This is a genomic window from Rhizobium sp. 9140, from assembly GCF_900067135.1.
Lineage (GTDB): Bacteria > Pseudomonadota > Alphaproteobacteria > Rhizobiales > Rhizobiaceae > Ferranicluibacter.
This window is the reverse complement of sequence record NZ_FJUR01000001.1, coordinates 1,370,341-1,483,330: the sequence shown is the minus strand read 5'-3', so window position 1 is coordinate 1,483,330 and position 112,990 is coordinate 1,370,341. Positions and strand designations below refer to the sequence as shown.

Annotated in this window: 103 protein-coding genes, 2 tRNA genes and 1 pseudogene (2 of these 106 running past the window's edge); 50 read left to right on the top strand and 56 right to left on the bottom strand. The window is 63.1% G+C overall.

Features of this window, described 5'->3' with window-relative positions; translation table 11 throughout:
* The 4 genes from GA0004734_RS06885 to hisS all read right to left on the bottom strand — a co-directional run.
* A protein-coding gene (locus tag GA0004734_RS06885; RefSeq protein ID WP_092932355.1) for a glutathione binding-like protein crosses the window boundary here: on the bottom strand, positions 1-175 show its 5' portion. It extends 533 nt beyond the left edge of the window; only the first 175 of its 708 coding nucleotides appear in the window; its start codon is at positions 173-175; its stop codon lies beyond the left edge, outside the window.
* Positions 176-282: 107 nt separating this feature from the next.
* Positions 283-984, bottom strand: a complete 702-nt coding sequence (hisG, locus tag GA0004734_RS06880; protein ID WP_092932353.1) for an ATP phosphoribosyltransferase — start codon at positions 982-984, stop codon at positions 283-285.
* Positions 981-2,147 (bottom strand): ATP phosphoribosyltransferase regulatory subunit, encoded by a 1,167-nt coding sequence (locus GA0004734_RS06875; RefSeq protein WP_092932351.1) that lies wholly within the window; start codon positions 2,145-2,147, stop codon positions 981-983. Before GA0004734_RS06875 ends, hisG begins: the two co-directional genes overlap by 4 nt.
* Before the next feature lie 214 nt (positions 2,148-2,361).
* The gene (gene hisS / locus GA0004734_RS06870; protein ID WP_092932349.1) at positions 2,362-3,846 is read right to left on the bottom strand and encodes a histidine--tRNA ligase; all 1,485 of its coding nucleotides are present in this window, start codon (positions 3,844-3,846) and stop codon (positions 2,362-2,364) included.
* Positions 3,847-4,008: 162 nt separating this feature from the next.
* Between hisS and GA0004734_RS06865 the strand changes: the two genes are divergently transcribed.
* From GA0004734_RS06865 to GA0004734_RS06855, 3 genes are all read left to right on the top strand, one after another.
* Entirely contained in the window at positions 4,009-4,407 is a 399-nt protein-coding gene (locus GA0004734_RS06865; protein WP_092932347.1) for a hypothetical protein, read from the top strand.
* Positions 4,408-4,439: 32 nt separating this feature from the next.
* Complete coding sequence (locus GA0004734_RS06860; protein ID WP_175386240.1) at positions 4,440-4,862, top strand: CopM family metallochaperone; 423 nt, start codon at positions 4,440-4,442, stop codon at positions 4,860-4,862.
* A 145-nt stretch (positions 4,863-5,007) separates the two neighbouring features.
* Entirely contained in the window at positions 5,008-5,196 is a 189-nt protein-coding gene (locus GA0004734_RS06855) for a hypothetical protein (protein ID WP_092932345.1), read from the top strand.
* A 9-nt stretch (positions 5,197-5,205) separates the two neighbouring features.
* Here the strand turns inward: GA0004734_RS06855 and GA0004734_RS06850 are convergent, their stop codons facing one another.
* The gene (locus GA0004734_RS06850; protein WP_092932343.1) at positions 5,206-5,847 is read right to left on the bottom strand and encodes a DNA-3-methyladenine glycosylase I; all 642 of its coding nucleotides are present in this window, start codon (positions 5,845-5,847) and stop codon (positions 5,206-5,208) included.
* A gap of 218 nt (positions 5,848-6,065) precedes the next feature.
* Here GA0004734_RS06850 and GA0004734_RS06845 point away from each other — a divergent pair, with 218 nt between their 5' ends.
* From GA0004734_RS06845 to GA0004734_RS06810, 8 genes are all read left to right on the top strand, one after another.
* On the top strand, positions 6,066-6,887 hold the full coding sequence (locus GA0004734_RS06845) for a L,D-transpeptidase (RefSeq protein WP_092936004.1): 822 nt from the start codon (positions 6,066-6,068) through the stop codon (positions 6,885-6,887).
* Between the two features lie 215 nt (positions 6,888-7,102).
* Positions 7,103-7,801 (top strand): L,D-transpeptidase, encoded by a 699-nt coding sequence (locus tag GA0004734_RS06840; protein WP_092932341.1) that lies wholly within the window; start codon positions 7,103-7,105, stop codon positions 7,799-7,801.
* Between the two features lie 111 nt (positions 7,802-7,912).
* Complete coding sequence (locus tag GA0004734_RS06835) at positions 7,913-8,716, top strand: FadR/GntR family transcriptional regulator (RefSeq protein WP_092932339.1); 804 nt, start codon at positions 7,913-7,915, stop codon at positions 8,714-8,716.
* 333 nt (positions 8,717-9,049) lie between these two features.
* Positions 9,050-9,523 carry an NUDIX hydrolase gene (locus tag GA0004734_RS06830; RefSeq protein WP_092936002.1) on the top strand — a complete coding sequence of 158 codons (474 nt, stop codon included), beginning with the start codon at positions 9,050-9,052 and terminating at the stop codon, positions 9,521-9,523.
* A gap of 280 nt (positions 9,524-9,803) precedes the next feature.
* Complete coding sequence (locus GA0004734_RS06825; RefSeq protein ID WP_092932337.1) at positions 9,804-11,309, top strand: inorganic phosphate transporter; 1,506 nt, start codon at positions 9,804-9,806, stop codon at positions 11,307-11,309.
* A 9-nt stretch (positions 11,310-11,318) separates the two neighbouring features.
* Positions 11,319-12,056 carry a 16S rRNA (uracil(1498)-N(3))-methyltransferase gene (locus GA0004734_RS06820; protein ID WP_092932335.1) on the top strand — a complete coding sequence of 246 codons (738 nt, stop codon included), beginning with the start codon at positions 11,319-11,321 and terminating at the stop codon, positions 12,054-12,056.
* A 144-nt stretch (positions 12,057-12,200) separates the two neighbouring features.
* Positions 12,201-13,574 (top strand): glutamate--cysteine ligase, encoded by a 1,374-nt coding sequence (locus GA0004734_RS06815; protein ID WP_092932333.1) that lies wholly within the window; start codon positions 12,201-12,203, stop codon positions 13,572-13,574.
* A gap of 99 nt (positions 13,575-13,673) precedes the next feature.
* A complete protein-coding gene (locus GA0004734_RS06810) occupies positions 13,674-14,507 on the top strand; it encodes a DUF937 domain-containing protein (RefSeq protein WP_092932331.1) in 834 nt (277 codons plus the stop codon).
* A 220-nt stretch (positions 14,508-14,727) separates the two neighbouring features.
* On the opposite strand, the gene GA0004734_RS06805 is transcribed toward GA0004734_RS06810, so the two are convergent.
* Complete coding sequence (locus GA0004734_RS06805) at positions 14,728-15,018, bottom strand: DUF1127 domain-containing protein (RefSeq protein WP_092932329.1); 291 nt, start codon at positions 15,016-15,018, stop codon at positions 14,728-14,730.
* A gap of 197 nt (positions 15,019-15,215) precedes the next feature.
* On the opposite strand from GA0004734_RS06805, the gene GA0004734_RS06800 reads away from it, so the two are divergent.
* Entirely contained in the window at positions 15,216-16,166 is a 951-nt protein-coding gene (locus GA0004734_RS06800; protein ID WP_092932327.1) for a LysR substrate-binding domain-containing protein, read from the top strand.
* A 482-nt stretch (positions 16,167-16,648) separates the two neighbouring features.
* A pseudogene (locus GA0004734_RS06795) lies at positions 16,649-18,046 on the top strand (nucleobase:cation symporter-2 family protein).
* Between the two features lie 86 nt (positions 18,047-18,132).
* On the opposite strand, the gene katA reads toward GA0004734_RS06795, so the two are convergent.
* Positions 18,133-19,629, bottom strand: a complete 1,497-nt coding sequence (katA, locus tag GA0004734_RS06790) for a catalase KatA (protein WP_092932325.1) — start codon at positions 19,627-19,629, stop codon at positions 18,133-18,135.
* 298 nt (positions 19,630-19,927) lie between these two features.
* Between katA and GA0004734_RS06785 the strand changes: the two genes are divergently transcribed.
* Complete coding sequence (locus GA0004734_RS06785) at positions 19,928-20,827, top strand: hydrogen peroxide-inducible genes activator (RefSeq protein WP_092932323.1); 900 nt, start codon at positions 19,928-19,930, stop codon at positions 20,825-20,827.
* A gap of 8 nt (positions 20,828-20,835) precedes the next feature.
* Here GA0004734_RS06785 and GA0004734_RS06780 read toward each other — a convergent pair whose 3' ends face one another.
* The 3 genes from GA0004734_RS06780 to guaB form a co-directional block, all read right to left on the bottom strand.
* Complete coding sequence (locus GA0004734_RS06780) at positions 20,836-21,618, bottom strand: 3-hydroxybutyrate dehydrogenase (protein WP_092932321.1); 783 nt, start codon at positions 21,616-21,618, stop codon at positions 20,836-20,838.
* Positions 21,619-21,717: 99 nt separating this feature from the next.
* On the bottom strand, positions 21,718-22,128 hold the full coding sequence (locus tag GA0004734_RS06775) for an MAPEG family protein (protein ID WP_092932319.1): 411 nt from the start codon (positions 22,126-22,128) through the stop codon (positions 21,718-21,720).
* 127 nt (positions 22,129-22,255) lie between these two features.
* On the bottom strand, positions 22,256-23,752 hold the full coding sequence (gene guaB, locus GA0004734_RS06770; RefSeq protein ID WP_092932317.1) for an IMP dehydrogenase: 1,497 nt from the start codon (positions 23,750-23,752) through the stop codon (positions 22,256-22,258).
* Positions 23,753-24,072: 320 nt separating this feature from the next.
* On the opposite strand from guaB, the gene GA0004734_RS06765 reads away from it, so the two are divergent.
* A complete protein-coding gene (locus tag GA0004734_RS06765; RefSeq protein ID WP_092932315.1) occupies positions 24,073-24,381 on the top strand; it encodes an ATPase inhibitor subunit zeta in 309 nt (102 codons plus the stop codon).
* 37 nt (positions 24,382-24,418) lie between these two features.
* Here GA0004734_RS06765 and GA0004734_RS06760 read toward each other — a convergent pair whose 3' ends face one another.
* Positions 24,419-25,420 carry an MBL fold metallo-hydrolase gene (locus GA0004734_RS06760; RefSeq protein WP_092932313.1) on the bottom strand — a complete coding sequence of 334 codons (1,002 nt, stop codon included), beginning with the start codon at positions 25,418-25,420 and terminating at the stop codon, positions 24,419-24,421.
* A 356-nt stretch (positions 25,421-25,776) separates the two neighbouring features.
* Between GA0004734_RS06760 and GA0004734_RS06755 the strand changes: the two genes are divergently transcribed.
* Entirely contained in the window at positions 25,777-27,201 is a 1,425-nt protein-coding gene (locus GA0004734_RS06755; RefSeq protein ID WP_092932311.1) for an MFS transporter, read from the top strand.
* Positions 27,202-27,280: 79 nt separating this feature from the next.
* Here the strand turns inward: GA0004734_RS06755 and GA0004734_RS06750 are convergent, their stop codons facing one another.
* The gene (locus tag GA0004734_RS06750; protein WP_092932309.1) at positions 27,281-28,063 is read right to left on the bottom strand and encodes an RlmE family RNA methyltransferase; all 783 of its coding nucleotides are present in this window, start codon (positions 28,061-28,063) and stop codon (positions 27,281-27,283) included.
* Positions 28,060-29,550, bottom strand: a complete 1,491-nt coding sequence (locus GA0004734_RS06745) for a Ppx/GppA phosphatase family protein (protein ID WP_092936000.1) — start codon at positions 29,548-29,550, stop codon at positions 28,060-28,062. The genes GA0004734_RS06750 and GA0004734_RS06745 overlap by 4 nt, the downstream gene beginning before the upstream one ends.
* A gap of 999 nt (positions 29,551-30,549) precedes the next feature.
* Between GA0004734_RS06745 and GA0004734_RS06740 the strand changes: the two genes are divergently transcribed.
* The 6 genes from GA0004734_RS06740 to GA0004734_RS06715 all read left to right on the top strand — a co-directional run bounded on the left by GA0004734_RS06740 (position 30,550) and on the right by GA0004734_RS06715 (position 34,007).
* Positions 30,550-30,623 (top strand) — tRNA-Gln (locus tag GA0004734_RS06740).
* A gap of 214 nt (positions 30,624-30,837) precedes the next feature.
* Entirely contained in the window at positions 30,838-31,095 is a 258-nt protein-coding gene (locus GA0004734_RS06735; protein WP_092932307.1) for a hypothetical protein, read from the top strand.
* 184 nt (positions 31,096-31,279) lie between these two features.
* Complete coding sequence (locus GA0004734_RS06730) at positions 31,280-31,792, top strand: hypothetical protein (protein WP_092932305.1); 513 nt, start codon at positions 31,280-31,282, stop codon at positions 31,790-31,792.
* A gap of 327 nt (positions 31,793-32,119) precedes the next feature.
* On the top strand, positions 32,120-32,605 hold the full coding sequence (locus GA0004734_RS06725; protein WP_092932303.1) for a BON domain-containing protein: 486 nt from the start codon (positions 32,120-32,122) through the stop codon (positions 32,603-32,605).
* A 147-nt stretch (positions 32,606-32,752) separates the two neighbouring features.
* Positions 32,753-33,592 (top strand): TIGR02587 family membrane protein, encoded by an 840-nt coding sequence (locus GA0004734_RS06720; protein ID WP_092932301.1) that lies wholly within the window; start codon positions 32,753-32,755, stop codon positions 33,590-33,592.
* A 7-nt stretch (positions 33,593-33,599) separates the two neighbouring features.
* Positions 33,600-34,007, top strand: a complete 408-nt coding sequence (locus GA0004734_RS06715) for a TIGR02588 family protein (RefSeq protein WP_092932299.1) — start codon at positions 33,600-33,602, stop codon at positions 34,005-34,007.
* 24 nt (positions 34,008-34,031) lie between these two features.
* Here the strand turns inward: GA0004734_RS06715 and GA0004734_RS06710 are convergent, their stop codons facing one another.
* The 3 genes from GA0004734_RS06710 to GA0004734_RS06700 form a co-directional block, all read right to left on the bottom strand.
* On the bottom strand, positions 34,032-34,232 hold the full coding sequence (locus GA0004734_RS06710) for a hypothetical protein (protein ID WP_092932297.1): 201 nt from the start codon (positions 34,230-34,232) through the stop codon (positions 34,032-34,034).
* A 198-nt stretch (positions 34,233-34,430) separates the two neighbouring features.
* Positions 34,431-35,687: an NAD(P)/FAD-dependent oxidoreductase gene (locus GA0004734_RS06705; protein ID WP_092935999.1), complete on the bottom strand. Its 1,257-nt coding sequence runs from the start codon at positions 35,685-35,687 to the stop codon at positions 34,431-34,433.
* Positions 35,688-35,866: 179 nt separating this feature from the next.
* Positions 35,867-36,034 carry a DUF1328 domain-containing protein gene (locus GA0004734_RS06700; RefSeq protein WP_092935997.1) on the bottom strand — a complete coding sequence of 56 codons (168 nt, stop codon included), beginning with the start codon at positions 36,032-36,034 and terminating at the stop codon, positions 35,867-35,869.
* Between the two features lie 342 nt (positions 36,035-36,376).
* Between GA0004734_RS06700 and GA0004734_RS06695 the strand changes: the two genes are divergently transcribed.
* On the top strand, positions 36,377-36,577 hold the full coding sequence (locus GA0004734_RS06695; RefSeq protein ID WP_092932295.1) for a hypothetical protein: 201 nt from the start codon (positions 36,377-36,379) through the stop codon (positions 36,575-36,577).
* A gap of 127 nt (positions 36,578-36,704) precedes the next feature.
* Here the strand turns inward: GA0004734_RS06695 and GA0004734_RS06690 are convergent, their stop codons facing one another.
* The gene (locus GA0004734_RS06690) at positions 36,705-37,697 is read right to left on the bottom strand and encodes a PRC-barrel domain-containing protein (RefSeq protein WP_175386237.1); all 993 of its coding nucleotides are present in this window, start codon (positions 37,695-37,697) and stop codon (positions 36,705-36,707) included.
* A 474-nt stretch (positions 37,698-38,171) separates the two neighbouring features.
* On the opposite strand from GA0004734_RS06690, the gene GA0004734_RS06685 reads away from it, so the two are divergent.
* Positions 38,172-38,327 carry a DUF3309 family protein gene (locus GA0004734_RS06685; protein WP_082477169.1) on the top strand — a complete coding sequence of 52 codons (156 nt, stop codon included), beginning with the start codon at positions 38,172-38,174 and terminating at the stop codon, positions 38,325-38,327.
* A gap of 55 nt (positions 38,328-38,382) precedes the next feature.
* Positions 38,383-38,631 carry a glycine zipper domain-containing protein gene (locus GA0004734_RS06680; RefSeq protein ID WP_092932291.1) on the top strand — a complete coding sequence of 83 codons (249 nt, stop codon included), beginning with the start codon at positions 38,383-38,385 and terminating at the stop codon, positions 38,629-38,631.
* An 83-nt stretch (positions 38,632-38,714) separates the two neighbouring features.
* Here the strand turns inward: GA0004734_RS06680 and GA0004734_RS06675 are convergent, their stop codons facing one another.
* Positions 38,715-38,903 (bottom strand): NepR family anti-sigma factor, encoded by a 189-nt coding sequence (locus GA0004734_RS06675; protein ID WP_092932289.1) that lies wholly within the window; start codon positions 38,901-38,903, stop codon positions 38,715-38,717.
* Between the two features lie 213 nt (positions 38,904-39,116).
* Between GA0004734_RS06675 and GA0004734_RS06670 the strand changes: the two genes are divergently transcribed.
* Positions 39,117-39,920, top strand: a complete 804-nt coding sequence (locus GA0004734_RS06670) for a response regulator (RefSeq protein ID WP_092932286.1) — start codon at positions 39,117-39,119, stop codon at positions 39,918-39,920.
* A 7-nt stretch (positions 39,921-39,927) separates the two neighbouring features.
* Here GA0004734_RS06670 and GA0004734_RS06665 read toward each other — a convergent pair whose 3' ends face one another.
* Together GA0004734_RS06665 and GA0004734_RS25880 are read right to left on the bottom strand one after the other, a co-directional pair.
* Positions 39,928-41,055: an AI-2E family transporter gene (locus tag GA0004734_RS06665; RefSeq protein WP_092932284.1), complete on the bottom strand. Its 1,128-nt coding sequence runs from the start codon at positions 41,053-41,055 to the stop codon at positions 39,928-39,930.
* 218 nt (positions 41,056-41,273) lie between these two features.
* The gene (locus GA0004734_RS25880) at positions 41,274-41,444 is read right to left on the bottom strand and encodes a hypothetical protein (protein ID WP_092932282.1); all 171 of its coding nucleotides are present in this window, start codon (positions 41,442-41,444) and stop codon (positions 41,274-41,276) included.
* Between the two features lie 148 nt (positions 41,445-41,592).
* Here GA0004734_RS25880 and GA0004734_RS06660 point away from each other — a divergent pair, with 148 nt between their 5' ends.
* A complete protein-coding gene (locus GA0004734_RS06660; RefSeq protein WP_092932280.1) occupies positions 41,593-41,976 on the top strand; it encodes a hypothetical protein in 384 nt (127 codons plus the stop codon).
* A 60-nt stretch (positions 41,977-42,036) separates the two neighbouring features.
* Here GA0004734_RS06660 and GA0004734_RS06655 read toward each other — a convergent pair whose 3' ends face one another.
* From GA0004734_RS06655 to GA0004734_RS06615, 9 genes are all read right to left on the bottom strand, one after another.
* The gene (locus GA0004734_RS06655; RefSeq protein WP_092932278.1) at positions 42,037-42,381 is read right to left on the bottom strand and encodes a RidA family protein; all 345 of its coding nucleotides are present in this window, start codon (positions 42,379-42,381) and stop codon (positions 42,037-42,039) included.
* 103 nt (positions 42,382-42,484) lie between these two features.
* Positions 42,485-43,843 carry a sensor histidine kinase gene (locus tag GA0004734_RS06650; protein ID WP_348626080.1) on the bottom strand — a complete coding sequence of 453 codons (1,359 nt, stop codon included), beginning with the start codon at positions 43,841-43,843 and terminating at the stop codon, positions 42,485-42,487.
* 20 nt (positions 43,844-43,863) lie between these two features.
* Complete coding sequence (locus GA0004734_RS06645; RefSeq protein ID WP_092932274.1) at positions 43,864-44,538, bottom strand: response regulator transcription factor; 675 nt, start codon at positions 44,536-44,538, stop codon at positions 43,864-43,866.
* A gap of 84 nt (positions 44,539-44,622) precedes the next feature.
* The gene (locus tag GA0004734_RS06640; protein ID WP_092932272.1) at positions 44,623-44,925 is read right to left on the bottom strand and encodes a PepSY domain-containing protein; all 303 of its coding nucleotides are present in this window, start codon (positions 44,923-44,925) and stop codon (positions 44,623-44,625) included.
* A gap of 87 nt (positions 44,926-45,012) precedes the next feature.
* On the bottom strand, positions 45,013-46,026 hold the full coding sequence (locus GA0004734_RS06635) for a peptide ABC transporter ATP-binding protein (RefSeq protein WP_092932270.1): 1,014 nt from the start codon (positions 46,024-46,026) through the stop codon (positions 45,013-45,015).
* Positions 46,023-47,039, bottom strand: coding sequence for an ABC transporter ATP-binding protein (locus tag GA0004734_RS06630; protein ID WP_092932268.1), 1,017 nt, complete (start codon positions 47,037-47,039; stop codon positions 46,023-46,025). Before GA0004734_RS06630 ends, GA0004734_RS06635 begins: the two co-directional genes overlap by 4 nt.
* Positions 47,039-47,965 carry an ABC transporter permease subunit gene (locus tag GA0004734_RS06625; RefSeq protein ID WP_092932266.1) on the bottom strand — a complete coding sequence of 309 codons (927 nt, stop codon included), beginning with the start codon at positions 47,963-47,965 and terminating at the stop codon, positions 47,039-47,041. Before GA0004734_RS06625 ends, GA0004734_RS06630 begins: the two co-directional genes overlap by 1 nt.
* Positions 47,966-47,977: 12 nt before the next feature.
* Entirely contained in the window at positions 47,978-48,982 is a 1,005-nt protein-coding gene (locus tag GA0004734_RS06620) for an ABC transporter permease subunit (RefSeq protein ID WP_092932264.1), read from the bottom strand.
* 83 nt (positions 48,983-49,065) lie between these two features.
* Positions 49,066-50,661 (bottom strand): ABC transporter substrate-binding protein, encoded by a 1,596-nt coding sequence (locus tag GA0004734_RS06615; RefSeq protein WP_092932262.1) that lies wholly within the window; start codon positions 50,659-50,661, stop codon positions 49,066-49,068.
* Positions 50,662-51,191: 530 nt separating this feature from the next.
* Between GA0004734_RS06615 and GA0004734_RS06610 the strand changes: the two genes are divergently transcribed.
* Complete coding sequence (locus GA0004734_RS06610; RefSeq protein ID WP_139056241.1) at positions 51,192-51,818, top strand: helix-turn-helix transcriptional regulator; 627 nt, start codon at positions 51,192-51,194, stop codon at positions 51,816-51,818.
* A 77-nt stretch (positions 51,819-51,895) separates the two neighbouring features.
* The gene (locus GA0004734_RS06605) at positions 51,896-52,291 is read left to right on the top strand and encodes a response regulator (RefSeq protein WP_092932258.1); all 396 of its coding nucleotides are present in this window, start codon (positions 51,896-51,898) and stop codon (positions 52,289-52,291) included.
* 176 nt (positions 52,292-52,467) lie between these two features.
* Here the strand turns inward: GA0004734_RS06605 and rirA are convergent, their stop codons facing one another.
* Positions 52,468-52,947: an iron-responsive transcriptional regulator RirA gene (rirA, locus tag GA0004734_RS06600; protein ID WP_092932256.1), complete on the bottom strand. Its 480-nt coding sequence runs from the start codon at positions 52,945-52,947 to the stop codon at positions 52,468-52,470.
* Positions 52,948-53,122: 175 nt separating this feature from the next.
* Positions 53,123-54,619, bottom strand: a complete 1,497-nt coding sequence (locus tag GA0004734_RS06595) for a CoA-acylating methylmalonate-semialdehyde dehydrogenase (protein ID WP_092932254.1) — start codon at positions 54,617-54,619, stop codon at positions 53,123-53,125.
* A gap of 119 nt (positions 54,620-54,738) precedes the next feature.
* Here GA0004734_RS06595 and GA0004734_RS06590 point away from each other — a divergent pair, with 119 nt between their 5' ends.
* Positions 54,739-55,620 carry a LysR family transcriptional regulator gene (locus GA0004734_RS06590; RefSeq protein WP_092932252.1) on the top strand — a complete coding sequence of 294 codons (882 nt, stop codon included), beginning with the start codon at positions 54,739-54,741 and terminating at the stop codon, positions 55,618-55,620.
* 290 nt (positions 55,621-55,910) lie between these two features.
* Here the strand turns inward: GA0004734_RS06590 and GA0004734_RS06585 are convergent, their stop codons facing one another.
* On the bottom strand, positions 55,911-57,275 hold the full coding sequence (locus GA0004734_RS06585; RefSeq protein WP_092935995.1) for a formimidoylglutamate deiminase: 1,365 nt from the start codon (positions 57,273-57,275) through the stop codon (positions 55,911-55,913).
* Positions 57,276-57,416: 141 nt separating this feature from the next.
* Here GA0004734_RS06585 and hutI point away from each other — a divergent pair, with 141 nt between their 5' ends.
* From hutI to GA0004734_RS06560, 5 genes are all read left to right on the top strand, one after another.
* Complete coding sequence (hutI, locus tag GA0004734_RS06580) at positions 57,417-58,658, top strand: imidazolonepropionase (protein WP_092935993.1); 1,242 nt, start codon at positions 57,417-57,419, stop codon at positions 58,656-58,658.
* A gap of 40 nt (positions 58,659-58,698) precedes the next feature.
* Positions 58,699-60,234 (top strand): histidine ammonia-lyase, encoded by a 1,536-nt coding sequence (hutH, locus tag GA0004734_RS06575; RefSeq protein WP_092932250.1) that lies wholly within the window; start codon positions 58,699-58,701, stop codon positions 60,232-60,234.
* Position 60,235: 1 nt separating this feature from the next.
* The gene (gene hutG, locus GA0004734_RS06570) at positions 60,236-61,039 is read left to right on the top strand and encodes an N-formylglutamate deformylase (RefSeq protein ID WP_092932248.1); all 804 of its coding nucleotides are present in this window, start codon (positions 60,236-60,238) and stop codon (positions 61,037-61,039) included.
* Between the two features lie 12 nt (positions 61,040-61,051).
* Positions 61,052-62,725 (top strand): urocanate hydratase, encoded by a 1,674-nt coding sequence (hutU, locus tag GA0004734_RS06565; protein WP_092932246.1) that lies wholly within the window; start codon positions 61,052-61,054, stop codon positions 62,723-62,725.
* A 62-nt stretch (positions 62,726-62,787) separates the two neighbouring features.
* Positions 62,788-63,342, top strand: coding sequence for a HutD/Ves family protein (locus GA0004734_RS06560; protein ID WP_092932244.1), 555 nt, complete (start codon positions 62,788-62,790; stop codon positions 63,340-63,342).
* A gap of 45 nt (positions 63,343-63,387) precedes the next feature.
* Here GA0004734_RS06560 and solA read toward each other — a convergent pair whose 3' ends face one another.
* Both solA and GA0004734_RS06550 read right to left on the bottom strand, forming a co-directional pair.
* Positions 63,388-64,572, bottom strand: a complete 1,185-nt coding sequence (solA, locus tag GA0004734_RS06555) for an N-methyl-L-tryptophan oxidase (RefSeq protein ID WP_092932242.1) — start codon at positions 64,570-64,572, stop codon at positions 63,388-63,390.
* Between the two features lie 99 nt (positions 64,573-64,671).
* Positions 64,672-65,904, bottom strand: a complete 1,233-nt coding sequence (locus GA0004734_RS06550; protein WP_092932240.1) for a hypothetical protein — start codon at positions 65,902-65,904, stop codon at positions 64,672-64,674.
* A gap of 448 nt (positions 65,905-66,352) precedes the next feature.
* On the opposite strand from GA0004734_RS06550, the gene GA0004734_RS06545 reads away from it, so the two are divergent.
* From GA0004734_RS06545 to istB, 3 genes are all read left to right on the top strand, one after another.
* Complete coding sequence (locus GA0004734_RS06545) at positions 66,353-66,655, top strand: hypothetical protein (RefSeq protein WP_092932238.1); 303 nt, start codon at positions 66,353-66,355, stop codon at positions 66,653-66,655.
* A gap of 119 nt (positions 66,656-66,774) precedes the next feature.
* A complete protein-coding gene (gene istA / locus GA0004734_RS06540; RefSeq protein WP_139056207.1) occupies positions 66,775-68,271 on the top strand; it encodes an IS21 family transposase in 1,497 nt (498 codons plus the stop codon).
* The gene (istB, locus tag GA0004734_RS06535; protein WP_092930036.1) at positions 68,268-69,026 is read left to right on the top strand and encodes an IS21-like element helper ATPase IstB; all 759 of its coding nucleotides are present in this window, start codon (positions 68,268-68,270) and stop codon (positions 69,024-69,026) included. The genes istA and istB overlap by 4 nt, the downstream gene beginning before the upstream one ends.
* A 115-nt stretch (positions 69,027-69,141) precedes the next feature.
* Here istB and GA0004734_RS06530 read toward each other — a convergent pair whose 3' ends face one another.
* The 4 genes from GA0004734_RS06530 to GA0004734_RS06515 form a co-directional block, all read right to left on the bottom strand.
* Positions 69,142-70,104: a hypothetical protein gene (locus tag GA0004734_RS06530; RefSeq protein WP_139056240.1), complete on the bottom strand. Its 963-nt coding sequence runs from the start codon at positions 70,102-70,104 to the stop codon at positions 69,142-69,144.
* The gene (locus GA0004734_RS06525) at positions 70,101-71,168 is read right to left on the bottom strand and encodes a DNA cytosine methyltransferase (RefSeq protein WP_210173746.1); all 1,068 of its coding nucleotides are present in this window, start codon (positions 71,166-71,168) and stop codon (positions 70,101-70,103) included. Before GA0004734_RS06525 ends, GA0004734_RS06530 begins: the two co-directional genes overlap by 4 nt.
* A gap of 165 nt (positions 71,169-71,333) precedes the next feature.
* Positions 71,334-71,410, bottom strand: a tRNA-His gene (locus GA0004734_RS06520).
* A gap of 136 nt (positions 71,411-71,546) precedes the next feature.
* On the bottom strand, positions 71,547-71,984 hold the full coding sequence (locus GA0004734_RS06515) for a phasin (protein WP_092932232.1): 438 nt from the start codon (positions 71,982-71,984) through the stop codon (positions 71,547-71,549).
* A gap of 257 nt (positions 71,985-72,241) precedes the next feature.
* Here GA0004734_RS06515 and GA0004734_RS06510 point away from each other — a divergent pair, with 257 nt between their 5' ends.
* On the top strand, positions 72,242-76,363 hold the full coding sequence (locus GA0004734_RS06510) for a sensor histidine kinase (RefSeq protein ID WP_092932230.1): 4,122 nt from the start codon (positions 72,242-72,244) through the stop codon (positions 76,361-76,363).
* 325 nt (positions 76,364-76,688) lie between these two features.
* Here the strand turns inward: GA0004734_RS06510 and GA0004734_RS06505 are convergent, their stop codons facing one another.
* On the bottom strand, positions 76,689-78,641 hold the full coding sequence (locus tag GA0004734_RS06505; RefSeq protein ID WP_092935991.1) for an acetoacetate--CoA ligase: 1,953 nt from the start codon (positions 78,639-78,641) through the stop codon (positions 76,689-76,691).
* A 188-nt stretch (positions 78,642-78,829) separates the two neighbouring features.
* Positions 78,830-79,069 carry an SMc00767 family acetate metabolism repressor gene (locus GA0004734_RS06500; protein WP_092932228.1) on the bottom strand — a complete coding sequence of 80 codons (240 nt, stop codon included), beginning with the start codon at positions 79,067-79,069 and terminating at the stop codon, positions 78,830-78,832.
* 535 nt (positions 79,070-79,604) lie between these two features.
* Between GA0004734_RS06500 and GA0004734_RS06495 the strand changes: the two genes are divergently transcribed.
* From GA0004734_RS06495 to GA0004734_RS06475, 5 genes are all read left to right on the top strand, one after another.
* The gene (locus GA0004734_RS06495; protein WP_092932226.1) at positions 79,605-81,014 is read left to right on the top strand and encodes a helix-turn-helix domain-containing protein; all 1,410 of its coding nucleotides are present in this window, start codon (positions 79,605-79,607) and stop codon (positions 81,012-81,014) included.
* A 144-nt stretch (positions 81,015-81,158) separates the two neighbouring features.
* Entirely contained in the window at positions 81,159-82,253 is a 1,095-nt protein-coding gene (locus tag GA0004734_RS06490; protein ID WP_092932224.1) for a polyamine ABC transporter substrate-binding protein, read from the top strand.
* A 103-nt stretch (positions 82,254-82,356) separates the two neighbouring features.
* Complete coding sequence (locus GA0004734_RS06485; protein ID WP_092932222.1) at positions 82,357-83,499, top strand: ABC transporter ATP-binding protein; 1,143 nt, start codon at positions 82,357-82,359, stop codon at positions 83,497-83,499.
* Positions 83,500-83,504: 5 nt separating this feature from the next.
* On the top strand, positions 83,505-84,416 hold the full coding sequence (locus tag GA0004734_RS06480; protein WP_092932220.1) for an ABC transporter permease subunit: 912 nt from the start codon (positions 83,505-83,507) through the stop codon (positions 84,414-84,416).
* A gap of 2 nt (positions 84,417-84,418) precedes the next feature.
* Positions 84,419-85,237 carry an ABC transporter permease gene (locus GA0004734_RS06475; RefSeq protein WP_092932218.1) on the top strand — a complete coding sequence of 273 codons (819 nt, stop codon included), beginning with the start codon at positions 84,419-84,421 and terminating at the stop codon, positions 85,235-85,237.
* A 180-nt stretch (positions 85,238-85,417) separates the two neighbouring features.
* Here the strand turns inward: GA0004734_RS06475 and GA0004734_RS06470 are convergent, their stop codons facing one another.
* From GA0004734_RS06470 to GA0004734_RS06465, 3 genes are all read right to left on the bottom strand, one after another.
* Positions 85,418-87,943 carry a methyl-accepting chemotaxis protein gene (locus GA0004734_RS06470; protein ID WP_092932216.1) on the bottom strand — a complete coding sequence of 842 codons (2,526 nt, stop codon included), beginning with the start codon at positions 87,941-87,943 and terminating at the stop codon, positions 85,418-85,420.
* Between the two features lie 585 nt (positions 87,944-88,528).
* Positions 88,529-88,672 carry a hypothetical protein gene (locus GA0004734_RS25875; RefSeq protein WP_175386234.1) on the bottom strand — a complete coding sequence of 48 codons (144 nt, stop codon included), beginning with the start codon at positions 88,670-88,672 and terminating at the stop codon, positions 88,529-88,531.
* Positions 88,673-88,869: 197 nt separating this feature from the next.
* A complete protein-coding gene (locus GA0004734_RS06465; protein ID WP_092932212.1) occupies positions 88,870-90,054 on the bottom strand; it encodes an NAD(P)/FAD-dependent oxidoreductase in 1,185 nt (394 codons plus the stop codon).
* A 137-nt stretch (positions 90,055-90,191) separates the two neighbouring features.
* On the opposite strand from GA0004734_RS06465, the gene GA0004734_RS06460 reads away from it, so the two are divergent.
* From GA0004734_RS06460 to edd, 5 genes are all read left to right on the top strand, one after another.
* Entirely contained in the window at positions 90,192-91,628 is a 1,437-nt protein-coding gene (locus tag GA0004734_RS06460; RefSeq protein ID WP_092932210.1) for a glutamine synthetase family protein, read from the top strand.
* Between the two features lie 8 nt (positions 91,629-91,636).
* Positions 91,637-92,935, top strand: a complete 1,299-nt coding sequence (locus tag GA0004734_RS06455; protein WP_092932208.1) for an NAD(P)/FAD-dependent oxidoreductase — start codon at positions 91,637-91,639, stop codon at positions 92,933-92,935.
* 91 nt (positions 92,936-93,026) lie between these two features.
* A complete protein-coding gene (gene zwf, locus GA0004734_RS06450; RefSeq protein ID WP_092932206.1) occupies positions 93,027-94,502 on the top strand; it encodes a glucose-6-phosphate dehydrogenase in 1,476 nt (491 codons plus the stop codon).
* A gap of 3 nt (positions 94,503-94,505) precedes the next feature.
* Positions 94,506-95,204 (top strand): 6-phosphogluconolactonase, encoded by a 699-nt coding sequence (gene pgl / locus GA0004734_RS06445; protein ID WP_092932204.1) that lies wholly within the window; start codon positions 94,506-94,508, stop codon positions 95,202-95,204.
* A 151-nt stretch (positions 95,205-95,355) separates the two neighbouring features.
* Positions 95,356-97,176: a phosphogluconate dehydratase gene (edd, locus tag GA0004734_RS06440; RefSeq protein WP_092932202.1), complete on the top strand. Its 1,821-nt coding sequence runs from the start codon at positions 95,356-95,358 to the stop codon at positions 97,174-97,176.
* Between the two features lie 733 nt (positions 97,177-97,909).
* On the opposite strand, the gene ugpC is transcribed toward edd, so the two are convergent.
* From ugpC to GA0004734_RS06410, 5 genes are all read right to left on the bottom strand, one after another.
* Positions 97,910-98,998 (bottom strand): ABC transporter ATP-binding protein, encoded by a 1,089-nt coding sequence (gene ugpC / locus GA0004734_RS06430; protein WP_092932198.1) that lies wholly within the window; start codon positions 98,996-98,998, stop codon positions 97,910-97,912.
* 32 nt (positions 98,999-99,030) lie between these two features.
* Entirely contained in the window at positions 99,031-100,683 is a 1,653-nt protein-coding gene (locus GA0004734_RS06425; RefSeq protein ID WP_175386464.1) for a beta-galactosidase BglA, read from the bottom strand.
* Positions 100,684-100,770: 87 nt separating this feature from the next.
* Positions 100,771-101,916: a carbohydrate ABC transporter permease gene (locus tag GA0004734_RS06420; RefSeq protein WP_092932193.1), complete on the bottom strand. Its 1,146-nt coding sequence runs from the start codon at positions 101,914-101,916 to the stop codon at positions 100,771-100,773.
* A gap of 1 nt (position 101,917) precedes the next feature.
* Entirely contained in the window at positions 101,918-102,928 is a 1,011-nt protein-coding gene (locus tag GA0004734_RS06415) for a carbohydrate ABC transporter permease (RefSeq protein ID WP_092932191.1), read from the bottom strand.
* A 213-nt stretch (positions 102,929-103,141) separates the two neighbouring features.
* On the bottom strand, positions 103,142-104,500 hold the full coding sequence (locus GA0004734_RS06410; protein ID WP_092932189.1) for an ABC transporter substrate-binding protein: 1,359 nt from the start codon (positions 104,498-104,500) through the stop codon (positions 103,142-103,144).
* Positions 104,501-104,773: 273 nt separating this feature from the next.
* Here GA0004734_RS06410 and GA0004734_RS06405 point away from each other — a divergent pair, with 273 nt between their 5' ends.
* Positions 104,774-105,805, top strand: a complete 1,032-nt coding sequence (locus tag GA0004734_RS06405) for a LacI family DNA-binding transcriptional regulator (RefSeq protein ID WP_092932187.1) — start codon at positions 104,774-104,776, stop codon at positions 105,803-105,805.
* A gap of 10 nt (positions 105,806-105,815) precedes the next feature.
* Here the strand turns inward: GA0004734_RS06405 and folD are convergent, their stop codons facing one another.
* The 8 genes from folD to flhA all read right to left on the bottom strand — a co-directional run.
* Positions 105,816-106,715 carry a bifunctional methylenetetrahydrofolate dehydrogenase/methenyltetrahydrofolate cyclohydrolase FolD gene (folD, locus tag GA0004734_RS06400; RefSeq protein WP_092935989.1) on the bottom strand — a complete coding sequence of 300 codons (900 nt, stop codon included), beginning with the start codon at positions 106,713-106,715 and terminating at the stop codon, positions 105,816-105,818.
* A gap of 176 nt (positions 106,716-106,891) precedes the next feature.
* Positions 106,892-107,701, bottom strand: a complete 810-nt coding sequence (locus GA0004734_RS06395) for a WecB/TagA/CpsF family glycosyltransferase (RefSeq protein ID WP_092932185.1) — start codon at positions 107,699-107,701, stop codon at positions 106,892-106,894.
* A gap of 375 nt (positions 107,702-108,076) precedes the next feature.
* Complete coding sequence (locus tag GA0004734_RS06390; protein ID WP_092932183.1) at positions 108,077-108,643, bottom strand: hypothetical protein; 567 nt, start codon at positions 108,641-108,643, stop codon at positions 108,077-108,079.
* Positions 108,640-109,014 carry a hypothetical protein gene (locus tag GA0004734_RS06385; protein ID WP_092932181.1) on the bottom strand — a complete coding sequence of 125 codons (375 nt, stop codon included), beginning with the start codon at positions 109,012-109,014 and terminating at the stop codon, positions 108,640-108,642. Before GA0004734_RS06385 ends, GA0004734_RS06390 begins: the two co-directional genes overlap by 4 nt.
* Before the next feature lie 333 nt (positions 109,015-109,347).
* Complete coding sequence (locus GA0004734_RS06380; protein ID WP_092935987.1) at positions 109,348-109,923, bottom strand: rod-binding protein; 576 nt, start codon at positions 109,921-109,923, stop codon at positions 109,348-109,350.
* Between the two features lie 118 nt (positions 109,924-110,041).
* Complete coding sequence (locus GA0004734_RS06375; RefSeq protein WP_092932179.1) at positions 110,042-110,458, bottom strand: hypothetical protein; 417 nt, start codon at positions 110,456-110,458, stop codon at positions 110,042-110,044.
* 2 nt (positions 110,459-110,460) lie between these two features.
* On the bottom strand, positions 110,461-111,213 hold the full coding sequence (gene fliR, locus GA0004734_RS06370; RefSeq protein WP_092932177.1) for a flagellar biosynthetic protein FliR: 753 nt from the start codon (positions 111,211-111,213) through the stop codon (positions 110,461-110,463).
* Positions 111,210-112,990 carry the 3' portion of a flagellar biosynthesis protein FlhA gene (flhA, locus tag GA0004734_RS06365; RefSeq protein WP_092932175.1) on the bottom strand. It continues 307 nt past the right edge of the window, so the window shows 1,781 of its 2,088 coding nt (coding positions 308-2,088); its start codon lies beyond the right edge, outside the window; it ends in the stop codon at positions 111,210-111,212. Before flhA ends, fliR begins: the two co-directional genes overlap by 4 nt.

Genomic DNA, 112,990 nt, shown 5'->3' with positions numbered 1-112,990 from the left:
ATTTCTGATCGTTGGTGCCGAAGGAGATGAGGTGCGGCTCATAGTCGAGGCCAAGCTCCTCAAGCGCGATCGAGATCTTCACCCCGTTCGGCGTCGGCAGGGAATAGAGCTGGATGGCATCCGGACGGGTGGCGGGCCAGCGGGTGGTGATGGGGAAGGAAGAGAGATCGGCCATGCGGGACGGGTTCCTTGGAAAGGGTTGCGGTTTCACATAGGTGCGATGGTGCGGGATGTCAGTGGGGCGTACGGCGATTTCGTCGCCGCCACAGATGCAAACCCATGCTAGCCGCGCAACGCCCCCTGCACCCGCTCCACGATCTGCCGCACCCTCACATCACCTTCATGTTCCACCTTGCGGGCGCGCACGAGGCAGGCCTGGCTGCGCAGGATGATGCCGTCGGAGAGGATTTTCAGGTGGTTGGCCTTGAGCGTCGAGCCGGTGGAGGTGATATCGACGATGATATCGGCAGAGCCGGAGGCCGGGGCGCCTTCGGTGGCGCCAAGGCTTTCGACGATGCGGTAGAGCTGGATGCCGTGGCTGCCGGAGAAGTGTTGCTGGGTCAGGCGTCCGTATTTGGTGGCAATGGCAAGCCGGCGGCCGTGGCGGGTGCGGAAATCGGCCGCGACATCGCCGAGATCGGCCATGGTATCGACGTCGAGCCAGATATCCGGCACGGCGACGACGACATCCGCATGGCCGAAGCCAAGGCGGGCGCAGAATTCCACGCGCTCGTCCGCATCGCTCAAGCCTTCGCGCACGAGGTCTTCGCCCGTGACGCCGAAATCGACGGAGCCTGCGCCGATCTCGCGGGAGATTTCGGATGCGGACAGGAAGGCGATCTCGACATCGTCGATGCCCTCGACGCGGCCGCGATAGGAGCGGTCGTTGCCAACGGTCGAGATTTTCAGGCCGGCGCGCTCGAAGATGGTCGAGGCCTCGTCCTTCATGCGGCCCTTGGAGGGAAGCGCGATGGTGATGGTCATGCCGGCTCTCCCGTCTTTTCCTTCGCGGCCTCGCGCAGCGCCTCGATGCGGTCGAGCCACAGCGAGAAGCCGACGGCCGGGATGTGGCTTTGCGCACCGAGCAGGGTCATTAGCCGGTCGAAGCGGCCGCCGCCGGCCAGCACCTCGCCGCCGGATGCGGCGATTTCAAAGACCATGCCGGTGTAATAGTCGAGCGGACGGCCGAAGGCGGCGCGGTAGGTCATGGCGGAGAGATCGGCGCCGGCATTGGCGAGGGCTGCAAGACGCGCATCGAAGGCGGCGATGGCGGGTCCGAGCTTCAGGTCGGCGGCATCGGCGAAACCAGCGAGGGCTGCGGAGGCCTCGGCCAGCGGCAGGCGTAGCGTCAGGAACTCGCGCAGCAACAGCAGCGCCGAGCCATCAAGGCGGGTTTCGGCGAGTTCGCGCTTTTCCCTGAGGCGGCGGGCGATTTCGGCCGGCGAGCGGCTGGCATTGGTGGAGTAGCCGGTCTCTTCCATGCGGCGCTCCAGACGGGCGATCAGCTCGTCCTGCCGGTCTGCCGACAGCAGGGCCTCGATCTCGGGGTCGAGACCGGTCACGGGCTGGGGTCGGGCCAGGCGGTCGAGCAGGGCTTCGAGGTGGGCCGGGTCGCCGAAGGCGTGGATCAACCGCTTCTGCCAGCCGACCGGCAGGCCGAGGGCGGCTACCACGGCCTCGAACACGGCTTGGTCACCCAGCGTCAGCGAGAGGGCGTGGGCCTTGGTCTTGGTTTCAGCCTGGCCGGGCAGCACGACGCGCAGCAGGTCCATCGCATCGACGATGGCGCGGGCATCGGCGCTCGCCACGTCCCGCTCTCCCAGATCCTCGATACCGGCCTGATAGAACTCCTCCGCGCCGCCGCGGCGCTGGCGAAAAACCTCGCCAAGATAGGCATAGCGCTTCGGCGTGCCGGTGGCGGTCTCGATATGGCGCAGGCAGACGGGAATGGTGAACTCCGGCCGCAGGCAGAGGCTCGTCCCCGTCTCGCTTGCGGTGAGGAAGATACGCCGGCGCAGGTCCTCGCCGGCCATGTCCAGAAAGGGATCGGCTGGCTGGATGACCGGCGTGTGCACCCGCTCGGCCCGCCGTGTGGCGAAGGCTGCGAGGAGGTCCGGGGCGAAATCGGGGAGGTCGTAGCGGGTCATGAATGTGCGGTTCCCGGGGGCGTGCGGGCGGGGGTGAGGAGGAGAGCCGATACGGTCGCGGGGAGGCCGCCCCTCATCCGCCTGCCGGCACCTTCTCCCCGCTTGCGGGGCGAAGGGCACTCGGAGTTACCGTGTGCCACGTCCCCTCGCCCCGCAAGCGGGGAGAGGGTTAGGGTGAGGGGCTGCGAGGTTGACGATGAGAAAGACACGCCGGTCAGCCTGCCGCCCGGTCGCGGTCCTGCCTTTGCGCATCCAGCATCTCGCGGACTTTTTCCACCAGTTCGACCTCCGGCACCGAGACCTGCGCGACACGGGCCTCGCGCCATGTGGCGTTGTCCTCGATCTCGCCGGAGAGGCGCTTGCCTTCGATCAGGTCCTTGATCTGGACGAGACCCTCGGCGCGCTCGTCGCCGCCCTGGATAATGGCCAGCGGCGCGCCGCGGCGGTCGGCGTATTTCAGCTGGTCGCCGAAGTTCTTCTTGTTGCCCTGATACATTTCGGCGCGGATGCCGGCGTGGCGCAGCGTCTGGGTGAAGCGCTGGTAGCGGCCGAGGCTTTCGATATCTCGGTCCATGACGCAGACGACGACCGGGGCGAGAACCTCGTCCTCCCCCAGCTTGCCGAGGTTCTTCAGCGCCGTCATGAGGCGGGAGACGCCGATGGAAAAGCCTGTGGCCGGCACGGGCTGGCCCATGAAGCGGGAGACGAGCCCATCGTAACGTCCGCCACCGCCGACGGAACCGAAGACGACGCTTTCGCCTTTTTCGTTTTTCACGGCGAAGGTCAGTTCGGCTTCGAAGACCGGACCTGTGTAATATTCGAGGCCTCGGATGACGGAGGGATCGATCTTGATCCGATCTTCGCCGTAGCCCGCTGCCCGGACGAGTGTCTCGATCTGGTCAAGTTCGTTCATGCCCTGCGTGTAGAGGTCACTTGACGGATAGTAGTCATCGTCAGAGAGATAGGCGAGCACACTGGCGATCTGATCGGGACCGAGGCCGGCGCCCTTCGTGAAGTCGCCGCTCTCGTCCTTGCGTCCCTCGCCGAGCAGCAATTTCACGCCCTCGAGGCCGAACTTGTCGAGCTTGTCAATGGCGCGGAGCACTGTCAGGCGGCGCCCGGCATTGTCGTCGCCGGCAAGGCCGATACCGTCGAGGACGCCGTCGAAGACCTTGCGGTTGTTCACCCGCACGACGAACTGATCCTTCAGGCCCAGCGCCTCCATCGTATCCGCCATCATCATGCACATTTCGGCATCCGCCTGCACGCCGGCGGCGCCCACCGTGTCGGCGTCGAACTGCATGAACTGGCGGAAGCGGCCGGGGCCGGGCTTTTCGTTGCGGAAGACCCAGCCGGCGCGGAAGGTGCGGTAAGGCAGCTGGATCTCGTTGAAATTCTCCGCGACATGGCGGGCGAGCGGCGCGGTCAGGTCGTAGCGCAGCGACATCCACTGATCGTCGTCGTCCTTCAGCGAGAAGACGCCCTCGTTCGGGCGGTCGCTGTCGGGCAGGAACTTGCCGAGCGCGTCGGTATATTCGAACAGCGGCGTTTCCACGGGGTCGAAGCCGTAGAGCTCGTAGACCTCGCGGATTTTCGCCACCATGCCATCCACCGCGCGGATATCGGCGGCGGAGCGATCGACGAAGCCGCGCGGCAGGCGGGCCTTGAGCTTCTGAGGCTTCTTCTTCTTGTCGTTCATGGCGTCTCGACCGTCTCGTTTTCGGCTGGAAGGGCTCGTTCAATGGCGCGTGAGTAGCTTGGCGCCTTCCCTATCCGATCATGGCCAGAGCGGCAAGGCTGGGCGACAAGGCTGGGCGGCAAGAGGGGGTACGGGCGACCGGTTGCGCGAAAGGTGGAGCGGATGGCTTTCTTTCGCCCGGTTCCTGCTTATGTTGAGGGAATGCGCGCCTTCATTCTCGCCCTCGCCATATTCTGCGGCATCCTTTCGGGATGGACGTCGGCCGTGGCGCAGGCTCAGGACCTTGCGCACGGGAAAACCGTTGTCGCCGCACATGGCGCTCATGGCGACGATATCGGCGGGTCTTCCGGATCATCCGATTGCGCGGGCGCCTGCCATGATCCGGTCAAGACGTCGCACCCGATGCTCTGCTCGGCCTGTTTCGCGCTGGAGGTCGAGGCCGGCGATCTCGGCAGGCTTCCGGGTCCGGTGCAGCGCCTGCGGCCGGCGGCGGAGCTTCCGTTGACGGCCTCCACCCCGAAACCCGCAGCGCCGCCGCCCAAGACGGCTCTTTCGACCTGATAGCGTTCATCATCATTTCGAAAGGACAGACCATGTTTCGACACCAGGCCATATGCGCCGCCACGATCGCTCTTCTCTCCCTCTCCAGCACCTTTGCCACCCCGCTTGCCATGGCGCAGGACGCGGCGAAACCCGTGGATCACAGCCAGATGAACCATGACGCCATGTCGGGCGACGCGACGAAGCCCAAGGGCGACCAGGGTCCATCGAGCCAGGCCTTTGTGAAGGCCAATGCCCGGATGCATGCGGGCATGGCCATTACGTACACCGGCAAGGCCGATGTGGACTTCGCCAAGGGCATGATCGCCCATCATCAGGGTGCGATCGACATGGCGAAGGTGGAGCTGGAATTCGGCACCGACCCCAACCTGCGCGCGCTGGCGCAGGAGGTGATCAAGGCGCAGGAAACCGAGATTGCCCGCATGAAGGACTGGCTCGCCAAAAACGGCGGCTAAGGCCTGAGACATACTGCATCATTCCTCAAGCCGGGAATCGGCTTGAGGGCAAAATGATGCAGCGGGTATAAAACGTTACAGCGGCGTGGGGCCGGCCATGGCTTGGCCCCACGCAGCACGGCGAGAAAATTTGGGAGAGAACGGAATGAAGCGCTTCAAGACGATTGCGGGTGTGCTCTGCCTGCTGGTGGGGCTGATCTGGACATTGCAGGGGGCCAATCTGATGGGCGGGAGCTTCATGACCGGGCAGACGCACTGGCTGGTCATCGGCATCATCGTCGCGGTCATCGGCATCGCGCTTCTGGCCAGCGGGCGGCGGGGCCGCACGCTGTAGGATGGGCGGTTACGGCCGCACGAAGGCGGCGCGAAGCGCCTCGACCGGCTGTCGGCAGATGCAGCCTTCGATATGGTCGTTGACGAGGCCCATGGCCTGCATGAAAGCATAGACCGTGGTGGGGCCGACGAAGGTCCAGCCGCGCTTCTTCAGGTCCTTGGAGATCCGCACGGAGACGGGCGTCGTCGGATTGGCGGCGATGGCCGCAAAGGTGACGCTGGCGGGCCGCTCGTGCAGGGCCGGCTCGAAGCTCCAGAAATACCGGGCGAGCGTGCCGAATTCGGCACGAAGGTCCTGCGCCCGCCTTGCATTGTTGATGGTCGAGACGATCTTGCCGCGATGGCGCACGATGCCGGCGTCCGCGACGCAGCGGGCGATGTCGTCCTCGCCGAACGCCGCAACGGCATCGATGTCGAAGCCGTCAAAGGCAGCGCGGAAGGATTCACGCTTTCTGAGGATCGTCAGCCAGGAAAGGCCGGACTGGAAGCCCTCCAGGCAGATCTTTTCAAATAGCCTGCTGTCGTCGGTCACGGGGCGGCCCCATTCCTCGTCGTGGTAGCGCAGGTAATCCGGCAGCTGGCCCGGCCAGAAGCAACGGGTCAGGCCGTCCGCGCCGGTGATCAGGCCTTTGGGTGCCTCGGTCTCGCTCATCCCATTCCCCCCTCATGAACCCGCGCGTTTCGACGCTTCATGCTTCGTTAACCATTTCTCGAAAGCACGCAATAACCCTACCGAAGACTTTCACGGTTCGTCCACCCGTTCCGCGACGCTCGTTTACGCTTCCTATTCCGCTGCGGTGTCAGGCTTCCACGATACGCCGGATGAACCGGTTGAGCCACCGCCGCCGCCAGATCGAGAACGAGCCCGTCATGAAGACATTGTTGATCCTCACCACCCTCCTGTCCGTTGCCCTCACCGATGTCGGGTCCGGATACGCGCAGGCCGCCGAGCGCTACGGCAACCGTCCGCCGGTCATCGTCAGCCCGGATCTGACCGCGCCCTGGCTGATGCAGCTCGGCGCCGGCAATGCGCGCGTCGAGCAGAGGGGCGTACGCCGGCAGCGGGCCGCAGGCGACCAGCCGCGCATCGTCTACCGCGAGCGTCCGGCAGCCTATGCTCCGCGCCAGCAGGTGATCTACCAGCGCCCTGCTCTTCAGCGGCCCGCTCCGCAACGCGCAGCACCCCTCGTCCGCTCCGCCGGCATGGTGGCGCCGCAGCGGCCCGTGCGGCCGATCGATCCGCAGTTCCTGCCGCAGATGGTGGCCTATGAGACCCGCGAGCGGCCCGGCACGATCGTCATCGATACCAACAGCCGTTTTCTCTATCTCGTCACCGGCAATGGCGAGGCCCGTCGCTACGGCGTCGGCGTCGGCAAGCCGGGCTTCGAGTGGGCCGGCGCCCACAAGGTGACGCGCAAGGCGGAATGGCCGACCTGGCGCCCGCCATCCGAAATGATCGCCCGCGAGGCCGCCAAGGGGCATTATCTTCCCGCCAGCATGGAGGGCGGTCCCGCCAACCCGCTCGGCGCCCGCGCCCTCTATCTCGGCTCCACGCTCTACCGCATACACGGCACCAATGCGCCCTGGACCATCGGCTATGCCGTCTCGTCGGGGTGCATCCGCATGCGCAACGAGGACGTCACCGACCTTTACGAACGCGTGAACGTGGGAACGCGCGTCATCGTGATGTGAAGAGAGAGGGCGTCGGCGCGTAAGCCGGTTTCGACGCAGTATCGTGCTTTTTCGGCAACAGCCGTTCCCGAGGTGACATCGGGGACGGTCACATTCGGTCGATGTTGCAACCGATGATCTTGCGGGATACGTGCGATCGAATAGCGTTTCCCCGATGCGTTGCGCAGGGCGCGACCGCACGGCGCGACGGGCGGGCTCGATTGGGAGAGACACAAATGACAATGACAGCGACAAGACTGGCAGGGGCCGCCCTGTCGGTTGCGATCTTGATCGGCGGCGCCGGCGTGGCATCGGCAACGATGATCGAGCGGCCTGCGGCGACCATCGGGCAGAGCGACGTGACGACCGTCGCCGCCTCGCAGCGCAAGCCGGCGCGTGAGTTCTGGCGGACCAAGGTGCGGCTGCGCACCGACGAGGCGCCGGGCACCATCATCGTCGATACCAACCATAAATATCTCTATTATGTCGAGGGCAACAACAAGGCGACCCGCTACGGCATCGGCGTCGGGCGCGAAGGCTTCGGCTGGTCGGGCGTGGTGAAGGTTCAGCGCAAGGCCGAATGGCCAGGCTGGACGCCGCCGCCCGAGATGATCGTGCGCGAGCGCAAGAATGGCCATATCCTGCCGGCCTACATGGAAGGCGGCGTCAACAACCCGCTCGGCGCGCGCGCCCTCTATCTCTACAAGGGCAAGAGCGACAGCGGCTTCCGCATCCACGGCACCAACCAGCCCTGGACCATCGGGCAGAACATGTCGTCCGGCTGCATCCGCATGATGAACCAGGACGTCGAGCACCTCTACGATCGCGCCTCCATCGGCGCCAAGGTCATCGTGGTCGGCCCCGGCAACAGGCAGGGCGAGGTCTCCTACGACGACCGCGGCATCGATCTGCTGCGCACCATCTTCGGCGGCTGATCGTTTCGTTGTACACCTTAAGGACCGGTCGGCCTGCTGCCGGCCGGTCCTTTTTTCGTCTCTTGTTTTGTCGCATGATCCGACGCCCAAGCGATCTCGCTTCGACTGGACATGCTGTGGGGGAAGCGCGTGGCGGACGAGCCTGTCGAACTATTCTCCGCCATCCATCACAGCCGGGCGGCCGACGAGATCGTCCAGCGGATCGAGAGGCTGATTCTTGACGGCGTGCTGCGCGACGGCGACCGGCTGCCGGGAGAGCGCGACCTTGCGGCCCGCTTCAACGTCTCCAGACCGATCCTGCGGGAGGCGCTGAAGGAACTGGAGGCGCGCGGACTGCTCGTCAGCCGGCACGGCGGCGGGACCTTTGTCGCGGATATTATCGGCGAGATCTTTTCGCAGCCCATGCGCGCCCTGATCGTTCGCCACAAAAAGGCGGCGCGGGACTATCTGGACTATCGCCGCGAGATCGAGGGGCTGACGGCCGAGCGCGCCGCGCGCCATGCGACGCCTGCCGATCGCGAAAGCCTGACACGGATCGTGGCGCGGATGCGGACCGCACGGGACGCGGACGACCGCGACAACGGTCTGAGGGCCGATATCGACTTCCACATGGCCGTGGGGGAAAGCGCCCACAACATCATTCTGCTGCACACGCTGCGGTCCTGCTACCGGCTGCTGGAGCAGGACATCTTCTTCAGCCGCACCACGGTGTTTGCGGTCCCGGGAGCGTCCGACAGGCTGCTGGAGCAGCACGAGGCCATCCATGCGGCCATCCTTGGCGCTGATGCGGGCGCTGCACGCAAGGCGGCCGAAAGTCATATCGATTTCGTCATCGGCGCCAGCCTCGATGCGCACCGGGCGGAGGACCGCGCACGGATTGCGCGCCTGCGCCTGCAGGAGCGGCAGCAGGATTGAATTGCGCCATGGACTGTCGCATCCGCGATAGGCGATGGCGGTGCGCGACCATATTTGTTGAAGATTGCAGGCATAGTGAGAATCACGGCCATATCCATATTTCGATGGACTGTGACAGCGTCTCCGTCCATTCGGATCATTCGAACGTGCGGTATGGCGCGAGTCGTATCTTTTTTACAGGATCATGGATCGACCTCCCGTTTTGGGAGTTAGACCGGGAATTTCTCCCAGCGCCGTTTCGGCGACCTCGATCATTCTCCCGGATATTGCGTCCGGTGAAAGGGCCGCACGTCATTGACCATTCTCGACAGCATCGTTTCCGAAGTCCGCCTGATGTTCCGCCGTCCCGAGCGTATGCAGTTCGCTGCCCTGTGCTACCGGTTCCGGAAAAAGAGTGCCGTGCCGGAAATGCTGCTGATCACCAGCCGTGATACCGGGCGCTGGGTTATCCCCAAGGGCTGGCCCATGGAAGGCAAGGCCTCGCACGAGGTTGCCGCACGCGAGGCCTGGGAAGAGGCCGGCGTGAAGGGCGAGCCCTCCTCCGATTCGATCGGCAGCTTCATCTATGAAAAGGGCATGAGCAAAGGCCTGAAGATCACCTGTCGGGTTCATGTCTATCCGGTGGTCGTGTTCGACATGGCCAAGCGCTTTCCCGAGAAGGGCTCGCGCACCTTGGAATGGGTCACCTTCACGGAGGCTGCCGGCCGCGTTGCCGAACCGGGCCTGCGCGCGCTCATCCTCGACTTCCAGACACAGCTTCTCGCGACCATGCAGCCGACCGAAGAGCCGCGCAGCGCCGCGAAATAGGACACCCCATTCTCGCGCCGATGCTGAGGAGCCATTCGTCGGCGGTCTGCTTTTGGCCGCTTTCGAGCGGCAGGCAGGGCGATCATGAGACTGTCAGGCTTGCGGCATCTCCTCAATCTGACAATATCTCGCCAGCGGGAACGTTGCGACGTTGACGCTCCTGGAAAGCGTCGCGCGAGACTTCCGGTATAAAAGGACGACCCGATACGGACGGCGCCTACCCTGCCGCGCGACTCACCTGTCGCGCAAGGGCTCTCACGCCGGTGCGACAAGGAATGACATGGGGAAGACGACACCCGCCCTGGAGAAATCGACACTCGACAAGGACCTCGACAAGCTGACGCTGAACGAGGAGGCGTCGCATTTCGTCCTGAAAGGCTCGGTCGGTCTTGGTCTCGGCTTCATCTTTCTCGTCTTCGTCATGATCATTGCGGCGAGTGCGGTCTCCGAAGCGCCCGGCGCGATCATCGTCGTCGCGGCGGCTGCGATCGCCGGCTACATGGCGATGAATATCGGCGCCAACGATGTGACGAACAATGTCGGTGCGGCCGTCGGCGCACGGGCGATGACGATGACCGGCGCTCTGGTGATCGCCGCGATCTTCGAGATCGCGGGTGCGCTGTTTGCCGGCGGGCGCGTGGTCTCGACCATCGAGGGCGGGCTGGTGGATGCCTCCGCCTTCACCGACAGCGCGACGCTGGTCTGGGTCATGATGTCCTCGCTGATCTCGGCTGCCGTCTGGATCAATGTCGCGACGTGGTGCAGCGCGCCGATCTCCACCACGCATGCCATCGTCGGCAGCATCCTCGGCGCGGGCATCGCGGCCGTCGGATTCTCGTCGGTGCAATGGCTGTCGCTCGGCGGCATCACGCTCAGCTGGATGCTGTCGCCCTTCATCGGCGGCGGGGTGGCGGCCGGCCTGCTGTTCTTCATCAAGACGTTCATCATATACCGGGAGGACAAGATCGCCGGAGCGGTGTTCTGGCTCCCGATCCTGCTCGCCTGCATGGGCGGCGTCTTCGCCGCTTATTTCGCGCTGATCGGGCTGGAACGTGTCTATCATATCCCGCCTGGGAAAGGGCTGGCGGTTGGGCTTTTCGTGGGTATCCTGATCTATCTCGCGTCGCGCCGCTCCGTGGCACGCCGGGCGGTCGGGCTCGAGAACCGCAACCAGTCGCTGCGGCCGCTGTTCCATCTGCCGCTCGTCGTCTCCGCGGCCCTCCTCTCGTTTGCGCATGGGTCCAACGATGTCTCGAATGCGGTCGGGCCGCTGTCGGCCATCGTTGCCAATGTCGGCACGATGGTGCCGGGCGAAACGGCCGACGTCGCGTTCTGGGTTCTCCTGATCGGGGCGCTCGGCATTTCCGCCGGGCTGCTGCTCTACGGTCCGAAGCTCATCCGCGTGGTCGGCGAGGAGATCACCAAGCTCAATCCGGTGCGCGCCTTCTGCGTCGCGCTCGCCACCGCCATCACTGTCATTCTCGCCTCGACCTTCGGTCTGCCGGTGAGCACGACACATATCGCCGTCGGCGCGGTGTTCGGCATCGGCTTCTTCCGCGAATGGTACACGCGCAATTCCAAGCTGCGGCTAGCCTATGTGCGGCGGAAAACGGGACAATCCGAGTTCCAGCTGCGCGCCGAGCACGGCGCAGACGAGACGCGGCGGCGGCAGCTGGTCCGGCGCTCGCATTTCCTGACGATCGTCGGCGCCTGGATCATCACCGTCCCCGCCTCCGCCTTGCTTTCAGGGCTCCTCTACATTCTCTTCTCCGCGATCTTTCTGTAGAACCGCATCATGAGAGCCAATTTTCGCATGCAGCGCCTGTTCGTCGCGCCGGATCTCGTCTCCGACATCGCGGTCGAGACGACGAAGGACCAGTTCAACTATCTCGCCAACGTGCTGCGCATGGAGGAAGGCCGCGATCTCCTGCTGTTCAACGGGCGCGACGGCGAGTGGCGGGCGGAGATTTCCATGCCGACCCGCAAGCGCATGGCGCTGATCCCGAAGGAGCAGACGCGGTCGCAGTCTCCCCTGCCCGATCTCCACTATCTGTTCGCCCCCCTGAAGGTGGGACGGCTTGACTATCTCGTGCAGAAGGCGGTGGAGATGGGCGCGGGCCTTTTACAGCCCGTGATGACGCAGCATGTGCAGGGTCGCATCACCAGCCTGGAGCGCTTGCAGGCCAACGTCATCGAGGCCGCCGAGCAATGCGGCGTGCTGGCGGTGCCGCAGGTGCGCGAGCCGGTGCGGCTGGAGACGCTGCTGGAGACGTGGCCGCGCGACCGCCGCATCCTCTTCTGCGACGAAGGCGATGCCGGCGACAACCCGCTGCCGGTGCTGCGCGGGCTGACGGACGAGCGGTTCGCGCTGCTTGTCGGTCCGGAAGGCGGGTTTTCCGAGGCGGAACGCAATACCTTGCGCGGGCTCGACTTCGTGACGGCGATCCCGCTCGGGCCGCGCATCCTGCGGGCCGACACGGCAGCCGTCGCCGCCATGGCGATCCTTCAGGCGACGCTGGGCGACTGGCGCTGAAACGCCACAGGGTCCGCTAAATTTTGGAACGAAGGTTGAAATATTTTTGCTTGCACCGCATCTGAAAGCGGTTCAATCAGCCCATCATAGCTGCTCTCATACCCTGCTATCCGGCCGGGTTTCTCCGTTACCGAGACGATGCCCATGGCCCGCGATACCACCGACCAGACCCCGGTGACCTCCGTTTCCGAGTTGACCGAATATCTGGCAGGCGGCAACAAGCCGAAAGAGGCCTTCCGCATCGGCACCGAGCACGAAAAATTCGTGTTCTACACCGGCGACAACAGCCCTGTACCCTATGCCGGCGATGCCGGGATCCTGACGCTTCTGGAAGGCATGCAGGAGAAGACCGGCTGGGAGCCGATCATCGATGCCGGGCATCTGATCGGTCTCGTGGAGCCTACAGGCCGCGGCGCGATCTCGCTGGAGCCGGGCGGGCAGTTCGAGCTGTCGGGCGCGCCGGTGGAGACGCTGCACGAGACGTGCAGGGAATCCAACACCCATCTGGCGGTGCTGCGCGATATCGCCGAACCGCTCGGCATCCGCTTTCTCGGCATCGGCGGCAGCCCGAAATGGACGCTGGCGGACACCCCGCGCATGCCGAAGTCGCGCTACGACATCATGACCCGCTACATGCCGAAGGTCGGCAGCCAGGGCCTCGACATGATGTACCGGACCTGCACGATCCAGGTGAACCTCGACTTCTCCTCGGAAGCCGATATGGCCACCAAGATGCAGGTTTCGCTGAAGCTGCAGCCGCTGGCGACCGCGCTGTTTGCCAGCTCGCCCTTCACCGAGGGCAAGCCGAACGGCCTGCAATCGTGGCGCGGCGAGATCTGGCGGGATACGGACAATCAGCGCGCCGGCGTGCTGCCCGCGGCGCTGACCGGTCATTTCCGCTTCGAGCAATATGTCGAATGGGCGCTGGATGCACCAATGTATTTCGTCGTGCGCGACGGCCGCTACCACGACTGTACCCATGTGACCTTCCGCCAGTTCATGGGCGGCGCGCTGAAGGGCGAGCTTGCCGACGGGGAGCCCAATATGGGCGACTGGACCAATCATCTCTCGACGCTGTTTCCCGACGTGCGTCTGAAGCGTTTCCTTGAAATGCGCGGAGCGGACGGCGGTCCGTGGCGGCGCATCTGTGCCCTGCCCGCCTTCTGGGTCGGCTTGCTTTACGACGATGCCGCTCTGGCGAGCGCCGCCGAGCTGGTGAAGGACTGGACCTATGAGGACGTCATCGCACTGCGCGATGCCGTGCCCGCGCAAGGGCTGGATGCGACGGTGCGGGGCCGCAAGCTCGGCGAGATCGCGCGCGACGTGCTCTCGGTGTCGCGTGCCGGCCTGAAGGCGCGCAACCGGCTGAACGGCGAAGGGGTAGACGAGACCCATTTCCTCGCGCCGCTCGATGAGGTCGTCGCCCGCGGTACCACGCTCGCGCAGGAAATGCTGTCGCTCTACAAGGGCCGCTGGAACGGCTCGGTCGAACCTGTGTTCAAGGATTACGCCTACTGAGCGGCGCGCTATCCGTCGGCCCGGTTAGAAAGCAATTTCCTAACGTCTTTTTCCCGTTATAGTGCAGCAGAGAGCGCTGCCTGCAACAAGGATGAGACGATGATCCCCCTATTCGACATGATGATGCAGGCGCAGAACGGGCGTGCCATGGATGTCATGGCGCAGCAGTTCGGGCTGGCGCAGGAGCAGATGGCCAAGGCGACGGCCGCGCTGATGCCGGCCTTTTCCGCCGGACTGAAGACCAATGCCGCCAACCCCTACGATTTCGGCACGTTTCTCGCGTCGATGAGCAGTGGCGGCTATGCCAAATACTTCGAGGACATGACCAAGGCCTTCACCCCGCAGGGGCTGGCCGACGGACAGGCGGCGCTTGGGCAGATCTTCGGCTCGAAGGACATGACGGGCGCCGTGGCGGCGCAAGCCGCGCAACTGACCGGGATCGGGCAGGACATCTACAGGCAGATGCTGCCGGTGGTGGCGAGCGCCATCATGGGCGGGCTGTTCAAGCAGGCGACCGGGCAGATGAGCGCGCCGCCTTCCTTTGGCGACAACCCGTTCGGCCCGGCAATGCAGACCTGGCTGGAGACGATCGGCCTTGCCCGCAAGAAGGAGCCGCCGGCCATGCCGAACCCCTTCGACAACCCGTTCACGCAGGCGATGCAGGCTTTCTTCACACCGCCGAAGGCACCGGAAAAGCCACAGGCCGCAGCGGACATGTTCGCCGGCAACCCGTTCATGAAGGCCTTTCAGGACATGATGAACATGGCCTCGCCGCAAGGTCAGGGCCAGGCGAAACCCGCCGATGCCCCACCCGCGCCGAAGGCCCCTGTCGTCGATATGTTCAACACCATGTTCGACAGCGGCATCGAGGCGCAGAAGGAATATCAGAAGGCAATCGACGGCCTTTTCAAGCCGTTCCAGCCCAAAAGCTGAGGAGCCGGTTCATAAGCATAAAAAAGCCCGGCGCCGAACGGATCGGAACGCCGGGCAAGCGGCAGGGTCGTTGGCTATAACCCTGCGGGGAACGCGGATGATGCGAGCGGCCGCACCATCCGGGCGCCGCATGCCCGGGGAGAGCACGCGGCGCCAAAGAGGCTTGCCTCGCCGTCACCGGCCTCCGATCGGGGCGGGCTCACAGCGGCGGCGTCGTGTATCAGCGGGTGCGGGCATCCCGGTAATAGCGGTTGGCGCGCTCGCGGGCGGCCCGCGTCAGATGCCGGGTCGGGTCCTCAAAGAAGGCCGACATTGTGGCGTCGCGCACGTCATGCCGGCTGAGGCCGATATCGGCGAGTTGCCGGTCGTCGAGATCATGCAGATGGCCTGCGGCGCGGCGGTTCTTCAGGAGGCGCCAAACCGTCACGAGACCCTGCGTCAGCGCGGACAGGCGCAGCACGGCCGGCTTGCCGGCGAGGGTGAGATCAAGGGCGGTATCTGGCGTGCGCATTGGCTTTGCTCCTGAAAAGGCACGGGTCGGACATCCCGCGTCCTTGAATGGGCGCAGGTTGGATGGAGGTTGACCGAAGCATTGGCGCTGCGGGGGTTAAGAAGACGTTGTTTGCAGCCCGACAGTCGCAAATCGATATTGATCAGTCCAACGAATGTTTCTAATGGTATTCATCAAACAAACTTATAGGCACCGCCATGGCCTCTCCCCTCGACCTCGATCAGCTCCAGACTTTCGTCGCCATCGCCGACACGGGAAGCTTTACCCGGGCGGCCGAGCGGGTGTTCAAGACGCAATCGGCCGTGTCGATGCAGATGCGTCGGCTGGAAGAGCGGATCGGCAAGGCGCTGTTTGCCAAGGACGGGCGCGGCAACCGGCTGACGACCGAGGGCGAAAAGCTTCTCAACTATGCCCGCCGCATGATCCGCCTTAACAACGAGGCCGTCGCCGCCTTCGACGACAACCGGCTGGAGGGCACACTGCGCATCGGCACGCCGGACGACTATGCCGACCGCTATATGCCGGAAATCATCGTCCGCTTTGCCAAGACCCATCCGAACGTCGAGCTTTTCATCGTCTGCGAACCCTCGGTGGACCTGGCCGAGAAAATAGCGCGCGGTGAGCTCGATATCGCGCTCGTCACCCACAATCCCCGTATTCGCGCGTCCGACGTGGTGCGTACGGAGCCGCTCTGCTGGGTGAGCTCTGCCAATCACCCCCTGCCGGAAAACGCCTCGGTGCCGCTCGCCGTTGGCAAGCGCGACTGCTGCTGGCGTCAGGCCGCCTGCTCGGCGCTCGATGCAACCGGCAAGGAATACAACATCCTGTTTACGAGCTGGTCCTCGACGGTGGTTGCGGCCGCCGTCCTTGCCGGCATGGCGGTTTCGGTGCTGCCGGAATCGGCGCTGCGCAGCGGCATGAAGGTGCTGAGCCAGGCCGACGGCTTTCCCGCGCTCGCCCCTGTGCAGATCGGCATCATGAAGCGGCCGGGCCTATCCCCTTCGTTGTCCACCGCCATCAGCAACCACATCACCGCCTGCCTCGACAACATCACGCCGCAGGTCGCGGCCGATGATCTGGACGGCGACCTCAAGGGCCTCACGCGCATTCCCCGGACCCGGCAGAACCAGCTTCTCGCCGGCTGGTAGGCGGCCGACCCGTATCTGCTCCCTATGTCTGCGCGGTGCGTCTTCCGGGCATAGAACGAGAAGATATCCATATCCTTCAATCAACCGCTGGACGCACTCTTCAGCCTGCGCCATACTGTCCTTCATCGGGTCCGGAGACGGTTCCCGGCATCATTCCAGGGGGCTGATGCGCGGCGCACGGGCATGCTCCCGAGGGCCGGACACCAAGCCTCCGGCAGACATGGAATCGGGAAGACGGGAGTGACGGCGTCTCCGGGTGCATACGCTTTTTGAGCAGATGCACGTCGGGACCATCGAAAACCGCATGGCCGAAGGCCGGCGCGGGCTTCGTGAGCCGGACAGTCGAACCCCGATCGCACATTCGAGCCTGCCCGCGGCGAGACGCGACCCTGTGAGGATCGTTCCCACCTGCGGACCTTGAAACCGGTGCATGACTCTCTCGCGGGCGTTTGCGAGCGAGCCATGCCGTAGCGGAGCGATCCATGACCGCCTCAGTCCATCCCGTCGACCAGAAGCTTGCCCCCACCCTGCTTGCGCCGCTGGCGCTGCAGCACGTGCTCGTGATGTATGCGGGCGCCGTCGCCGTGCCGCTGATCGTCGGGCGCGCGCTCAATCTCGCGCCGGAGGAGGTCGCCTTTCTCATCAGCGCCGATCTTTTCGCCTGCGGCATCGCCACGCTCATCCAGTGCTTCGGCTTTCCCGGTGTCGGCATCCGTCTGCCGGTGATGATGGGCGTCACCTTCGCTTCGCTCGGGCCGATGCTCTCGATGGCGAACGCGCCGGATGTGGGGTTGCTCGGCATCTTCGGCTCGGTCATCGTTGCCGGGCTCTTCGGCATTCTCGTCGCGCCGTTCATCTCGCGGCTGCTGCCGCTGTTTCCGCCCGTCGTCACCGGCACCATCATTCTCGTCATCGGGCTTTCCCTGATGCGGGTCGGCATCAACTGGGCCGGCGGCGGTCAGCCGACGATGATGAAGATAGTCGATGGCGTACCCGGCGCCTTTCCCAACCCGAATTACGCGCAGCTGCCGGGGCTCGCCGTCGCCCTCTTCGTGCTCGTCGTCATTCTGGCTCTGCTGCGCTTCACAACCGGTTTCGCCCGCAACATCGCGGTTCTTCTCGGCATCGTCGCCGGCTGCGTGCTGGCCGGGGCGCTCGGCATGATGCATTTCGACAAGGTCGGTCAGGCCGCCTGGGTCGGCATCATCCTGCCGTTCCATTTCGGCGTGCCGCAGTTTCACCTCGTCCCCTCGATCACGATGTGCATCGTCATGATCGTGGTGATGATCTAATCGCTGGGCATGTTCCTCGCTTTGGGCGACATCACCGGCCGGACGATCACCCGCGACGCGCTGACGCGCGGCCTGCGCGCCGATGGCCTGGGAACGCTGATCGGCGGCATTTTCAATACCTTTCCCTACACGTCCTTCTCGCAGAATGTCGGCCTCGTCGGCGTCACCGGCGTGCGCAGCCGCTGGGTGACAGTGGCGGGCGGCGGCATCCTCATCGTGCTCGGCCTGCTGCCGAAGATGGCAGCGCTGGTGGAAGCCGTGCCGCAGGTGGTGCTCGGCGGTGCCGGCCTCGTGATGTTCGGCATGGTGGCCGCCACCGGCGCCCGCATCCTCGCAACCGTCGATTTCCGGACCAATGCCAACAACCTCTTCGTCGTCGCGATCTCCGTCGGCTTCGGCATGATCCCGATCGTCGCGCCCACCTTCTTCAAGGCCCTGCCGCACGATCTGCACCCGCTGCTGGAATCCGGCATCCTGCTGGCGGCGATCGTTTCGGTCTCGCTGAATGCGTTTTTCAATGGCGTGAAGAGCGAGGCGGAAGCGACCGCGGAGGCGGCCGTTGCAGCGGCTGCGGTGGAGCATGCCTGAGGCGCGGGTGGCGGGCTTGGGATAGAAAACAAAAAACCGGGAGCGTTTCCGCCCCCGGTCTCTTCAAACCGAAACCCTAACGCCGATTATTCGGCGGCGGCGGGCTGGTCGGCGCTGATCGTGTCGGCCTGATAGCCGTGCGCCTTGTTGAGCGCAGCGCGGACGCCGGCTTCGTAGTCGGGGTGAACCAGCTTGAAGTGGGCGAGCTGGCGCTCGACGATCTCGCCGGGAACGCCACCCATCGCAGCGGCGATGTTGGAGAACAGGCGGGCCTTCTGGTCGGCGTCGAACAGGTTGAACAGCGCCGTCACCTGAACGTAATCATTGTTGCCGTCACGGTGGTTGAAGCGGGCCATGTCGCCATCGATCCGCAGCGGCGGCTCGACAGCTGCGGGCTGCTCGACCGGGCCGTTGAACGAGTTGGGCTCGTAATAGGCATCCGGGTTACCGGTGCGGATACCGCCGAACGTGTTCATCTGACCATCGCGATGGTAGTGATGAACCGGGTTCTTCGGCTGGTTGACCGGAATGTGTTCGTAATGCGTGCCGAGGCGATGACGGTGTGCATCGGCATAGGAGAACACGCGGGCCTGGAGCATCTTGTCCGGCGAAAACGCGATGCCGGGAACGATGTTCGACGGCGAGAAGGCGGCGTTCTCGACTTCGGCAAAGTAGTTTTCCGGGTTGCGGTTCAGCTCCATCGTGCCGATCTCGATCGGCGGATATTCGCTGTGCGGCCAGACCTTGGTGAGGTCGAACGGGTTGTACGAGGTCTTCTCGGCATCCAGTTCCGGCATGATCTGAACCTGAACGGTCCAGCGCGGGTAGTTGCCTTCCTCGATCGAGCCGAACAGCGCTTCCTGGTAGGATTCGCGCGTCTTGCCGATGACCTGCTCGGACTCTTCGTTCGTGTAGAACTTGTGGCCGTGCTGGGTCTTGAAGTGGAACTTTACCCAGTAACGCTCGCCGGCGTCGTTCCAGAACGAGAAGGTGTGCGAGCCGTAGCCGTTCATGTGCAACGGCGAGGTCGGACAGCCGCGGTCGGACATCAGGATGGTGACCTGGTGCAGGCTTTCCGGCGAGAGCGACCAGAAATCCCACATGGCGGTTGCCGAACGCAGGTTCGTCTTCGGGTGGCGCTTCTGGGTGTGGATGAAGTCGGGGAACTTGTAGGGGTCGCGCACGAAGAACACGGGCGTGTTGTTGCCGACGAGGTCCCAGTTGCCTTCCGATGTGTAGAACTTCAGCGCGAAGCCGCGCACGTCGCGCTCGGCGTCCGCAGCACCCTGCTCACCGGCAACGGTGGAGAAGCGGGCCAGCATCGGGGTTTCCGCACCCGGCTGCAACACGGCGGCCTTGGTGTATTTGGAAATATCGCCGGTGATCTTCAGCGTGCCATAGGCACCCCAGCCCTTGGCGTGCACGGCGCGCTCCGGAATCCGCTCGCGGTTCTGGTGGGCCAGCTTTTCGATCAGCTGGTAGTCCTGCAACATGATGCCGCCCTTCGGGCCGGCCGTCAGCGAATTCTGGTTATCCGGCACGGGCGCGCCGGCGGTCGTCGTCATTGTCGGGCGATCAGTCATTTCGTCCTCCTGTCTGGACATGTCAGGGCCGGTCGTCCCGGTCCCGCTCGTTCATCGCCGGAGCACATGGGCGCTCCGGCACGTTCGGCTCGCAAGTCTCTCATCGAGCTTGCTGACCCAATTCCGCTTGCAAGGCCTCTGGAGCCTCTCCGGCCCCTAGGCCTGAGGCTTATCTTGATCGTCCAACATGCCGAAAATGCGACATGCGTCAGATATCAGACGCCAGATCCCCTTCTCGCATTCGGCATCGATAATTTCCAATTGTATTTCTTGTAATGTTCGATAGGAAATTCCGATCATGCTCACCGTTCGACAGATGCGCTATTTCGATGCCCTCGCCACCACGCGCCACTTCGGCCGCGCGGCCGAGATGGTCAATGTCAGCCAGCCCGCCCTCTCGGCGCAGATCGCCGAGATGGAGAAGGACCTCGGCGTCGGGCTGTTCGAGCGCAACCGCGCGGGCGCGCTGCTGACCCGGCAGGGCGAGGCTTTGCTGCCGGAGGTGCAGGCGATCCTGCGGTCGGTCGATGCGCTCTACGACCGGGCGCGGCAGGTCACCGGCATTCTCGAAGGACGGTTGCGTCTCGGCATCATTCCCACGGTTGCGCCCTATCTGGTGCCGGTGCTCATTCCCATGCTGCGGGAGCGGTTTCCCAAGCTCGAGATCGAATTGCGCGAGTTGCTCACCTCGGGATGCGTCGACGATGTAAAGGCCGGGCGGCTCGACTGTGCCATCGTGGCGCTGCCGCAGAACGAGGAGACGCTGGAAACGCTGCTGCTGTTCCAGGACCGGTTCCTCATCGCCACAGCGGACGACGAGAGCACCGTGCTGCTGTCGCCGATGACGGAGGCGCAGATGGATGTCGACCGGCTGCTGCTGCTGGAAGAAGGGCACTGCCTGCGCGATCAGGCGCTCTCCGTCTGCGGCGCATCGGCCGGGCGGCGGGTGGCAAACTACGGCGCGACCTCCATGGCGACGCTTTTGCAGATGGTGAGCCACGGCATGGGCATCACGCTCATTCCGGAGATCGCGGTGAAGGAGGAGCGCGGCCGCAGCCGCATGCGCATCGTACCCTTTGCCGAACCGCAGCCATCGCGACAGATCGGGCTCGTCTGGCGCGGCCGCTCGCGGCGGACCGCCGATCACCGCGCGCTGGCGGAGGTGGTCATCGACGCCTCTGCAAAGCTGCTCGAATGAGCTGAAACCTACCGCATGCCCCAGCCATGGCTGACCATCAACGACTGGCCGGTCAGGGCATTGGTCTCGAAAGCCGCGAGGAACAGCGCGACATTCGCCACGTCCTCGATGGTCGTGAACTCGGTATCGACGGTGCCGCCCAGCATGACGCGCCTGACGACCTCCTCCTCCGAAATGCCAAGGGCGTTCGCCTGTTCCGGGATCTGCTTTTCCACCAGCGGCGTCTTCACGAAGCCGGGGCAGATGACGTTGGAGCGCACCCCATGCGGGCCACCCTCCTTGGCGACCACGCGGGCGAGACCGAGCAGGCCGTGCTTGGCGGTGACATAGGCCGACTTCAGCGGCGAGGCTTCGTGGGAGTGGACGGAGCCCATGTAGATCAGCGCACCGCCGCCCTGCCGCTTCATGTGCGGCATGCAGGCCTTGGTGGTGAGGAAGGCGCCGTCGAGGTGGATGGAGAGCATCTTTTTCCAGTCCTCGAACGGGAAATCCTCGATTTTGTGGACGATCTGGACGCCGGCATTGGAGACGAGCACATCGACACGGCCCCATTTCTCCACGACCGCGGCAACACCGGCATTGACCGCATCCTCCGACGTCACGTCCATCGCAAGGCCGACGGCCTCGCCGGGGCCGGAGGCGGTGAGGTCCGCGGCGGTGGCCTGCGACGCCTCAAGCTTCAGGTCGGCGATGGCGACGCGGGCGCCTTCGGCGACATAGCGCGCCGCGATGGCCCGGCCGATGCCGCTGGCGGAGCCGGTGACGATGCAGACCTTGTCTTTCAGTTTCATGATGCTCTCCCTCGATAGCAGGTCCTGTGGGCCTTGACCGAACGATAGCGGCTTCACGGATGGGGTAAAGCCGGCAGGTCCGGGAAATGTACCGAACGATCAAAGGATGTGAACGGCGAGCAGCAGCCAAAGAAGCGCATTCGTGAAGAAGCCGGCGACGAACAGGCGGTGACGCAGCATCAGCCGATTGGAGGTCATGTGCACGAAGGCATGGCCGTATCGGGAGAGGACGAAGAGCCATGCCGCGGACACCGTCAGGATGGACACGCCGTCGGTGACATAAAGAAGCGTGCAGACGAGGTAGAAAAGGACGGGAAGCTCGAACTGGTTGGTGAGGTTGCGCGCGACGGTGGCGCTCGTTTCCGGCTCGACGGAGGGGATCAGGAAATCGCGGGCGCGGGCCGTTCCCTGCCGCACGGCGCCGAAGCGGCGTTTTCCCATCACGCCATAGACGATGTAGACGAGCAGAACCTGGGCGATCACGGGCCAAATCATGGCGGTATTGGTCATGCGGCTTGTTCCCCTCGCCCGATCATCGATCCGATATATCCGGGAGAAGTAGGTGAGGCTCTTCTAAAGGAAAGGGAGCCGCGCGGCTTGCGTGCGGCTCCCTTTGTAATTCAGAAGATTCTAAAAATCACGCACCGGGATAGTTGGGGCTTTCGCGCGTGATCGTCACATCGTGGGCATGGCTTTCGCGAAGGCCGGCGCCGGAGATGCGCACGAAGGTGGCGCGCTCCTGAAAGTCCTTCAGCGTCTTACCGCCGACATAGCCCATGGAGGCCTTGAGACCGCCGGCCAGTTGGTGGAGGACGCCGGAGACCGGGCCTTTGTACGGCACCTGACCTTCGATGCCTTCCGGCACGAGCTTCAGCGTGTCGCGCACCTCCGCCTGGAAGTAACGATCCGCGGAGCCCCGCGCCATGGCGCCGACGGAGCCCATGCCGCGATAGGCCTTGAAGGAGCGGCCCTGGTGAAGGAAGACCTCGCCCGGGCTTTCATCCGTGCCGGCCAGCAGCGAGCCGATCATGACGGCGGAGGCACCGGCGGCAATCGCCTTGGCCAGGTCGCCCGAGAACTTGATACCGCCATCGGCGATGACGGGAATATCGGCGGACTGCGCGGCCTCGACGGCCGACATGATGGCGGCCAGCTGCGGCACGCCGACACCGGCGACGATACGTGTGGTGCAGATGGAGCCCGGGCCGATGCCGACCTTGACGGCGTCCGCGCCCGCGTCGATCAGCGCCCGGGTGCCGTCGGCGGTCGCGACGTTGCCGGCCATGATGCGAACCGAGTTCGACATCGTCTTGACGCGCGTGACGGCATCGAGAACGCGCTGGGAGTGGCCATGCGCCGTGTCGATGACGATGAGGTCGATGCCGGCGTCGATCAGGCGCTCGGCGCGCTCGATGCCATCGTCGCCGACAGAGATGGCGGCTGCGGCCCGCAGGCGGCCCTGCGCATCCTTCGACGCATTGGGGTTCAGCTGCGACTTCTCGATGTCCTTGACCGTGATCAGGCCGACGCAGCGGCCGTCGCCGTCCACCACCAGCAGCTTTTCAATGCGGTGGGTGTGCAGCAGGCGCTTGGCTTCCTGCTGATCGACGTTTTCCTTCACCGTGATGAGGTTTTCGCGCGTCATCAGCTCATAGATGCGCTGGCCGGGATCGGAGGCGAAACGGACGTCGCGATTGGTGACGATGCCGACGAGACGGCCGGGCTTATTGCCCTTGCCGGCATTCTCGACGACCGGAATGCCGGAAATGCCGTAGGTCTTCATCAGGCCGAGCGCGTCTGCAAGCGTTGCCTCCGGGCCGATCGTCACGGGGTTGACCACCATGCCGCTCTCGAACTTCTTGACCTGGCGGACCTGTTCGGCCTGCTCGACCGGGGAGAGATTGCGGTGGATGACGCCGATGCCGCCAGCCTGGGCCATGGCGATGGCAAGACGGCCTTCCGTCACCGTATCCATGGCGGACGAGAGGATCGGCAGGTTGAGCTCGATATCCTGGGCGATGCGGGTAGCGATGTTGGTCTGGCCCGGCATGACCTCGGAATGACCGGGCTGCAGGAGGACGTCATCGAAGGTCAGAGCCTCCAGACCGGTAGCCGTTTCGATAATGCGCGCCATGGGCCAATTCCTTTAAAAATGTGCAAGGCGCCCGGACGGACGGGTTCCGGCGGGAGCGTCGCCTGCCGGTCATCCTGGGAGGGGAATGACGGCAAGTGTTTCATGGAAGTTGGCGAGGGCACGTAACACGGATGTGACGGGATGGAAACAGAAAAAGCCCTGCGAGCCCGGAGCGGTCCCGCAAGACCGGTGGAGAAGCATTTTCAGTTTTTATTAGCCGTGCCTTTTGGATTGAAATTAAGCTGCGTCCGGTAGACCTCTCCTCACGGCGCCTCGGAAGAAGGGTGACCGGCGAAACAGAGATAACAGGGACCAACACAATGACCGCACTGCGCAAGCGAGCCCACGCTCAGGAAACACGTTTCGTACGTGAAGAAGAACTGACCTTTCGCGCCGAAGCGCGCCGTAACGCGCTGATCGGCCTGTGGGCCGCCGCCATGATCGACCGGCCGGATGCCGAAGCCTATGCGCGTGGCATCGTGGATGCCGGCGTGGAAAACCCGAACGGCGTGATCGACCGGTTGCACAGCGACTTCGAAGCCGCTGGCGTGATCTTCCTGGAAGACGATATTCGCGACCGCATGACAAGCATGCTGCGCTCGCTGCGCGACGAGATGTACGCCGCTTGACGGGCTGCCTGCGTCAAAGGACGCAGGTGATCAACCGTCAGAGATACAGTTGATACGACGCCGGCACGAAGCGGTAGCCGGCGTCCACCTTTTCGGCATAGCCGACGGCCGGGAACGGCATGTGGTAGCCGATGAAGGGCAACCGCTCGGAGGCCACCATGTCGAACACCTTGCGGCGCGATACGGCCGCCTTTTCCTTGTCCATGTCGAACTTAACCTGCCAGTCCGGCTGCTGCAGCGACAGGACATAGTGATTGGCCGTATCGGCCGTCAGCATGAGATCCTTGCCCTGCGACGAGACGCGGAAGACCATGTGGCCGGGCGAGTGGCCGAAGGCGGCCATGGCGGTGATTCCAGGCGCGACATCGGCGCCATCGCCGATCAGCGTCGCCTTTTCCACGAGCGGCACGACGTTCTTGAGCACGGCCTTGTGTCCGCCTTCGGCGGGCGATCCCATGCGAGCGGGGTCCTTCCAGAAAGCGAGTTCCGCCTCACCCATGGCATAGCGCGCATTGGGGAAGGCAGGCTTGCCGCCTTCCATCAGGCCGTTGATATGATCGCCATGCATGTGGGTGAGAACCACGAGCGTGATGCTTTCCGGCGGATAGCCCGCAGCGCGCAGGCCCTCCAGCAACAGGCCGGTGCCGGCGGCGCGTCCTGCTTCGCCATTGCCGGTGTCGAACAGCACGACCTCCGAACCGGTCTCCACGACCACGGGCGAAAAGCCGTTGGCAAAGCGGTCGGTCGGCAGGAAGTTTTTTTCCAGAAGTGCGGCCACGGCCTCCGGCGGCTGGTCGATGCCGAAGGTCTCGCTCGGCTTGTCAGCAAGCCGCAGGCCGTCGCTGACGACGGTGACGGTGAAATCGCCGAGCTTGAAGCTCGAGCTCTTGCCGCCCGGCGTGGCCTTCGGCGTTTCCTTCGCACCCTTCCCCGCCGCATCCTGCGCAAAGGCGGCGCGCTTCATGATGAGGGGCGCAGCCAGCGCGCCGATGGCGGTTGCAGCAAAGAGGGCGCGCCGGCCGAGGGAAAATCCGTGCATCGATCGTTTCCTTTGTCTTTGAGCCTTCAGGCCCGGTCGCGGGGTGTGATCGTCCGCATCCGACCATGGATCGCGGCTATGAGCCATCCTGCATCGTGCGTGATCGCGCTGGTAGAAGCGCCCAAGGTAGCGCAAGACGCACGCCTTGACAGAACGTGTGTTACGCCTTCACAGGAAATTGACTATCGCGTGAGAGGAGACACGGGACTTTCGTGTTTCCGTTTCTATCTCCCTCGCCATACAACCTCGCAAGACCGCATGCCCCCGCGCACCGGCATCTGCTCCCCTACCGTAGCGGCCATCCCCGGCATTCTCCGCCGGGCGCCCCAGAAGCCGTCGAAAAGGCTTGCCTTCGCATGAACCGCATCGTTCCGCTGATCCTCGCCGTCGCTCTCTTCATGGAGCAGATGGACTCCACCGTTATCGCGACCTCCCTGCCCGCCATCGCCCGCGACCTCGGCGTCGGCCCGATCACGCTCAAGCTGGCGCTGACCTCCTACATGGTGTCTCTCGCGATCTTCATTCCTCTGAGCGGCTGGATGGCCGACCGGTTCGGCGCCAAGCGCATTTTCCGCTCGGCCATCCTCGTCTTCATCGTCGGCTCCATTCTCTGCGCCATCTCCGGCGATCTCGTGTCCTTCGTCGGTGCGCGCTTCCTGCAGGGCATGGGCGGCGCGATGATGACACCCGTGGCGCGGCTGGTGCTGGTGCGCAGCACGCAGCGCAGCGAACTGGTGAGCGCGATGGCGCTGCTCAGCATTCCCGCGCTGACGGGGCCGCTCGCAGGCCCGCCGCTCGGCGGCTTCATCACCACCTATTTTTCCTGGCACTGGATCTTCATCATCAATGTTCCCGTCGGCATTCTCGGCTACATCCTGTCGGGCATCTACCTGCCCGAGGTGATCAGCGACCGGCCGCCGCCGATCGACGTCACCGGCTTTTTCCTCAGCGCCATTGCCGCCTCCGGCACCATGTTCGGCCTGTCCGTCATGAGCCTGCCGGCCCTGCCGCCGAGCGTCGGCGCGATGTCAGCCGGCATCGGCATTCTCTGCGGCTTTCTCTATGTGCGCCACGCCCGGCACCACCCAGCGCCGCTGCTCGACCTCGCCCTCTTCAAGGACAGCGCCTTTCGCGCCGCGGCCATCGGCGGCACGCTCTTCCGCATCTCCATCGGCGCCATTCCGTTCCTCATGCCGCTGATGCTACAGGTCGGTTTCGGCCTGTCGCCCTTCCAGTCGGGCATGATCACCTTCGTCGGCGCCATCGGCGCGCTGACTACGAAGTTCTTTGCCAAGCGGGTGCTGATTTTCGCCGGCTTTCGCACGACGCTGATCATCGCGGCGCTGATCGGCACCGTTCTGACCTTCGTCAACGGCCTCTTCACGCCGGCCACGCCCTATCTCGTCATGTGCCTCGTGCTGCTGATCGCCGGCTTTGCCCGCTCGTTCTTCTTCACCAGCATCAACGCCCTCTCCTTCGCCGACATCCCCGACGCGATGGCCAGCAAGGCGACTGCGATGAGCGCCGTGCTGCAACAGATGAGCCTTGCGCTCGGCGTCGCTGTTGCCGGCGCTATTCTGGAAGTGGAAAACCGCTGGACCGGCACCCAGCTGGAACTCGGCGATTTCCAGCTCGCCTTCATGCTGATCTCCGCGATCACCCTCACCTCCGTCATCCCCTTCATCGGCATGGCGAAAACCGCCGGCGCCGAAGTGTCCGGTCATGGCGCTGCAGCGCGGGAAAAGGGCGAGGCGCAACTGGAGTCGCTGGCGGGGAAGTAGCTTAAGGGCTTTACGGGAAGAGCGCGCACCTTCATGAGTGGGTTCACCGGCGTGTGGAAACGTCGCCCGGTCGCCCCGCTTAGTCCTCTTCGTGCTCGGTCACGTCCTCGCGCTCGTCGCGAAAGGTCTGGCCTTCCGCCCGGAGATCGTCGTGATCCGAGATGCCCTCGCGCCGGCCCTTGAAGTCCTTTGCCAGCAGGAACATCTCGACCGATTCGGCACGGGACGAGGCGGGCTTGATGTGCAGGACCTGGCGGAAATTCTGCTTCAGGAGGTTCAGAAGCTCGCGCTCCGTGCCGCCCTGGAAGGTCTTGGCGAGAAAGTGCCCGCCGGGGCCGAGCACATCGATGGCGAAGTGGGCCGCGACCTCGCAGAGGTGCATGGTGCGGATATGGTCGGTCTGGCGGTGGCCGGTGGTGGGGGCCGCCATGTCGGAGAGAACGAGATCCGGCGTGCCGCCCAGCGCATCCATAATGGCGTCGGGAGCGGAGGGATCGAGAAAATCGAGCTTCAGGATGATGACGCCGGGCAGCGGATCGACATCGAGAAAATCGATCGCCACAACGCGCGGGTCCGTATCCGTCGAGCTTGTGACCTTGGCGGCGATCTGCGACCAGCTGCCGGGGGCCGTGCCCAGATCGATGATGCGCTTCGCGCCGTTGAGGATCTTGTGCTTCTCGTCGATCTCCAAGAGCTTGAAGGCCGCGCGGGCGCGATAGCCTTCCAACTGAGCGCGCTGCACATAGGGATCGTTGATGTGGCGCTCGATCCAGCGCCGCGACGACGCCTTCAGCTTGCCCTTCTTCACCCTCTGCCCGAGTTTGCGTCCGGTCCGATTGCCGCCGATGGGGGGCTTGGTCATGAGCTTCGGCCCTCCTCGGAGCCAGTTTGCGGGCCGGGACGCGACAGGCGGCGGCCTCGACCGCGGCGCCAGACGCCGTCATCGGCCATCATATCCGTCAAAAGGCCTTCGCGCAGCCCACGATCAGCTACCCGCATGCGGGTCGACGGCCAGCGGCGGCGAATGGCTTCCAGAATGGCACAGCCGGCGAGAACGAGATCCGCCCGATCCGGCCCGATACAGGGATTGGCCGCACGCGCCGCGAAATCCCAGGAGAGCAGACGCGCCTGCATGGCGGAGACCTCGTCGTCCGACAGCCAGAGCCCGTCCACCCGGCGACGATCGTAGCGCGGCAGGTCGAGATGCACGCCGGCGAGCGTGGTGACCGTGCCGGACGTGCCGATGAGGTGGAAATCATCCGCCGCACGCACGGCCTCGATCTCCGGGCAGTCGAAACGATCGAGCATGCCGGAGACTTCGCGGATCATGCCCTCGAAGCTTTCCGGCGTGACGTCGCGCCCGCCATGGCGCTCCGACAGCGTGACGACGCCGACCGGCAGCGAGGTCCAGTGGGTGATGTGATTGGCAAGCCGGCTCGATCGGTTGTCGCCGATGTGCAGCACCGCGATTTCCGACGAGCCGCCGCCGATATCGAACAACACCACGGAGCGCGCCTCGCGCCCGACCAGCGATGCGCAGCCGGATACGGCCAGCCGCGCCTCGGTTTCCCGGTCGATGATCTCGAGCTCGAGACCGGTTTCCGCCGTGACCCGATCCATGAAGATCACGCCGTTTTCGGCAGCGCGGGCCGCTTCGGTCGCGATCAGCCGGCTACGGCGGATATTGCGATGCCCAAGCTTCGCCGCGCAGATCTTCAGCGCCTCGACCGAGCGGTTCATGGCGTCCTCGGACAGGCGGCCGCTGGCCGCAAGGCCCTCGCCGAGCCGCACGATTCGGGAGAAGCCATCCACAACGCGGAACTGCCCCGGTCGCGTCGGCTGCGCAATGAGGAGGCGGCAATTGTTGGTGCCGAGATCGAGCGCCGCATACAGCGGCGGCGGGCCGGAATCGTCGCCTTCGACCGTATCCGTGCGCCCGTTGGAGGCTGCGGCGCGGTTTCCGGGGTTGAAGCCGGGGCCTGGCCGCGCGGCGTACTCGCCCTCCGCCGCCGATCCATGATGCCCGCCCTGCCCTGCGCCATTGGCGCCGCGCCCGTGCCCCGCATGATCGGACGTCTTGGTGATCGCCCCATGCGCGTGCGGGCCACCACGGGCTCCGCCCTGATTCATGCCCTGTTCGAAACGCTGATGCCCGGAATGGCCGCTTTGCTGCGACACCGGGCGACCGGGCGCGCCAGCCTGCGAAGCGGAATCCGAATGCGCCGCCGTCCCGGCACCACCCTGAACGCCCGGATTGCGGCCCTGCCGCTGGCCCGCCGACGCGCGACCGTCACTACCGGGCGCGCCGACGCGGTCGCGCCCGGACCTGACGACATCCGTGCCCTGCAGCGGACGCGCCTGGGCATTGCGGCGATGACGATGCTTGTGATTGCGGTGGCCCTTGCCGGCCGGTTCCGCCCCCCGTCCCTGCCCGGGCTTCGAACCGTTGCCAGTGGACGCGCCCTGTGCCGCCGATCCTCCATCGGGATGGCTGCGCGAAGCACCGGCCGCGGCGCCCGCATCCTGTGCCGCAGCACCGGCACCCGCGTGATCATGACTGCCCGCTTCGTCGTGCCGCTCGATCGACCGGCGACCGGAAGCGTGACGCGAACCCTCGAACGCGCCGCCGCGATGCGCATCTCCATCGCGTGGATCCCGCGACTGGAGAATACGTGTCGGGCCGTCCTGGGTTCGGGCATCCTGCGTTTGAGCGCCTCGGACATGCGGGTCCGAGCCGGACGCCCTGATGTCGGCGCCGTGAACCGCACCATCGCCATGCCAAGCGCCACGACCCTGCGCAGAGCCTGGAGACGCGGTCTTCGTGCGCCGCCGCCGTTTGCGTTTGCGCACGGGTTCGCCGTCCAGAACAGTGTGTGCGGAATGGCCTGCTCCGGATACGGAGGGGCCTTGGTTATGGGGGGAGCTGGCATGTGCGGAGCCCTTGCGCGCCGCCTTACGACGCCTGCGCTTGGCTTTGCCGGACCCGGGGATGGTTTGCCCCGGGTTTCCGGCCGCTGCCGACGCCCCGCTCTCATACGGCGTATCGCCGTGCTCGGGGTCTTTCACTGATCTTACCACCGCGTCGCGCGAAGCCTAAACCGGTCGCTCAAGACGCTCTCTCGATTTTCGTTGTCCCGACTCTACCAGCGCGCCCGCCTTTCGCCAACTGCTTTTTCCCGAACGACAATCCACCCCGCCAAACCGCTCCGTTTCCCCCCTAAAACCTCCCGGCTCCCCAAACAAAAACCACCCCATTCGACCATCCCGCAAAGTTTTTCAAAAACCCCCTTTGCATCCCGCCTCCTTTTGTCTATAAGCCCGGCACACCGACGGGCACAGCCCGCGCGTTGGGGAATAGGTTAACGGTAGACCCACGGACTCTGACTCCGTTAGTCCTGGTTCGAATCCAGGTTCCCCAGCCAATTCTTGTCAAATCTCATTTTTTGCTCTTAGTTTCTGTCATGCTGGATTCCGTATCTGCGTTTTGACGACCTGATGCCATGCGGCCCTAAGCAGTGTGCGTCTCCCGAAGTCCCGTGCATTGCCGACGACCTGCTGATGGGACGAGGTCGCTATCCCTTCCCGGAACATTGGCTTCCGGCCGGCGTTTCGATCAGGAAACCAAGGAGAAGCGACATGGCCGACAAAGGCAGGGCTGGCGAACAGGGTCATACGGACCGCAATCTTGATATTCATGATGAGGACGTGACGCCGATCGGGAGCGAGGCGGAGTTGAGAGGCAAGGATGGGGATGATACGGAGCCGGATGATGTCATGTCGGCGGCTGCGCGTCGGGAGGCGGTTCGGTTAAAGGGGGACGTTTTTCTGGTACAGTCCGATCTGGAAGATGCCGATCAGCGCGAAGCGACGCCGGGTGTGCGTGAGCAGGACTGACCTTTTTCTCGAGGGTGATTTTGCACGGTGAGAAGCGAGCGGCGGGGGTAGAACTCTGCCGCTCGCTTTTGCGTTTGCCGTCCTTGTCAGACGAGCCCAAGGGGCGTGTCAGGAACATTAGCTTTAACAGTGCGTTTTCTCTGCATGTGCCGATAGTCGGCAAAACGACAAGGAGGAAGCTGTCATGAACCAGCGTTTTGATCCGAATGAAAAGCGCCCCGCAAATCCTACGTCCTGGCCTGCCGACGATGCGGCGAGAGCCGAGCAGGCTGCCCGTACGGACGCGGCGACGATGCGCCCAACTGCCGGGATCGATCCGGTGACGGCGGCACCGCTCGGCGATCCGTTGGTCCAGCGTCCGCTGGATCCGGCAGCACCGACGGCGCGGACCCGTCGCAGCAACTGGCCGGTCCTGATCATTCTGCTCGCCGGTCTCGTGCTGGCACTGCTGGTATGGTTGCCTGCGGAAATGTCGAACGACGCGTCCGACACGGCGATACAGCCTGCACCTGCCAGCCAGACGGCAACGCCACCGGCATCAGAGGTGCCTTCCGCCACCGATACGCAGACTCCCGCAACGGTACCGGCCGCAACCCCGCCTGCGGCAACTGCCCCGGCCGAGACAGCTCCGGTTACCCCGCCGGCCGCAACCGGCACGGCTCCAGCGACGGGTACTGCGCCAAGCACGGCTCCATAAGTTCGGTGTGAAGCATGGTAAGTGATTGTTGAAAAGGGAAAAAGCGAGGCTGGAAGGTCTCGCTTTTTTCGTGGCGCGTTTTTTCCACACGCCGAACATATTGCTCTGGCCGGTAAGAATGCAGACAGTCTCCTTCAGATAGCCGAGGTACTGGACCGCGCCTTTATGATGGGCACCGGCTTCTCTCCCATCTCATGCTGAGAAGCCGCTGTCATCTGGACGTGGCAATCGTGCGGATCATCGGCCGGACATAATCCGCCGTCGGTCGAACCAAAGCCTCGCTCAGCGGTTTACCCAGGCGAAACGACCAGATCGAGGATCCTGACGATGATCGAGAAGACCACACGCCGTGAAGAAGACTATCGTGATTATGAAGACCGCGACCTGAAGGAGGGTTGGCCATATGCCGACGACGTCTCCGGCTCCCCGGTCGATGTCGCCAACCGCTCATATGGCGAGACGCCGGAGAGTTTTGACGAGTCTGGCAATCCAGGCTTCGAGACATCGGACGAGACGGTTCGCATCGGCCATGGAGGTCCGGATATTCTGCGTGACGATCCGGAGGCCGACACCGATGACGACGGCTTGGAAGAGGCACTTTCCAACGCGCTTGAAGAGCATGAGATCGACACCTCCGCCGTCGAGATCAAAGTTTTGCGCGGCGTTGCCGAACTGTCCGGCGAGGTCGAGACGGCAGCCGATCGTCGCGCGGTCGAGGAACTCGCATACCGTATTCCCGGCATTTCCAAGGTGCGGAACGACCTGACGACGATCGCCGTCGATGCGGCATTCCCGAGCGGGTTGAACGATTGAGATCCTGCCGGCGTGTACGGTGCTTATCCGGCGTCGCTGCATAAGCATTTGCCTACGCTCAGTGTCTCGGACTATGGGCATTGGAAAGTCTGTCTGCGCGGTCCTTTTCGGCCGCGCTGTTTTGTGTCTGGCGCGTTGGGGGTGACGATGGACGATGTGGACGAGGCGCGCGGGGCGCCGTTTCAGACGACGGCGTTCGTCACCGGGCTCGGGCGCGGCATTGCGGGCGCGCTCCTCTTTGCACTGCCCATGCAGATGACGATGGAGATGTGGGATCTCGGCTTTGCCATGGATCGCTTCCGGCTTGCGCTGCTTCTCGTTATCACCGTGCCGCTGCTTGTGGGTATCGCGCATCGCATCGGTTTCGAGAAGACGTTTTCCTGGCGCGAAGATATTCGCGATGCCATGATCGCCTATGCGATCGGCATTCTCGCCAGCGCGATGATCCTCACTCTGTTCAAGCTGCTGACGCCGGAAACGGCCGAGCAGGATTTCCTCGGCAAGATTGCTCTGCAGGCCGTTCCCGCCGGCATCGGCGCGCTTCTCGGCCGCAGCCAGCTCGGCACGGATCCCGACGACGCGGAAGATGAGCCGGACAGCGGCTACGGCGCCGAACTCTTCATGATGGCCGTAGGTGCGCTGTTTCTCAGCCTCAACATGGCTCCGACGGAAGAGATGATCCTGATTTCCTACAAGATGACGCCGTGGCATGCGCTTGCGACCATCGCCCTGTCCATCCTCGTCATGCACGCCTTCGTCTATGCCGTTTCGTTCAAGGGCGGGCACGAGCTGAAGGATACGCCGGGATGGCACGCGCTGACCCGGTTCACCCTTCCCGGCTACGTCATCGCGCTGCTGGTCAGCCTTTATTGCCTGTGGAGTTTCGGCAGGCTGGACGGGTCAGGCTCCATGCCGGCCTTGATGTCCACCATCGTGCTCGGCTTTCCCGGCGCGATCGGCGCTGCTGCCGCACGGCTGATCCTATGAGGTTCTGATGGCAGGTTCCCGCCGCAAGATCGTTCGCCGGCACCCGCACTGGATCGAGTGGACCACCGGCCTGCTCTCCACCGCGCTCGTCGCCTCCATGACCGGCATGATTCTTTACCACGGCCTGACCGCCAGAGATGCGGCACCGGAGCTTAGCGTCACCATCACCGCACAAAGGCCGACGGTGCAGGGCTTCGAGATTTCCTTCATCGTCTCTAACGCCGGCAAGAAGACGGCTGCCGGCGTGCCTGTGACGGGACGGCTGCTGGATGGTGAGCAACGGGAGGTGGAGATGCGGGAGGTGACAATCGATTATGTGCCCGCTCAGTCTCAGGTGGAAGGTGCCCTTATGTTTTCTGCGGATCCCGGCACCTATCGGCTGGATATTCATGCGTCCGGTTACCGCGACCCCTGATCTCTTTTTCCGCTGATCTCGTCATCAGTGAACGTGGTCGGCCATGGCCTCGCGGGTCGCGGCGATGTGGGCGGTCACGGCCTGATGCGCCGTGGCGGGATCGGCATAGACCTCGCCATCGAGCGGCCAGACGTGGAACTTGACGGCCATGAAGCGTAAGCCGCGCGCGTGCGGCATCAAGGTACCGACGGCTTCGCCGGCAATCTCAACGATCTGTTTTTGCATGTCTATCTCCCGCCGCCTTGCCCCGGCAGCCCATCTCGTCACAGCCACGGCAGACTGTCGTGGCGCGGACACAACGGCCTTTCGTGTGCAGCGACGTTGAAACGGCAGGAGCGCCCTATCGTTCCGTGCCCGATATCAAACAAACTTGTCCGCACCACGAGGTCACTTGATGGCAGCCGGCTTCGCGAAGGCGCGGGCTCAGGCGACGAAGCGTTCCGGACGATAGGGGCCGAGATCGACGATGGTCGTGCGTTCGCCGGTCATCTTTTCGGCCAGCGCTCGACCGGTGACGGGGCCAAGGGTCATGCCGTGATGAGCATGGCCGAAGGCAAACCACAGGCCTTCGTGCCGCGGCGCCTTGCCGATGATGGGCATCATGTCCGGGGTGCAGGGCCGCGCGCCCATCCACGGCTCCTCGTCGCGGCGTTCGGCGAGCGGGAAGAAGTCGCGGGCGACGCGTTCGGCGCGGGCGAGCTGAACCGGCGTCTTCGGCGCATCGCGGGTCGCAAACTCTGCGCCGGTCGTGAGCCGGATTCCGCGCAGCATGGGTGCGAGGAAGTATCCCTTCTCGGCATCGAGCACCCAGTTGTTCAGCCGTTCGCCCTCCTGCGTGCCGTAATGCATATGGTAGCCACGCTTGACCGCAAGCGGGTAGCGGTAACCCAGCTTGCGGGTGACGGTATCCGCCCACGGACCGAGGGCCACGACGACCTCAGCCGCCTCGATCGGTCCATCCGGCGAAGCGATACGCCAGCCGGGACCTTCCAGAACGTGCTCGAGCGTTGCGGCATCGCCTGCGACCAGGCGCCCGCCGAGGGACTGGAAATAGGTGAGGTAGGCCTTGTTCAGGCTATGGGGATCGCGGATCGACCACGGGTCGGTCCAGCGCAGACCGCCGGCGAGGCCGATGCGGATCGAGGGTTCCAGTGCCTTGACGTCGCTCGGCGAGAGCTTCTGGTGATTGACGCCGAAGCCGGCCGACAGGCGCTCGGCCTCCTTATAGGCAGCATCGCGGGCGGCATCCGTGCGGAAAACCTTCATCCAGCCATCGCGCTGGATGAGGTTGTCGGCACCCGACGCCTTGATAAGGTCGGCATGTTCGGTGATCGAGTTCTCGATCAGCGGCGCATAAAGCCTTGCGATATGCTGGTGCTGGGTGAAGCCTGAATTCCACCAGTAGCGCACCAGAAACGGCACGAGACCCGGCAGGGCCTTCAGGTGGTAATGGGCGTCGATGGTATTATTAAGGGCATAGCGGAACAGAGCGCCGAAATCATGCGGGAAGCCGTAGGGCACGACGCCCTCCCGCTGGATAAGGCCGGCATTGCCGAAGGAGGTTTCCTCCCCCGCCCCGCGGCGGTCGACGAGCAGAACCGATTTTCCGCGCCGCGCAAGATGGATCGCCGTGGACAGGCCGACAATCCCTGCACCCAGAACCGCCACATCCGTCTTCATCGTGCTCAACTCCATGTTCCCAGCGTGTCGCGTCTTTGTGCCTATGTCAGCATTTTCCGGACGTTCCGCAACAGGGCTAATGAGGAATTCGCTGCTCGGCCGCTCTTGCCGCACAACGAAAAAGGGAGTGGCGAACCACTCCCTTTCCGACGATATCCGACCGTCGTTTCCGTCAAGGCTCAGGTGCGGCGGCGCATCAAGCTTGCGACGAGCGAAATGACGAGGAAGGCAAGAAACAGGAAGAATAGGATCTGCGCAATACCGGCAGATGCGCCGGCAATGCCGCCGAAACCGAGAACACCTGCAATGATGGCAACGACGAGAAAAACAAGTGCGTAGTACAGCATGGCTTCTTCCTCCGATGAATTCATGCTCACAAACGCATCACAATATCGTTTGTTCCCTCAGTGCCTGTAATGCGAAGGTTGCCGGCAGGATTGAGGTGATGACTGCGCGGTACGAGGCCATAGGTAAAAACTGGAAAAATCGGGATCTTTTATCTGCGCATTCACCCATCGTCGCAGCCACAAAGCGCCTCCCCGCCAACCCCTGCAGGACAAATACCTTTAAGTATTGATTTACCATAACGAGCGCGCTGGCTCATTTTGACACGACGTTGCCGCAGGATGGGCGGAACTTCACAGTGCACGGGGCGTTGAGTTCACGAATCATTGAGGCGAGACACCAACATGACCGTATCGAACGCACATATCTGGAAGTCCGTTGCGGCCTCGGCGCGGCCTGCATCGCGGTCAAGCGAGAAGAACCTTCACATTGGCCAGACGCTGAAGGATCTTTACTTCAACGGTCAGATGCCGGCGACGGATGGGCGGTTCGAGCAATTGCTGGATGCGCTGGATTCGTCGGAAGGCCGCAGCGAGCGGCACTGATTTCCATCCGGCAGACATGGTGAGGGCGGCCCGGTGGGTCGCCTTTTTTGTTGCCTGTAAATGGGTGATCACGACCGGCGAACATGAAAAAGGCGGCCGAGCGATCAGCCGCCTTGTCCTCACAAGATCAGGGCTTGGGGTTGGCCAGCACGATGCTGCCGGGGTCAGCCTTGTAGGCGGCGGCGTCGTAGGCGGGCTGGGTTTCCAGCTGCTCCTTGGTGAAGGGCGAGTAGATCGTCATCGCGCCCTTTGCATTCGCCATGACCTGAATATTGGCAGCACTCATCGCCACCGGCTTCTGCGCAATGCCGAGAAAGCCGCCGACATCGATGATATAAGCTTCGAGCTTGCCGTCTTTTGCCAGGATGACGTCACCGACTTCACCGATTTTCGTGTCGTCGGCCACTTTCACCGGTGTGCCGATCAGCTTGTCGGCTGACAGCATGGCGGCATCGACCGGCTTCAACTCGTCCGTGGGCTCGACCGTCGCGGTGGCCGCAGCGTCAGGCGCCAGATCCGGATCGGTCATCTCCGGGGTGGTGCCGGTCTGGGGAACGGTCGGTTCGGCACCGGCAGCGTCCAGAGGGACTTCCGTATTCTCCGGCGTTGCGAGCGGCTTGGCCGCGGTATCCGTGGAGGGCGCGGGCGCGGTTGCTGCGGTGTCTTTGGTGACGGCACCGTCCATGACGGCCTTGCGCTGGAAAGCGGGCGCCGCTTCGAGGTCCTGCTTGGTCATGGAGACCACGAGGATCTTGGAACCGTCACGCTCCGACCACGAGGCACGATCGAAATTGACCGCCACATCCTTTTCGCCGATGCCGAGGAAGCCGCCGACGCCGACGACCAGCGCTTCGGTGGCGCCGGCCGCGTTGATCACGACATCCTTGACCTCGCCGATCGCTTCGCCTTCCTCGTCAACGCCGGTATAGACCGTCTTGCCGATAACGTTGGACGCGAGCATGTCGTCGCCTGCTGCCGCAGCAGAGGGTGATGCCGCAGGGGCCGAGGCTGCCGGTGCTGCTGCCGGTGCTGCTGCGGGTGCTGCCGGCGTCTGCTGTGCCAGTGCAGTACCGGTAAGAGCGGCAGCAAGAACTGTGCTTGCCAGAAGGGTTTTCAGCATCGGATTGCTCCTTAAACGTGAGACGATGGGACAGAATGAAATGGCGGTTCGGGTTTGCGAGTCGCGTGCGACGCTGTTTCGGCATGCGCGCTTTCTGGATGCATTCTGGAACGGAAAGAACGTGTGGGGGGCGAAACGCCGCTTGACGCGCGTGCCGGCAGCCATCATGGCCGACTTCGTGTTGCAGAGGCGATCTGCATCACCTCTTTGGTGATGCTGGATACGTCGCTGATTTCGCGCCGGTCACCTGCCACACCGCACTATCCCTACATTCACACAGGACCCATAACGCAAGCGGGGCGGGATTTGTTCCCATGTGTAGGCCGCAGCTCGTAGCCGCATCTCGTAATGGAGGCAGTTCGATGAACGGCGCTCGGCTAAGAGCATCAAACTGGTATGATCAGTGCTTGGAACAAAAGAGAGAAGCGCGCGTTATAGCTCCGCATTCCGAATGAACCCAAAGAGGAACCGCCAATGCTTGGCACCATTCTCGTGATCGTCCTTGTACTCCTACTGATCGGCGCTCTGCCGACGTGGGGCCACAGCCGCAGCTGGGGCTATGGACCTTCCGGTGGCCTGGGCCTGGTGGTCGTTATCCTTCTTGTGTTGGTCCTTATGGGACGCATATAAAACCTCGGCTTTCCCAGAGGGCCATCCACACCAAGTTGAACCGGAGGATATCACCATGAAAAAAGCTCTTCTCGTCGTCGCCCTGATCATGCCGCTCGCAGCCTGCACGCAGACGGAACGCGGCGCTGGCATCGGTGCAGCATCGGGCGCCATCATCGGCGGCGCGGCAACCGGCAACGTGCGTGGCGCGGCAATCGGCGCCGGCGTTGGCGGCCTTGCTGGCGCGCTGATCGGTCAGGCGAACGAACCGGGCCGCTGCATCTACCGCGACCGCAACGGCCGCCGCTATACAGCATCCTGCTGATCGGTTCGATCCATTACCGACTGAAACGGAAAAACGGGCCTAAGGCCCGTTTTTTTGTGTCGCTGATCTGGGGCTCCGCTCTTTCATCGGCCCTTGCGCGCATTCTCGACACCGTCAAGTTGCTGCAGGAGATCGAGAAACGCATCGGGAAGAGGTTCCCGCTCCACGGCACTGTAAAGGGCTCTCAGTTTCGAGACAATCTGGCTGTTCGGGTCCATGGTCTCCGCATGTTGCAGGACCGGGCCTTGTTTGGGGTTTGTCATATCCGCCATGATGTCAGGTCCGTTTCGTCCGAAATCCAATCGCGCCCATCCCGGCGCAGCCCGTCAGCATCCTCAAATTGATCACGTCTCCCTCATGCTTTGTAATTCTTGCCGATCAAACTTTCCACACGACGGGAAACATGGTCAAACGTCCCTGTTTCGACTCGTCGAACGATCAAACTCTGTCCGGTTTCGGCGCCAATATATCGAAGGACGTCTATCATGTCACTTTCCATGCGGATCGCCGCACACCTTCCCTATGTCCGCCGCTTCTCCCGCGCCATCACGGGCTCGCAGACGTCGGGCGATGCCTACGTCGCGGCCGTCCTCGAAGCGTTGATTGCCAATATCGACCTGTTTCCCAAGGCGTCGAGCGACCGGGTCAGCGTCTTCAAACTCTATTGCTCGCTGTTCGATACGATCACCATCAAGATCGACGAAGAGGCGGTAAATTCGCCTTATGCGTGGGAAAAGCGGGCCGCCGCCAATCTGGCGCGGATCTCGCCCGATGCGCGCAAGGCGTTCCTGCTCGTCTCCGTCGAAGGCTTTAGCCCCGATGAGACCGCGGAAATCCTGAGCGTTACGCCGGATGCGGTGGCCGGATTGATTCAGCAGGCTTCGACGGACATTTCCCGTCAGGTCGTGACCGACATCCTCATCATCGAGGACGAGCCGCTGATCGCCATGGATATCGAGGATATGGTGCGCAGCCTCGGCCACGGCGTGGCCGGCATTGCCCGCACGCATAGCGAAGCGGTCGAGCTGTTCAAGCGGACATCGCCGAAAATGGTCCTGGCCGACATTCAGCTTGCGGATGGCAGCTCGGGTATCGATGCGGTAAACGAAATTCTCTCGACGGCGACCGTGCCGGTGATCTTCATCACGGCGTTTCCGGAGCGCCTTCTGACGGGCGAAAAGCCGGAACCGGCCTTCCTCGTCACGAAGCCGTTCAACCCTGACATGGTGAAGGCGCTGATCAGCCAAGCGCTGTTCTTCAACGAGAACGCCCCCGCCGGCGAAGCCTGAGAGCTCCTCAGCCGGGCAGCTGGCGTTCCGGCGGCCGAGTGCGGACCTCGTTGAAGATGGTGAGACCGATCAGCGCGAGCGGCATGGCCAGCATCGCGCCGACGGCACCCCACATCCATGTCCAGAAGATGATGGCGATGAAGATCAGGAACGGGTTGATCTCCAGGCGATGGCCGAGGATCGCTGGCGTTACCAGATTTTCCATGACCAGATGCAGCAGGAAGAAGCAGGCCGCTGGCAGCAGTGCCATGATCATGCTGTCATGCGTCATCAGACCGGCGCAGGTGAGCGCGATCGTCATGGCGGTAACGCCGAGATAGGGAATGAAGCTGGAAACAAAGGCGAAAAGCCCCCAAAGAACCGCGCCCGAGAGCCCGCCAGCGAAGGCGATGAGAGCCGTGATCGTGCCGAGCGAGATATAGATCAGGCTGGCAGTGGAGAAATAGAAGCCAACGGCGTTCTCCGTCGCATTCATGACGCGGATCGCCGTCAGGCGGCGCTCATGCGTGGCAAAGGCAAGGATAATGGTCTTGCGCAGATGCGCGCGGCCGATGAGGAACAGGCCGAGGGCTGCAAGGAAGATCAGCGTCTGAACGAAGGCGGGCGTAAGGCCCGTGGCGACCAGCCCCAGCATGGAGCCGGCATTGGCCAAGACCATGTCCGATATCGCCTTCTCGTTCGCGCCGTTGATAGCCCGCCTGACCCATTCGAAGCGCTCGAAGAAGGGCAGGAAGCGCTGAACCGCGTCTTCCATGATCATCGGGGCTTTTGCGGTCAGCGTGGAGATCGGCTCGATCAAGGCGTTGACGAGGAAAAAGACCAGCACCACGAAAACGACACCGAAAAACAGGCCGCCCAGCACGGGCGGAAGGCCAAAACGCGAGAGCCGGTCAGCCGCAACACCGAGCACCATACCCACGACGATCGCTAACGTCACAGGCATCAGGATGGATTCGAGCGTATAAATGACGCCGGACATCAGGATGACGAATGTCCCGACAATACTCCAGGCGACGACAAGATCGAGGCCGGTCTTGGGATCGGCCAGTGCCGTCGCTTCGGACGGCGGCGGGTTCTCGATTTGCGCCTTCTTCTTCGCCTTGAACAGGGCTCGCTCCGGTATGGCAGAATTCATCTTTGACCTCCACTCGCAGTGAGCGCGGGCCGAAAGCTGCCGCGGTATCTTGCCTGACGCCCCAATTTTGCGGTCTCGCAATGCTCTACGAGCATGACCTGACAGCTAGGACGTTCGTCAATCCGGAGACGGGAGAAAAGTTCCCGTAAAGCTCTGACGGGCCGATACTTTCCACCAAAAATGGTATTTTTCAGCGGTCACTTTTACAGCCAAGCAGATCAATACTTCTCTGGCGGAAAGATCCGCAGGGTCAACGAGAAGAGGCCGAGACCCAGGAGAACGACGAGCAGCGTGTTCGCCACGTCGTCGGATGTTGCGGAGACGACGCCGACGGCAAGTGCGGCGCAGACGAGCAGGATCAGGCCGAGCCTGGGCAGCCAGTAAAGCATGGGAACGTCCTTCGATGTATGGAAACGTTAATTCTGGCCTAACAACGGCCCGATTTGCGAAATTGTTCCCAAGCTTTCGCGAAGGCTGTGATCCGGGACATTTCCGACGGCGTACGTCTCAACGAACAAAGAACCGAGAGCGCGCGCCATGCACAGATTCCTTCTCTCCATCAGCCTCTTGTTAGCCTCCGGCAGCACCGCAGCCTTTGCGGCCGGCATGACCGAGGCCGATATCCGCGATAAGATCATCGGCCGCACGATCTATCTCGAAGCGCCGATGGGCGGAGAGTTTCCGCTGAACTACCGGACGTCGGGCGTGGTGGATGGGGATGGCAAGGCGCTTGGGATCGGCAAGCTGATCCAGCCGAGCGACACCGGCAAATGGTGGATCGCCGACGACAAGCTCTGCCAGCAGTTCAACACCTGGTACAAGGGCGCGAAAATGTGCTTCGACCTGACCGCTACCGGCGCCGACAAGGTGAAGTGGGTGCGCGACAATGGTGAGAGCGGTATGGCGCGGATCGGCAACTAGGATTGCTTTGAATGCCGCAGGCGTGACCGGGCGACCGTGTCGCCGCCCGGTGCTTCCGCCTTAAAGGGCGGCGATGACGATGACTTCAACCAGATATTCCGGGGTCGCGAGCTTGGCTTCGCCCGTGGCGCGCGCCGGCGTGTTGCCTTGCGGTGCCCACTTGTCCCAGACGGCGTTCATCTTCGGGAAGTCGGCCATATCGGCCAGCCAGATGGTGGCGTTGAGGATTCGGGTCTTGTCGGTGCCGGCCTGTTCCAGCAGGCGATCGACCGAAGCCAGCGCCTGGCTCGTCTGGGTTGCGACGTCGTCGCCCGCATTGCCGACCTGACCGGCGAGATAGACGGTGCCGTTGTGAACGACGGCCTGGCTCATGCGCGGGCCGGTCTCGAAGCGTGTGATATCCATCGTGAAATTCCTCTTGCTCGAATGCGTTGACGCCGAAGCGCAGACGCATCGGGGCTTACAGGAGAACGGGCTTGAGGAAAACCTTCGGGCTGAAAAGTTCGGTTTAGGTCAGACTTTCATGGAACGGCTGCTGCGGCACCGGAAACGCGAGCCGCACACGCGTTCCCTGCCCGTCCCCGGATTCCACCGTCAATGCAGCATCGTGCAGTTCGGCGATGCGCTCCACGATCTTCAGGCCGACGCCGAGCGCATCCGAACTCTTGATCCGCCCGCTTTCGAGGATATGGCTGGGCGACCGGCCGAAGCCGGGGCCATCATCGGCCACGTCGAGTACGCCCAGATCCGCCGTTCGCACCGAGATATGCGTGCCCTTCGGCGTGTGCTTGACGGCGTTCTCAACGAGGTTGCTGATCGTATTCTCGATCAGCGCCGGCACCGCCCGGATCTCGCCACCGCCCTCCTCCACGAACTCGAGTGTCCGACCGCTGTTGAAGACGAAGGGGGCGAGTTGGGCGACCACATCGCTCGCCAGACCCGGCAAGGAGACCGGCTTGAAAGAGGCGGCATCCACCACATCGAGTTTCGCGAGGGAGGTCAGCTGCTCCAGCATGTGGGTCAGCGCCTCCAGGTCCTTTTCGGCCTTGCGTGCGCGGGGGTCATCGATCCGCTCCAGCTCCATCCGCACCACGGCGACGGGTGTACGGATTTCGTGGGCGATCGAGGTGGAGAAGATCTTCTGCGCCTGAATGAGATCCGCCACCCGCACCAGAAGCCGGTTGACGGCATTGGCGAAGTTTGCGATCTCGCGCGGCATGCCCTCTGTCGAGAGCGGGCTGAAGGCAGCACGCGGATCGATGACGTCTGCCGCCTTGCCGGCTTCGACCACTGGTTTGAGCGCGCGCCGGACCGAGAGAATGGTGGCGCCGGCGACGAGGCCGAACATCAGCGGCATGGGGATGATCAGGTGATCCCGCAACTCGTGCAGCAACACGCTGGTCACGAACCCGTGGGGATCGCGCAGGACCGCAAGCTCGACGAACACCTCCTGCGTCCCGAACCGGAACGAGCGGCCGCCGGCGACGCTCAACGGCTTGCCGGGCGCGATCTCGCGTTGCCAGAAGGTCGGCGGGTTGATTTCGATCGGCAGGAAGTGGCGCTGGCAGAGCGCCTCGCAGTTGGAAAACAGAACTTCGCCGGCGGAGGTGCGGACCCGGACGAAGATGTCGCCGTCGGTCTCATCCTCGCGCATCGTGTAGCGTTCGGCGAGCGCCGGCGGCATCTGGAAGGAGATGCGGTCCTTGGCGACGACGATGCCTTCGGCCAGCGTTTCCGCCTCCTGCCCGATCAGAAATCCACCGAGATCGGCATCGTTCGACCAGTATTCCGCCAGCACGATGCCGAACTCGAGCATCATGGCGAGCACCGTGAAGGTGACGATGCGCAGCGAGACGATACCGATCAAGGAGCGATCCCGAACGGCACTCATGGCGCGGCCTGCAGCATGTAGCCGACGCCGCGCACGGTGACGAGATCGGCACCGGTATCGACCGGAAGCAGTTTCTTGCGCAGGCGTGAAACGGCAAGCTCCAGCGCGTTGGCGGTCATCTCCTCGCCGAATTCCGACAGCGCCAGCTCCAGCTTGCGCTTCTGCACCACCCGGCCGGCATCGCGCATCAGCAATTCCGCCAGCGCCCGCTCGCGCGGCGGCAGCGCGACGATGGTGCCGCCGCAGGACAGCTCCGCCATGGAAGGATCATATCGAAGGTGGCCGCATTCGAGCACCGGCTGAAGCGATGTCGGGCTGCGCCGCAGCATGGCGCGACAGCGGGCGAGGAATTCGCGGTGGTGAAACGGCTTGACGAGATAATCGTCCGCCCCCGCATCCAGCCCCTCGATCCGCTCCTCGATCGAGCCGCGCGCGGTGATGACGAGAACCGGCAGGTCCTTGTAGATCTTGCGGATCTGGCGCAGCAGCTCGATCCCGTTGCCGTCGGGCAGGCCGAGATCGAGCAGAACGAGGTCGTGCTCGCGCAGCGTCAGCGTCACCGTCGCATCGGCGATCGTCGTCACGACATCTAGCCGCCAGCCGGCCTCGCGGACGGTTTCGCCCAGAAGCTCGGCGAGCCGGGGACTGTCTTCAACCAGCAGCAGCCGCATGCATGTTTCTCACAGTCTGGAAAAGCGGATCGGGAAGCACGCGGAGCGTATCAGCTTTTGCGGCCCGCAACAGCGCCTCCCGCATCATCGTTGCGGGCCGTTGCTCATGGAGGCCGCAACGACGTCGCCTGTCATTGGGTCCATGACGACATCAGCCTGCAGGCGGCGCGCCGTCAGGGCCTCGATCTCGTAGCACGAGCCGATAACTTGGATATGCCGGACATCGGGGTAGCCGGCGGCAACGGCCTTGCGGGAAATCGCTTCCCGGCTCATCCAGTGCGCCTGCGGCTCCCGCGTGCAATCCGCATCGTGCTCGCCGGCCAGCACCGCACCGCCCGGCAGCGCGAGGTGCAGGAAGGGAAGGACGAGACGGAGCAGGCGGCGCATCAGCAATCTCCAGAGCCGGAACTCTGGAGATATGCCGATATCTTGCCGTCATCCGGCTGTCGGCTGTCGATCGAACTGCGCGTGCGCTCAGTCCACCGGGGCCGACGGCGGAGCATCGTCGAGGGGGTGATAGCAGGCGAAGCGATGATCCACAGGGCCATCGAGCACCGGCATCGTCTCGCGGCAGAGATCGGTCGCCCGCCAGCAGCGCGGGTTGAACGGGCAGCCGCTCGGCGGCTTCAGCGGCGACGGCAGTTCGCCTTGCAGCTGAATGCGCTGCCGCTTGCCTTCCGGATTGGCGACCGGCGTGGCCGACAGGAGAGCGGCGGTATAGGGATGCTGCGGGTTCGAAAACACGCTTTCCGCCGTGCCTGTTTCCACCGGCCGGCCGAGATACATGACCATGATGTCATCTGCGATATGGCGCACCACGGACAGGCCATGCGAGATGAAGAGGTAGGCGAGGCCCATCTCTTTCTGCAAATCCATCAACAGGTTCAGCACCTGCGCCTGGATCGACAGGTCGAGTGCGGATACCGGCTCGTCGAGCACCAGCACCTTGGGCCGCAGCATGAGCGCGCGCGCAATGGCGATGCGCTGGCGCTGGCCGCCGGAGAACATATGCGGGTAGCGGTCGTAATGCTCGGGGCGCAGACCGACCTTGCGCATCATCTCCTCCACCTTGGCGCGGCGCGTGGCCGCGTCATCGGTGGTGTTGATCTTCAGCGGTTCCTCTAGCAGGGACCCGACCTTCTGGCGCGGATTGAGCGAGCCATAAGGGTTCTGGAAGACGATCTGAACGAGGCTGCGCAGCGAGGCGTCGCCGACGCGGGCCGGCTTGCCGTCGATCAGCAGTTCGCCGCCGCTCGGGTCCTCGATCATCGTGACGAGGCGGGCGAGCGTGGACTTGCCGCAGCCGCTTTCGCCGACGACCGCCAGCGTGCGGCCGGAATGAAGCGAGAAGGATACGCCATTCAGCGCGCGCACGGTGGCGGCCGGTTTGAACATGCCGCGGGAGACGGAATAGAAGCGCTGGAGATCGTGGCCTTCGAGGACAGGTCTGGATGCGATTGCGGTTTCGCTGAGGTTGGTCTCGCTCATCGCGTGCCCTCTCCTGCAAGCTCGACGGTCATCGTCGGATGGTTCTCGGGAATGCCGTCGATCAAAGGGTAATTGCACAGCGCGCGGCCAAGTTCCGGCCCCTGCCGCACGACGGAGCGCGAACAGAGATCCGTGGCGAAGGCGCAGCGCGGCGAGAACAGACAGCCTTGCGGGCGATCATGCTGACCCGGCACGACGCCGAGAATGGACGGCAGGCGCTCGCCGATCCGCGCGCGTTCCGGCAGGGAGGCGAGAAGGGCCGCCGTATAGGGGTGATGCGGATCGCGGAAGAGCGCCTTGACCGGCTGCTCCTCGACCTTCTGACCGGCATACTGCACCTGCACGCGCTCGGCGGTTTCCGCGACCACGCCCATGTCGTGGGTGATCAGCACCAGCGCCATGCCGTTTTCCTTCTGCAGGCGAACGAGCAGGTCGAGGATCTGGGCCTGGATGGTGACGTCGAGCGCCGTCGTCGGCTCGTCGGCGATGAGGAGCTTCGGATTGCAGGAGAGCGCCATGGCGATCATGACGCGCTGGCTCATGCCGCCCGACATCTGGTGTGGGAAGTTCGACAGGCGGTCTTCCGGCGAGGGAATGCCGACGAGCTGGAGAAGCTCGATGGAGCGGGCGCGACGCGCGGCGCGGTCGAGGCCCATGTGGATGCGCAGGCTCTCGCCGAGTTGGAAGCCGACCGTGAAGCACGGATTGAGGCTCGACATCGGCTCCTGGAAGATCATCGCCATGTCCTTGCCGATGATCTTGCGCCGGTTTCGGGGCGACAGCTTCAGGAGGTCCTGCCCGTTGAACGCCATGCGGTCGGCGGTGATCTTCGCGGTCCAGGGCAGAAGGCCCATGACGGCGAGCATGGAGACGGACTTGCCGGAGCCGCTTTCGCCGACGATCGACAGGATTTCGCCGGTGTCGCAGGTGAGCGAGACGCCGTCCACCGCGCGGAAGGTGCCGGTGGAGGTCTGGAACTCGACGGTGAGGTTCTGGATATCGAGAAGCGGCATCAGGACCTCTTCAGTTTGGGATCGAGCGCATCGCGCAGGCCGTCGCCCATCAGGTTAATGGCGAGCACGGTGATGAGAATGGCAAGGCCGGGGAAGGTGACGACCCACCAGGCGCGCTGGATGAATTCGCGCGCTTCGGCGAGCATCGTACCCCATTCCGGCGTCGGCGGCTGGGCGCCCATGCCGAGGAAGCCCAGCGCCGCGGCATCGAGGATGGCTGCGGAAAAGGCCAGCGTCGCCTGAACGATCAGCGGCGCCAGACAGTTCGGCAGGATGGTGACGAACATGATGCGCAGCGTGCCGGCACCCGCGACCTGACTGCCGATGACGTAGTCCTTGTTGCGCTCGGTCATGACCGAGGCGCGGGTCAGGCGCACGAAATGCGGCAGGTTGACGAGGGCGATGGCAATCATGGCGTTGACAAGGCCCGGGCCGAGAACGGCAACGAGCACGAGCGCCAGCAGCAGCGACGGAAAGGCGAGGATGATATCCATCAGCCGCATGATGATGGTATCGACCTTACCCCGGAAGAAGCCGGCGAGAAGGCCGATGAAGACGCCCGTCACCACCGACAGGGTGACGACGATGAGGCCGACGAACAGCGAGAAGCGCGCGCCGTACATCAGGCGCGTCAGGATATCGCGGCCGACGGGATCGGTGCCGAGAAGATATTCGGCGCGGCCACCTTCGGCAAAAACCGGCGGCAGCAAGAGGACGTCGCGGTTCTGGATGATAGGATCATGGGAGGTGAGCAGCGGCGCAAAGATCGCCATCAGCAGGATGACGACGAAGATGCCGAGACCCAGCACGGCGCCGCGATTGCTGGAAAAGTAGAACCAGAACTCGGCAAAGCCGGATGGCGGCGCCGACGGCGTGGCAATGGCTGCCGCTGCGGGGGATACGGATTTTGTTTCGACAGATGACATATGTCGCGTCTCCTATCGCCGGATACGGGGGTTCGCCCAACCGTAGAGAAGGTCGACGATCAGATTGACGAACATGATCACGAGAGTGATCATCATGAGGCCGCCCTGCACGACGGCATAATCGCGCTTGAACACGCTATCGACCATCCACTTGCCGATGCCCGGCCAGGAGAAGATGCTCTCGGTCAGGATGGCGCCGCCGAGCAGAACCCCGATCTGCAAGCCGATGGTGGTGATGACGGGGATCATGGCATTGCGCAGCGCGTGAACGCCGATGATGCGGAAGGGCGACATGCCCTTGGAGCGGGCGGTTCGGACATAATCTTCCGAGAGCACTTCGAGCATGGCCGAGCGCGTCTGGCGCGCGATGACGGCGAGCGGAATGGTGGCCAGCACGATCGTCGGCAGGATCATGTGGCTGACGGCCGAGGCGAACGCGCCTTTCTGGCCGGAGAGCAGGCTGTCGATCAGCATGAAGCCGGTGACGGGCGGGAAGAAATAGAGGAACGAGATGCGGCCGGAAACGGGTGTCCAGCCGAGCGTTCCCGAGAAGAAGATGATGAGCAGCAGGCCCCACCAGAAGATCGGCATGGAATAGCCGACGAGGGCCGTGCCCATGATGGTCTGGTCGAGCCAGGTGCCGCGCTTGACCGCCGCCACCACGCCGGCCGGGATCCCGAGACAGACCGCGAGGATGATGGCGCAGATCGCCAGCTCCATGGTCGCCGGAAACAGCGTCATGAAGTCATCGATAACCGGCCGCTTGGAGATGATCGAGCGTCCGAAATCGCCTTGCAGCAAACCGGTGAGATAGTCGAAATACTGGACGTACATCGGCCGCTCGAGGCCGAGCTCGGCCATGATCTGCGCATGGCGCTCCGGCGCCATGACGCGTTCTCCGGAGAGCAGCATGACGGGATCGCCCGGAAGCAGGCGAATGAAGGAGAAGGCGATGATGGAGACCCCGACGAACGTCGGGATGAGGACGGCGAGCCGCCCGAAAATGAAGCGCAGCATGAGCGTTCCGTAAGATTGCAAAACCGGCGGCCCGATACGCATCGGACCGCCGGAGACACCGCGGATGCGGCGGAGGTGGCGATTTACTCGGCGATATCAACGCCGTCGAAGCGGTGGATGCCGAGCGGATCCTGAACGTAGCCCGAAACCTTCTTGCTCATCGGCATGAAGACGAGGGAATGGTCGATCGTGTTCCAAGGAGCCTCTTTCTTAAAGACGAGCTGGGCCTGCTGGTAGAGCTTGGTGCGCTCCGCCTGATCCGGTGTCAGCTTGGCCTTCTTGACGAGGTCGTCGAACTCCTTGTTGCACCACTGTGCACGATTGTTACCGCCAACCGCGGTGCAGCCGAGCAGCGTGTCGAGGAAGTTGTCCGGATCGCCATTGTCGCCGGTCCAGCCGAGGATGACCGCGCCGTCGCGGGCCTTGTCGGAGGAAAGCTTCAGGTATTCGGCCCACTCGTAGGAGACGATTTCGACCTCGACCCCGATCTTGGCAAGGTCGGCCTGCATGAGTTCGGCCGCGCGGCGGGCGTTCAGCATGTAGGGACGCGACACGGGCATGGCCCAGATCTTCATCTTGAGGTTGGAGACGCCAGCGGCCTCGAGTGCCTTCTTGGCGGCTTCGGGGTCGTATTTGTCGTCCTCGACGGCGTCGTTATAAGACCACATCGTCGGCGGGATCGGGTTCTTGGCAACGGTCGCCGCGCCCTGAAAGACGGCATCGACGATGGCCTGCTTGTTGACGGCCATGTTGAGCGCCTTGCGCACGTCCGGCTTGTCGAACGGTGCAACCAGCGTGTTGTAGGCGAGGTAGGAGACGTTCAGGCCTTCTTCCTTGAGGACCGTCAGGGTCTCATCCTTCTGCAGCTCGGAAACGTCGGCTGCATTCGGATACGGCATGATGTGGCATTCGCCGGCTTTCACTTTCTGCGCGCGCACGGCGGCATCCGTCGTGATGGCGAAGACGAGGTCGTCGATCTTCTGCTTGCCGCCCCAATAGTCGGGGTTCGCCTTGTAGCGGATGGCAGCGTCGGCCTGGTAGGCGACGAAGGTGTAGGGACCGGTGCCGAGCGGCTGCTGGTTCATCATCTCCATCTTGCCGTCGGCCTGCAGCTTGTCGGCATATTCCTTGGAATAGATGGAGGCGAAATCCATGCCGAGATTGGCGAGGAACGGCGCTTCGGACTTGTTGAGAACGAACTTGACGGTGAGGTCATCGACCTTCTCGATGGACTTGATCAGCTCGGGAAAGCCCATACCGCTAAAGTATTCGTAGGTTGCGCCGGCGACATACTTGTTCCACGGATTGTCGGCCTTGTACTGGCGCTCGAACGAGAAGATGACGTCGTCGGCATTCAGCTCGCGGGTCGGCGTGAAGAAGTCGGTGGTCTGGAACTTGACGCCCGGGCGCAGCTTGAACGTGTACTGAGTGCCGTCAGCCGACATTTCCCAGCTCTCGGCCAGACCCGGCTCGATTTCCGTGCTGCCTTTCTTGAACTCGACGAGACGGTTGTAGACCGTGCGCGAGGAGGCATCGAACGTGGTGCCGGCCGTGTAGAGAGCGGAGTCGAAACCTTCGGGCGAGCCCTCGGAGCAATAGACCAGCGTCTTCGACCAGGCACTGCCGGCCATCAGCGTCACGACAGCCGTCGCCGCGAGAAGAGTAGAGAGCTTTTTCATCACCGTTTTTCCCAGTTTTCTTGTGTTCTCTTGAAACATTCTTTTTTGCAAATGATCCGGATCGCAGCCGCAACCGGTCAGACCGAAATGGAACGACATTTGCCGCGGCAATGCAATAACCCGCTCTATTCTTTTGTCCAGTTGGAAAATTTATCCAAGATATAACGCATCTACGCTATGTCATTCCAGTTTTCCGACCACGGGATGCGCGCGCTCCGCTGTCTGCGCCGTCATGCCGCCGTGGCGCAGGAACGGTCACCTTGTTGGCCGTGGTAAGGGTTTGCGTGCCGAGCGGGCGACAGGCGACGCGTCCGTTTCATGTCCGGAAAGCGCACGGCCTTTCCCATTTCGAGCAGGTTCCACCTTTTTTAGGGGAGTTGCCAAGCGCGAATTGCCCGTTAAGCTAGCATTCCGGGAGCCAGGGGGGCATCATCGCCGTGGGCGCGTTGCTGGAAAGTTGCAGACGCTACGATTTTCAGAAGGATCTTGAGAAAGCGCTCAACCGCGTCGATTTCTTCAGGATTTTCCACATGCTGGCGCTCGGCGCCGGGTTCGATCACTTCGGCGTGTTGCAACTCGGCCAAGAGGCCGAACCTGCAGTTCTGACCACGCGGCTGGTGCTGCACGACCTGCCGCCCGGGCTGACAGAGGCGTATGACCGGCGCTACAAGCTTTCCGATTGCCTGCTTCTCAAGAGCCTCCATGCATCCACCGTGCCCTCCGTATGGTCGGCCTCCAGGGACGACGCGGCGGCTTTGAATGCCGGGACGGATTTCCTGGCGCAGATCGGCTTCGACCTCGTGGCCTGCGTACCTGTCCACAGCATCGTCGGCACGCGCTATGTCGTGGTGTATTTCGGGGATAACGACGACATCGATCGTACCTGCCATGTCGAGCTCTGTTACAACTCGATCACGGCGTTCGACTATTTCTATCGGTTCGTGCTGGCGACGCGGGCGGGAATGGGGCTGACGGCGCGGGAGACGGAAATTCTCCGGTGGATTTCACATGGAAAGACGGCGAGCGAAATTGCCCTCATCGTCTCGGTTTCCGAACATACGATCAACTCGCATACGGCGACGATCCTGAAAAAACTGGATGTCGTCAATCGGACGCAAATGGTTGCCAAGGCCATCAGGGAACAAATTATACAATGACGGTATTTTGGGGCTTTCGAACCCCGAAAGACATTAAACGACAATTATTTTAGATATTTAGAGATAACGGATCATTCATGTCGATGCCCATACCTGTTCAAATTCTTCTGATTGACGACGAACCCGCCGAGCATGTGATCCTGCGGCGACTGATGAGCAAGGTTCAGGCCTTCGCCATCCAGCTGCATTACTGCGAGACGATCGAAGCGGCCTTGCCCCTGCTTGAGCGGGGCACGCCCGTATCCATGGTGCTGGTCGACAACCGGCTTCCGCCACATGGCGACTTTCGCGATACGGTGCCGCAGATCCGCCAGAAGGGCTTCATCGGCCCCGTTGGCGTGATTTCCGGCTCGCTGGACGACGCGTATTTCCAGTCGTTCCAGGAATACGGTGTCGATTTCCGCCTCGACAAGGCAGAGCTCGACCCGACCGCCATCGAATTTCTGCTGCAGGAATATCTCGTGAAGTCCTGAGACGAAAACGACGCGTCTGCTGAAGACGCGTCGTTGCTTACTCGCAGTCTGCCGACATTCCGGACAGGCCGCCGTTAGAGCGCTTCAGCGTCTCTCCGAAGCGCGAAAGCCCTCTCTCTCATTGTTTCAACGCACTTCCGAACACAAAACCGCTGCGCACTTTTGCTGGAATTGCCCTAAGCCGCCGTCTGGGGCTGTGCCGCCGGGGCGACGTAGGGAAGCGGGTCGATGCCGAGCAGGAAGTTGATCTGCGGGCGTGACTTGACCAGATCGTCGATCGAATATTGTGAGAGCACATCGAAGAAGGCGTTCAACGCCTTACGCAAGGCCGTGTTCAGGCCGCAGCTATCGACCAGCGGGCAATCCACTTCGCCGGCATCGAAACATTCCGCCATCGAGAAGCTGTCTTCCGTTACCTTGACGACATCGAACAACGTGATCTGCGAAGCGGGCTTGGGCAGGCGCACGCCGCCATTCCGACCGCGAACCGTTTCCACGAGGCCGGCCTTGTTCAGCGGCTGGAGAATCTTGAACAGAAACAGTTCGGACACACCGTAGGCCTTGGCGATTTCCGGAATGCGGCTCAAATGCCCTTCGTTTGCAGCACAATACATCAGGATGCGAACGGCATAATTGGTCTGCTTGGTCAGGCGCATTCTTCACTCCGATGCTCGGACGCAGGCGAATCCCAGATCGCCACTCCCTGTCTTGGCTCTATATAGAACGCCTGCCAGTTTGGAACAATTCCAAAAAGAAGAAATGTCGAGAAAGATGCTCATGAAAAAGGGTCCCTTGCGGGACCCTTCTTGAAGACGCCGGACAGGCTGCGTCCTACTTCATCGTCGGCATGACGAATTCGGCGCCGTCCTTGATGCCGGAGGGCCAGCGGCTGGTGATGGTCTTGGTGCGCGTCCAGAACTTGATCGAGTCCGTGCCGTGCTGGTTGAGGTCGCCGAAGGACGAGGACTTCCAGCCGCCGAAGGAGTGGTAGGCGAGCGGAACGGGGATCGGAACGTTGACGCCGACCATGCCGATATTGATGCGCGAGGCGAAGTCGCGGGCCGCATCGCCATCGCGGGTATAGATCGCGACGCCATTGCCGTATTCGTGCTTCATCGGCAGATCGAGCGCTTCTTCATAGGTCTTGGCCCGGACGACGGAGAGGACGGGGCCGAAGATCTCGGTCTTGTAGATGTCCATATCCGGCGTGACGTTGTCGAACAGGCAGCCGCCGACGAAATAACCGTCCTCATAACCCTGCAGCTTGAAGCCGCGGCCATCGACCACGAGATCGGCACCGGCCTCCACGCCCTTGTCGATCAGGTCGAGAATGCGGTCGCGCGCTTCCTTGGTGACAACGGGGCCGAGGTCGGCCTTTTCGTCGGTATAGGGGCCGATGCGCAAGCTCTCGACCATGGGCGTCAGCTTCTCAATCAGCTTGTTGGCGGTTTCCTCGCCAACGGGGACGGCCACGGAGATCGCCATGCAGCGCTCGCCGGCCGAGCCGTAGCCGGCGCCCATCAGGGCGTTTGCAGCCTGGTCGAGATCGGCATCCGGCATGATGATCATGTGGTTCTTGGCGCCGCCGAAGCACTGGGCGCGCTTGCCGTTCATGGCCGCGGTGCCATAGACGTAGCGGGCAATCGGCGTGGAACCGACGAAGGAGACGGCGGAAATGTCGGGATGCGTCAGGATCGCATCGACCGCGCCCTTGTCGCCGTTCACGACGTTGAGAATGCCGGCAGGCAGGCCTGCCTCGATCATCAGTTCGGCAAGGCGGATCGGCACGGAGGGGTCGCGCTCGGAGGGCTTCAGGATGAAGGCGTTGCCGCAGGCGATGGCCGGGGCGAACATCCACATGGGGATCATGCCCGGGAAGTTGAACGGCGTGATGCCGGCGCCGATGCCGACGGGCTGGCGGATCGAATACATATCGATATTCGGGCCGGCGCCTTCGGTGAACTCGCTCTTCGACAGATGCGGGATGCCGATCACGAATTCGCAGACTTCCAGGCCGCGGACGATATCGCCCTTGGCGTCGTCGATGGTCTTGCCATGTTCGCGCGAGAGGGTTTCGGCAAGGCTATCCATGTTGTCGTTCAGAAGCTGGACGAACTTCATGAAGACGCGGGCACGGCGCTGCGGATTGGTGGCAGCCCATTTCGGCTGAGCCGCCTTGGCGTTCTCGACGGCTGCCGCCAGCTCAGCGTCGCTGGCCAGCGCCACCGTACCCTGCACTTCGCCCGTTGCCGGGTTGAAAATGTTGCTCGTGCGTCCGCTGGTGCCGGCAACCGTCTTGCCGCCGATGAAATGACCGATCTCGTACATGGCTGTCTCCTCCAGATTGTCGTTGCTGTTGGCGAGACGATCGCACTACAGTCTACACAAATCAACATGCGAAATTCAGGAACGGTTGTGCAGAAATCGACATATGAAAGGCTGACGTCATGAACTGGGACGATGTGCGGATGTTTCTCGCGGTCGCCCGTAGCGGGCAGATCCTCTCGGCGTCGAAACGGGTCGGCGTCAACCACGCCACGCTTTCGCGGCGGGTGACGGCGCTGGAGGAAGCCTTGAAGACGCGGCTGCTCGTGCGGCGGACGAATGGCTGCGAACTCACGGCGGAGGGGGAAGTTTTCTTTCACGCGGCGGAAAGAATGGAAACGGAGATGCTGGCGGCGCAGGCGCATGTCGGCCGGGTCGATACGGCTGTTGCCGGCACCGTGCGCATCGGCGCGCCGGACGGTTTCGGCGTCTCGTTTCTGGCGCCGCGACTGGGGGCGCTGACGGCCCGCTTTCCCGCGTTGCGCATTCAGCTGGTGCCGGTGCCGCGCTCCTTCTCGCTGTCGCAGCGCGAGGCGGATATCGCCATCACCCTTGAACGACCGGAGCAAGGTCGGCTCGTCTCGTCCAAACTCACCGATTATACGCTCGGCATCTATGCGTCGGACGCCTATCTGCGCGAGAACGGCACACCCGACAGTATCGAGGCGCTGAAACGTCATCGGCGGATCGGCTATGTCGAGGATCTTCTCTGGACCGCTTCGCTCGATTTTACCGGCGAGGTGATGCGCAACTGGGATGCGGGCTTCGAGATTTCCAGCGCGACAGGGCAGACGGAGGCGGTGCGGTCGGGTGCCGGCATCGGCATCCTGCACAATTACATCGCGCGGCAGCATGGCGAGCTATGCCGTATCCTGCCCGATGCGACGATCCGGCGGGCATACTGGACGACCTATCACGAGAGTGCGCGGGATCTGCTGCGCGTGCGGACCGTGGTCGATTTCCTGCAGGAACTCGTCGCTGCGGAGCATGCGATCTTCGTCTGAGAATTGGGAGATCAGCTTGTAAGGACGATCGGGAGCATCATGGCAATTCCGACCTTGCCGGCCGGAATTGCCAGATTAACTGCGCACGTCATGCACTTCATCCACCATTGTTTTCGAGTTGCGCGTCATGCGCCTCGGTTCTCCATCGAACATGACAACTTTACGGTTGGAAACGTGAACGGGATCTTAACGAGGGTCCTGTCCGGCATGCGGGGCGGCGATAAAGGTTAATACGCCTTTAACGCGGCGATGCGATCTCTGGGGAGAGCGCCCGCCGTTTCATCCGGGTTCTACGCCGAAAGTTCTCTCATCACCTGCCGGAAGCGAGCCGAAATTCGGTCGCGCGCACGGTGGCGCCCTGATGTCACCTGTCGCTTGCCGGCGACCCAGACACTGTCCGGCCGGGTGCCGTTGGCAAACAGCCAGGCATCGAAAACGGCATCGTGGCGCGCGCCGCTGTCGGGCATCGACAGCGAAATGATATCAGCCGGAGCACCCGCCGCCAGACCGAGCGGCGAAGCCGCATCGGCGCCAAGGGCAACGGCTCCGCCGGCAAGGGCCGCATCGAACAAAGCGCGCCCGGTCGATTGTCCGGCTGAGGCCATGACGTTGCGCGAGCGGTGCAGGAGGCGCTGGGAATATTCGAGCTGGCGCAACTCGTCGGGCAGGCCGATCAGGATGTTGCTGTCCGAGCCGATGCCGAAGCGGCCGCCGGCCGCACCGAAGACGGGGGCATTGAACGTGCCGTCACCGAGATTGGCCTCGGTGATCGGGCAGAGGCCGGCAATGGCGCCGCTCGCCGCCATGCGCACCGTCTCGTCTTCGGTCATGTGCGTCGCATGGATGAGGCACCAGCGTGGATCAAGCCCGACATGATCGAGGAGCCATTCGACCGGGCGGGCGCCGGACCAGGCGATGCAGTCCTCGACTTCCTTCATCTGTTCGGCGACATGGATATGGATCGGCCCCTGCGCGGCCATGCCGGCGACCGCAGATACCTCCGCCGGCGTTGCCGCGCGCAGGCTGTGCGGGGCCACGCCGACGCGCGACGACGGCAGGCCGGCCACGGCCGTGCGGCACCCCTCCAGCAGGCGGGCGAAACTGTCGAGCGTATTGATGAAACGCCGCTGGCCTTCGCTTGGCGCGGCACCGCCGAAGGTGGAATGGGCGTAGAACACCGGCAGGAGCGTCAGGCCGATTCCCGTTTCGGAAGCGGCAGCGGCGATGCGCACCGCCATCTCGGCAATATCGGCATAGGGGCTGCCGTCGATCGCGTGGTGCAGGTAGTGAAACTCGCCGACGCGGGAGAAGCCCTGCTCGATCATTTCCATATAGAGTTGAGCTGCCACGGCCTGCACCTGCTCGGGCGTCATGGACAGCGCGAAGCGATACATGACGGTGCGCCAGCTCCAGAAGCTGTCGGCGCCGGGGCCGCGCACTTCGGCGAGCCCCGCCATGCCGCGCTGGAAGGCATGACTGTGGAGATTGGGCATGCCGGGAACGAGGATCGCGTGACGTTCATCGCCGGCTTTCGGCGCTGCATCGACCTCCACGGATGCGATGCGCCCGCTGGTGAACGAGAGGCGCACATCGTCATGCCAGCCGTCCGGCAGAAGCGCCGATGTGGCGAAGATCGTCTCCGTCTTTCCTGTCATCTGCTCCATTACCGCCTGGCGTTCCATCGTCCTGCTCCCGATCCCGGCCGCGCCGCAGCTTCAGAATGAGGCTTGCGCTCCGTTATCATTTGTATATACATAATGACGAGCGAAGGAAAGGCGGGAAAAGCGATGTCTTCCATGAAGTCCCTATCGGCAGCGCCGGGCGTCCCGGCCTGCTACACGCTCTGGCACAACGCCCAGCTTGCCACGCTCGACCCTGCTCTGCCCGGCCTCGGCCTGATCGAACGGGGTGCCATCGCCGTTTCGGACGGACGCATCGTCTTTGCCGGGCCGGAAGCGGACCTTCCCTTTTCACGCAAGGCTGCCGGCCATGTCGTGGACTGCGGCGGACGGCTGATCACGCCGGGACTGATCGATTGCCATACGCACCTTGTCCATGCCGGCGACCGGGCGAACGAATTCGAGATGCGGCTGGCTGGCGCCACCTATGAAGAGGTCGCACGGGCCGGCGGCGGCATCGTTTCCTCCGTGCGGTCGCTGCGGGCGGCCAGCGAAGAGGATCTCGTCGCGCAGTCCCTGCCCCGCCTCGATGCGCTGATGGCAGAGGGCGTGACGACCGTCGAGATCAAGTCGGGCTATGGGCTGGACCTTGCCCATGAGCAGAAGACGCTGCGCGCCGCGCGCCGGCTCGGCGCGCTTCGCGACGTCACCGTGCGCACCACCTTTCTCGGCGCCCATGCCCTGCCGCCGGAGTTCAAGGGCGACAGCGCGGGCTATATCGCCAAGGTGGCCGACGAGATGCTGCCGGCCCTTGCCGCGGATGGCCTTGCCGATGCGGTGGACGGGTTCTGCGAGGGCATCGCCTTTTCACCGGACGAGATGCGGCGCGTGTTCGATGCGGCAAAGGCCCATGGCCTGCCGGTCAAGCTGCATGCGGATCAGCTCTCCAACCTGCATGGCGCGGCGCTGGCTGCCGAATATGGCGCGCTGTCGGCCGATCATCTGGAATATACCGATGCTGCGGGGGCGCAGGCGATGGCGGCGAGCGGCACCGTGGCAGTCATCCTCCCCGGCGCTTTCTACTTCATCCGCGAGACGAAGAAGCCGCCGATCGATCTCTTCCGGCAGGCCGGCGTCGCCATGGCGATCGCGACCGACAACAATCCCGGCACATCGCCGCTGACCTCCCTGCTTCTCACCATGAACATGGCCGCGACGCTGTTCGGCCTGACGGTGACGGAGTGCGTGGCCGGCGTGACGCGGGAAGCGGCACGGGCGCTGGGGCTCGTCGACGAGGTGGGAACGCTGGAGGTTGGCAAGCGGGCCGATCTCGCCATCTGGTCGGTCGCCCGCCCCGCCGAACTCGTCTACCGCATGGGGTTCAACCCGCTCTATGCTCGCATCTACAACGGACATTGATGGCGCGGGCTCTGCCCCGCCGGACTTTTAGGACCTCGCCATGACGCTTGTTCTACAGCCGGGCTCCGTGCCCCTTTCCACGCTTGAAGCGCTTTACTGGACCGGCGAGCCCGCCCGGCTGGATCCTTCCTTCGATGCCGGCATCGAAAAGGCGGCGGCGCGCATCGCCGAGATCGCCGGTGGCAATGCCCCGGTCTACGGCATCAATACCGGCTTCGGAAAACTGGCCAGCATCCGCATCGACGCTGCCGATGTCGCGACGCTTCAGCGCAACCTCATCCTGTCGCATTGCTGCGGCGTCGGCGAACCGCTGGCCGAGAACATCGTCCGGCTGATCATGGCGCTGAAGCTCGTTTCGCTCGGCCGCGGCGCCTCCGGCGTGCGGCTGGCGCTGGTGCGGCTGATCGAGGCCATGCTGGAGACGGGCGTCATTCCCGTCATTCCCGAAAAAGGCTCCGTCGGCGCATCCGGCGACCTCGCGCCGCTCGCCCATATGGCCGCCGTGATGATGGGCGAAGGCGAGGCCTTCTTCGAGGGCGAACGGCTCGACGGGCGCACAGCTCTGGAACGGGCCGGTCTTACCCCCGTGGTTCTCGCGGCCAAGGAAGGGCTGGCGCTGATCAACGGCACGCAGGTGTCGACAGCGCTCGCGCTCGCAGGCCTCTTCCGCGCTCACCGCGCCGCGCAATCGGCGCTCGTCACCGGCGCGCTTTCGACGGATGCAGCCATGGGCTCCTCGGCACCGTTCCATCCCGATATCCACACCCTGCGCGGCCATCGGGGCCAGATCGATGCGGCAGCGGCGCTGCGCGGCCTGCTTGCGGGCTCGGTGATCCGCGAAAGCCATATCGAAGGCGACGAGCGGGTGCAGGACCCCTACTGCATCCGCTGCCAGCCGCAGGTGGACGGCGCCTGCCTCGACCTGTTGCGCTCCGTCGCGCGCACGCTGGAAATCGAAGCCAACGCCGTCACCGACAATCCGCTGGTGCTTTCCGATAATTCCGTCGTGTCGGGCGGCAACTTCCATGCCGAGCCCGTGGCGTTCGCCGCCGACCAGATCGCGCTCGCAGTCTGCGAGATCGGGGCCATCGCCCAGCGGCGCATCGCGCTTCTGGTCGATCCCGCCCTTTCCTACGGCCTGCCCGCCTTCCTCGCGAAAACGCCGGGGCTGAACTCCGGGCTGATGATCGCCGAGGTGACGTCGGCGGCGCTGATGAGCGAGAACAAGCAGATGTCGCATCCGGCCTCCGTCGATTCGACGCCGACCTCCGCCAATCAGGAAGACCATGTGTCCATGGCCTGCCATGGCGCGCGCCGGCTCTTACAGATGACCGAAAACCTCTTCTCCATCATCGGCATCGAGGCGCTGACGGCGGCGCAGGGCATCGATTTCCGTGCACCGCTGGTCTCCAGCCCGGAGCTGTCCAACGTCATCGCCACGATCCGCACCGTCGTTCCCACGCTCGAAACCGACCGCTACATGGCGACAGACCTCAAGGCCGCGCGCGATATCGTCGCCGACGGCCGGTTGAACGCCGCGGTCTCCCACGGCATCCTGCCGGTTCTGGAGGTCTGACATGCCCGTTTTCGAGATCACACAGGGTACCTCCCCTGTTATCCTCGCCTTCCCGCACACGGGAACGGACGTCCCGGCCGACATCGCGGCCCGGCTGAACGACAATGGCCGCGTTCTCGCCGACACCGACTGGCACATCCATACGCTTTATGACGGGCTGCTAGCCGATGTGACCACCGTGCGCGCCACCTTCCACCGTTACGTGATCGACGCCAATCGCGATCCGGACGGCGGAAGCCTCTATCCCGGTCAGAACACGACGGGACTGGTGCCGGAAACCGATTTCGACGGCGCGCCGATCTGGAAGCAAGGTGCTGCGCCGACGGCCGAGGACATCGCGGCGCGTCTGCACGCTTTTCACCAGCCCTATCATGCGGCCCTTGCCGCCGAGATCGCGCGGGTGAAGGCGCTGCATGGCGTGGCCATCCTGTATGATTGCCATTCGATCCGCTCGCACATCCCTTTTCTGTTTCCAGGCAAGTTGCCGGACTTCAACATCGGCACGGACGGTGGACGGACCTGCGCGCCCGAGATCGAGGCGGCCGCCGTTACGGTCGCAAGACAGGCCGCCGGCTATGACAGCGTGCTCAACGGCCGCTTCAAGGGCGGCTGGACCACGCGGCATTACGGCCGGCCGGATGAGGGCATGCACGCCATCCAGATGGAGCTGGCGCAGTCCACGCATCTCGCCACCGAAGCGCCGCCCTTTGCCTTTGATCCTGAAAAGGCCGAGCCGCTTCGCTGCCACCTCAAGGACATACTGGAGCGCATCGCAAAGATCGCGCCCATGCTCTCACACGCATAGAAGGGGAAACCGATGACCAACCCGCGCCACAATATCCGCGACGTCAGAGCCGCTCGCGGCACCGAGCTGACCGCGAAATCCTGGATGACCGAAGCGCCGCTGCGCATGCTGATGAACAATCTCGACCCCGAGGTCGCCGAGAACCCGCACGAGCTGGTGGTCTATGGCGGCATCGGCCGGGCGGCCCGCACCTGGGCCGATTTCGACAAGATCGTCGCCTCGTTGCGGGATCTGGAAGAAGACGAGACGCTGATGGTGCAGTCCGGCAAGCCGGTCGGCATCTTCCGCACGCACAAGGACGCGCCACGCGTGCTGATCGCCAACTCCAACCTCGTTCCGCATTGGGCGACGTGGGATCACTTCAACGAGCTCGATAAAAAGGGGCTGGCCATGTACGGCCAGATGACCGCGGGCTCATGGATCTACATCGGCAGCCAGGGCATCGTGCAGGGTACCTACGAGACCTTCGTGGAAGCCGGGCGTCAGCACTACGACGGGAACCTTACGGGCCGCTGGGTGCTGACCGGCGGGCTCGGCGGCATGGGCGGCGCGCAGCCGCTTGCCGCCGTCATGGCCGGTGCCTGCTGCCTGGCCGTCGAGTGCAACCCCGACAGCATCGATTTCCGCATCCGCACCCGCTATGTCGATGCGCGCGCCGAGACGCTGGACGAGGCGATGGAGATGATCGAACGCTGGACGGCTGCCGGCGAGGCGAAATCCGTCGGCCTGCTCGGCAATGCGGCCGATATCCTCCCCGAAATGGTCCGTCGCGGCATCCGCCCCGACATGGTCACCGATCAGACCTCCGCCCACGATCCCATCAACGGCTATCTGCCGAAGGGCTGGACGATGGCCGAATGGCGCCAGAAGCGCGAAAGCGATCCGAAGGCCGTGGAAAAGGCCGCCCGCGCCTCGATGCGGGACCATGTTGAGGCCATGCTCGCCTTCCAGCAGGCTGGCATTCCCACCTTCGACTACGGCAACAATATCCGTCAGGTGGCGAAGGACGAGGGGCTGGAGAACGCCTTCGACTTCCCGGGCTTCGTGCCGGCCTACATCCGCCCGCTGTTCTGCCGGGGCATCGGCCCGTTTCGCTGGGCGGCCCTTTCCGGCGATCCGGAGGACATCCGCAAGACGGATGCGAAGGTCAAGGAATTGCTGCCCGACAACAAGCACCTGCACAACTGGCTGGACATGGCCGGCGAGCGCATCGCCTTTCAGGGCTTGCCGGCGCGCATCTGCTGGGTGGGCCTCGGCGATCGCCACCGGCTCGGCCTCGCCTTCAACGAGATGGTGCGCACCGGCGAGCTTTCGGCACCGATCGTGATTGGCCGCGACCATCTCGACAGCGGCTCCGTCGCCTCGCCGAACCGCGAGACCGAAGCCATGAAGGACGGCTCCGACGCCGTCTCGGACTGGCCGCTGCTGAACGCGCTGCTCAACACCGCCTCGGGCGCGACCTGGGTCTCGCTGCATCATGGCGGCGGCGTCGGCATGGGCTTCTCCCAGCATTCGGGCGTCGTCATCTGCTGCGACGGCTCCGAGGACGCCGACCGGCGCATCGAGCGGGTGCTGTGGAACGACCCGGCCACCGGCGTCATGCGCCATGCGGATGCCGGCTACGACATCGCCCTCGATTGCGCCCGCGACAAGGGCCTGCGCCTGCCGGGCATTCTCGGCAACTGACACCAATGAGCGGCAGGCGCACGCGCCTGCCGCTGTTCTCGGCTCGGTCCCGGAGACACCTCATGACAGTCTTTCGCAACAGCGACCACCGCCGCATGCCGTGGAAGAATGGCAGCGGCGAGACGGTGGAGATTGCGGTCTTTCCACCAGACGCTTCCATGGAGAATTTCGGCTGGCGGATCAGCATGGCTTCGGTTGCGACAGATGGGCCGTTCTCGGTCTTTTCCGGCGTAGACCGAACGCTGTCGATCCTTGAAGGTCATGGGATGACACTGGAAATATCAGGTCGGGCGCCGGTGACGCTGACGGCGCAGGACGCGCCTTATGCGTTTCCTGCCGATGCCGCGACGGAAGCCCGGCTTGTCGATGGCGCGATCACCGATCTCAACGTGATGACACGCCGCAGGGTTTTCCTCCATGCCGTCGAGCGCCGGGTGATCCATGGTGTGACGGCGGTAAAGAAGCACGGGGGAACGCTGATGCTGCTCGCCCTCGGCGATGTCAAGGCGGGCTCGATGCGGCTCGGGCGTCTCGACGCGATGCTCATCGATGGCGACGTGACGCTGGAAGCGGGCGAGGACGTGACCGTCTATCTGATCCGGATCGATCCGGCATAAGCCGTGTCTACGACCTCAGCAACATTCCGGCTTTCGGCGCCAAGCTCACAGAATCGGATTTTCGAGATCCGCGCTCGGGCCTTTCGCCGCGATGAAGCGCTCCATGGCGGCAAACGAAAAAGCATCGATCGGCAGGCGCGTGCCGCCGTCGAGGGCGAGGTCCGCGAGGATTTCGCCGACGACGCTCGTGAACTTGAAGCCGTGGCCGGAACAGGGCGATGCCACGACGATGCGGGGGTCGGACGGCAGGAGGTCGATCAGGAAATCCTCGCTCGGCAACATGGTATAGCGGCAGGTCGTCGCGCGCACGCGCATACCCGCCGCCATCGGCAGGCGGTGGCGGACGAAGGCGTCGAGCAGATCCGTATCGCGCGCGTTGACCGGCGGATTGGGCGCATGCGGGTCGATCGGCTCCATGAAGTGCGCGTGACGCCCGACCTTGATGCCATCGACGCCGATGGCCGGAAAGCCGAAATACGAACCCTCATCGCCCTCGTCGCGGATGAAGGCCGGCATGCGCTGCGGCGTGGCGATGAAGCCATCCGTCGGCTGATACCACGCGACCACCTGCTTGATCGGCATGGCCTTGCCGGCAAGCTCCGGCACGAGGTCGGCGATCCAGGACCCGGTGGCGACGATCACCTTGCCGGCGCTATAGCGGCCCGTGGCGGTTTTGATCGAGATGCCATCGGCCTCGGGGCGGATCGCGGTGACCTTTTCTCCGAAATGCAGCACCGCGCCATCGGTCGCGGCGAGCTTCACATAGCCCATGACGGCAGCTTCCGGGCGCAGATATCCGCCCTGCGGATCGAGCACGGCGATCTCGTCGTCATCGATCGCGAACGCGGGATAGCGCAAGCGCAGGGCCTTGGCGTCGATCATCTCCGAGGCCAGCCCGTGCATCTCGCTGCTCTTGCGCGTGCCGCTGACGATCTTGCTGTCCGGCAGGCCGATCTGCAGAACACCTGTGATGGTGAGGATATCCTCGCGCAGACGGCTCTCCATCGCCCGCCAGTTGGCATAGGCGCGTTGCAGCAGCGGCACATAGGATGGATCCTCGAAATAGCCGAGGCGAATGAGGCGGCTGTCGCCATGGGAGGAGCCGAGGCCATGGGCGGAAAAATGCGCATCGAACCCGATGACCGACACGCCGCGCGCGGCAAGATGCGCTGCCGCCGCGCTGCCCATGGCACCGAGACCGAGAATGGCGACATCGAAGCGGGCGGTCATGGAGCATCCTTCTGGTGGTCGGGGCCGTCTCCACGGCACCCGGCAGACACGGGATAAACCATATCGGGCCGCGCCGCGCGAGAGGGAAATTGCCGACGTCTATCCGGCCTGCCCGCGAAACGCCGGGCCTTGGGAAACGGGATGGTCGATCACCGGGATCTGCGGCATTGCGGCTTGCGAGAACGAGGCGAAGTCGAAGGCCGGCAGGGGGCCTGCGGTCATGAGGGTGAAATCGAACGAGGATTTCCGGTCCGGACCCAGCACATATTGCCGGTGCACGCGCAGGAAATCGAGCTTGATGCGCTTGTAGCGCTCCGCGGAAAGAATGTGCTTCAGCCGGATCGTCACGATGCGGGCCGGCGGTGCATCCTCATGGCCGCACAGCGCCACCACGGGTGCCTTATAGAAATGGATGGAGTCCGTCAGGCACTGAACTTCCAGCCAGTTGATACCGGTCGCGCGCGCCAGAAGCCCGACGCGGGCGCGCAGACGGGTGGCGGGTCGCAGCAGAGCGCATTGCAGGATGGCCCCGCCCAGCGTGACGAACACGATGCGGCGGCCCTGCATCAAATCCGGCTCACGCTCCAAGAGAGCGCCGACGACATGGGCGGCGATGGTGGAGCCCATGCTGTGGGACGTCACGAGCACCTCGTCGCAGCCGGTGTCCCGGGCCGCGATGAGGACCTCTCGCGCGGCCTCGACGGCGGTCTCCAGCCAGAGATTGATCTCCGGCCGATCGAGCGCCGCCATGGCGACGGCAAGCTCCCAGTCGGCAAAGAGGTGCAGGGTATGCAAGCGTTCGGCCTGCGGTATCCACACAAACCGGAAGAGCGCAACGGCGGCCGGCGTGCTCCAGAGCAGGTTCCAGACAGGCAACCCGAGGAGAAGGGGCGCGAGCGCCGCGCCGAGGGCGGCGAGAAACGCGAGCGCGACCAGCAGGAATGGGAAGATGAAGAAGAGGCCGAAGCGCCAGGCATGGCGGAAATAGCCGATCAGCCCGCCGTGTCGGACCACCCGTCCGGCACTCGCATAACCGGCCATCAGACGGCGGTGGAGCGGCTTGCCCGCAAGAAGCGCGACCAGTCGATGATGGTCGAAGATATGGATGCGGCTTTCCGTCTGGTGGCCTTGGCCCGTAGCCGTGACGTCGAAGCTGGGAACGCCTGCACTGTCCTTGAGCGAACCGACATGGAAGTACAGGCCCCAGACCTGCGTGCTCTGCACGGCCGTTCGTGCAAAACGCACGAGGTGCGCGGGGGCATCCAGCGGCTCGAAGCCCGGAAAATGCAGGACGATCCGCTTGTGGACGGTAGATGCGTCGCCATCTGTCATGGACGTAGTTTCCTGTTCCCTGTCTGCTTTTCCGGCCTGCTTTTCCGGGCCTGCTTTTTCGGGCATGGCTTTTACGGATGCAGGGATACGCGACCGCCTTGATTGTTCCGGCGCGCGGCATGATCCCCCAGCCGATGCAGAGGCCGAGCAGCCGGGTTGCAGCGGAATGCGACGCATTCCGCCGAAACCGACGTTACGACATTTGCATCCCCTGTCCTTCAGACTTGTTCTTGACAAGGGCTGATGCATATCCGTGTCCGGACGCTCCATGCATCAGCCTGGAGGGTTTGGCAATCCTGCCGCGTCCGCAGAGGGCGATGTTCGGTTGCCGTTCATGTTCGAGAGCGCAGAGAGCATGACGACGTCTCTCTGGTGCTCTGGGCGGCGACGTGTATCGTGATTTTGGCGCTTGTCGTTTTGCAGATTGCCCCCTTGAAAGGTTGACCCCATGCGTGCCGTCCTATCGGTTCTTCTTCTCTCTTCCACCGCCCTCCTCGCCGGCTGCGTCGATGATGGTGCGCGCTACGATAGCGGGCCTCGCTATTCGGCAAGCGGCGTCTACATCCGGGAATCGAGATCCGACACCTACCGCGTGCCCGTTTACACAGAGCGCGACCGCCGATCCCGCTACGATCGCGACAACCGTTACGACCGCGACGACCGTGCGCGGGACGACCGGCGCGACCGCTATAGCGACGACCGCCGCGTGCGCCGCGAACAGGCCGACCGGGATGCCGGCGACAACGGCTGAGAGCGGCGGTGCAAAATTAGACCACGGTAGCGGCGGGATTGTCCCGCTTCGGGCGGCGTAAAAGTCGGCCACCTATTTCTCTTCTGCAATGAGCGCAGGAGGGCCTGGGGATCTATACCGTGGAATTATATCTGAAGGTTCGACTGGCTTGCTCGGAAGGCATGAGCCGGCGTCAGGCTGCAAAGCATTTCAACATATCGCGCGACAGCGTTTCCAAGATGCTGTCCTATTCGACGCCACCTGGCTATCAGCGACAATCACCGATCCGGCGGCCCAAGCTGGATGCGTTTGTCTCGACGATCGATCACTGGCTGGACGAAGACAGACAAGTGCCGCGCAAGCAGCGCCATACGGCCAAGCGGGTGTTTGACCGGCTTCGAGACGAATGCGGGTTCACTGGCGGCTATACGATCATCAAGGATTACATGCGCGAGCGGGATCAGCGCCGCCAGGAAGTGTTCGTGCCGCTGTCGCATCCGCCCGGCCATGCGCAGGCCGATTTCGGTGAGGCGATGGTGGTCATCGGCGGTGTCGAGCAGAAGGCGCATTTCTTCGTGCTCGACCTTCCGCACAGCGACGGCTGCTACGTGCGGGCCTATCCGGCGGCAGTGGCCGAGGCCTGGGTCGATGGCCATGTCCATGCGTTCGCTTTCTTCGGCGCCGTGCCGCAATCGATCGTCTACGACAACGACCGTTGCCTGGTGGCGAAGATTTTGCCTGACGGCACCCGCAAGCGCGCGACGTTGTTCAGCGGCTTCCTGTCCCACTACCTTATCCGGGATCGCTATGGCCGTCCCGGCAAGGGCAACGACAAGGGGAACGTCGAGGGTCTCGTCGGCTATGCCCGGCGCAACTTCATGGTACCGATCCCGCAGTTTGCGACATGGGAGGCGTTCAACACCTTTCTGGAGGAGCAGTGCCGGAAGCGCCAGCGCGACAGGCTGCGCGGCGAGAGCGAGACGATCGGCGAGCGCTTGCGGCGCGATCTGGCTGCCATGCGCGCCTTGCCAGCCTCGCCATTTGATGCCTGCGACCAGGCAAGTGCCAAGGTGACGGCGCAGTCGCTGGTGCGCTACAAGACCAACGACTATTCCGTCCCGGTCGCCTATGGCCATCAGGATGTGTGGGTGCGCGGCTATGTCAACGAAGTGGTCATTGGTGGCCGTGGCGAGATCATCGCCCGCCATCCTCGGTGCTGGGAACGGGAAGACGTCGTCTTCGATCCTGTCCATTACCTGCCGCTGATCGAGCAGAAGATCAATTCGCTGGATCAGGCAGCGCCCCTCCAGGGCTGGGACTTGCCGCAAGAGTTCGCTACGCTGCGCCGGTTGATGGAAGGCCGCATGGCCAAACACGGCCGGCGTGAGTACGTGCAGGTCCTCCGCCTGCTGGAGAGCTTCGAACTCGCCGATCTGCATGCGGCGGTGAAGCAGGCGATCCAGCTTGGCGCCATTGGCTTTGACGCCGTCAAGCATCTGATCCTGTGCCGGGTGGAACGCCGGCCGCCCAGACTGGACCTGTCCATCTACCCGTATTTGCCGAGGGCGACGGTCGAGACGACATCGGCGAAGGCGTATATGCGTCTCCTGTCGTCGGATGCGGGAGAAGTCGCATGAACACCCAAGCACCCGAGATCCTTCTCACCCATTATCTCAAAACCCTGAAGCTGCCGAGTTTCCAGCGCGAGTACCAGAAGCTGGCCCGGCTGTGCGCCACCGAAGGCGTCGATCATGTCGGATACCTCACCCGGCTTGCCGAGCGGGAGATGATCGAACGGGACCGTCGCAAGGTCGAGCGTCGCATCAAGGCGGCCAGGTTCCCGGTCGTCAAAAGCCTCGACAGTTTCGACTTCGCCGCCATCCCAAAGCTGAACAGGATGCAGGTGCTGGAACTGGCGCGCTGCGAATGGATCGAGCGCAGGGAGAACGTTATCGCTCTCGGCCCCAGCGGCACGGGCAAGACCCATGTGGCGCTCGGCCTCGGCCTGGCCGCCTGCCAGAAGGGCCTGTCCGTTGGGTTCACGACAGCGGCCGCACTGGTCAGCGAGATGATGGAGGCGCGCGACGAGCGGCGTCTCATCCGGTTCCAGAAGCAGATGGCCGCCTACCAGCTGTTGATCATCGATGAACTGGGCTTCGTGCCGCTGTCAAAGACCGGCGCGGAATTGCTGTTCGAGCTGATCTCGCAACGATACGAGCGAGGCGCGACCCTGATCACCAGCAACCTTCCTTTTGACGAATGGACGGAAACCTTGGGGTCCGAGCGCCTGACCGGCGCTTTGCTCGACCGCATCACCCATCACGTCAGCATCCTCGAGATGAACGGCGACAGCTATCGTCTCGCCCAAAGCCGCGCCCGAAAGGCCGGCTGACGCCCTTCGAAAATCGCAACGCGCGCATGAGACCCCCGCTCGGGCCTAAGCCCTCCCGGCGGTCTCATGCGCGCGCCACAAGTGGCCGACTTTTGCGCCGCCGCGTGGCAGGATTTTACTCCGCCGTTGACACTGCGCTCAATTCCATCGTGAAGACATTTATGAAGTCATGGATATCGACAACCGCTATGTCCCGCCCAAACGGAGAAAGGAACCGGATCATCTCAGCCGGTTCAGCAAGATCATCGTCACCATTCACGTTCGATGCGATGATGGTGTATTTACGCAAATGAGCGAGGTCCATTTTCTTCCGAAAATCACCAACACGATTCTTCCAGTCGGGTCTGACGGTGACTTCGTACGCCCGGATCAGGTCCCCGTTCAGCACTTCCTCGATATCGCCCGCAGTTGTATCGAAACGATCGGATGCATGAACATGGTGCGTTCTAATCTCGTACCCGTATCGTTGACGATGAACGAACAGCAAAGCCGCGATAAGGAATTGTTGAATGTTTCCTTCGGAAGGTATCCCAATCAGCGAATAGAACAGCTGGCGGGCACGCGCATACGTCAAAACATCGTCTGTAACGGGTGGCAACGGAGGAACCACTTTACGACTTTCCGCAAAACGTGCGGCCATGTAGTTGGCACAGGCAACACGATCCGTCGGGTCAAGTCCGGCAAGAACCCGCGCAAATGCGTCAAACCGACGGTCGTTCTGAAGCCTGGAATTAACGACGTTCCCTTTCCACCCCAGGTTTTCACCAAAGGCGGTTATCGCGTTATGCAGCGTAATATCCCTGAGACCCAACTGGGTTGCCAACCGCTTGTCACCGTACTGGCCACGGATGCCAGTCGGTATCGAATTGCAATCCCATTCGGGATCGATGGTCGAATAGAATACGAGAAAAAGCGATGCCAGCCGGACGCTGTTAGAACCATGTCCAAGCTGGCCGTCCATTGATGCACGAGCCGAAGGGGACGGCAAAGTCTGCAACTTCAAGCCTTCAATGAAGCCATCTATGCGAGCGAGAACCTCGTCTACGGCGCGTTCAACCAGCAAATTGCGAGGCATCACGATACCGCTAGCAATGGAAGGGAAAACTGGCGTTGGTGACTGTGGCTAGACACGCCTATTCTGCCCTCCAGTTGACCGCGAAGTGCAACCCCGAGGGCATGTCCCAACATCGGCGGCACCGCGTCGCCAACTTGCGTGTACTGAGACGACCGTGAACCCGCGAACCACATGTCTTGAGGAAAGGTCTGGATGAGCGCGGATTCCTCCAGCGTCATCCGCCGAGCCCCAGGAACGGCACCATCGCGCGGTGCTCCGCCAGCCATTAAGTGGGCGGAATAATCTGGCGCGATATCCATGGTATCCACCCAATGCGTCTTGTAACCTCCTGCCGATGCCAACAAAGTATGGCAAGGCTTGTCCAAGTCGATTGGGCGGCCACCTCCATTATAGACATGACCAGCGTATGGGCTGCGGCGTGGATCAGGATATTTCGCGTATATCACGGGGCAATCTGGTGGCTCTCCGAGCGGCGCAACCTTGCTGATAATTTCACCTGAAGCAACATGCGGCAGATGACCGTTAGGTCCATGTGTCGGCTCCGGAAAAGAATATGATCCATTTCGCATACCAACGATGATCAGGCGACGTCGACTTTGAGGAACCCCATAATCGGCGGCAGAAACAACTTGGCACGATACGTTGAAGCCGAGGTCCTCGAATCCGCCCAGCAATTCAGCAAGGTACTCCTGACGCCCTCTTGTAGCTAACCCCGGAACATTTTCAGCTAGAAATGCTGCTGGACGAACCTCTTTCAGCACGCGCATGAACTCTGGGAACATGTTCCGGGCATCAGCGGTGCCTTTGCGCAGCCCCCCAGTGGAGAATGGCTGGCAGGGAGGGCCACCGAAGACAATGTCAACCACTCCCCGGTAGCGCTCGAAAGAGATGCTCCTTATGTCCGAACGAAAATGTTCGGCAGAAGGCGTGTGTGCATCATACGTGGCAATGGCGTCTTTGTTTTTTTCCACGCATGCAATTGGTTCGATCCCTGCGCGTTTCATGCCGAGGGACAGACCGCCTGGACCAGAAAATAGATCAAGTGCTTTCATACGGAAGAGATGCAACGCTCTTCCGACATTGGCAAGATGACTCAATACCACACACACACGATTTCATCCGCGATAAATCAGCGAATGTTCCAGACGTGTTCCGCAAACTCTCGAATTCACAAGCTCGAGCAAAACCACACGATGGCCGCTCTGTAACTCATTAAAATCATTGTGGAAAAATGGTACGGTTGGGGGGTCTCGAACCTCCGACCTCAGGTGCCACAAACCTGCGCTCTAACCAACTGAGCTACAACCGCACGAACAAGCATGTCGCTTGGTCGCGTCATTACGGCCATGGGTTCGGTTTGGCAAGTCCGAACTTCGATTTTTGGCCAAAAAACCGGGCGGTTTCCCGTCCGGTTCCGGATTTACAGAGCTTTTCCGGCGGCAGGATCAGGCGCGCGGGATGCTGGACATGGCCTTTTCGGCGGCGTCCTTGGTCGGCTTGACCAGGTTTTCGGCGACCTTGCGGGTGGTCTCCTGCATGCCGCGAGCCTGTTCCATGGCCAGCTCGGCCTGCTTGCGGATGAAGGCCGTCTGAAGTTCGAAGACCTCGGACAGGGATTTGCAGGCAATCAGCGCTTCCATGTGGGACAGCGAGGTTTCGGCATTGGTGCGCAGTGCGTCGATTGCCTTCAGGCTCAGTTCGACCGTGCCGGACTGGGCGCTCTCGACCGTGGCTTCGATGGTCTTGCCGGCCTCTTCGGCGGCCGTCTTCATCTTCGCATAGGCTTCACGCGATTGCGTCGCGCCCTTCTCGGCAAAGTCGCGGAAGGTTTCGGTGACCTTGTTCGGGTCGAAATTCGAAATGGAAAAGATGTCCTGAGTCATCGGAGTGTCCTGGTTGGCATCGGCTCATAGCGGAGGATTTCGGGTTCTCACCATCTTTTACGATACTCCATGGTGCACTGCAACATATTTTTGCACTGCACCATGTGCCGTTTCGTTACATTAACCTTGCGTTAGGAAAGAGGGCGGTTTTCACTGCGAAAACGATGCTCAAGCTGGACCCTTTCGGGGGTCACGGATATTAATAGTCTATTAACGCATCCGGAGACCCGAGACCTCCGCCAGAGCCGGATAGAAGAATGCCCGTGAAATCCTACCCCTTCATCGACATTGCCGTTCATGAACGTGTGCGGGATCATTTCGCGCGCGGCGATGCGGCCATTCTGTTTGCGCCGGATCTGTCACGGGTGCTCTGGTCGAATGGCGAGGGTGCGGCTCTCTTCGGGCTGGGCTCGATCTATGATTTTCTGGATGGGGGGCCGAGCGCTGCAAGCGTCGCCTTTCGCCAGCTGCAATCGACAGCGCGCCAGTTGCGCGAGCCGGGGGAGACGCGCCGCTTTCTGATGCGCATGTCCGCCGGGTTTCAGAGCGTGACCGTGAATGCCGAGCTTGCACTGATCGACGTGCGTGCCGGCGAACGGGCGATCCTCTTCACCGCCCCGCGCCTTGCGCCGTCGCGTGCCGGCCGCCCCGTCCCGGTGGCGGACATGGCCGCGCGGATGATTTCAGGTTTCGACGATCCGGATACGCACATGGCGGTGCTCGATGGTGCGGGGGCCGTGCTCGCCTCGTCGCCGCAGTTTCAGGCGCTCGGCATGACGCAGCAGACGCTGCTGTCGCTGGTCGAAGCCGTCGGTCGCGATAGCGACTGGCTGCTGAAGCGGCCCGTACTGACAGGCAAGGGAACGCTGCCAGCGGCCATCGGCAAGGTTTCGGCCGATCCGGCGCTGCACCTGCTTTTCGCCGTCGAGACGATTCTCGGGCATATGGATGCGACGAGCGACGTCAGCGTGCCAGTGGAAGCTGCCATTGTCGCGGATCCGCCGGCGAGCGCTGAAGCCGCCAATCTGGACGTGCCGGACGCTGTTGTTATCGCTGATGTCGAGGCGCGCGACAGCCATGTAGAGGCTAAAGACGTCGCGACCGATGTTCTCGAGCCGAACGATGGCGTAGATGCGGCGGCTGACGATTCGTTGAGCGACATCGAGCACGATGATGAGGAGATCGTCACGGCGGCGGCGGACGACGAGGCGCTGGATCTGGTCGAGGACACCCCCGTGGCGGCCGAGCCTGTGGACGGGCTGCCCATCGCCGATGAGACCGCTGACATCGACATGACGGACGTGGACGCGAATGTCCCGGCTACGGACGTTCACAATGGCCTTACCGATGTCGTTGAGGAGGCTGCGCCAGTCGGCGCGGACGTCGAGGAAACCTTTTCCGAGTTTATCGACACCGCAGGCGACGACGTCGCCGTGTCCGATGACCTGACCGCGACGACCTATGCCGAGGGCGATTCTAGCGGCGGTGACGATGTCGCTGTTGCCGAGCCCGCGGCTTTCGCCTTCGACCCCGCCATGCGGTCCATCCGGTTCGTCTGGAAGATCGGGGCGGACGGGCGTTTCAGCGAGATTTCGCGCGAGTTCGCGCTGGCGGTCGGCCCGCAGGCCGCCGATGTTTTGGGGCAGAGCTTTGCCGATCTCGCCGCGCGCTTCGCGCTCGATCCCGATGGAACCATCGTGGAGCTGTTGAACCGGCGCGACACATGGTCGGGCAAGACGGTGCTGTGGCCGGTCGAAGGCGAAGCGCTGTGCGTTCCGGTCGATCTCGCCGCTTTGCCGACCTACTCGCGCAACCGGGAATTCGACGGCTTCCGCGGCTTCGGCATCGTACGGGTGTCCGACGCGGTTGCGGACCCGTCGGCGCGTGGGCTCCATCTTGCCGGTCTGCCGACCGCCGCGGATGATGTCGAGCCGGCGCAGGACGCGGAGGTTCTCGGCGAGCCTTTGGACGAGGCCCCTGCCCTGCCGGACGAGGACTTTGCCTCCGATGCGCAACGCGAGACGCTGGAGGATGACGGCTCGTTCTTCGTTGCAGCGGATGAGGACGTGTCCTTGTCGGATGAGGCGGGCACAACCGATACCATTCAAGATGACCTCACTCCCCTTGACGATGGCCTTGAGGATGGCCTTCCGCGCGATCCCTTCATGGGCGAGCGTCCGGCGCTGAAGCTGGTGGAGACGCCATCGCGGCGCCATTCTGACAAAATCGTTCCCATAGACGGTGCCCGCCCGACGAGCACCGAGACGCTGACGCGAAGCGAACAGGCGGCCTTTCGGGAGATTGCGCGTCAGTTGACGACGACCTTCGGCAAGCGCACGGGGCCGGCAGGATCACCGGTCGAAGGCGAGGCGGATGCCGGCGAAGAGGCTGCGGCGGACCCGGCGACAGATGTAGAGGTCGGTCAGAACGATGTGCAGGCCGAGGACGCGATAACAGAAGAAGCGATCGCCAGCGCGATTGACGAGGTTAAGGCATCTCAAGACAGCACCGGAGACGGAGACGAGATCGTGGCGGCGAATGCTGATGCCGCCGCTACGCCCGAACCCGGGCATGCTGATGAGGACGAGCCCGCTGACATCGTTGCTGCCGAGGACGTTGCGGATGCCGACGATCATCGGCCAGCCGCAGACGCTGAAGACGATGCTGCGTTAACTGTGGATGACGAGACGCCAGCGGCGGAAGCCACCGGCATACCCGCTGGCGAGGTTCTCGAACCTGTGGCCGCCGGCGAGCTTGGAGCCGACGAGGCTGGCGACAAGGATGTCGCGCTGAGCCCGGCGATGATCGATCGCCTGGAGAGCGCGGTGCTGATCCATAGCGGCGACGAACTCTATCATGCGAATGCTGCCTTTCTCGAGTTGACCGGCTACTACACGCTGCAGGATCTGCGTGTGGAGGGCGGCATCGACGCTCTGTTCGTCGGCGAAGACGAAGGTATTCTCGATGTGCCCCCGGGCGCGATGATGATGATCCGCAATGACGGCCGGCTGGTGCCGGTGACGGCGCGGCTGCAGGCCATTCCGTTTGACGACAAGGGCGTGGCACTGATGATGTCGCTGGTTCTGGTCGAGACACCGCCGGCCGATGCCCTACCCGTTGAGGACGAGGGGCTGCCCGAAGGCGAGCGCGTCGCGGATATCGCCGAAAGCCATGCGGACGCGCTGGAAACGGTGGAGGCAGGTTCGTCGTCGATTGCGGATCAGGCTGCAATCGCCGAAGCCGAGGCGCGGGTGGAAGCACTTCGGATCGAGACTGAAGAGCTTCGTGCGATTCTCGAAACGGCAACGGACGGCGTCGTGGTGATGGGTGCTGACGGCGATATCCGGTCGCTGAACCGCTCCGCCAATGCGCTGTTCAACTATAATGATGCCGATGTAATCGGTAAACCGTTTGCCACCCTGTTTGCGCATGAGAGCCAGCGCGCGGTCATGGATTATCTCGCAGGTCTTGCCGGCCACGGGGTTGCCAGCGTGCTCAACGACGGACGCGAGGTGATCGGCCGGGAAGCGTCCGGCGGCTTCATTCCGCTGTTCATGACCATGGGTCGCCTGTCCTCCTCCAGCGGCTATTGCGCCGTCATTCGCGATATCACGCAGTGGAAGCGCACGGAGGAAGAACTGCGCAGCGCCAAGCGGGCGGCGGAAACGGCGAACGCACACAAGACCGATTTTCTGGCGCGTGTCAGCCATGAGATCCGCACGCCGCTCAACGCCATCATCGGCTTTTCCGACATGATGGCGAGCGAGCATTTCGGGCCGATCGGCAGTGCGCGCTATATCGAATATGCCAGCGATATCGGCCGGTCCGGTCGCCATGTGCTGGATATCGTCAACGATCTCCTCGACATATCGAAGATCGAAGCCGGCGAAATGGAACTGGACTTTGCTGCCGTCGAGATCAACGAGGCGGTTTCGGAAGCCGTTTCGCTGGTGCAGCCGCAGGCCAATGCGCAACGCGTCATCATCCGCACGTCGCTATCGACCTCGGTTCCCAGCGTGGTTGCCGACAACCGGTCGATCAAGCAGATCGCGCTGAACATCCTTGCCAATGCCATTCGCTTCACCCCGGCCGGCGGGCAGATCGTGGTCTCCACCGCTTATGAAGCCAATGGCAGCGTCATGCTGCGCATCCGCGACACCGGCGTCGGCATGACGCGAACCGAGCTTGAACAGGCCATGAAACCTTTCCGGCAGGTGACGACCGGTACGCGCATGCGTGGCGAGGGTACCGGGCTGGGCTTGCCGCTGACGAAGGCGATGGCCGAAGCCAACCGCGCACTGTTCGCCATCAACTCGGCGCCGAACGAGGGCACGCTGGTGGAAATCACGTTCCCGTCGCAGCGGGTTCTGGCCAACTGATTGCTCTCGCAGAAACCGCGGTTCGAAAGGGAGGCAGCCACAGGGCTGCCTCAAGTTGAGTGTTTTCGAACACAATCAATCGACATCATGTCGGAGCTCCGGCTTTGCCGGCGCAAGGTCTGTCATGGACCTGCGAGAACCCAACCATGGCGGTGCGGACGATAAGGAAGACTTAACAATCGCTCCCTGCAATCTTGTCGTTGAAAGACACGATGCAACCTCTATGGCAGACTTTCCGGCGGAAAGCGCATGTTTCCGGCCGTCGTTATTTATTAGATAGCTTACATCACAACGGGACTTCGGAGCCTCGACGCTCGCGCCTGTCTCAGGCCCTGAGATCCTCAAGATCGGCATAGAGATCCAGCGCTTCCGGATTGGCCAGCGCTTCCTTGTTCTTCACCGGCCGGCCGTGCACCACGTCGCGAACGGCGAGCTCAACGATCTTGCCGGACTTGGTTCGCGGGATGTCAACGACGGCGATGATCTTGGCGGGGACGTGGCGGGGCGAGGCGCCGGTGCGGATGCGGGTGCGGATCGCCTTGACCAGATCGTCATCGAGCGAGACGCCATTGGCCAGGCGCACGAACAGCACGACGCGCACGTCGTCGTCCCAATCCTGCCCGATGCACAGCGCTTCAGTGACCTCCTCCATCTGCTCGACCTGATTGTAGATCTCCGCCGTGCCGATGCGGACGCCGCCGGGGTTGAGCGTGGCATCCGAACGGCCGTAGATGACGATGCCGCCATGCGCGGTCCACTCGGCGAAATCGCCATGGCACCAGATATTGTCGAAACGATCGAAGTAGGCGGCGTGGTATCGGGCGCCGTCCGGGTCGTTCCAGAACATGATCGGCATGCTCGGAAACGCCTTGGTGCAGACCAACTCCCCCTTCTCACCCCTGATCGGGCGTCCCTTGTCGTTCCAGACATCCATGGCGAGCGCCAGTCCCGGCCCCTGGATCTCGCCGCGCCAGACGGGCTTCAGCGGATTGCCGAGCACGAAGCAGGCGACGATATCCGTGCCACCGGAGATGGAGGCGAGCTGAATATCGGGCTTGATGCCCTCATAGACGAAGGTGAAGCCTTCCGGCGACAGAGGCGATCCCGTCGAGGTCATGACGCGGAGGGCCGAGAGATCGTGGGTCTCCTTTGGCGTCAGCCCGGACTTCCTGACGGCATCGATATATTTCGCCGATGTGCCGAAGACGGTGAAGCGCTCGGCCTCCGCAAAGTCGAACAGGACCGAGCCGTCGGGATAGAAGGGTGACCCGTCATAGAGGCACAAGGTGACACCGGCGGCGAGACCGGTGGCGAGCCAGTTCCACATCATCCAGCCGCAGGTGGTGAAGTAGAACAGCCGGTCGCCGTCCTTCAGTCCGCAATGCAGAACGTGCTCCTTCAGATGCTGGATCAGCGTGCCGCCCGCCGAATGCACGATGCATTTCGGCACGCCCGTGGTGCCGGAGGAAAAGAGGATATAGAGTGGATGGGAAAACGGTAGCCGGCGAAACGACAGAGCTTGCGCCTTGAAGGGCGCGATGAAATCCGGAAGCGTGCGGCCATGCCTAAGTGTGGAAACCAGCGCATCGGCCTCTCCGGCATAGGGAATAACGAGCACGGGGATCCCGAGCCGCGCGGACACGGCCTTGACCTTCTCCGACACGTCCTGGCGCTTGCCATTGTACCAGTAGCCGTCGCAGGCGATGAACAGTTTTGGCGAGATCTGGCCGAAGCGGTCCAGCACGCCCTGTTCGCCGAAATCGGGTGAGCAGGACGACCAGATGGCGCCGAGCGACGCCGTCGCCAGCATCAGGGCGACGGTCTCCGGCAGGTTCGGCATCATGGCGGCAACGCGATCGCCCTCGCCGATACCGAGCGCGACCAGCGCCTGCTGCAGGCGGGACACCAGCGCAGACAGCGCATCCCAAGAGAGGCGGGACGAGACCTTGTCTTCGCCGCGGAACACGATGGCGTCGTCGTCGCCGGTTTTCCGCAGGAGATTTTCGGCGAAGTTCAGGCTGGCATCGGGAAAGAAGCGGGCTTGCGTCATGTGGCCGTCATCGACCAGAGCACGGGCGCCCTTGTCTCCGACGATGCCGCAGAAATCCCAGAGATTGCTCCAGAAACTGGCGCGGTCGGCAACGGACCAAGCGTGAAACGCATCGACATCGGCAAAGTGCACGCGGTGCCGCTTGCTACAGAGCGCCATGAAGGCTGTGAGCGGCTGCGCTTCGATGGAGGTTTGCGACGGTGTCCAGAGCGGCTGGTCGGAATGCATCATGTTCCCCTCATACGCGGCACTCGATCTATAACACGTCGTCGCGCGGGGTAAACGGACCTTGCCGCGCGCTTGTTGATTTCACGCCGACCCGCTCGCGTCAAACCCCAACGTGAGAGGTGACTGGACCTCATGACGAAGGCCCGGCAGAGGTCTTGCCGGGCCTTCGATCACAGCCGGTAGCCGTATCAGCCACGGCTCTGGGTAACGATGACAGGGATCATCAGGTCACCCCAGTTGCCTTCGCCGGCGTGATGGCGGGCGGAGCGAACGAGCTCAACCGAAACGCCTGCCTCGACGGCCTTCATGATGGTGTGGTTCAGGCGATGCAGGTCGTTGGCGACCATGCGGATCGCGGCCTGCTGGTCGGTGGTCATGGTGGATGCCTGTTCGTCTGCGCGTTCCTTGACGCGGGTCTGGATCGTCATTGTCGTCGTCCTCTCTTTGGGAATAATCGTTCTGAAAGTTGTCGTTTTCGAAGGTATGAGATTGCCGGGATTGCGCCACCGATAGAGAGGCGGGCGCGAACCGCCTGCTTTGCCCGGCTGCCGGACAGGACAGACAGGGCCGTGGAGGAAGCCTCCTTGCGGAAGCGCATCCAGAGGCGGTTCGCGCCGTTCTTCACCGGTGCCGAGCGCTCGGCGACAGAGCCTCAAGGGCGCGCCACATCCCCCACCGGAATGGTCCGCACGATCCTGTCGAAGCCGCCTGCAACGGCGGAAAGCATCGTCGTGTCAAATTTCGTCATGAGATCCTCCTCTCGTATCGATCGCTTCGGAAACAGTGTCCGTGTCCTGCGTGATCCATGCAGAGAGATTTACAGAATCATCGATTCTTTTGCCAATGGTTTTAGGGGATTGCGACGGTGAAAGAGGTTATGCTGTCTTGTCTTTTACATCACGGGTCAGTAATATTGTAAAAATAGTCAAAGGGCGAAACATCCGGGGCGGTGTAAATTTTGTCATGAGCGAGAACAAGATCTTTGCAGGACCTCGGGTCCGCCGTATCCGCAACGGGCTGTCGCTGACGCAAACGGCGATGGCGGAGGCGCTCGGGATCTCGCCATCCTATCTCAACCTGATCGAGCGCAATCAGCGCCCGCTGACAGTGCAGCTGCTCCTGAAGCTAGCCGCCGTCTACCAGATCGACCTTGCGGAACTGCGCGGACAGGCCTCCGACAGCCTTGGGGAACTGCGCGCCGTGTTTGCCGATCCGTTGCTGTCAGGGGAGCTGCCGGGCGATCAGGAGCTGATCGAGATCGCGGAAGCGGCGCCGAATGCGGCGATGGGGCTGATCAAGCTTTACCGGGCCTACAAGGAGCAGGGCTCCCGGCTGAAGGATCTGACGAGCCTGTTGTCCGGTCAGGACCAGGCCGCGGCGCTCAGCGGCGCCCGCCTGCCGATGGACGAGGTGCGCGAGATCTTCGAGACCCGGCCCTATCATTTCGCGCGGCTCGATGCGGCGGCCGAGGCGTTCCATCAGCGGCTTGCGCCGGGGGAAGACCTGCAAGCCGCCCTGAAAGACTGGCTGCGGCGCGACCATGGCCTGGTCGTGCGCACGCTGCCGATCCACGTCATGCCGGATCTTCGCCGCCGGTTTGATCGGCATTCGCTGCGCCTGTTCCTGTCCGAACGCCTGTCGGCCGAGGACCAGCTTTGCGAGATCGCCATGGAGGCCGCGCATTTCGCCATGCCGGAGGCGCTTGCCGAAGAGCTGGCGGCCCTGCCGCTCACCTCCGGCGAGGCGCGGCGCATCGCCCGGTTCGAGCTTGCCCGCTATGCGGCGCTGGCGCTGATGATGCCTTATGGCACCTTCCTCGACATCTGTCGGCGCGTGCAGTTCGACATCGACCTCGTGCGGGTGCGCATGCGGGTGAGCTTCGAGCAGGCGGCGAGCCGCATGGTGACGTTGCAGCGAAGCGGTGCGCTCGGGCCGCCCTTCTTCCTTCTGGAAATCGACCATGCCGGCAACCGGCTGCGCGCGCGCGGCGCGACGGGCTTTCCGCACCGGGCCTTCGGCGGCGGATGCGTGAAGCTGAACGTGCATGCGACCTTCGCCCAGCCGGGACAGATCCTCGTGGAGCGCGCCGAAATGCCGGGTGGCGCCAGCTTCCTTCTCGTCGCCCGCACGACGGACGGACCACGCTCGGGCTTCAACGAGCGCGTGCGGCGCACTGCGCTTCTGCTCGGTTGCGATGGTGGACAGGCTGGCGAGACGGTCTATGCCGCCGTACCCGCGGCACCGCTTGCCGCCGGCACCGCCTGCCGCCTCTGCGAACGCCAGGGGTGCTTGGCGCGCGCCGAACCGCCGGTGACGCGCCCCCTCGGGCTCGATGAGATGGTGGCCGGGCTGAGCGTCTTCGACTTCCAGTAACGAAAGGCGAACGCTGTCGGCGGCGGTTCCCGTGGATGTCCTTCGCGGGTGTCGTTCGCGGGTGCGAAAGGTCTTGAGCTTCGATGGAAAGCTGCTTAACCTTTCGTTACGCGGCCGAGGCCGCGAACAATAAAGGGGAATAGCATGTCGTTGAAGATCGTCAGCCTGATCTCTGGCCTCGTCCTGGCCGGATCCGCAGGGTTTGCGAGCGCGCAGGAGCGCGTCGTCAATGTCTACAACTGGTCCGACTATATCGATGCCAGCATCCTTGAGGACTTCACCAAGGAAACGGGCATCAAGGTCGTCTACGACGTGTTCGATTCCAACGAGATCGTAGAGACAAAACTTCTGGCGGGCGGCACCGGCTATGACGTCGTGGTGCCCACGGCAGACTTCCTGCAGCGCCAGATCAAGGCCGGCGTGTTCCAGAAGCTCGACAAGTCGAAGCTGCCGAACATCGCCAATATGTGGGACATGGTGATGCAGCGCACCGCCCGTTACGACCCCGGCAACGAATATGCCATCGATTATATGTGGGGTACCAACGGCATCGGCTACAACGTCGCCAAGGCCAAGGAAATCCTCGGCTCCGACGCTCGTCCCGGCCTCGAGGTCCTGTTCGATCCGGCGATCGCCGCGAAGTTCAAGGATTGCGGCATCTACGTGCTCGACGCACCGAAGGACGTGCTTCCGGCGGCCCTCACCTATCTCGGGCTCAACCCCGACAGCCACGACCAGGCGGATCTCGACAAGGCCGGCGAGCTGATGCTGAAGGCGCGGCCCTTCATCCGCAAATTCCACTCGTCCGAATACATCAACGCGCTGGCCAACGGCGACATCTGCGTTGCGTTCGGCTACTCCGGCGATCTGCTGCAAGCGCGCTCGCGCGCAGAGGAGGCCAAGGCCGGCGTGGAGGTGAACTACTCCATCCCGTCGCAGGGCGCGCAGATGTGGTTCGACATGATGGCGATCCCGGCCGATGCGCCGCATGTGGAAGAGGCCCACGCCTTCATCAACTACATGATGAAGCCGGAGGTCATCGCGAAGGCGTCCGATTACGTCTTCTACGCCAACGGCAACAAGGCATCGCAGCAGTTCGTGTCCAAGGAGGTGCTCGAAGATCCCGCCGTCTACCCGGACGAGGCGACGATGGCCAAGCTCTACACCATCTCCCCATGGGACCCGAAAACGCAGCGCGTGGCGACACGCCTCTGGACCCGGGTCCTGACCGGCCAGTAAGTCCCAACCTCAATGCCCGGTTCTCGTCAGTTCCGGGCATTTTCCATCCTGCGGCGTCCTCTCTTCATCTCATCCGGCCCTGCGGCCTATCGGGAACCCTTTCATGAAGTCTCTTGGCAGCATTCGCCGCTCCTTTTCTCCCTGGACGGACCCCTCGTCCAAACCCTTCATCTCCTTTCGAAATGTCACAAAGCGCTTCGGCGATTTCGTCGCGGTCGACGATCTCTCGCTCGATATCTACACGCGCGAGTTCCATGCTCTTCTCGGCGCGTCCGGCTGCGGAAAATCGACGCTCCTGCGGATGCTTGCCGGTTTCGAACAGCCGACCTCGGGCGAGATCATCCTCGACGGGCAGAACCTTGCGGGCATTCCGCCCTATCGCCGTCCCGTCAACATGATGTTCCAGTCCTACGCTCTCTTTCCGCACATGACGGTGGAGACCAACATCGCCTTCGGGCTGAAGCAGGACGGCATGCCCAAACCTGCCATCGCCGAACGTGTGACGCAGATGCTGAAGCTCGTGAAGATGGAGCAGTTCGCAAAGCGCAAGCCGCACCAGCTCTCCGGCGGCCAGCGCCAGCGCGTGGCGCTCGCCCGGTCGCTCGCAAAGCAGCCGAAGGTGCTGCTGCTCGACGAACCGCTCGGCGCGCTCGACAAGAAACTGCGCGAGGAAACCCAGTTCGAGTTGATGGACCTGCAGCAGGATCTCGGCCTCACCTTCGTCGTCGTGACGCACGACCAGGAAGAGGCGATGACCATGGCCGACCGCATCGCCGTGATGGCGCATGGCAAGGTCATCCAGGTGGCGACGCCCGCCGAAATCTACGAGGCGCCGAACTCCCGCTTCGTGGCCGACTTCATCGGCGACGTCAACATTTTCGACGGCACGGTCTCTCGGGCGCAGGCCTCAGAGATCCGCATCGACGCGGATGCCGGTTTCGCCATCGAGGCGGCCAGCAGCGAGCATCCGGGCGAGGGTGCGAAAGCGGGCTTTGCCATCCGCCCGGAAAAGATCCGCGTCGGGCGGCAGGTGCCGGCCGGAAGCGCCGTCAACGCGGCGGAGGGCGAGCTTTGGGATATCGCCTATCTCGGCGACATGACGGTCTACCACGTCAAGCTGAACAGCGGCAAAGTCGTCAAGGCCTCGTCGCTCAACGCGGTGCGCGCCGTCGAGGACCCGCTCGGCTACGATCAGAAAGTCTGGATCTGGTTCGACCGGGATGCCGGCGTCGTGCTGAAGGATTGAGCCCGATGAACAGGCTGCTCCCCGCCATCGTCAACCGTCTCGTGATCATCATTCCCTATACGTGGCTGCTGGTCTTCTTCCTCATCCCCTTCGTCATCGTGCTGCGGATCTCGCTGTCGGAAGCCGCCATCGCCATGCCGCCCTACCTGCCCGTCTTCGCCTGGGCGGACGGTCTTTCCGGATTTATCGACAATGTCCGGCAATTCTCTTTCGACAACTATGTCTGGCTGACGGAGGATACGCTCTATACGAACGCCTACCTCTCCAGCCTCACCATCGCGCTGATCTCGACCGTGCTGACGCTGCTCATCGCCTATCCCATCGCCTACGGCATGGCGAAGGCACCCGCGACGCTGCGGCCGACGCTGCTGATGCTGGTGATCCTGCCGTTCTGGACGAGCTTCCTCATCCGCGTCTATGCCTGGATCGCCATTCTGAAGCCCGAAGGCCTGCTCAACCAGCTTCTGCTGTCGACCGGGATCATCAGCCAGCCCCTGATCATTCTCAACACCAATACCGCGATCTATATCGGCATCGTCTATTCCTACCTGCCCTTCATGGTGCTGCCGCTCTATTCTGCGCTTGAAAAGATGGACCACAGCCTGACGGAAGCGGCACAGGATCTCGGGTGCACGCCGATATCGGCTTTCTGGCGCATCACGTTCCCGCTGTCGCTTCCGGGCGTTGTCGCCGGCTGCCTGCTGGTCTTCATTCCCGCCGTCGGCGAGTTCGTTATCCCCGATCTTCTCGGCGGCTCGGAAACGCTGATGATCGGCAAGACTCTCTGGAACGAGTTTAACGCCAACCGGGACTGGCCCGTCTCCTCGGCCGTCGCCGCCATTCTGCTGATGATCCTCGTGGTGCCGATCATGTTCTTCCAGAATGCGCAGTCGCGCCTCGATCGCGAGGGCCGATAGAGATGAACCGCTGGTCCCGCTTCAACATCGCCTCCATCGTCATCGGCTTTGCCTTCCTCTATCTGCCGATCGTGCTTCTGGTGATCTTCTCGTTCAATGCCTCGAAGCTCGTCACCGTCTGGGCCGGATTTTCCACGCAGTGGTACGGGCAGCTTTTCCGCAATCAGGCGCTGATGGATGCCGCCTGGGTCACGGTGCGCGTCGGCCTGCTCTCGGCCACGGTCGCAACCGTTCTCGGCACGCTCGCGGCTCTCGCCATGACGCGCTACCAGCGCTTTCACGGGCGGGTGCTGTTTTCAGGCATGATCTATGCACCGCTGGTCATGCCCGAGGTGATCACGGGCCTGTCGATGCTGCTGCTTTTCGTCGCGATTGGCTTTGATCGGGGCTTCTGGACGCTGACGATCGCGCACATCACCTTCACCATGTGCTTCGTCGCCGTCGTCATCCAGTCGCGGCTGGCAAGCTTCGACCGGTCGATCGAGGAAGCCGCCCTCGACCTCGGCGCAACACCCTCCGCGACGTTCTTTCAGGTGACGCTGCCGGTCATCGCACCCGCCGTCTTCTCCGGCTGGGTGCTGGCCTTCACCCTGTCGCTCGACGATCTCGTGATCTCCAGCTTCACCTCCGGCCCCGGCGCGACCACCCTGCCGATGAAGATCTACAGCCAGGTGCGCCTCGGCGTGACGCCCGAGATCAACGCCGCCTGCACCATCCTCATCGGCATCGTCGCCACCGGCGTCCTCATCGCCTCCATCGTCTCCCGCCGCCAGCAGATCCAGCGGGAACGGGATGAGCGGGCGGCGTTTGCTGTGGGGTGAGCGGGGCATCGTGAGGATGTGCAGGATCCGGTAGCAAGGAAAGCCCTCTCTGCCCTGCCGGGCAGAGAGGGCTTTTTTCGTAAACTCTTCAAACGGCTATCGAAAACCAGATGCCCAAACGAAGAAGGCCGGGAAGGAGCCCGGCGTTCTTCCGATCGACCTCTGTTCCGTCAATCCCTCTCATGCCGCCCTCCCCATGCGGTGACCGGTCGCGGGCTCAAGTCGGAACTGTTCGACCAGTTGCATCAGGGTGTCCGCCTGTTCCGCGAGATTGCGGCTGGCTGTGGTGGCTTCCTCGACCATGGTGGCGTTCTGCTGGGTCATCTGGTCCATCTGGTTGACGGAACCGTTGACCTCGTGGAGGGCTGAGGCCTGATCACGGCTGGCGGTGGCGATCATGTCGACATGCTGGCTGACGGTGACGATCTGCTGGCTGATGGCGGCGAGCACTGCGCCGGTTTCCTTGACCGCCTGCGAACCCGCCGTCACTTCCAGCGTGGATTTGTTGATCAGCCCCTTGATCTCGCGCGCGGCACCGGCCGAGCGCTGGGCGAGTTCACGCACTTCCTGCGCAACGACCGCAAAGCCCTTGCCCGCTTCCCCTGCCCGCGCCGCCTCGATGCCGGCATTGAGCGCGAGCAAATTGGTCTGGAAGGCGATTTCATCGATGACCTCGATGATCTGCTCGATCTGACGCGAGGCATCCTCGATGCGGCTCATGGCCGAGATGGCGTTGGTGACGACGACGCCCGAGCCGTCGGCGCTCTTCTTGGTGTGCGACACCGCAACATTGGCTTCATGGGCGCGCTCGGCCGAGGAGCGCACGGTGACCGTGATCTGATCGACGGCAGCCGCGGTTTCCTCAAGAGAGGCGGCCTGCGCCTCGGTGCGACGCGACAGGCTGTCGGCGGAGGCGTGCATGTCGTTGCCGCTGCGCTGGATCAGGACCGCATTGTTGCGGATCTGCAGAAGCGTATCCTGCAAGCGAACGAGCGAGCCGTTGAAATCGACGCGCAGCTGTTCGAGGCGGCCGTTGAACGGCGTCTCGATCTGCTGCGACAGGTCCCCTTGCGCAAGGCGACCAAGGCCGGCGGCGAGCTGGCTGACCGCGAAATCGATCTGGCTGTCCATCGATCGCTTCTCGGCATCGTTGCGGCTGCGCTCGGCATCGGCCTGCAACCGCTGCTCCTCGCTTTCCGCCTCGATGCGCACCTTCGACAGAGCATTCTCCTTGAAGATGCCCAGTGCGCGGGCCATATCGCCGATCTCGTCCTGACGAGCGTCGCCGTCGATGCGCGTGTCGAGCGCACCTTCAGCCAGCCGACGCATGGCGGCGGTGATCTGGCCGATCGGACCTTTCAGCGTCAGCACCAGCGCGATGCCGGCGAGAAGGGCGATGACGACGCCGCCCGCGGTTGCGAAGACGGAGACCTGATTGGCCTTTTCGCGCTCGATCGCCGCATTGGTCTTCTGGTCTTCGGCAAAGCCGACGAGCTGCTGCCAGATCTGATCGATATCGGCTGCCGCGTCAGCGAATTCCTTATGGCGGCCCGCGCTTACGCCGATCAGAGACATGCTGTCCGACTTGATCTTGCCGGCGACCGGCTGGACGGTTGCCGCAAGGCCCGCGAAGAAGGGCATTTCGGGCGCTGTGTAGGCGATGTTGAGGACTTCCTGATTGAGCACGTTGACCTCGCGCGCAAGGCGCGCCTGATCCGTCTGCTGGGACGTTTCGAGGAAGCTGCTGGCGGCAAGCCGGATTCCGGAAACCGCGGTGACGATGGCGCGGGCGTTTTCAAGGATCTTGTTGGCCTTGATCAGCGGCGCATCGAGCTTGCCGAAAGTCGCCGTCGCATTGCGCATCGTCGCGGTGGCCGCAGTCTGGAACTGGATGCTGGCCTGGCGGAAGCGCGCGACCAGCCGGCCGATCGCCTTGGCGTTCTCGTCGCTGAGGTCGCCATTGTTGGTCAGCGTGCGGATTTCGCCGATGGTCGCCTTGAACGTGTCGGCCACAGCCTTCTGGTTGGCCGGCAGCGCCGTGCCGATCTGGGCGAGAACCTGTTCGAGCGCGGCTTGGCCATCACGCGCCACCTTGATCTTGGCTTCGGGTGTCGGCGCGCGGGTGAAATCGGAGGTGAGGCCGGTGAGGATGTCACTGGAGGCGGTCAGCCGCTCGGCTTCGCGCAGCAGCGATTTCGCCTTGGTCTCGTCGTCGCGCACGCGCTGCTCGACGGAGGTCGCCTCCTCGATCAGCTTGCCTTGCGTCGAGAGGAGAAGACGGATGCTCTTGGTGATGGAGGTGCGCAGCGCCACCTCGGCCTCATGCAGCTTCCAGAGCTCGCCGACGCGCTCGCGGATCTTCGCGGTGCCGGCGATGGCGCTGTCGAGCTGGCTGGCACCTTCGCTGTTTTCCATCTGGGCGCGCGTCGCATTGAGCACGGCCTCCTGGCTGGTGATCTTGAGGACGACGTCGTCGCGGGTCTGTTCGCTCGCATCGGTCAGGAACGCATTCATGCCGGCATAGACATCGCGAAAGCCGGACAGCGACTGAAGCACGCTGTTGGAGATTTCCATGCGCCCCTGCAGCAAGCCGGATGCGTAGAGCCCGGTCAGGCCCACGGCGCAGATACTGACGACGAAGGGCAGGATGAAGAAGAGAACCTTCGTCTGTATCTTGAAGCGGGCAAGGATCTTGTCGATGAACATGGGCGCGTCCTGGCTTGCAGGGCCTTGAATCCGCCTCCCCTCAAGTCGCCATCGGCTTTCGGTGCGCTTCATGTCAGGCCGTCATCATGGTCTCATTAGAGCGCCGCGCGTCCTTTTTGACGCGCAAAGGTCGCTCTAACAATTTATACCTGCTGCACAATTTCACTCTTAAATCGATTCCGGTTTAAGGAATTACGCAGTAGAATGCGGGGATACCGCCAGCCGCTTCGCAATCATTGCAGGACGCCGCATCCCTCCGGTCGCGTCGTCCAAGCCTGCTCCTCAATGGGTGCAGCTTGGACGAGATGCGTTAATTTCATGTAAGCAGCGCGAGACATTGTCACGCACCTGCCATGTCGGCATGGCAAACAAGAGGGACGCACCTCTACCGTCCTCACGGCCAGACGGACCTCAAAGAAATGGCCCCTGAGGGGCCGCCGGTTCTGGAGATGTACAGGTTCGCCGATTAGCGGGCCGCCTCACTTGGGAACGACCAAAGCGCGTCATTGTCCGCGCGGGATGTCGGGCTGCAACTCTCGATGCAGCCAGAAGCATATTTAACCGTTAGCGCTCGATTTCGAATGATCAGAGAATCGAGAGAGCGACGATGGCGGAAGCGGTCAACACAGCAGCGGCGGTGTAGGTCAGCGCCAGGATTTTCTGTGTACGGCTTTCATCGGCCTTGGTGATGGCGATGGCACGGGCATTGCGTCGGCTATGCTGGTTCATGATTTCATGTCCTTCCGTCCGAAGAGAATAGACCCGGTTGAGACGATCCACCAGCCACTTTCTGTCGCACCCGTTAAAAATACGAAAGCCGTGCCGCTGTGGGACAATCCGTTCCCATTCGTCAGGTAGGGTCGGACAGTTTCGTTAACAAGGGCTGAAGCACCTTCACGCTTTCGACATCGTGGGCGCGTACCGGATCAGACGGCCTGGCCGCAGGAGAAGCCGGAGGCCCAGGCCCACTGGAAATTATAACCGCCAAGCCAGCCGGTGACGTCGACGCATTCGCCGATGAAGAACAGGCCGGGGACGGTCTTTGCCATCATGGTGCGGGAATCCAGATGACGCGTATCGACGCCGCCGAGCGTCACCTCGGCCGTACGGTAGCCTTCCGATCCCGCGGGCTTCAGCGACCAACCGGATACGAGCGCCACCAGCCCGTCGATCGCCTTGTCGGAGAGGTCGGCCAGCGGGCGGTCGAGAAGACCCGCCTCCGTCGCCAGATGCTGCGCGAGGCGCTTCGGCAGATGTTCGCCGAGCACGGTCTGCACCGCCTGTCGGCCCTGTGTGCGGCGGGCCGCCTTCATCAGGGCGCCCAGATCGGTGCCGGGTTCGAAGGCCACGCGGATCTCTTCGCCTTCGCGCCAGTAGGACGAGATCTGCAGGATCGCCGGGCCGCTCAGACCCCGATGGGTGAAGAGCATGGCTTCGTTGAACGCCGTCTTGCCGCAGACCGCGCGCACATCCACCGCGAGACCCGCGAGCGCGCCGAGGCTCTCTTTCGCTGCATCGGCCACCGTCAGCGGCACGAGACCGGGGCGCGTTTCGACCAGCGCCAGGCCGAACTGCTCGGCGATGCGATAGGCAAAGCCGGTGGCGCCCATCTTCGGGATCGACTTGCCGCCGGTGGCGATGACCAGCGTACGGGCGTCGACGGTTTCTTCGGCAAGACCGACGCGAAAGCCTGTGGCGGATGCATCCACGCGTCCGACCTCCGTTTCCAGCCGAAGCACGACGCCAGCAGCCTTCATCTCTTCCATCAGCATGCGGACGATGTCGCGCGCGGTGTCGTCGCAGAACAGTTGCCCCAACGTCTTTTCGTGCCAGCCGATGCCGTGACGCTCGACGAGCGCGAGGAAATCGCGCGGCGTGTAGCGGGCGAGCGCCGACTTGCAGAAATGCGGGTTCTGCGAGAGGAAGTTGGCGGGCGCCGTATGGAGGTTGGTGAAGTTGCAGCGGCCACCGCCGGAGATGCGGATCTTTTCGCCCGGCGCTTTCGCGTGATCGAGCACGAGCACGCTGCGGCCCCGGCGGCCGGCTTCCGCCGCGCACATCATTCCCGCCGCACCCGCGCCGATGATCACCACGTCGAAGCTCTTTGCCACGTCGCGTCTCCTTTTCGATCAGAGATGCCGCGATAACGTCAACGGCATCCAATCTCCAGCATTTTCGCGCACGGCAAGCTGGCCAATCGTCAAACACCGTCTATGATAAGCAATATCCGAAGGAACCCCGGTGATTTATGCCTGCGAAGAAAACCATCGCCAACACGACGACAAAATCCGGCAAAAGCAACAAGATCCCGTCCGCCCTTCAGGCGCCGCGCGGGGTAAAAACCTGGAAGGAAGCCGCAGACTGGCTGAAGGTTCGGGGCATCGAAGACGTGGAGTGCATCACACCCGACATTGCCGGTGTTCCCCGCGGCAAGATGATGCCGTCCTCGAAGTTCACCTCCAATACCTCGCTCGCTTTGCCCTCCGCCATCTACCGGCATACGATTTCCGGCGAGTACCCCGAGGAAACGGGCGACTTCCGCTATGACAGCCGCGACAGCGACATCAAACTCGTGCCGGACCTCTCCACGCTCTCCATCGTCCCCTGGGAGACCGACCCGACCGCGCAGGTGATCTGCGACATCGCCGGCTCCAAGGGCGAGAACGTACCCTACACGCCGCGCAACGTGCTGAAGCACGTCTTGGAGCTCTACCGGCTGAAGGGCTGGAAGCCGGTTGTCGCGCCCGAAATCGAGTTCTATCTCGTGGCCAAGAACGACGATCCGGACTATCCGCTGCATCCGCCGAAGGGACGCTCCGGCCGGTCGATCCAGGGCGGACAGGCCTACTCGATCGCGGGCGTCAACGAATTTGATGAACTGATCGACGACATCTACCACTTCTCGGAGAAGCAGGGCCTGGAGATCGACACGCTGATCCACGAAGAGGGGCCGGCGCAGCTCGAGATCAACCTGCGGCATGGCGACCCGATCGAGCTGGCCGACCAGGTGTTTCTCTTCAAGCGCACGATCCGCGAAGCTGCGCTGAAGCACGGGATCTACGCGACCTTCATGGCAAAGCCGATGCAGAGCCAGGCGGGCTCGGCCATGCACATCCATCAGTCGATCGTTGAGGTGAATACAGGCCGCAACCTGTTCTCAAACGCGGACGGCACGCCCTCCAAGGAGTTCTTCCACTTCATCGGAGGTATGCAGACCTATATTCCGAAGGCGCTGTCGATGATGGCGCCCTACGTGAACTCCTATCGCCGGCTGACGCCGGACATGTCGGCACCGGTCAACAATGCCTGGGGCTACGATAATCGGACGACAGCGTTTCGTGTGCCGGATTCCGAACCGGCCGCGCGACGCGTGGAAAACCGGCTGCCGAGTTCGGACGCGAACCCCTATCTCGCGCTCGCAGCCTCGCTCGGCTGCGGCTATCTCGGTCTGACGCAGGCACTGGAGCCGACGGCACCGGCCGAGGACAGCGTCAACACCAAGGCAATCGAACTGCCGCGCGGACTGCTGGAAGCGGTTGCGGCGCTCGAGGCCGAGCCCGCGTTTCACGACGTGTTCTCGGCCGAATTCATCGCCATTTATGCCGGCGTGAAGCGCGGGGAGTTCGAGACGTTCATGCAGGTGATCAGCCCCTGGGAGCGGGAATATCTGCTTCTCAACGTGTGAGCCTTGCCATGACCTCCGAGGCAAAGTGGCAGAGCCCGATCTCGCCGGGCATCTCCTGGTACGAGGATGCCATCGGCGAGCGCCCGGCCTATCCGACGCTCGATGGCGACATGACGGCCGATGTCGCCGTCATTGGCGGCGGCTTCACCGGCCTTCAGGCGGCCTATAACCTCGCCGCCGGCGGGGTACGGGTCGTGCTGATCGACGCATGCCGGTTTGGCGACGGGGCGTCCGGGCGCAATGGCGGGCAGTTGGGCACCGGGCAGCGCGCCGAAGTGGACGAGCTTGAAAAGCAGTATGGCCGGGAGCGGGCAAAAGCGCTCTTCGACATGGCGGAGACCGCAAAGCGCGGCCTCCTCGACTTTGCCACGCACCATGACATCGACATGGAGTACCAGCCGGGTCATCTCTCGGTGACGCACAAGGCATCGCACGAGAGCGACTATCGTGCCTATGTCGACAGCATGGCCCGGGATTACGGCTATCCGCACCTGCAGATGATGGACGCTGCGGAGACCGCGAAACGGGTGGGATCGCGGCATTACGTTCTCGGCATCCGCGATACCGGCACCGGCCATATCCAGCCGATGAAGCTGCTGGTCGGGCTCGCCCGCGCCGCGCAGGCCGCAGGGGCGCAGCTGTTCGAGAACACCAACGCCACGGACATCCGGCTATCCCAGGGCAAGGTGCTCGTGGAAACCCCACGCGGCACCATTCGCGCGGATCGTGCCCTCATCGCCTGCAACGCCCATATCGGCACGCTGGAGCCGGTGACCGCTTCGCATGTCATGCCGATCCGCTCCTTCATCGGCGCGACGGCGCCGCTGGGAGACGCGTCGCCTGTTCTGCCGGGCGGCGAGTCCGTTGCCGACAGCCGATTCGTGGTGCGCTACTTCCGCCGCTCCCGCGACGGGCGGCTGCTTTTCGGCGGCCGCGAGGCCTATACGGCCGACAATCCGCGCGACATCTCCACGCATATTCGCCGGCAGATCGCAGAGATCTATCCGGACCTTGCCGACGTGCAGATGACGCATGCCTGGGGCGGCTCCGTCGGCATCACCATGCCGCGCCAACCCTTCGTGCGGGAGGTCATGCCCGGCGTCACCACGATCGGCGGTTTCTCCGGTCATGGCGTCATGCTGTCCAACCATTGCGGAAAGCTCTATGCCGATCTCGTGCTGGGGCGAGGCTCCGATCTCGACCTTTTGAAGGATCTGCGCATCCCCGCCTTCCCCGGCGGTCGCCGTTTCCGATCGCCGCTTTTGTTCCTGGCGCTCACTTGGTATGCTCTGCGCGACAAGCTGTGACCCTTCCCCGGCGCATTTTTTGCAACGCAGCACTAGCGCCTTTAAATCGATTAGATTATAAAACGCCCGACCTGAGAGAGATCGATATCCCATGAGCAGCCAGATCATTCCCGTCGAACCCTTTGACTATGTCGTCTTCGGCGGCACCGGCGATCTTGCCGAGCGGAAGCTCCTTCCTGCCCTCTACCACCGCCAGCTCGATGGCCAGCTGACCGACCCGACACGCATCATCGGCGCATCACGCACCGCGATGACGCACGAGGAATATCGCCAGTTCGGCCGCGCGGCGCTGAAGGAACACCTGAAGGCCGGCGAGTACGACGAGGCGCAGGTCAAGACGTTCACCGACCGCCTTTTCTACATTTCCGTCGATGCCAAGAGCGATCAGGGATGGGACAAGCTGAAGGCGCTGCTGGACGAGGCCAAGGATCGCGTCCGCGCCTTCTACCTCGCCGTCGCCCCCGGCATCTTCGGCGCTATTTCCGAGAAGATCCGCGACCACAAGCTGATCACCAAGACCACCCGCATCGTGGTGGAAAAGCCGATCGGCCGCGACCTCGCCTCCGCACTGGAACTGAACGACACGATCGGCAAGGTTTTCAAGGAAGAGCAGATCTTCCGCATCGACCATTATCTCGGCAAGGAAACCGTGCAGAACCTGATGGCGCTGCGCTTTGCCAACACGCTGTACGAGCCGCTGTGGAATTCGTCCTATATCGACCACATCCAGATCACCGTGGCCGAAGCCGTCGGCCTTGAAAGCCGCGCCGGCTACTACGACACCGCCGGTGCGCTGCGCGACATGGTGCAGAACCATATTCTCCAGCTGCTTTGCCTCGTCGCCATGGAGGTTCCGCCATCTATGAATGCGGAGGCTGTACGCGACGAGAAGCTGAAGGTTCTGCGCGCGCTAAAGCCGATCACCGCAGCCAATGTCGAGAAGATGACGGTGCGCGGCCAGTACAAGGCCGGTGCGTCCGCCGGCGGTCCGGTCAAGGGCTACCTCGAAGAGCTCGAAGGCGGCGTTTCCAACACCGAGACCTTCGTCGGCATCAAGGCCGAGATCAACAACTGGCGCTGGGCGGGCGTTCCCTTCTACATCCGTACCGGCAAGCGCATGGCGACCCGCATGTCGGAAATCGTCATTTCCTTCAAGCCGATCCCGCACTCGATCTTCGACGATGCGGCCGGCCGCGTGGAAGCCAACCAGCTGATCATCCGCCTGCAGCCCGACGAAGGCGTCAAGCAGTCGCTGATGATCAAGGACCCCGGCCCGGGCGGCATGCGCCTGCGCAACGTATCGCTCGACATGACGTTTGCCGAGTCGTTCAACGCGCGCAGCGCCGACGCCTATGAACGCCTGCTGCTCGATGTGATCCGCAACAACCAGACGCTGTTCATGCGCCGCGACGAAGTGGAAGCCGCGTGGCGCTGGGTCGATCCGATCCTCAAGGCCTGGGACGAAGTGGGCCAGAAGCCGCAATCCTACACCGCCGGCACCTGGGGTCCGAGCCAGGCGATCGCGCTCATTGAGCGTGACGGCCGCACCTGGCACGAGGTGGTCTGAGCCATGACCGCCACTCTCCACAGCTTCGGGACCCCGGCAGAGCTTGCCGAAAACCTGGCGAAGACTGTCGCCGCTACCCTTTCGGCCGGTATTTCCGACAACGGGGCGGCATCGATTGCCCTGTCCGGCGGCTCGACGCCCAAGGCCTTTTTCAGAGCGCTTTCGAATGCGCCGCTCGACTGGACCAAGGTCACCGTGACGCTGGTGGACGAGCGGTTCGTCGCGCCGGACAACGATCGCTCCAACGAGAGGCTGGTGCGCGGCAACCTGCTCACGGGCGCGGCTGCGACCGCCGTCTTCGAGCCACTCTACTACCCCACGGCCACGGCCGAGGAGGCAGCGGCGACCGCGACCAAGCAGACGGCCGGGATCGGCCGGCCCTTCGACGTGGTGGTGCTGGGCATGGGCGGCGACGGGCATACGGCCTCGTTCTTTCCCGGTGGATCGCGCCTTGCCGAGGCGCTGGACCCGCAGACCCCGCGCGGCGTGATGACCATGCAGGCGGATGGGGCCGGCGAGCCCCGGCTGACCTACACGTTTACGAGCCTGCAGGATGCGCGGCTTCTGGTGCTGCATATCGAGGGCGACGCCAAGAAGACGGCGCTGGAGACGGCGCAAGGCGACGGTCCGGAAACGGACATGCCGATCCGCGCCATCCTGCGCCGCGCCGCCTCGCCGGTCGCGATCTACTGGGCTCCGTAAAAGGAGCGCTGTAACGGAGGCTGGCGCCCAGAAAGGCGCCGTTCCGGTCACCGGTCTGTCGCGCAGACATGAAACAACCGGCGCGCATTCGCGCCGATACCGATGATCCACATCTGAGACAGGGGCCTAAGAGGCCCCGGAAGGATAGGCCATGACCGTCGATCCCCGCATCGCAGCCATCACCGCCCGCATCGTCGAGCGCTCCAAGCCATCACGGGAACTCTACCTGCACCGTGTGCGCAACGCCGCCGCCAAGGGCGTGCACCGCTCCGTGCTCGGCTGCGGCAATCTCGCGCACGGCTTCGCGGTCTGTTCCCCCTCGGAGAAGGTCGCGCTGTCGGGAGACACCGTGCCCAATCTCGGAATCATTACCTCCTACAACGACATGCTGTCGGCCCATCAGCCGTTCGAGACCTATCCGGCGATGATCCGGCAAGCCGCAGCGGACGCGGGCGGCATCGCGCAAGTGGCCGGAGGCGTACCCGCCATGTGCGATGGCGTGACGCAGGGGCAGCCGGGCATGGAGTTGTCGCTGTTTTCGCGCGACCTTATCGCCATGGCCGCCGGCATCGGCCTGTCGCACAACATGTTCGACAGCACCGTCTATCTCGGCGTCTGCGACAAGATCGTGCCCGGCCTGATGATCGCCGCCATGACCTTCGGCCACCTGCCCGCCGTCTTCATTCCCGCAGGCCCCATGACGACAGGTCTGCCGAACGACGAAAAGGCCCGCGTGCGCCAGCTCTACGCCGAAGGCAAGATCGGCCGCGACGAACTGCTCGATGCGGAATCCAAGTCCTATCACGGACCCGGCACCTGCACTTTCTACGGCACGGCCAACTCCAACCAGATGGTGATGGAGATCATGGGCTTCCACATGCCCGGCGCTTCCTTCATCAATCCCGGCACGCCGCTGCGCGACGCGCTGACGCGCGAGGCGACCAAGCGGGCGCTCGCCATCACCGCGCTCGGCAATGAATTCACGCCGGCGGGCGAGATGATCGACGAACGCTCCATCGTCAACGGCGTCATCGGCCTACATGCAACAGGCGGTTCGACCAACCACACGATGCACCTCGTCGCCATGGCCCGTGCTGCCGGCATCATGCTCACCTGGCAGGATATTTCCGAGCTTTCGGACATCATTCCGCTGCTCGCCCGCGTCTATCCGAACGGCTTGGCCGATGTGAACCATTTTCACGCCGCCGGCGGCATCGGCTACCTCATTGGCCAGCTGCTGAAGACCGGCATGATCCACGAGGACGTCCGCACCGTCTTCGGTCACGGGCTTCAGGCCTATGCGATCGACGTGAAGCTCGGCGAGAACGGCACCGTCGCCCGCGAGCGCGCGCCCGATGTCAGCCACGACCCGAAGGTGCTCGCCACCATCGACAAGCCGTTTCAGGCGACGGGCGGCCTCAAGATGCTCACCGGCAACCTTGGCAAGGCCGTCATCAAGATCTCGGCCGTCAAGCCGGAGCGCCACATCATCGAGGCGCCGGCGAAGATCTTCCACGACCAGGCTGGTCTCAACGACGCCTTCAAGGAGGGCAAGCTCGAGGGCAATTTCGTCGCCGTCGTGCGCTTCCAAGGCCCGAAGGCGAACGGCATGCCGGAGCTTCACAAGCTGACGACGGTGCTCGGCATCCTGCAGGATCGCGGCCAGATGGTCGCCCTCATCACCGACGGCCGCATGTCCGGCGCCTCCGGCAAGGTCCCCTCCGCCATCCACATGACCCCCGAAGCCAAGGACGGCGGCCCGATCTCCAAGATCCGCGAAGGCGACATCATCCGGCTGGATGCCACGACCGGCGAGATCAACGTTCTGGTATCGGATGCGGACCTCGCCGCGCGCGCACCGGCCGAAGCCGATCTGGACGGCAATGAGTTCGGAATGGGCAGGGAGTTGTTCGCGCCGTTCCGGGCGATGACGGGGGCAGCGGAACACGGGGCGAGCGTGTTTTTTCATTAAGCGGTAGCGCCCTTCAAGCAAAGAACCTTGAAGGGCGTTCTCCCTGATATCTCAGTATAGATTTAGGCATCGCGCCACCATAGGGGTAGGATCAGCCTCGACGTTTCTCCAGTCCACCCTACCGGGATGGGTCACAGTCAGAACGATCGGCCCCTCTCCGCCCTTATGTGCAGAACTTGCCCAGCCTCGTCGATTAGACTCTACGAACTGGTCAATTTTCCGATCGGCTCCGACCTTCTTCCGAACCCAAGATCCCGCCGTCCTACCTAGACACAAGATTGCCCGTGGCTGAAGTACTTTAATAACGGCTTCATGAACGGGCCAACATTCCTGTAGAAGCACACTTTTATTGGCTTTTAACAATGTCTCACTCTGAGTCCTGACAAAGATGACGTTGCTAGCCGGCGTCTCTCTCGGATCGAGATGAAGTTTCTTTAGCATATGACATATCCGAGGTTGCATACCCCATGATCCCGGCTCTGCGTCCTCCCAACGCTCATCGATATAGGCCGACCATGGTTCCTCTCGCAGCAAATAGTCCCTGATGTCGCGGCGAACTGTATTACTTCTCTGTCTACTTGCACTTCCACCCGGATTGAGGCCAAGAACGTAAAGCGGCTTGCACGTCGTAAAGGCTGTCATTCCTGTATAGAAAACAGCTCCAGAGGAGTTCAGCAGTTGATCCGAAAGCGCGTCGAGCGCTGTTTTTATTGCAGTATTCACTGATACCCCCTCACCGCCGATACGTCTTCCCCTCCCCGTCAAACAGATGCAGCTTCGCCCGGTCGGCCGTGAACCGCACCCGTTCTCCCCGCTTGATCGGCTGGATGCCGGCGAGTTTGGCGATGATGGGTTCGTCGGGGACGAGGCCTTCGATGTAGAGGAGGGTGACTTCGCCGAGCGCCTCGACGATGGAGACGGTGCCTTCGAAGAGAAAGCTGTCGCCGGTGGTGATCTGGAGATCTTCGGGGCGGACGCCGAAGCTCGCCTGGCGGCCGTTTTCGGTGTCGGGTGTGGGGATATCGAGGATGTCGCGCTTGCCGCCGACGAGTTCGACCGTCGTCTGGGCGCCGGTGGCGACGATCCGGGCGGGGATGATGTTCATGGCGGGCGAGCCGATGAACTGGGCGACGAAGAGGTTGGCGGGACGCTCGTAGAGTTCGAGCGGCGGGCCGACCTGCTCGATATGGCCGCCGGAAAGCACGACGATGCGGTCCGCGAGCGTCATCGCCTCCACCTGATCGTGCGTCACATAGATCATGGTCGTATCGGCCATCTGCTCGTTCAGCCGGGCGATCTCGATGCGGGTGGCGACGCGCAGCGCCGCGTCGAGGTTCGACAGGGGTTCATCGAACAGGAAGACCTTGGGGTCGCGGCAGATGGCGCGGCCGATGGCGACGCGCTGGCGCTGGCCGCCGGAAAGCGCCTTCGGCAGACGGTCGAGATATTGCGTGAGTTGCAGGATGTCGGCGGCGGCGCGGACGCGGCGGTCGATCTCCTCCTTGCTTTCCTTGGCGATGCGCATGCCGAAGGCCATGTTGTCGTAAACCGTCATATGCGGGTAGAGCGCATAGGACTGGAACACCATGGCGATGCCGCGCTTGGATGGCGGCGTGTCGTTGACCTTCTCGCCCTCGATGAACATCTCGCCGCCGGTGATCTCCTCGAGCCCGGCGATCATGCGCAGAAGCGTGGATTTTCCGCAGCCGGACGGACCGACGAAGACGATGAACTCACCTCTTTCGATCGTGAGATCGATGCCGTGGATGACATCCACGGCACCATAGGATTTGCGGATCTTGCGTAGTTCCAGTCCGGACATGTGTCCCTCCCCGTTCACTTCCATTGTGATCGTCAGACGATCCGCGCGAAAAATCCGCTCCAGGCGGGCAATGTAATGCTGTTATCGCCGAGTTCGGAGGCAAAGCCGTGGCCGGTCAGCACATCGAGCCGCTCGGCTGGCCGTTCGACAGATGCCGTCTCGCCGCTCATGTTGAACAAGCAAAGCAGCGTCTCATTGCCATGGCTCCGTTCGAAGCCGAGAATAGGCGCTGCATAGGGCTTGAAAGCGATCTCGCCCTTGGCCAGCGCCTTGTACTGGCGGCGGAAGGCAAGAAAACGGCGGTAGTGGTGGAGGACGGAGCGCATGTCCTGCTCCTGCACCGAGACGGCACGGGCCAGATGCTCCGGCGGCACCGGTAGCCAGGGGCGACCATCGCCGAAGCCGCCGTTCAGGGCATCGGCTTCCCAGACCATCGGCGTGCGGCAGCCGTCGCGACCCTTGAAGTCGGGCCAGAACTGGATGCCATAGGGGTCCTGAAGGTCCGCGAAGGCAAGTTCGGCCTCGGTCAGCGCCAGTTCCTCCCCCTGATAGATGCAGACGGAGCCGCGTAGCGACATCAGCATGCTGGCAAGGAATTTCGCATGCGCGTCATGATCCGCAATGCCCTGCCCCCAGCGGGAGACATGGCGCACGACGTCGTGGTTGGAAAACGCCCAGCAGGCCCAGCCTTCGGGTGCCGCGCGCTCGAAGGCATGCTGCACCTCGGCCACGCGCGCCGGCGTCAGCGGATCGGGCGCCAGGAATTCGAAGGCATAGCACATGTGCATCTTGTCGCCGCCGGAGGTGTACTGGCCGGCGATTTCAAGACCGATCTGGCTGTCGCCCACCTCGCCGACCGCAGCGATTGCCGGATACTCGTCCATGACGGCGCGGAAGCGCTGGAGGAAGGCGATGTTTTCCGGACGGTTCTTGTCGTAGATATGTTCCTGATAATTATAGGGATTCACAGCCGGTGCCGTGTTGGCATTGCGGCGCTCGGGCGCCAGCGCCGGGTTGTCGCGCAGTTCCAGATCGTGGAAGTAGAAGTTTATCGTGTCGAGCCGGAAGCCGTCGACGCCGCGCTCCAGCCAGAACCGCTCGACCGCGATCAGCGCATCCTGAACCTCGGTATTGTGCAGGTTCAGGTCCGGCTGCGAGGTCAGGAAGTTGTGCATGTAATATTGCAGGCGCGTCGGGTCCCACTGCCATGCGGACCCGCCGAAGATCGACATCCAGTTGTTGGGCGGCGTGCCGTCGGGCTTGGAGTCCGACCAGACGTACCAGTCCGCCTTCGGGTTGAAGCGGCTGGAGCGGCTTTCGGCGAACCACGGGTGCTGGTCGGAGGTGTGGGAGAGCACGAGGTCGATCATGACCCGGATTGCCAGGCGATGCGCCTCGGCGATCAGATCGTCGAAATCGGACAGCAGGCCGAAGATCGGATCGACGCCGTTATAGTTCGAGACGTCGTAGCCGAAATCCTTCATCGGCGAGGTAAAGAAGGGCGAGATCCAGATGGCATCGACATTCAGCGAGGCGATGTAGGGTAGCCGGCGCGTGATCCCCTTGAGATCGCCGATGCCGTCATCGTTGCTGTCCTGATAGGAGCGCGGATAGATCTGGTAGATGACGGCGCCGCGCCACCAGTCGCGGTCGGCGGGCAACAGGGCCGAGGTTTGTTCGTTCATGCTCTGGAGGGGGGACAGGCTCATGGGAATGGGTGGGTCCTTAGACGGGGTTCGGGAGACGATGGGTTCAGGTCGTCTGGTCTGGTATCAGCCGCCCTTGACCGATCCCGCCAGCAGGCCGCGCACGAGATAGCGCTGGAGGCTGAAGAAGACGATCAGCGGAATGATGATGGTGATGAAGGCTGAGGCCGTCAGGATTTCCCAGTTGCCACCGCGCGAGCCGAGCAGGTTGACGAGGCGGCCGGTGAGCACGAGTTCGTTATTGCCGGTGCCGAGAAAAACCATGGCAACGAGAAGATCGTTCCAGGTCCAGAGGAACTGGAAGATGGCGAAGGAAGCGAGTGCCGGGAAGGACAGCGGCAGGATGATCTTGACGAAGATGTCGAAATCGCTGGCGCCGTCGACCCGTGCGGATTCCATGATTTCGCGCGGCAGCCCGGCCATGTAGTTGCGCAGGAGATAGATGGCGAGCGGCAGGCCGAAGCCCATATGCGCCAGCCAGATGCCGACATAGGTCTTGGCAGGCACGCCAAGGAAGGCGCCGACGCCGTTATAGAGTTTCAGGAGCGGGATGAGCGACATCTGAAGCGGCACGACCAGCAGGCCGACGACGATGGCGATAAGCACGGTGCGGCCGGGAAACGGCATCCACGCGAGCGCATAGGCAGCAAAAGCCGCGACGAGAATGGGGATGATGGTGGAGGGAATGGAGACCGTCAGCGAATTGATGAACGACGCGCCGATGCCCTCCGCATTCAGGACCTCGCGGTAATTGTCGAAGGTGAAGCGCGAGGGAACGGCTGCCTGAACGAAGATGCGCTGGCCGCGCGAACCTTCCATGGCGACGTCCGAGACGATCTCATAAGTGCCGTCCTCCTGCACGGTCAGGCGCTCGCCGTCGTTGAGCGTCGCGGTCTGGCCGGGCTCGAAGGCGGCCGGTTCCTGCGTGCGGAAACCGAAGGCGGAGACCTTGGCGCTGCGATTGTCGAGCGCGTTGCCGGAGATGACGAATTTGCCGTCGCGCTGCTGCTGCGTTTCCGGTCCGGGCGCGCGCACCGTCAGGTTCTGGCTGGAGGTGGACAGCGCCGTCCACCAGCCGGAGACGGCCAGCTGGTCCTTGTCGCGCAGCGACGAGATGAGGAGGCCAGCTGTCGGGATCGTCCAGAGGATGACCAGCAGAAGCACGGAGAGATGGACGAAGAGAACGAGCGGGGAGCGTTTCGATGCGATCATCTCAGTGTCCCTTCATCTCTTTGGCGGCATTGCGAATGTTCCAGATCATGATCGGCACGACGAGGAGCATGATGACCACGGCGATCGCCGCGCCGCGGCCGAAATCGCCGCCGCCCCGGAACATCCAGTCGAACATGAGATTGGCCAGAACCTGCGTCTGCCATTGCCCGTTGGTCATCGCCAGCACGATGTCGAACACCTTGAGGACGAGGATGGTGATGGTGGTCCAGACCACGGCGATCGTGCCCCAGATCTGCGGGATCATGATCTTGAAGAAGATCTGGAATCCGTTCGCCCCGTCGATGACGGCGGCCTCGACCGTTTCCTCCGGAATGCCGCGCAGGGCTGCCGACAGGATGACCATGGCAAAGCCGGTCTGGATCCAGACGAGGATCGCCATCAGGAAGAAGTTGTTCCAGAGCGGGATTGTGACCCAGGCCTGCGGCTCGAAGCCAAGCGATGTGACGATGGCGTTGAGCAGGCCAATCTGTTCGGTGCCGGCAGCGCGATAATCGTAGATGAACTTCCAGATGACCGAGGCGCCGACGAAGGAGATCGCCATGGGCATGAAGATCAGCGTCTTGGCGATGTTGCCCCACCAGATGCGATCGGTGAGGGCCGCGATGATGAGGCCGAAGAAGGTGGCGAGTGCCGGGACGACGAGCAGCCAGAGGAAATTGTTGAAGATCGACTGGCGGAACTCGCCGTCATTGATCATCCAGGCATAATTGGCGCCGCCGACGAAATTCTGCCCAGCCTTGTCGTGGAAGGAGAGCCAGACCGAGGAGATCACCGGATAGATCAGGTAGATCGTCATGGCGAAGAGCGCGGGGAACAGGAAGAGCCAGGGGCGGATGGCGTTGCTGATGCGCAGATTGCGCGATGCCTTGGCGCCCGATCGACCCTTCGATGGGAAGATGAGGTCGAGGATCAGGTTCGTTCCGTAGAAATAGGCGGCGCAAGCGAGAACGCCGGCCACCATCGTTACCACAGCTATCAACAATTGCTGCATGTTCCCCCCTCTTCACAGCGCCAGGCGTCATACAGGACGCACTCAGGTTCGCTGTAACGCTCTCTACCTGCTGCATAATGTCACCTGAAATCGATTCCGATCTCAGGAATATGCAGGAGCCGCGGCGCGGCCGACCGTCGTCCACCCACAAGACTCAACCCGCGCGCCACTTGCCATGAAGGCTGGCGGCGCGCGACGTCTCGAAACGGTCGTTTACTTGATGCTATCCCAGGACTTCTGGATGTCGGTCGCCACATCGGCTGCCGGCTTGCCGCCGACATAGTCGATCATGCCGGTCCAGAAGGCACCGGCGCCGATCTTGCCGGGCATCAGGTCGGAGCCATCGAAGCGGAAGGTGGTCGCATTGAGGAGAATGTCTCCCTGCTTCTTCATCGGCGCATTGGCGTAGGTGTCGAGGTTCACGCCCTTGTAAGGGGTGAGGAAGCTCGACTGGGCCATCCAGACCTCATGTGCGATCGGCGTCTTCAGGAAGTCGAGGAAGGCACGCGACGCCGGCGTGTCCTTGGTGATCATGGCGAGCGTGCCGGCGCCGAGAACCGGGTTACCGAGATCCGGCTTGCTGGCGTAGGGCGGCATGTAGAAGAAGTCCGCATCCTCACCGACCTTTGTACCCTCCGGGAAGAAGGACGGGATAAAGGATGCCTGATGATGCAGGTAGCACTTCGGCGGCGAGGCGAAGAGGCCCTTCGGGCTGTCGCGGAAGTCGGTGGACGAGACCGCCTGCGTGCCGCCATCGACATATTTCGGGTTCTTGGCAAAGAAGCCGAACTCGTCGATCGCGCCGACGACGGCCGGATCGTTGAACGGAATGGCGTTCGAGACCCACTTGTCATAGGTGTCGGCCGGCTGCGTGCGCAGCATCATGTCCTCGACCCAGTCGGTCGCCGGCCAGCCGGTCGCGCCGCCCGAACCGAGACCGATGCACCACGGCGTGCCGCCGTCCGCGACGATCTTGTCGGTCAGGGCTTTCAGCTCTTCCATGGTCTTGGGCACGTCATAGCCCGCATCCTCGAAGTTCTCGGGCACGTACCAAACGAGCGACTTGACGTCGATCTTGTAAGGGAATGCGTAGAGCGCCTTCTGGCCGTCCTTGCCGGCATAGGTCGAGAGATCGACCCAGGACTGACCTGCCGCGTAATTGTCGAGCAGCCACTTGTCCGTACCTTCGCTAAGGGGCGTCAGGTAGCCCTTGGAGGCGAGGTCGGCGATGAGGCCTGGCTGGGGCAGGATGGCCACGTCCGGCGGCGAGCCCGCCTGCGTGTCGATGACGATCTGCTGCTCGTAATTTTCGGACGACGAATATTTGACGTCGGCGCCGGTGACGTCGCGGAAATAGTCGAGCACGGCTTCGAACAGGACCTGGTCTTCGCCGCGCCAGGGGCCGAAGATGGTCAGCGACTGACCCTTGAGGTCATGACCGGACTTGAAGTCCTCGTAGCTTTTCCAGTTGAACTTGGCGTCTTCGCCCGGCTTGAACTTTAGCTCCGCCGCCGAGGCGGTTCCGGCGATAAGAGCAAGCGCAGCTGCGCCCAGGATCAGTTTGGTCTTCACGTGTTTCCTCCCGAAAAACCGCTGCACCTTGCCGGCATCTTTTCTCGATGGCCGCTTTCAAAGCGCTTTGAGAAGCGTAAGAAATCATTGGTCGAGGCGGCAAGTCAAGAGGTTTTGCATGGCCATCCATCGTAAGTTGTTAATTTGCAATGCAGCGAAGGTTTGCGGTGCGGCAAGGCGAGAACCGTTTTGCGAAGCTACGCCTTTGATGGTAATGAGCAATCACACCGCTTTGAGGAGGATGTCAAAGCGCTTTGGCAGGAGTTCTGGAGGATGGTCGTCAATCTCAGACAGTTGGCCGAGATGCTCGGCCTGTCGCAGACGACAGTCAGCCGGGCGCTGAACGGCTATCCGGAGGTGAATGCGGAAACGCGCGAGCGCGTGCTACAGGCGGTGCGCGATACCGGATATCGGCCGAACCGCGCCGCGCAGCGGCTGGCGACCGGCCGTGCCGCCTCGATCGGCCTTGTGATGACGGTCGCTCCCGACATTGACACGGACGTGCATTTCAGCGCTTTCCTGACCGGCCTTGGGGAGGCTTCCGTTCGTCACGACTTTCATTTCGTCATCAATCCCAGTGCGCCGGAAGAGGAAGAGACGACCTTTCGTCGGCTCGCGGCCAGCGGCAATGTCGATGCGCTGTTTATCGCCTCCGTACGTCGTGACGATCCGCGGATCGAGATGCTGCGCTCGCTGCCGATTCCGTATCTGGTGCACGGCCGGGCGATCGGTCAGGGCGAGGACTATCCCTTCCTCGACATCGACAATGAGGGGGCCTTCTACGAGGCGACGCAACTGCTGATCTCGCTCGGGCACCGCCGCATCGCGCTGATCAACGGACAGGAACACCTGACCTTCGCCATGCGCCGGAAAGCGGGCATGCTGGCGGCTCTTCGGGAAGCGGGGCTGGAAACCCAGGATGTTCTGATCGCCCATGATTTCATGACGGACGAATACGGTTTTCGGGCGACGACGGCATTCCTGGCGGATACCCGGCCGCCGACCGCCATTCTCTGTTCCAGCACGGTCATGGCGCTGGGTGTGGTCCGGGCGCTGAACCGCGCCGGGCTGAAGGTCGGAGACGACGTGTCGCTGATCGCGCATGACGACGTGCTGCCGCTGCTGAAACCGGAACATTTCAACGTGCCGCTGACGACGACGCAGTCTTCGCTGCGGGCAGCGGGCGCCCGCGTGGCGGAACGGCTGATCACCCATGTCCTGAGTCCGGAAGATGCACTGGAGCACGAGGTTTGGCAGGCGGAACTGATCATCCGCGACTCGACCAAGCCGGCGCCGCAGGGCTGACATTCAAACTCTAGAAGCTGGGCGCTTCCACGCCGGCCGCGCGGTGGGCGGCGATGACGGTGTTGGCCATGAGCATGGCGATGGTCATCGGCCCGACGCCGCCGGGGACGGGCGTGATGGTTGCGGCGATATCCTTGCACTCGGCGAAGGCGACGTCGCCGACGAGGCGGGTCTTGCCCTCCCCGCGCTCGGGCGCCGCGATGCGGTTGATGCCGACATCGATGACGGTGGCACCCGGCTTGACCCAATCCGCCTTCACCATTTCCGGCCGGCCGACGGCGGCAACGAGAATATCCGCATTGCGGCAGACGGCGGGCAGATCCCGCGTGCGCGAATGGGCGACCGTCACGGTCGCGTTGGCGGCGAGCAGCAGGGCTGCCATCGGCTTGCCGAACAGGTTGGAGCGCCCAATGACGACCGCATTGAGGCCCGAGAGATCGGCGCCATGGGTCTGGCGAACGAAAACCATCGCGCCGGCCGGTGTGCAGGAGACAAGACCGCCCTTCAGATCGCCGGTCGCGAGCTTTCCGGCATTGACGACGTTCAGCCCGTCCACGTCCTTTTCCGGCCGGATCGACTGGATGATCGGGTCGGAATTGAAATGCGGCGGCAGGGGCAGTTGCACAAGAATGCCATGGATCGCAGGATCGGCATTGAGGCGATCAACAATGGCTGCGAGGTCTTCCTGGGTGGTTTCCTCCGGCAGTGTGTGCTGCACGGACACGAAACCGCATTCCTTGGCCATCCGGCTCTTGGAGGAGACATAGGTGTGGCTGGCCGGATCATTGCCGACGATGACGACGGCAAGCCCCGTCTTGACGCCGTGGCTTTCTTCCAGCGTGCTGGCCGCTGTCTTCACGCGGTCGAGAACGGAGGCGGCTACGGTCTTTCCATCGATAACGGTGCTCATCAGGCCCTCGCGGATGTGGTTCGTCCAGAGGGACATATAGGGCGCGAACGCCGGCAGATCGCCTCAATGCGTCCTAAGCTGTTCTTCGCGAGGATTTCAAGGCCGACAGGGGTCTGCACCGGAAGATCGCTTTCCGGTGCACCGTTTTTGCTCGAACCGGGATGATATGCCGGACTTTACAGCGACGCGACCCGTCGGGCCGGCAGGGTACGCGCCGTGCGCGGTCCAGTCAGCTTGCGCCAGAGAACGAAGCGCAGGAAGACCGGGATGCCGATGACATAGCGCTTCCACAGGCGCTGCGGCTCGATGGTCATGCGGTAGAGCCACTCCAGGCGCATGCGACGGATGGATTCGGGCGCACGCGGCACCTCGCCAGCGATGAAATCGAACAGGGCGCCCACGCCGAGCACGAGCCGGGCATGCCCCGGGCCAACATAGCGGTCGATCCACTTTTCCTGGCGCGGCGTTCCCATGGCGATCAAGAGAATGTCGGGTCTGGCCTCGCGCACCTTCGCCATGACGGCATCAGATTCGGACGGATCGAAGTAGCCGTCCGATACGGGAATGAACGTATGCCAGGGCGTATGCTTGGCGAAATTCTCGGCGGCCCGCTGCAGGACCTCGGGGCGCGCACCGACCATCGCGACGCGGCGGGGCGTGCGCATATAGGTGAGCATGGCCGGCACGAAATCGGTTCCGTTCAGATTGGCGGGGAACGGCTTGCCATGAAAGATCTTGGAGGCGATATCGACACCATGGCCATCCGGCAGCACGATATGCCGCTCGAGAATAGCGCGGTAGTCGGGGTCTTCCATCATGTAGTTGGCATTGTTGGCATTCAGGAAGGAAATGATCGTCTGCCCGATCGGCAACGAGGCGACCTCGTCTACGAAGGTGAATGCTTCCTCCCATTCGAAATCGCAGACCGCGAGGTCGAGGATGTCGCGGTGGGACGGCTGGATCGAGACGGGCGGAAAATATTTCATGCGGGCAATCCTCCATCAAGGAGCATCGTACCGCACGAGTACCGTTCTCATTCCCTGTCCCCGCTCTCGCTCGTCGTCGCGGTCAAGCGGAGACGAGCGGGCTGTGACGAGAACGGATATTCCCGGATGCCTGTGCGGTCACGATCCTCGGATCAATTGACGGCACAATAGCAAAGCGGTCTGAAATCGCGTTTAAACCATTCAATCAAAAGCCTTTTCGGGAATTCAGGATCCGTTTACGACGATCCTGCGAAAAGGCGAGCAAGAGCAAGGATGACGACCGGGGAAACCATGTTTCTCGCTCGGCTATAGCCCCACGATCGTCTCAAGGCGATACAGGCCGCCCGTGACGGAAGATGCCTCCCCTCCACCGAATCAGTGGCCGGCGGCCGCCTTTTCGGCTGCACCGGGGACGACGTCGTGCGCCGTGTTGCCGTTGCGATCGACGATCGCGACGGGCTGCGGCTGCTTGCGGCTTTCGCGATTGGCGACGCGCGCGACATCGGCCTTGGAAAGATATTCGAGCTGTTCCACCAGCACCTCGAAGATCACCTCATCCTTCATCTGCTCGTTCAGGCCCGCCTTCACGACGGACTTGAAGTTGGCGAGATCGAAGGATGTGCTGTCCTCGACATTGATCAGCTGCTTGCCGACGAGAATATCGAACAGCGCGTTGGTGACGGTCTCCTTCAAGGGAACCGGCAGCGTCTTCACCTTCGTCTTGTCCACGGCGAAGGAGAGCTTCGTCAGGAAGTAACCCTGCACGCCGCCATCGCGGAGCACGGGGACCGTGATCAGCTCGCCGGGAACGTATTCCTGCACGGCAAGCCGGGCCTGCTCCTCACTGGATTCCACCGGTGCGGAAGCATGACGCATCGAGACATAGACCGATCCGAGCGTGATGCCTGCGACCCAGACGCCGGTGAGAAGAAGCTTGATCATACCATCGCGCCGTAACGGAACTGTTCTTCGGAGTAGATGCCATCCGCATCGGCATCCTGCGCCGCGGTCTTCAGCAACTCGACCACCGAGCGGCAGGCCTCCAGATGGGCCTCGACCTTCTCGGAATTGGTCGCCAGCTTGTTGCGGATATGCTTGGCCTGCGACAAATAGGACGGGGACACGTCGGTCGGCGCGGCCTGCCGGCGGTTGAGCATGGTCAGTTCATAGAGGCACCGGCTCTTGCGCAGGTTGGACGCCTTGAGGTCGAAGGTGGGATCGACGCCGATCCGGGCGTTCTCATTGTCGAGGATCATCTCGAGCCGACCCAGAATGTTGCGGACCCGCACATCGCCCGAAGCCTGAATTTCCATAGAACGTCTCCCGTCTTGGCACGGCACCCAGGTGGATTTCGCCGCTCACCCTGCGCCTGCATTCCTGATTTTCCGCACGTAACGCCGTCGGGGCCAGCCCTGTGACGCCACCTGCGAAGCATGAACCTCTGCCGGCCGCCGGAGCATCTGGACGATGCCGGCAGCCGGTCCGCGTCGTTGCGCCGGCCCCTCGGGGCCGCGCGTCCTCTTATTCCGTTTCCGGCTGATCGCGTTCCGCGAACCGGAAACAAGAACCATCGAAAATCTCTGGCCGGGAGGCCAGATTTTCACTGGACGGAATACGGTTTCCGGTCTGATCAACCGGAAGCCGCATCACTCCGTACTGCCTGTCGAGGACAGCGCGTCGCTCGCCCGGAAGCCGTCCAGCGCCTTGCGCTGATATTCCTGCACCATGCTCTGGGCAATGTTGGCGCTGTTGCCATCGAGTTGCGCGCTGACGCGATTGGTCATGCTCGTTCCGCCAGCGCCATCGGCCACCATGCTCGCGGCAATGCCGACGCCGTCGCCCTTGGCCATAACGTTGCCGATCTGCTCGGCCATCATGCTCTTCCAGATGTCGCCGGCCGTGCCCTTGCCGTAGACGTCCTCGCTGTTGCTCGGCATCATCGATTTCACGAAGTTCTGAAGCACCATGGCCTCGAACTTGCGATAGGTTTCCGGCACCCTCTTCGGCTCGGCACGATTTTCGATATTCCCGAGGCCGGTACCGGCCTGGTTCTGATTGATGATCGCGACCGTGTTGGTAAAGCCGTTGCCGGTCTCCGCGAGGCTCGAAGCGCGGAAGGCCGCCCGGTTGGACTGCAGACGCGCCTGCGCTTCCTTGACCTGCGTCGGATCGGCCGCCCGCAGGACATCCATCACCAGATCGGTCGGAGGAGAAATGGCCATCCGGTTGCTTCCTTCGTCATGCAGCCTGCAGCCCGTTGACGAGAGCTGAAAATCCGCGATGAAAATCAGATATTTGGCAGTACGAAACACGTGCTTCGCATCCTGCCGACCGGGAGCACTATGAGTGGTCAAGCTTACCGGAAGCTGGCGCGCCATGCATGACGTGCTGGTCGATGAGATCGTAAATGGCATCGTCCGCTTCCGCCCGCTCCTCGAGCGCGCGGGCATCCTTCATATGCTCGGCCAGCCGGTCGCCCTTCGCCCGCTCCTTGAGCACGCGCGCCTCATGCACCTGCTGGATGCCTTCGAGCATCTGGTCCTTCTGGGCGAGACGGCCGAGCTGCGACGCGTAGTGGCCGGAAAACATGGCATGGAGGGGCTTCGCCGAGCCCATGGCATCCGCCACGACGTCGATCGTGGTCGCAAGCTCGCGGCGCTGGCGGGCGGTTTCGGAAAGCTCGTTTTCCGCCATCTGTTCGAGATGGCGCTGGACGGCGACGAGGCGCTTCAGCTTGTCCGATCGGTTTCCAGCCATGTCTATATTCCCTGCATGACGACGGCGAAGCCATCGGCGAAAAGCCGCAGCATGGCGGCGATGCCCAGATAGAGAAGGAACAACCCACCCATGATGAGGTAGGGCGCGGAGATGAAGTAGAGCGGCATCTGCGGCGCCAGCTTGTTGACCATGCCGAGCGCGACGTTGAAGAGCAGGCCATAGATGATGAACGGGCTCGACAGGCGCAGCATGATCATGAAGGTCATTTCCAGCGCATTGGTCATCGTGATCAGGATGCCCTGCGGATCGAATCCGACCCCGAGCGGCATCGCCCTATAGCTGTCGAAGATCGACTCGAAGATCACATGATGGAAATCGAGCATGAAGAGTACCATGAGCCCGGCAAAGGAGATCATGTTCGTCACCTGGTTTTCGGAAGTATCTTCCAGCACGTCGCTGGCCGGCGGCGCGGTGAAGCCGATCATCATGGTGAGCACGGTGCCGACGAACTGGAGGCCAAGCGCGTAAAAGCGGGCGATGAGGCCGATCACGCTGCCGATGACGATCTCGGTGGTAATGATGTAGATATAAGTGTGCCCCTTACCGGAGATCTGCGGATAGATGTCGTTCCACATCAGCGGCAGGATGGACATCGAGATCGCGACCGCCGCGAAAAGGCGGATCTGGACCGAGACACGCGCCGACGAGAAACCCGGCATGACCATGATGCAGGCGCCGATACGGCAGAACGCCGCAAACAGCGCCAGCACCGTGCCTTCCGGGTCTGTTATCATGAAATGGAGCCGATGATCTTGATCTCGAGCCCCTTTGCGAGCTCGACATGGCTGAGGACCGGCAGCGTAGCAAACAGGCGTTCGATGATCATGCGGACATAAGAGCGGGATTCGGGCGAAGATACCAGTACGAACGGCATGCCGCGATCCAGATGTTCGCGGATGACGCGGGTCGCCTCCTCGCTGAATTCCTCGAGGTGGCGCGGATCGATGTCGAACTCGACGATATCGCCCTTGGCGTCGCGCTTGAGCGCCTGGTGGAACACCATGTCCCACTTGTTGCCGAGGCGCAGCACGCGCAGCGTGCCGTTGTCGGAGAGGTCGCCGCAGAGCTGCTGCGACATGCGGACACGGACGTGCTCGACGATATGTTCGGTCTTGCGGACATGCGGAGCGAGTTCGGCCACGGCTTCGAGGATCAGGTGCAGGTTGCGGATGGAGACGCGCTCGGCGAGGAGCAGCTTCAGCACGGCCTGCAGGCCCGAATAGGACATATGCGAGGTGCAGATCTCGTCCGCGAGCTTGCGATATTCCGGATCGAGACGCTCGATGAGGATCTTGACGTCCTTGTAGGACAGCAGCTGCGGCAGGTTGTTGCGAATGACTTCCGACAGGTGCGTCAGCACCACGGAAACGTTGTCGATCGGGTGAAAGCCTTCGCGCTTCAGGTCTTCGGTGAAGGTTTCGAGGATCGAGACGGCAGGCATGCCGAAGGCGGGTTCGCGGATATCGTCGCCGGGAACCGTCGGGCGTCGTCCGCCGCCGGTGACGACGATGACCTCGCCGACGCGCACCGTGTTCGACGCGATCGTCGTGCCGTGGACGCGGATATGGTAGGCCTTGTCCGGCACGGCGATGTCGTCGGAAACCTTGATCTCGGGAACGATGAGACCGTACTGACTGGCGAATTTGCGGCGCATCTTGCCAACGCGGAAGGCGAGTTCCTGATGGGCGCCGAGCAGTCGGGTCGAGACCTGCTTGCCGAGCAACAGCTCGATTTCCGCGGTCTTGAGGACGGACTTGACGCTGTCCTTCTCACTGTCCTTGACCTGGGCTGCCGTCTGCAGATCCTGCTCGCGCTTCAGCTGGCTTGCGGCTGCGGCACGACGCGGTATGACGTAGGCCATGGCGGCCATGCCGATACCGAGCGTGGCGAAGGGAATGAAGGGCAGACCCGGGATGATGGAGAGCATGGCCAGAAGACTGGCCGCCACCATCAGTGCGCGGGGATAGTTGCTGAGCTGGCCGACGACCGCCTGGTCGGTGGAGCCGGAGGTGCCGCCGCGCGACACGAGAAGGCCGGCTGCAAGCGAGACGATCAGCGCCGGGATCTGCGAAACCAGACCGTCGCCGACCGAAAGCTTGACGAACACATCCGCCGCTTCGCCGATCGACATGCCGTGGCGGAAATAGCCGATGATGATGCCGCCGAACACGTTGATGCCGGTGATGAGAAGGCCGGCGACCGCATCGCCGCGCACGAACTTCGAGGCACCGTCCATGGAGCCGAAGAAGGAGCTTTCCTCCTCCAATTCGCGCCGCCGATGCTGCGCTTCCTTCTCGTTGATCAGGCCCGCCGACAGGTCGGCGTCGATCGACATCTGCTTGCCGGGAATGGCATCGAGGGTGAAGCGGGCGCCCACTTCCGCGATACGCGTGGCACCCTTGGTGATGACGATGAAGTTCACCGTGATGAGGATGAGAAAGACGATCAGACCGATGACGAAGTCGCCGGACATGACGAGGCTGGCAAAGCCCGCAATAACGCTGCCGGCCG

What these genes read in the sequence shown, in the direction of transcription:
- hisG (WP_092932353.1), bottom strand. Translation starts at nt 984, where the DNA reads ATGACCATCACCATCGCGCTTCCCTCCAAGGGCCGCATGAAGGACGAG.
- GA0004734_RS06875 (WP_092932351.1), bottom strand. Translation starts at nt 2,147, where the DNA reads ATGACCCGCTACGACCTCCCCGATTTCGCCCCGGACCTCCTCGCAGCC.
- hisS (WP_092932349.1), bottom strand. Translation starts at nt 3,846, where the DNA reads ATGAACGACAAGAAGAAGAAGCCTCAGAAGCTCAAGGCCCGCCTGCCG.
- GA0004734_RS06865 (WP_092932347.1), top strand. Translation starts at nt 4,009, where the DNA reads ATGGCTTTCTTTCGCCCGGTTCCTGCTTATGTTGAGGGAATGCGCGCC.
- GA0004734_RS06860 (WP_175386240.1), top strand. Translation starts at nt 4,440, where the DNA reads ATGTTTCGACACCAGGCCATATGCGCCGCCACGATCGCTCTTCTCTCC.
- GA0004734_RS06855 (WP_092932345.1), top strand. Translation starts at nt 5,008, where the DNA reads ATGAAGCGCTTCAAGACGATTGCGGGTGTGCTCTGCCTGCTGGTGGGG.
- GA0004734_RS06850 (WP_092932343.1), bottom strand. Translation starts at nt 5,847, where the DNA reads ATGAGCGAGACCGAGGCACCCAAAGGCCTGATCACCGGCGCGGACGGC.
- GA0004734_RS06845 (WP_092936004.1), top strand. Translation starts at nt 6,066, where the DNA reads ATGAAGACATTGTTGATCCTCACCACCCTCCTGTCCGTTGCCCTCACC.
- GA0004734_RS06840 (WP_092932341.1), top strand. Translation starts at nt 7,103, where the DNA reads ATGACAATGACAGCGACAAGACTGGCAGGGGCCGCCCTGTCGGTTGCG.
- GA0004734_RS06835 (WP_092932339.1), top strand. Translation starts at nt 7,913, where the DNA reads ATGCTGTGGGGGAAGCGCGTGGCGGACGAGCCTGTCGAACTATTCTCC.
- GA0004734_RS06830 (WP_092936002.1), top strand. Translation starts at nt 9,050, where the DNA reads ATGTTCCGCCGTCCCGAGCGTATGCAGTTCGCTGCCCTGTGCTACCGG.
- GA0004734_RS06825 (WP_092932337.1), top strand. Translation starts at nt 9,804, where the DNA reads ATGGGGAAGACGACACCCGCCCTGGAGAAATCGACACTCGACAAGGAC.
- GA0004734_RS06820 (WP_092932335.1), top strand. Translation starts at nt 11,319, where the DNA reads ATGAGAGCCAATTTTCGCATGCAGCGCCTGTTCGTCGCGCCGGATCTC.
- GA0004734_RS06815 (WP_092932333.1), top strand. Translation starts at nt 12,201, where the DNA reads ATGGCCCGCGATACCACCGACCAGACCCCGGTGACCTCCGTTTCCGAG.
- GA0004734_RS06810 (WP_092932331.1), top strand. Translation starts at nt 13,674, where the DNA reads ATGATCCCCCTATTCGACATGATGATGCAGGCGCAGAACGGGCGTGCC.
- GA0004734_RS06805 (WP_092932329.1), bottom strand. Translation starts at nt 15,018, where the DNA reads ATGCGCACGCCAGATACCGCCCTTGATCTCACCCTCGCCGGCAAGCCG.
- GA0004734_RS06800 (WP_092932327.1), top strand. Translation starts at nt 15,216, where the DNA reads ATGGCCTCTCCCCTCGACCTCGATCAGCTCCAGACTTTCGTCGCCATC.
- katA (WP_092932325.1), bottom strand. Translation starts at nt 19,629, where the DNA reads ATGACTGATCGCCCGACAATGACGACGACCGCCGGCGCGCCCGTGCCG.
- GA0004734_RS06785 (WP_092932323.1), top strand. Translation starts at nt 19,928, where the DNA reads ATGCTCACCGTTCGACAGATGCGCTATTTCGATGCCCTCGCCACCACG.
- GA0004734_RS06780 (WP_092932321.1), bottom strand. Translation starts at nt 21,618, where the DNA reads ATGAAACTGAAAGACAAGGTCTGCATCGTCACCGGCTCCGCCAGCGGC.
- GA0004734_RS06775 (WP_092932319.1), bottom strand. Translation starts at nt 22,128, where the DNA reads ATGACCAATACCGCCATGATTTGGCCCGTGATCGCCCAGGTTCTGCTC.
- guaB (WP_092932317.1), bottom strand. Translation starts at nt 23,752, where the DNA reads ATGGCGCGCATTATCGAAACGGCTACCGGTCTGGAGGCTCTGACCTTC.
- GA0004734_RS06765 (WP_092932315.1), top strand. Translation starts at nt 24,073, where the DNA reads ATGACCGCACTGCGCAAGCGAGCCCACGCTCAGGAAACACGTTTCGTA.
- GA0004734_RS06760 (WP_092932313.1), bottom strand. Translation starts at nt 25,420, where the DNA reads ATGCACGGATTTTCCCTCGGCCGGCGCGCCCTCTTTGCTGCAACCGCC.
- GA0004734_RS06755 (WP_092932311.1), top strand. Translation starts at nt 25,777, where the DNA reads ATGAACCGCATCGTTCCGCTGATCCTCGCCGTCGCTCTCTTCATGGAG.
- GA0004734_RS06750 (WP_092932309.1), bottom strand. Translation starts at nt 28,063, where the DNA reads ATGACCAAGCCCCCCATCGGCGGCAATCGGACCGGACGCAAACTCGGG.
- GA0004734_RS06735 (WP_092932307.1), top strand. Translation starts at nt 30,838, where the DNA reads ATGGCCGACAAAGGCAGGGCTGGCGAACAGGGTCATACGGACCGCAAT.
- GA0004734_RS06730 (WP_092932305.1), top strand. Translation starts at nt 31,280, where the DNA reads ATGAACCAGCGTTTTGATCCGAATGAAAAGCGCCCCGCAAATCCTACG.
- GA0004734_RS06725 (WP_092932303.1), top strand. Translation starts at nt 32,120, where the DNA reads ATGATCGAGAAGACCACACGCCGTGAAGAAGACTATCGTGATTATGAA.
- GA0004734_RS06720 (WP_092932301.1), top strand. Translation starts at nt 32,753, where the DNA reads ATGGACGATGTGGACGAGGCGCGCGGGGCGCCGTTTCAGACGACGGCG.
- GA0004734_RS06715 (WP_092932299.1), top strand. Translation starts at nt 33,600, where the DNA reads ATGGCAGGTTCCCGCCGCAAGATCGTTCGCCGGCACCCGCACTGGATC.
- GA0004734_RS06710 (WP_092932297.1), bottom strand. Translation starts at nt 34,232, where the DNA reads ATGCAAAAACAGATCGTTGAGATTGCCGGCGAAGCCGTCGGTACCTTG.
- GA0004734_RS06705 (WP_092935999.1), bottom strand. Translation starts at nt 35,687, where the DNA reads ATGAAGACGGATGTGGCGGTTCTGGGTGCAGGGATTGTCGGCCTGTCC.
- GA0004734_RS06700 (WP_092935997.1), bottom strand. Translation starts at nt 36,034, where the DNA reads ATGCTGTACTACGCACTTGTTTTTCTCGTCGTTGCCATCATTGCAGGT.
- GA0004734_RS06695 (WP_092932295.1), top strand. Translation starts at nt 36,377, where the DNA reads ATGACCGTATCGAACGCACATATCTGGAAGTCCGTTGCGGCCTCGGCG.
- GA0004734_RS06690 (WP_175386237.1), bottom strand. Translation starts at nt 37,697, where the DNA reads ATGCTGAAAACCCTTCTGGCAAGCACAGTTCTTGCTGCCGCTCTTACC.
- GA0004734_RS06685 (WP_082477169.1), top strand. Translation starts at nt 38,172, where the DNA reads ATGCTTGGCACCATTCTCGTGATCGTCCTTGTACTCCTACTGATCGGC.
- GA0004734_RS06680 (WP_092932291.1), top strand. Translation starts at nt 38,383, where the DNA reads ATGAAAAAAGCTCTTCTCGTCGTCGCCCTGATCATGCCGCTCGCAGCC.
- GA0004734_RS06675 (WP_092932289.1), bottom strand. Translation starts at nt 38,903, where the DNA reads ATGGCGGATATGACAAACCCCAAACAAGGCCCGGTCCTGCAACATGCG.
- GA0004734_RS06670 (WP_092932286.1), top strand. Translation starts at nt 39,117, where the DNA reads ATGTCACTTTCCATGCGGATCGCCGCACACCTTCCCTATGTCCGCCGC.
- GA0004734_RS06665 (WP_092932284.1), bottom strand. Translation starts at nt 41,055, where the DNA reads ATGAATTCTGCCATACCGGAGCGAGCCCTGTTCAAGGCGAAGAAGAAG.
- GA0004734_RS25880 (WP_092932282.1), bottom strand. Translation starts at nt 41,444, where the DNA reads ATGCTTTACTGGCTGCCCAGGCTCGGCCTGATCCTGCTCGTCTGCGCC.
- GA0004734_RS06660 (WP_092932280.1), top strand. Translation starts at nt 41,593, where the DNA reads ATGCACAGATTCCTTCTCTCCATCAGCCTCTTGTTAGCCTCCGGCAGC.
- GA0004734_RS06655 (WP_092932278.1), bottom strand. Translation starts at nt 42,381, where the DNA reads ATGGATATCACACGCTTCGAGACCGGCCCGCGCATGAGCCAGGCCGTC.
- GA0004734_RS06645 (WP_092932274.1), bottom strand. Translation starts at nt 44,538, where the DNA reads ATGCGGCTGCTGCTGGTTGAAGACAGTCCCCGGCTCGCCGAGCTTCTG.
- GA0004734_RS06640 (WP_092932272.1), bottom strand. Translation starts at nt 44,925, where the DNA reads ATGCGCCGCCTGCTCCGTCTCGTCCTTCCCTTCCTGCACCTCGCGCTG.
- GA0004734_RS06635 (WP_092932270.1), bottom strand. Translation starts at nt 46,026, where the DNA reads ATGAGCGAGACCAACCTCAGCGAAACCGCAATCGCATCCAGACCTGTC.
- GA0004734_RS06630 (WP_092932268.1), bottom strand. Translation starts at nt 47,039, where the DNA reads ATGCCGCTTCTCGATATCCAGAACCTCACCGTCGAGTTCCAGACCTCC.
- GA0004734_RS06625 (WP_092932266.1), bottom strand. Translation starts at nt 47,965, where the DNA reads ATGTCATCTGTCGAAACAAAATCCGTATCCCCCGCAGCGGCAGCCATT.
- GA0004734_RS06620 (WP_092932264.1), bottom strand. Translation starts at nt 48,982, where the DNA reads ATGCTGCGCTTCATTTTCGGGCGGCTCGCCGTCCTCATCCCGACGTTC.
- GA0004734_RS06615 (WP_092932262.1), bottom strand. Translation starts at nt 50,661, where the DNA reads ATGAAAAAGCTCTCTACTCTTCTCGCGGCGACGGCTGTCGTGACGCTG.
- GA0004734_RS06610 (WP_139056241.1), top strand. Translation starts at nt 51,192, where the DNA reads ATGCTGGCGCTCGGCGCCGGGTTCGATCACTTCGGCGTGTTGCAACTC.
- GA0004734_RS06605 (WP_092932258.1), top strand. Translation starts at nt 51,896, where the DNA reads ATGTCGATGCCCATACCTGTTCAAATTCTTCTGATTGACGACGAACCC.
- rirA (WP_092932256.1), bottom strand. Translation starts at nt 52,947, where the DNA reads ATGCGCCTGACCAAGCAGACCAATTATGCCGTTCGCATCCTGATGTAT.
- GA0004734_RS06595 (WP_092932254.1), bottom strand. Translation starts at nt 54,619, where the DNA reads ATGTACGAGATCGGTCATTTCATCGGCGGCAAGACGGTTGCCGGCACC.
- GA0004734_RS06590 (WP_092932252.1), top strand. Translation starts at nt 54,739, where the DNA reads ATGAACTGGGACGATGTGCGGATGTTTCTCGCGGTCGCCCGTAGCGGG.
- GA0004734_RS06585 (WP_092935995.1), bottom strand. Translation starts at nt 57,275, where the DNA reads ATGACAGGAAAGACGGAGACGATCTTCGCCACATCGGCGCTTCTGCCG.
- hutI (WP_092935993.1), top strand. Translation starts at nt 57,417, where the DNA reads ATGAAGTCCCTATCGGCAGCGCCGGGCGTCCCGGCCTGCTACACGCTC.
- hutH (WP_092932250.1), top strand. Translation starts at nt 58,699, where the DNA reads ATGACGCTTGTTCTACAGCCGGGCTCCGTGCCCCTTTCCACGCTTGAA.
- hutG (WP_092932248.1), top strand. Translation starts at nt 60,236, where the DNA reads ATGCCCGTTTTCGAGATCACACAGGGTACCTCCCCTGTTATCCTCGCC.
- hutU (WP_092932246.1), top strand. Translation starts at nt 61,052, where the DNA reads ATGACCAACCCGCGCCACAATATCCGCGACGTCAGAGCCGCTCGCGGC.
- GA0004734_RS06560 (WP_092932244.1), top strand. Translation starts at nt 62,788, where the DNA reads ATGACAGTCTTTCGCAACAGCGACCACCGCCGCATGCCGTGGAAGAAT.
- solA (WP_092932242.1), bottom strand. Translation starts at nt 64,572, where the DNA reads ATGACCGCCCGCTTCGATGTCGCCATTCTCGGTCTCGGTGCCATGGGC.
- GA0004734_RS06550 (WP_092932240.1), bottom strand. Translation starts at nt 65,904, where the DNA reads ATGACAGATGGCGACGCATCTACCGTCCACAAGCGGATCGTCCTGCAT.
- GA0004734_RS06545 (WP_092932238.1), top strand. Translation starts at nt 66,353, where the DNA reads ATGCGTGCCGTCCTATCGGTTCTTCTTCTCTCTTCCACCGCCCTCCTC.
- istB (WP_092930036.1), top strand. Translation starts at nt 68,268, where the DNA reads ATGAACACCCAAGCACCCGAGATCCTTCTCACCCATTATCTCAAAACC.
- GA0004734_RS06515 (WP_092932232.1), bottom strand. Translation starts at nt 71,984, where the DNA reads ATGACTCAGGACATCTTTTCCATTTCGAATTTCGACCCGAACAAGGTC.
- GA0004734_RS06510 (WP_092932230.1), top strand. Translation starts at nt 72,242, where the DNA reads ATGCCCGTGAAATCCTACCCCTTCATCGACATTGCCGTTCATGAACGT.
- GA0004734_RS06505 (WP_092935991.1), bottom strand. Translation starts at nt 78,641, where the DNA reads ATGCATTCCGACCAGCCGCTCTGGACACCGTCGCAAACCTCCATCGAA.
- GA0004734_RS06500 (WP_092932228.1), bottom strand. Translation starts at nt 79,069, where the DNA reads ATGACGATCCAGACCCGCGTCAAGGAACGCGCAGACGAACAGGCATCC.
- GA0004734_RS06495 (WP_092932226.1), top strand. Translation starts at nt 79,605, where the DNA reads ATGAGCGAGAACAAGATCTTTGCAGGACCTCGGGTCCGCCGTATCCGC.
- GA0004734_RS06490 (WP_092932224.1), top strand. Translation starts at nt 81,159, where the DNA reads ATGTCGTTGAAGATCGTCAGCCTGATCTCTGGCCTCGTCCTGGCCGGA.
- GA0004734_RS06485 (WP_092932222.1), top strand. Translation starts at nt 82,357, where the DNA reads ATGAAGTCTCTTGGCAGCATTCGCCGCTCCTTTTCTCCCTGGACGGAC.
- GA0004734_RS06480 (WP_092932220.1), top strand. Translation starts at nt 83,505, where the DNA reads ATGAACAGGCTGCTCCCCGCCATCGTCAACCGTCTCGTGATCATCATT.
- GA0004734_RS06475 (WP_092932218.1), top strand. Translation starts at nt 84,419, where the DNA reads ATGAACCGCTGGTCCCGCTTCAACATCGCCTCCATCGTCATCGGCTTT.
- GA0004734_RS06470 (WP_092932216.1), bottom strand. Translation starts at nt 87,943, where the DNA reads ATGTTCATCGACAAGATCCTTGCCCGCTTCAAGATACAGACGAAGGTT.
- GA0004734_RS25875 (WP_175386234.1), bottom strand. Translation starts at nt 88,672, where the DNA reads ATGAACCAGCATAGCCGACGCAATGCCCGTGCCATCGCCATCACCAAG.
- GA0004734_RS06460 (WP_092932210.1), top strand. Translation starts at nt 90,192, where the DNA reads ATGCCTGCGAAGAAAACCATCGCCAACACGACGACAAAATCCGGCAAA.
- GA0004734_RS06455 (WP_092932208.1), top strand. Translation starts at nt 91,637, where the DNA reads ATGACCTCCGAGGCAAAGTGGCAGAGCCCGATCTCGCCGGGCATCTCC.
- zwf (WP_092932206.1), top strand. Translation starts at nt 93,027, where the DNA reads ATGAGCAGCCAGATCATTCCCGTCGAACCCTTTGACTATGTCGTCTTC.
- pgl (WP_092932204.1), top strand. Translation starts at nt 94,506, where the DNA reads ATGACCGCCACTCTCCACAGCTTCGGGACCCCGGCAGAGCTTGCCGAA.
- edd (WP_092932202.1), top strand. Translation starts at nt 95,356, where the DNA reads ATGACCGTCGATCCCCGCATCGCAGCCATCACCGCCCGCATCGTCGAG.
- ugpC (WP_092932198.1), bottom strand. Translation starts at nt 98,998, where the DNA reads ATGTCCGGACTGGAACTACGCAAGATCCGCAAATCCTATGGTGCCGTG.
- GA0004734_RS06425 (WP_175386464.1), bottom strand. Translation starts at nt 100,683, where the DNA reads ATGAACGAACAAACCTCGGCCCTGTTGCCCGCCGACCGCGACTGGTGG.
- GA0004734_RS06420 (WP_092932193.1), bottom strand. Translation starts at nt 101,916, where the DNA reads ATGATCGCATCGAAACGCTCCCCGCTCGTTCTCTTCGTCCATCTCTCC.
- GA0004734_RS06415 (WP_092932191.1), bottom strand. Translation starts at nt 102,928, where the DNA reads ATGCAGCAATTGTTGATAGCTGTGGTAACGATGGTGGCCGGCGTTCTC.
- GA0004734_RS06405 (WP_092932187.1), top strand. Translation starts at nt 104,774, where the DNA reads ATGGTCGTCAATCTCAGACAGTTGGCCGAGATGCTCGGCCTGTCGCAG.
- folD (WP_092935989.1), bottom strand. Translation starts at nt 106,715, where the DNA reads ATGAGCACCGTTATCGATGGAAAGACCGTAGCCGCCTCCGTTCTCGAC.
- GA0004734_RS06395 (WP_092932185.1), bottom strand. Translation starts at nt 107,701, where the DNA reads ATGAAATATTTTCCGCCCGTCTCGATCCAGCCGTCCCACCGCGACATC.
- GA0004734_RS06390 (WP_092932183.1), bottom strand. Translation starts at nt 108,643, where the DNA reads ATGATCAAGCTTCTTCTCACCGGCGTCTGGGTCGCAGGCATCACGCTC.
- GA0004734_RS06385 (WP_092932181.1), bottom strand. Translation starts at nt 109,014, where the DNA reads ATGGAAATTCAGGCTTCGGGCGATGTGCGGGTCCGCAACATTCTGGGT.
- GA0004734_RS06380 (WP_092935987.1), bottom strand. Translation starts at nt 109,923, where the DNA reads ATGGCCATTTCTCCTCCGACCGATCTGGTGATGGATGTCCTGCGGGCG.
- GA0004734_RS06375 (WP_092932179.1), bottom strand. Translation starts at nt 110,458, where the DNA reads ATGGCTGGAAACCGATCGGACAAGCTGAAGCGCCTCGTCGCCGTCCAG.
- fliR (WP_092932177.1), bottom strand. Translation starts at nt 111,213, where the DNA reads ATGATAACAGACCCGGAAGGCACGGTGCTGGCGCTGTTTGCGGCGTTC.